The organism is Streptomyces marianii, assembly GCF_005795905.1.
In the GTDB taxonomy this organism is placed as follows: domain Bacteria; phylum Actinomycetota; class Actinomycetes; order Streptomycetales; family Streptomycetaceae; genus Streptomyces; species Streptomyces marianii.
The window spans coordinates 6802574-6915823 of sequence record NZ_VAWE01000001.1; the positions used below are offsets into that span (position 1 = coordinate 6802574).

At 73.1% G+C, this 113250-nt stretch carries 103 protein-coding genes and 2 pseudogenes (2 of these 105 only partly in view); 58 read left to right on the forward strand and 47 right to left on the reverse strand.

The window, feature by feature from the left end; all coding sequences use genetic code 11:
- Nucleotides 1-16, forward strand: partial view of a pseudouridine synthase gene (locus FEF34_RS30795; RefSeq protein WP_138056076.1) — the 3' end only. Its footprint begins 1067 nt before the window's first position; the window shows 16 of its 1083 coding nt (coding positions 1068-1083); the start codon falls outside the window, past its left edge; the stop codon is at nt 14-16.
- A 158-nt stretch (nt 17-174) separates the two neighbouring features.
- Here FEF34_RS30795 and FEF34_RS30800 read toward each other — a convergent pair whose 3' ends face one another.
- Nucleotides 175-1185, reverse strand: a complete 1011-nt coding sequence (locus FEF34_RS30800; RefSeq protein ID WP_138056077.1) for a 1-aminocyclopropane-1-carboxylate deaminase/D-cysteine desulfhydrase — start codon at nt 1183-1185, stop codon at nt 175-177.
- 142 nt (nt 1186-1327) lie between these two features.
- Between FEF34_RS30800 and pnuC the strand changes: the two genes are divergently transcribed.
- From pnuC to FEF34_RS30820, 4 genes are read left to right on the forward strand one after another with little or no spacing between them, the layout of a single operon-like run.
- A complete protein-coding gene (pnuC, locus tag FEF34_RS30805; RefSeq protein ID WP_138056078.1) occupies nt 1328-2014 on the forward strand; it encodes a nicotinamide riboside transporter PnuC in 687 nt (228 codons plus the stop codon).
- Nucleotides 2011-3117, forward strand: coding sequence for an AAA family ATPase (locus FEF34_RS30810; RefSeq protein ID WP_138056079.1), 1107 nt, complete (start codon nt 2011-2013; stop codon nt 3115-3117). Before pnuC ends, FEF34_RS30810 begins: the two co-directional genes overlap by 4 nt.
- Nucleotides 3114-3842 (forward strand): NUDIX hydrolase, encoded by a 729-nt coding sequence (locus FEF34_RS30815; protein WP_138056080.1) that lies wholly within the window; start codon nt 3114-3116, stop codon nt 3840-3842. Before FEF34_RS30810 ends, FEF34_RS30815 begins: the two co-directional genes overlap by 4 nt.
- Nucleotides 3839-4879, forward strand: a complete 1041-nt coding sequence (locus tag FEF34_RS30820) for an ADP-ribosylglycohydrolase family protein (protein WP_138056081.1) — start codon at nt 3839-3841, stop codon at nt 4877-4879. Before FEF34_RS30815 ends, FEF34_RS30820 begins: the two co-directional genes overlap by 4 nt.
- A gap of 94 nt (nt 4880-4973) precedes the next feature.
- On the opposite strand, the gene FEF34_RS30825 is transcribed toward FEF34_RS30820, so the two are convergent.
- Nucleotides 4974-5585, reverse strand: a complete 612-nt coding sequence (locus FEF34_RS30825) for a nucleotidyltransferase domain-containing protein (protein WP_138056082.1) — start codon at nt 5583-5585, stop codon at nt 4974-4976.
- Nucleotides 5586-5664: 79 nt separating this feature from the next.
- On the opposite strand from FEF34_RS30825, the gene FEF34_RS41565 reads away from it, so the two are divergent.
- From FEF34_RS41565 to FEF34_RS30850, 6 genes are all read left to right on the forward strand, one after another.
- The gene (locus FEF34_RS41565) at nt 5665-5805 is read left to right on the forward strand and encodes a holin (protein ID WP_171053158.1); all 141 of its coding nucleotides are present in this window, start codon (nt 5665-5667) and stop codon (nt 5803-5805) included.
- Nucleotides 5806-6526: 721 nt separating this feature from the next.
- A complete protein-coding gene (locus tag FEF34_RS30835) occupies nt 6527-7759 on the forward strand; it encodes a helix-turn-helix domain-containing protein (RefSeq protein ID WP_138056083.1) in 1233 nt (410 codons plus the stop codon).
- Nucleotides 7760-7860: 101 nt separating this feature from the next.
- On the forward strand, nt 7861-8091 hold the full coding sequence (locus FEF34_RS30840) for a hypothetical protein (RefSeq protein WP_138056084.1): 231 nt from the start codon (nt 7861-7863) through the stop codon (nt 8089-8091).
- Nucleotides 8091-8306 carry a hypothetical protein gene (locus tag FEF34_RS30845; protein ID WP_138056085.1) on the forward strand — a complete coding sequence of 72 codons (216 nt, stop codon included), beginning with the start codon at nt 8091-8093 and terminating at the stop codon, nt 8304-8306. Before FEF34_RS30840 ends, FEF34_RS30845 begins: the two co-directional genes overlap by 1 nt.
- Nucleotides 8303-8437, forward strand: a complete 135-nt coding sequence (locus FEF34_RS43790; protein ID WP_267905276.1) for a hypothetical protein — start codon at nt 8303-8305, stop codon at nt 8435-8437. Before FEF34_RS30845 ends, FEF34_RS43790 begins: the two co-directional genes overlap by 4 nt.
- Nucleotides 8438-8653: 216 nt before the next feature.
- Nucleotides 8654-9766 (forward strand): methyltransferase domain-containing protein, encoded by a 1113-nt coding sequence (locus FEF34_RS30850; protein ID WP_234042619.1) that lies wholly within the window; start codon nt 8654-8656, stop codon nt 9764-9766.
- Between the two features lie 54 nt (nt 9767-9820).
- On the opposite strand, the gene FEF34_RS30855 is transcribed toward FEF34_RS30850, so the two are convergent.
- From FEF34_RS30855 to FEF34_RS30885, 7 genes and pseudogenes are all read right to left on the reverse strand, one after another.
- Nucleotides 9821-10057, reverse strand: coding sequence for a helix-turn-helix domain-containing protein (locus FEF34_RS30855; RefSeq protein ID WP_138056086.1), 237 nt, complete (start codon nt 10055-10057; stop codon nt 9821-9823).
- Nucleotides 10058-10083: 26 nt separating this feature from the next.
- Nucleotides 10084-10179 (reverse strand): annotated as a pseudogene (locus tag FEF34_RS43330) (nucleotidyltransferase); the annotation flags it as partial.
- 126 nt (nt 10180-10305) lie between these two features.
- Nucleotides 10306-10698 (reverse strand): VOC family protein, encoded by a 393-nt coding sequence (locus FEF34_RS30865; RefSeq protein WP_138056087.1) that lies wholly within the window; start codon nt 10696-10698, stop codon nt 10306-10308.
- Nucleotides 10695-10997: an ArsR/SmtB family transcription factor gene (locus FEF34_RS30870; protein WP_138056088.1), complete on the reverse strand. Its 303-nt coding sequence runs from the start codon at nt 10995-10997 to the stop codon at nt 10695-10697. The genes FEF34_RS30865 and FEF34_RS30870 overlap by 4 nt, the downstream gene beginning before the upstream one ends.
- Before the next feature lie 383 nt (nt 10998-11380).
- Nucleotides 11381-11905 carry a Rieske (2Fe-2S) protein gene (locus tag FEF34_RS30875; RefSeq protein ID WP_138056089.1) on the reverse strand — a complete coding sequence of 175 codons (525 nt, stop codon included), beginning with the start codon at nt 11903-11905 and terminating at the stop codon, nt 11381-11383.
- Nucleotides 11902-12498: a DUF6529 family protein gene (locus FEF34_RS30880; RefSeq protein WP_138056090.1), complete on the reverse strand. Its 597-nt coding sequence runs from the start codon at nt 12496-12498 to the stop codon at nt 11902-11904. The genes FEF34_RS30875 and FEF34_RS30880 overlap by 4 nt, the downstream gene beginning before the upstream one ends.
- Before the next feature lie 19 nt (nt 12499-12517).
- Complete coding sequence (locus tag FEF34_RS30885) at nt 12518-13201, reverse strand: hypothetical protein (RefSeq protein WP_138056091.1); 684 nt, start codon at nt 13199-13201, stop codon at nt 12518-12520.
- A 171-nt stretch (nt 13202-13372) separates the two neighbouring features.
- Here FEF34_RS30885 and FEF34_RS30890 point away from each other — a divergent pair, with 171 nt between their 5' ends.
- The 6 genes from FEF34_RS30890 to der all read left to right on the forward strand — a co-directional run bounded on the left by FEF34_RS30890 (nt 13373) and on the right by der (nt 18455).
- The gene (locus FEF34_RS30890; protein WP_171053159.1) at nt 13373-13966 is read left to right on the forward strand and encodes a YidB family protein; all 594 of its coding nucleotides are present in this window, start codon (nt 13373-13375) and stop codon (nt 13964-13966) included.
- A 57-nt stretch (nt 13967-14023) separates the two neighbouring features.
- Nucleotides 14024-14386, forward strand: a complete 363-nt coding sequence (aroH, locus tag FEF34_RS30895) for a chorismate mutase (protein ID WP_138056092.1) — start codon at nt 14024-14026, stop codon at nt 14384-14386.
- A complete protein-coding gene (locus FEF34_RS30900) occupies nt 14383-15468 on the forward strand; it encodes a prephenate dehydrogenase (protein ID WP_138056093.1) in 1086 nt (361 codons plus the stop codon). Before aroH ends, FEF34_RS30900 begins: the two co-directional genes overlap by 4 nt.
- A 143-nt stretch (nt 15469-15611) precedes the next feature.
- Entirely contained in the window at nt 15612-16292 is a 681-nt protein-coding gene (cmk, locus tag FEF34_RS30905; RefSeq protein WP_138056094.1) for a (d)CMP kinase, read from the forward strand.
- A gap of 53 nt (nt 16293-16345) precedes the next feature.
- Nucleotides 16346-16933, forward strand: coding sequence for a lysophospholipid acyltransferase family protein (locus FEF34_RS30910; RefSeq protein WP_138057831.1), 588 nt, complete (start codon nt 16346-16348; stop codon nt 16931-16933).
- A 73-nt stretch (nt 16934-17006) separates the two neighbouring features.
- Complete coding sequence (der, locus tag FEF34_RS30915) at nt 17007-18455, forward strand: ribosome biogenesis GTPase Der (RefSeq protein WP_138056095.1); 1449 nt, start codon at nt 17007-17009, stop codon at nt 18453-18455.
- Between the two features lie 180 nt (nt 18456-18635).
- Here the strand turns inward: der and FEF34_RS30920 are convergent, their stop codons facing one another.
- Nucleotides 18636-18923: a hypothetical protein gene (locus FEF34_RS30920; RefSeq protein ID WP_138056096.1), complete on the reverse strand. Its 288-nt coding sequence runs from the start codon at nt 18921-18923 to the stop codon at nt 18636-18638.
- A gap of 121 nt (nt 18924-19044) precedes the next feature.
- Nucleotides 19045-19878 carry a hypothetical protein gene (locus tag FEF34_RS30925; protein ID WP_138056097.1) on the reverse strand — a complete coding sequence of 278 codons (834 nt, stop codon included), beginning with the start codon at nt 19876-19878 and terminating at the stop codon, nt 19045-19047.
- Nucleotides 19879-20220: 342 nt separating this feature from the next.
- Between FEF34_RS30925 and FEF34_RS30930 the strand changes: the two genes are divergently transcribed.
- Nucleotides 20221-21504, forward strand: coding sequence for a glycosyltransferase (locus FEF34_RS30930; protein ID WP_138056098.1), 1284 nt, complete (start codon nt 20221-20223; stop codon nt 21502-21504).
- A gap of 533 nt (nt 21505-22037) precedes the next feature.
- Nucleotides 22038-22490, forward strand: coding sequence for a hypothetical protein (locus tag FEF34_RS30935; RefSeq protein WP_138056099.1), 453 nt, complete (start codon nt 22038-22040; stop codon nt 22488-22490).
- Nucleotides 22491-22588: 98 nt separating this feature from the next.
- On the opposite strand, the gene FEF34_RS41575 is transcribed toward FEF34_RS30935, so the two are convergent.
- A complete protein-coding gene (locus tag FEF34_RS41575) occupies nt 22589-22756 on the reverse strand; it encodes a hypothetical protein (protein ID WP_171053160.1) in 168 nt (55 codons plus the stop codon).
- Between FEF34_RS41575 and FEF34_RS30940 the strand changes: the two genes are divergently transcribed.
- Nucleotides 22755-23720 (forward strand): helix-turn-helix transcriptional regulator, encoded by a 966-nt coding sequence (locus FEF34_RS30940; protein ID WP_138056100.1) that lies wholly within the window; start codon nt 22755-22757, stop codon nt 23718-23720. The genes FEF34_RS41575 and FEF34_RS30940 overlap by 2 nt on opposite strands.
- Here FEF34_RS30940 and ctaD read toward each other — a convergent pair.
- Nucleotides 23671-25395: an aa3-type cytochrome oxidase subunit I gene (gene ctaD, locus FEF34_RS30945; RefSeq protein ID WP_138056101.1), complete on the reverse strand. Its 1725-nt coding sequence runs from the start codon at nt 25393-25395 to the stop codon at nt 23671-23673. The genes FEF34_RS30940 and ctaD overlap by 50 nt on opposite strands.
- A gap of 456 nt (nt 25396-25851) precedes the next feature.
- Between ctaD and FEF34_RS30950 the strand changes: the two genes are divergently transcribed.
- Complete coding sequence (locus tag FEF34_RS30950; protein WP_138056102.1) at nt 25852-26067, forward strand: I78 family peptidase inhibitor; 216 nt, start codon at nt 25852-25854, stop codon at nt 26065-26067.
- 117 nt (nt 26068-26184) lie between these two features.
- Here FEF34_RS30950 and FEF34_RS30955 read toward each other — a convergent pair whose 3' ends face one another.
- Nucleotides 26185-27261, reverse strand: coding sequence for a phosphatase PAP2 family protein (locus FEF34_RS30955; protein ID WP_138056103.1), 1077 nt, complete (start codon nt 27259-27261; stop codon nt 26185-26187).
- 412 nt (nt 27262-27673) lie between these two features.
- Between FEF34_RS30955 and FEF34_RS30960 the strand changes: the two genes are divergently transcribed.
- Both FEF34_RS30960 and FEF34_RS30965 read left to right on the forward strand, forming a co-directional pair.
- Nucleotides 27674-29401, forward strand: coding sequence for an MFS transporter (locus FEF34_RS30960; RefSeq protein WP_138056104.1), 1728 nt, complete (start codon nt 27674-27676; stop codon nt 29399-29401).
- A gap of 158 nt (nt 29402-29559) precedes the next feature.
- Nucleotides 29560-30750: an acyl-CoA dehydrogenase family protein gene (locus tag FEF34_RS30965; RefSeq protein WP_138056105.1), complete on the forward strand. Its 1191-nt coding sequence runs from the start codon at nt 29560-29562 to the stop codon at nt 30748-30750.
- 39 nt (nt 30751-30789) lie between these two features.
- Here FEF34_RS30965 and FEF34_RS30970 read toward each other — a convergent pair whose 3' ends face one another.
- Nucleotides 30790-31224: a cell division protein SepF gene (locus tag FEF34_RS30970; protein ID WP_138056106.1), complete on the reverse strand. Its 435-nt coding sequence runs from the start codon at nt 31222-31224 to the stop codon at nt 30790-30792.
- Nucleotides 31225-31513: 289 nt separating this feature from the next.
- Between FEF34_RS30970 and FEF34_RS30975 the strand changes: the two genes are divergently transcribed.
- The 3 genes from FEF34_RS30975 (at nt 31514) to FEF34_RS30985 (ending at nt 35147) form a co-directional block, all read left to right on the forward strand.
- Nucleotides 31514-32755 carry a DUF5685 family protein gene (locus FEF34_RS30975; protein WP_171053161.1) on the forward strand — a complete coding sequence of 414 codons (1242 nt, stop codon included), beginning with the start codon at nt 31514-31516 and terminating at the stop codon, nt 32753-32755.
- Nucleotides 32756-33315: 560 nt separating this feature from the next.
- Nucleotides 33316-34221 (forward strand): S1 family peptidase, encoded by a 906-nt coding sequence (locus FEF34_RS30980; protein ID WP_138056108.1) that lies wholly within the window; start codon nt 33316-33318, stop codon nt 34219-34221.
- A gap of 446 nt (nt 34222-34667) precedes the next feature.
- Nucleotides 34668-35147 carry a hypothetical protein gene (locus tag FEF34_RS30985; RefSeq protein WP_138056109.1) on the forward strand — a complete coding sequence of 160 codons (480 nt, stop codon included), beginning with the start codon at nt 34668-34670 and terminating at the stop codon, nt 35145-35147.
- A 150-nt stretch (nt 35148-35297) separates the two neighbouring features.
- Here FEF34_RS30985 and FEF34_RS30990 read toward each other — a convergent pair whose 3' ends face one another.
- The gene (locus FEF34_RS30990; RefSeq protein ID WP_138057832.1) at nt 35298-36200 is read right to left on the reverse strand and encodes a DUF4231 domain-containing protein; all 903 of its coding nucleotides are present in this window, start codon (nt 36198-36200) and stop codon (nt 35298-35300) included.
- Nucleotides 36201-36483: 283 nt separating this feature from the next.
- On the opposite strand from FEF34_RS30990, the gene fxsA reads away from it, so the two are divergent.
- From fxsA to fxsT, 5 genes are all read left to right on the forward strand, one after another.
- A complete protein-coding gene (gene fxsA / locus FEF34_RS30995; RefSeq protein WP_138056110.1) occupies nt 36484-36600 on the forward strand; it encodes an FxSxx-COOH cyclophane-containing RiPP peptide in 117 nt (38 codons plus the stop codon).
- A 50-nt stretch (nt 36601-36650) separates the two neighbouring features.
- Nucleotides 36651-38873, forward strand: coding sequence for a radical SAM/SPASM protein FxsBH, inactivated beta-hydroxylase extension form (gene fxsBH / locus FEF34_RS31000; RefSeq protein WP_234042620.1), 2223 nt, complete (start codon nt 36651-36653; stop codon nt 38871-38873).
- The gene (locus FEF34_RS31005; RefSeq protein ID WP_138056111.1) at nt 38854-39630 is read left to right on the forward strand and encodes an aminoglycoside N(3)-acetyltransferase; all 777 of its coding nucleotides are present in this window, start codon (nt 38854-38856) and stop codon (nt 39628-39630) included. Before fxsBH ends, FEF34_RS31005 begins: the two co-directional genes overlap by 20 nt.
- Nucleotides 39631-39711: 81 nt before the next feature.
- Nucleotides 39712-41088 (forward strand): FxsC protein, encoded by a 1377-nt coding sequence (fsxC, locus tag FEF34_RS31010; RefSeq protein ID WP_171053162.1) that lies wholly within the window; start codon nt 39712-39714, stop codon nt 41086-41088.
- Entirely contained in the window at nt 41072-45004 is a 3933-nt protein-coding gene (fxsT, locus tag FEF34_RS31015; protein WP_171053163.1) for an FxSxx-COOH system tetratricopeptide repeat protein, read from the forward strand. The genes fsxC and fxsT overlap by 17 nt, the downstream gene beginning before the upstream one ends.
- A gap of 140 nt (nt 45005-45144) precedes the next feature.
- On the opposite strand, the gene FEF34_RS31020 is transcribed toward fxsT, so the two are convergent.
- Nucleotides 45145-46020, reverse strand: a complete 876-nt coding sequence (locus tag FEF34_RS31020) for an alpha/beta fold hydrolase (RefSeq protein WP_199800757.1) — start codon at nt 46018-46020, stop codon at nt 45145-45147.
- A 426-nt stretch (nt 46021-46446) separates the two neighbouring features.
- Here FEF34_RS31020 and FEF34_RS31025 point away from each other — a divergent pair, with 426 nt between their 5' ends.
- Nucleotides 46447-47529 carry a S1 family peptidase gene (locus FEF34_RS31025; protein ID WP_138056114.1) on the forward strand — a complete coding sequence of 361 codons (1083 nt, stop codon included), beginning with the start codon at nt 46447-46449 and terminating at the stop codon, nt 47527-47529.
- A 260-nt stretch (nt 47530-47789) separates the two neighbouring features.
- Here FEF34_RS31025 and FEF34_RS31030 read toward each other — a convergent pair whose 3' ends face one another.
- The gene (locus FEF34_RS31030; RefSeq protein WP_234043272.1) at nt 47790-48944 is read right to left on the reverse strand and encodes an AI-2E family transporter; all 1155 of its coding nucleotides are present in this window, start codon (nt 48942-48944) and stop codon (nt 47790-47792) included.
- A 538-nt stretch (nt 48945-49482) separates the two neighbouring features.
- Between FEF34_RS31030 and FEF34_RS31040 the strand changes: the two genes are divergently transcribed.
- The 3 genes from FEF34_RS31040 (at nt 49483) to FEF34_RS31050 (ending at nt 55414) form a co-directional block, all read left to right on the forward strand.
- The gene (locus FEF34_RS31040; RefSeq protein WP_171053164.1) at nt 49483-53070 is read left to right on the forward strand and encodes a DNA polymerase III subunit alpha; all 3588 of its coding nucleotides are present in this window, start codon (nt 49483-49485) and stop codon (nt 53068-53070) included.
- Nucleotides 53071-53393: 323 nt separating this feature from the next.
- Complete coding sequence (locus FEF34_RS31045; protein WP_138057836.1) at nt 53394-54350, forward strand: DNA polymerase Y family protein; 957 nt, start codon at nt 53394-53396, stop codon at nt 54348-54350.
- 206 nt (nt 54351-54556) lie between these two features.
- Nucleotides 54557-55414, forward strand: a complete 858-nt coding sequence (locus tag FEF34_RS31050; RefSeq protein ID WP_138056116.1) for an esterase/lipase family protein — start codon at nt 54557-54559, stop codon at nt 55412-55414.
- Between the two features lie 179 nt (nt 55415-55593).
- Here FEF34_RS31050 and FEF34_RS31055 read toward each other — a convergent pair whose 3' ends face one another.
- On the reverse strand, nt 55594-56616 hold the full coding sequence (locus FEF34_RS31055) for a lytic polysaccharide monooxygenase auxiliary activity family 9 protein (RefSeq protein WP_138056117.1): 1023 nt from the start codon (nt 56614-56616) through the stop codon (nt 55594-55596).
- An 826-nt stretch (nt 56617-57442) separates the two neighbouring features.
- Between FEF34_RS31055 and FEF34_RS31060 the strand changes: the two genes are divergently transcribed.
- The 3 genes from FEF34_RS31060 to FEF34_RS31070 all read left to right on the forward strand — a co-directional run bounded on the left by FEF34_RS31060 (nt 57443) and on the right by FEF34_RS31070 (nt 58705).
- Nucleotides 57443-57814 (forward strand): RNHCP domain-containing protein, encoded by a 372-nt coding sequence (locus FEF34_RS31060; protein ID WP_138056118.1) that lies wholly within the window; start codon nt 57443-57445, stop codon nt 57812-57814.
- A 26-nt stretch (nt 57815-57840) separates the two neighbouring features.
- Nucleotides 57841-58266 (forward strand): RNHCP domain-containing protein, encoded by a 426-nt coding sequence (locus FEF34_RS31065; protein ID WP_138056119.1) that lies wholly within the window; start codon nt 57841-57843, stop codon nt 58264-58266.
- A 97-nt stretch (nt 58267-58363) separates the two neighbouring features.
- Nucleotides 58364-58705: a GNAT family N-acetyltransferase gene (locus FEF34_RS31070; protein WP_138056120.1), complete on the forward strand. Its 342-nt coding sequence runs from the start codon at nt 58364-58366 to the stop codon at nt 58703-58705.
- Nucleotides 58706-59165: 460 nt separating this feature from the next.
- Here FEF34_RS31070 and FEF34_RS31075 read toward each other — a convergent pair whose 3' ends face one another.
- Complete coding sequence (locus FEF34_RS31075) at nt 59166-59663, reverse strand: levansucrase (protein WP_138056121.1); 498 nt, start codon at nt 59661-59663, stop codon at nt 59166-59168.
- A gap of 247 nt (nt 59664-59910) precedes the next feature.
- On the opposite strand from FEF34_RS31075, the gene FEF34_RS31080 reads away from it, so the two are divergent.
- Together FEF34_RS31080 and FEF34_RS31085 are read left to right on the forward strand one after the other, a co-directional pair.
- The gene (locus FEF34_RS31080) at nt 59911-60477 is read left to right on the forward strand and encodes a hypothetical protein (protein ID WP_138056122.1); all 567 of its coding nucleotides are present in this window, start codon (nt 59911-59913) and stop codon (nt 60475-60477) included.
- 376 nt (nt 60478-60853) lie between these two features.
- Nucleotides 60854-62056: a methyltransferase domain-containing protein gene (locus tag FEF34_RS31085; RefSeq protein ID WP_138056123.1), complete on the forward strand. Its 1203-nt coding sequence runs from the start codon at nt 60854-60856 to the stop codon at nt 62054-62056.
- Here FEF34_RS31085 and FEF34_RS31090 read toward each other — a convergent pair.
- Both FEF34_RS31090 and FEF34_RS31095 read right to left on the reverse strand, forming a co-directional pair.
- Nucleotides 62037-62531 carry a DUF402 domain-containing protein gene (locus tag FEF34_RS31090; protein WP_138056124.1) on the reverse strand — a complete coding sequence of 165 codons (495 nt, stop codon included), beginning with the start codon at nt 62529-62531 and terminating at the stop codon, nt 62037-62039. The genes FEF34_RS31085 and FEF34_RS31090 overlap by 20 nt on opposite strands.
- Nucleotides 62512-63435 (reverse strand): GNAT family N-acetyltransferase, encoded by a 924-nt coding sequence (locus FEF34_RS31095; protein WP_138056125.1) that lies wholly within the window; start codon nt 63433-63435, stop codon nt 62512-62514. Before FEF34_RS31095 ends, FEF34_RS31090 begins: the two co-directional genes overlap by 20 nt.
- A gap of 99 nt (nt 63436-63534) precedes the next feature.
- On the opposite strand from FEF34_RS31095, the gene FEF34_RS31100 reads away from it, so the two are divergent.
- Nucleotides 63535-63909 (forward strand): GntR family transcriptional regulator, encoded by a 375-nt coding sequence (locus tag FEF34_RS31100; RefSeq protein WP_171053165.1) that lies wholly within the window; start codon nt 63535-63537, stop codon nt 63907-63909.
- Nucleotides 63910-63982: 73 nt separating this feature from the next.
- On the opposite strand, the gene FEF34_RS31105 is transcribed toward FEF34_RS31100, so the two are convergent.
- From FEF34_RS31105 to FEF34_RS31120, 4 genes are all read right to left on the reverse strand, one after another.
- Entirely contained in the window at nt 63983-65077 is a 1095-nt protein-coding gene (locus FEF34_RS31105) for a DUF5925 domain-containing protein (protein ID WP_138056127.1), read from the reverse strand.
- A 96-nt stretch (nt 65078-65173) separates the two neighbouring features.
- Nucleotides 65174-65962, reverse strand: a complete 789-nt coding sequence (locus FEF34_RS31110) for a polysaccharide deacetylase family protein (protein ID WP_138056128.1) — start codon at nt 65960-65962, stop codon at nt 65174-65176.
- A complete protein-coding gene (locus FEF34_RS31115) occupies nt 65959-66981 on the reverse strand; it encodes a glycosyltransferase family 2 protein (RefSeq protein ID WP_138056129.1) in 1023 nt (340 codons plus the stop codon). Before FEF34_RS31115 ends, FEF34_RS31110 begins: the two co-directional genes overlap by 4 nt.
- Entirely contained in the window at nt 66978-67853 is an 876-nt protein-coding gene (locus FEF34_RS31120; RefSeq protein ID WP_138056130.1) for a glycosyltransferase family 2 protein, read from the reverse strand. The genes FEF34_RS31115 and FEF34_RS31120 overlap by 4 nt, the downstream gene beginning before the upstream one ends.
- Nucleotides 67854-68640: 787 nt before the next feature.
- On the opposite strand from FEF34_RS31120, the gene FEF34_RS31125 reads away from it, so the two are divergent.
- Complete coding sequence (locus tag FEF34_RS31125; protein ID WP_138056131.1) at nt 68641-69450, forward strand: SGNH/GDSL hydrolase family protein; 810 nt, start codon at nt 68641-68643, stop codon at nt 69448-69450.
- On the opposite strand, the gene FEF34_RS31130 is transcribed toward FEF34_RS31125, so the two are convergent.
- The 4 genes from FEF34_RS31130 to FEF34_RS31145 form a co-directional block, all read right to left on the reverse strand.
- Nucleotides 69420-71153: a serine/threonine-protein kinase gene (locus FEF34_RS31130; protein ID WP_138056132.1), complete on the reverse strand. Its 1734-nt coding sequence runs from the start codon at nt 71151-71153 to the stop codon at nt 69420-69422. The genes FEF34_RS31125 and FEF34_RS31130 overlap by 31 nt on opposite strands.
- 58 nt (nt 71154-71211) lie before the next feature.
- Nucleotides 71212-73041 carry a hypothetical protein gene (locus tag FEF34_RS31135; protein WP_171053166.1) on the reverse strand — a complete coding sequence of 610 codons (1830 nt, stop codon included), beginning with the start codon at nt 73039-73041 and terminating at the stop codon, nt 71212-71214.
- 536 nt (nt 73042-73577) lie between these two features.
- Complete coding sequence (locus FEF34_RS31140; protein ID WP_325063653.1) at nt 73578-74888, reverse strand: tetratricopeptide repeat protein; 1311 nt, start codon at nt 74886-74888, stop codon at nt 73578-73580.
- Nucleotides 74885-76414, reverse strand: coding sequence for a DUF4331 domain-containing protein (locus tag FEF34_RS31145; protein WP_138056134.1), 1530 nt, complete (start codon nt 76412-76414; stop codon nt 74885-74887). The genes FEF34_RS31140 and FEF34_RS31145 overlap by 4 nt, the downstream gene beginning before the upstream one ends.
- 278 nt (nt 76415-76692) lie before the next feature.
- Between FEF34_RS31145 and FEF34_RS31150 the strand changes: the two genes are divergently transcribed.
- Nucleotides 76693-76959 (forward strand): hypothetical protein, encoded by a 267-nt coding sequence (locus FEF34_RS31150; protein ID WP_171053167.1) that lies wholly within the window; start codon nt 76693-76695, stop codon nt 76957-76959.
- Between the two features lie 257 nt (nt 76960-77216).
- Here the strand turns inward: FEF34_RS31150 and FEF34_RS31155 are convergent, their stop codons facing one another.
- The 4 genes from FEF34_RS31155 to hmgA all read right to left on the reverse strand — a co-directional run bounded on the left by FEF34_RS31155 (nt 77217) and on the right by hmgA (nt 81965).
- Nucleotides 77217-78440 carry a CaiB/BaiF CoA transferase family protein gene (locus FEF34_RS31155; protein WP_138056135.1) on the reverse strand — a complete coding sequence of 408 codons (1224 nt, stop codon included), beginning with the start codon at nt 78438-78440 and terminating at the stop codon, nt 77217-77219.
- A 226-nt stretch (nt 78441-78666) separates the two neighbouring features.
- A complete protein-coding gene (locus tag FEF34_RS31160; protein WP_138056136.1) occupies nt 78667-79866 on the reverse strand; it encodes a type ISP restriction/modification enzyme in 1200 nt (399 codons plus the stop codon).
- Entirely contained in the window at nt 79863-80612 is a 750-nt protein-coding gene (locus FEF34_RS31165; RefSeq protein WP_138056137.1) for a GntR family transcriptional regulator, read from the reverse strand. The genes FEF34_RS31160 and FEF34_RS31165 overlap by 4 nt, the downstream gene beginning before the upstream one ends.
- A gap of 24 nt (nt 80613-80636) precedes the next feature.
- On the reverse strand, nt 80637-81965 hold the full coding sequence (gene hmgA, locus FEF34_RS31170; RefSeq protein ID WP_138056138.1) for a homogentisate 1,2-dioxygenase: 1329 nt from the start codon (nt 81963-81965) through the stop codon (nt 80637-80639).
- A 248-nt stretch (nt 81966-82213) separates the two neighbouring features.
- Between hmgA and FEF34_RS31175 the strand changes: the two genes are divergently transcribed.
- The 4 genes from FEF34_RS31175 to FEF34_RS31190 all read left to right on the forward strand — a co-directional run bounded on the left by FEF34_RS31175 (nt 82214) and on the right by FEF34_RS31190 (nt 88302).
- Nucleotides 82214-84454 carry a molybdopterin oxidoreductase family protein gene (locus tag FEF34_RS31175; protein ID WP_138056139.1) on the forward strand — a complete coding sequence of 747 codons (2241 nt, stop codon included), beginning with the start codon at nt 82214-82216 and terminating at the stop codon, nt 84452-84454.
- Nucleotides 84455-85077: 623 nt separating this feature from the next.
- Nucleotides 85078-85425, forward strand: coding sequence for a hypothetical protein (locus tag FEF34_RS31180; protein WP_234042621.1), 348 nt, complete (start codon nt 85078-85080; stop codon nt 85423-85425).
- A gap of 385 nt (nt 85426-85810) precedes the next feature.
- Entirely contained in the window at nt 85811-87202 is a 1392-nt protein-coding gene (locus FEF34_RS31185) for an aldehyde dehydrogenase family protein (protein WP_138056140.1), read from the forward strand.
- A gap of 17 nt (nt 87203-87219) precedes the next feature.
- Entirely contained in the window at nt 87220-88302 is a 1083-nt protein-coding gene (locus FEF34_RS31190; protein WP_138056141.1) for a Zn-dependent alcohol dehydrogenase, read from the forward strand.
- Nucleotides 88303-88338: 36 nt separating this feature from the next.
- Here the strand turns inward: FEF34_RS31190 and FEF34_RS31195 are convergent, their stop codons facing one another.
- Nucleotides 88339-88920 carry a putative glycolipid-binding domain-containing protein gene (locus FEF34_RS31195; protein WP_138056142.1) on the reverse strand — a complete coding sequence of 194 codons (582 nt, stop codon included), beginning with the start codon at nt 88918-88920 and terminating at the stop codon, nt 88339-88341.
- Nucleotides 88921-89064: 144 nt separating this feature from the next.
- Between FEF34_RS31195 and FEF34_RS31200 the strand changes: the two genes are divergently transcribed.
- Nucleotides 89065-90399, forward strand: coding sequence for an MFS transporter (locus FEF34_RS31200; protein ID WP_138056143.1), 1335 nt, complete (start codon nt 89065-89067; stop codon nt 90397-90399).
- Between the two features lie 489 nt (nt 90400-90888).
- On the opposite strand, the gene FEF34_RS31205 is transcribed toward FEF34_RS31200, so the two are convergent.
- Nucleotides 90889-91566 (reverse strand): TetR/AcrR family transcriptional regulator, encoded by a 678-nt coding sequence (locus FEF34_RS31205; RefSeq protein ID WP_138056144.1) that lies wholly within the window; start codon nt 91564-91566, stop codon nt 90889-90891.
- Between the two features lie 62 nt (nt 91567-91628).
- Here FEF34_RS31205 and FEF34_RS31210 point away from each other — a divergent pair, with 62 nt between their 5' ends.
- Together FEF34_RS31210 and FEF34_RS31215 are read left to right on the forward strand one after the other, a co-directional pair.
- Nucleotides 91629-92783 (forward strand): acyl-CoA dehydrogenase family protein, encoded by a 1155-nt coding sequence (locus FEF34_RS31210; RefSeq protein ID WP_171053168.1) that lies wholly within the window; start codon nt 91629-91631, stop codon nt 92781-92783.
- Between the two features lie 160 nt (nt 92784-92943).
- Entirely contained in the window at nt 92944-93567 is a 624-nt protein-coding gene (locus tag FEF34_RS31215) for a TetR/AcrR family transcriptional regulator (protein WP_138056146.1), read from the forward strand.
- Nucleotides 93568-93746: 179 nt separating this feature from the next.
- Here the strand turns inward: FEF34_RS31215 and FEF34_RS31220 are convergent, their stop codons facing one another.
- From FEF34_RS31220 to FEF34_RS31240, 5 genes and pseudogenes are all read right to left on the reverse strand, one after another.
- Nucleotides 93747-94208 (reverse strand): MaoC family dehydratase, encoded by a 462-nt coding sequence (locus tag FEF34_RS31220; RefSeq protein ID WP_138056147.1) that lies wholly within the window; start codon nt 94206-94208, stop codon nt 93747-93749.
- Nucleotides 94209-94422: 214 nt separating this feature from the next.
- Entirely contained in the window at nt 94423-95136 is a 714-nt protein-coding gene (locus FEF34_RS31225) for a YoaK family protein (RefSeq protein WP_234042622.1), read from the reverse strand.
- A 193-nt stretch (nt 95137-95329) separates the two neighbouring features.
- Nucleotides 95330-95991, reverse strand: a pseudogene (locus FEF34_RS31230) (RNA ligase (ATP)).
- 230 nt (nt 95992-96221) lie between these two features.
- The gene (locus FEF34_RS31235) at nt 96222-96833 is read right to left on the reverse strand and encodes a hypothetical protein (protein ID WP_138056148.1); all 612 of its coding nucleotides are present in this window, start codon (nt 96831-96833) and stop codon (nt 96222-96224) included.
- Nucleotides 96834-97511: 678 nt separating this feature from the next.
- A complete protein-coding gene (locus tag FEF34_RS31240) occupies nt 97512-98762 on the reverse strand; it encodes an exo-beta-N-acetylmuramidase NamZ family protein (protein WP_138056149.1) in 1251 nt (416 codons plus the stop codon).
- 167 nt (nt 98763-98929) lie between these two features.
- On the opposite strand from FEF34_RS31240, the gene FEF34_RS31245 reads away from it, so the two are divergent.
- The 3 genes from FEF34_RS31245 (at nt 98930) to FEF34_RS31255 (ending at nt 102010) form a co-directional block, all read left to right on the forward strand.
- Nucleotides 98930-99694 carry an SDR family oxidoreductase gene (locus tag FEF34_RS31245; RefSeq protein ID WP_138056150.1) on the forward strand — a complete coding sequence of 255 codons (765 nt, stop codon included), beginning with the start codon at nt 98930-98932 and terminating at the stop codon, nt 99692-99694.
- Complete coding sequence (locus tag FEF34_RS31250; RefSeq protein ID WP_138056151.1) at nt 99691-101346, forward strand: AMP-binding protein; 1656 nt, start codon at nt 99691-99693, stop codon at nt 101344-101346. Before FEF34_RS31245 ends, FEF34_RS31250 begins: the two co-directional genes overlap by 4 nt.
- Nucleotides 101347-101416: 70 nt before the next feature.
- Nucleotides 101417-102010 carry a TetR/AcrR family transcriptional regulator gene (locus FEF34_RS31255; protein WP_138056152.1) on the forward strand — a complete coding sequence of 198 codons (594 nt, stop codon included), beginning with the start codon at nt 101417-101419 and terminating at the stop codon, nt 102008-102010.
- Between the two features lie 75 nt (nt 102011-102085).
- Here FEF34_RS31255 and FEF34_RS31260 read toward each other — a convergent pair whose 3' ends face one another.
- From FEF34_RS31260 to FEF34_RS31270, 3 genes are all read right to left on the reverse strand, one after another.
- On the reverse strand, nt 102086-103300 hold the full coding sequence (locus tag FEF34_RS31260) for an acyl-CoA dehydrogenase family protein (protein WP_138056153.1): 1215 nt from the start codon (nt 103298-103300) through the stop codon (nt 102086-102088).
- 6 nt (nt 103301-103306) lie between these two features.
- The gene (locus FEF34_RS31265; protein ID WP_138056154.1) at nt 103307-104329 is read right to left on the reverse strand and encodes a phosphotransferase family protein; all 1023 of its coding nucleotides are present in this window, start codon (nt 104327-104329) and stop codon (nt 103307-103309) included.
- A gap of 799 nt (nt 104330-105128) precedes the next feature.
- Complete coding sequence (locus tag FEF34_RS31270) at nt 105129-105425, reverse strand: hypothetical protein (RefSeq protein WP_138056155.1); 297 nt, start codon at nt 105423-105425, stop codon at nt 105129-105131.
- A 174-nt stretch (nt 105426-105599) separates the two neighbouring features.
- Between FEF34_RS31270 and FEF34_RS31275 the strand changes: the two genes are divergently transcribed.
- Nucleotides 105600-106538, forward strand: a complete 939-nt coding sequence (locus FEF34_RS31275) for an NADP-dependent oxidoreductase (protein ID WP_138056156.1) — start codon at nt 105600-105602, stop codon at nt 106536-106538.
- A gap of 49 nt (nt 106539-106587) precedes the next feature.
- On the opposite strand, the gene FEF34_RS31280 is transcribed toward FEF34_RS31275, so the two are convergent.
- The 3 genes from FEF34_RS31280 to FEF34_RS31290 all read right to left on the reverse strand — a co-directional run bounded on the left by FEF34_RS31280 (nt 106588) and on the right by FEF34_RS31290 (nt 107926).
- Complete coding sequence (locus tag FEF34_RS31280) at nt 106588-106905, reverse strand: DUF202 domain-containing protein (RefSeq protein ID WP_138056157.1); 318 nt, start codon at nt 106903-106905, stop codon at nt 106588-106590.
- A complete protein-coding gene (locus FEF34_RS31285; protein WP_138056158.1) occupies nt 106902-107291 on the reverse strand; it encodes a YidH family protein in 390 nt (129 codons plus the stop codon). Before FEF34_RS31285 ends, FEF34_RS31280 begins: the two co-directional genes overlap by 4 nt.
- A gap of 80 nt (nt 107292-107371) precedes the next feature.
- A complete protein-coding gene (locus FEF34_RS31290) occupies nt 107372-107926 on the reverse strand; it encodes an NUDIX hydrolase (RefSeq protein ID WP_138056159.1) in 555 nt (184 codons plus the stop codon).
- A 270-nt stretch (nt 107927-108196) separates the two neighbouring features.
- Between FEF34_RS31290 and FEF34_RS31295 the strand changes: the two genes are divergently transcribed.
- The 4 genes from FEF34_RS31295 to FEF34_RS31310 all read left to right on the forward strand — a co-directional run.
- Nucleotides 108197-109852 (forward strand): FAD-binding dehydrogenase, encoded by a 1656-nt coding sequence (locus FEF34_RS31295; RefSeq protein ID WP_138056160.1) that lies wholly within the window; start codon nt 108197-108199, stop codon nt 109850-109852.
- A 258-nt stretch (nt 109853-110110) separates the two neighbouring features.
- On the forward strand, nt 110111-111067 hold the full coding sequence (locus FEF34_RS31300; RefSeq protein ID WP_171053169.1) for a hypothetical protein: 957 nt from the start codon (nt 110111-110113) through the stop codon (nt 111065-111067).
- A 30-nt stretch (nt 111068-111097) separates the two neighbouring features.
- Nucleotides 111098-112663 (forward strand): APC family permease, encoded by a 1566-nt coding sequence (locus FEF34_RS31305; protein WP_138056161.1) that lies wholly within the window; start codon nt 111098-111100, stop codon nt 112661-112663.
- 240 nt (nt 112664-112903) lie between these two features.
- Nucleotides 112904-113250, forward strand: the beginning of a protein-coding gene (locus FEF34_RS31310; RefSeq protein ID WP_407698366.1) for a molybdopterin-dependent oxidoreductase. It continues 502 nt past the right edge of the window; 347 of the gene's 849 nt are visible here — the first part of the coding sequence; its start codon is at nt 112904-112906; its stop codon lies beyond the right edge, outside the window.

A 113250-nucleotide genomic window follows, 5' to 3' on the forward strand; every position in this document is an offset into this window, starting at 1 on the left:
GGAAGTCGGGCTCTGACACCTGCCGTTCCCCGGCGGGGAGCACCGGGGAACGCCTTTCCGCCGTCTTCCCGCAGGCCGTGAGCGGCGGCGGGCGGCCGGCACCTCGGGCGCCCGGGATCCGGGCGCCCGCCCGCCGTCCTCAGCGGCGGGTGCCGGCCGTCCGCGCCCCGCGGGTCAGGCGCTGTCCCGGGGGCCGTGGGTCTGGAGGAACAGCACGGGCCCGCCGCAGAACCGGCCGCCGTCGGCCATGTCCAGCAGGGCGCCCAACGCCTTGGCCGTGTAGACGGGTTCGAGGTCCAGCCCCGCCCTCTCCACGGCCAGGCGCCGGGCCTCCAGCGCCCGCGGCGTGGGATGCCCGTAGCCGGGGCCCAGCCAGTCCCGTACCAGCGTCACGTCGTCGGGTGCGACCGCCTCGCGGGGCAGGTCCGCTCCCCGTGCGCGCAGCAGCCGTTCCGTCCGCCCGGCCAGGGCGGCGACGGTGCGGGCGTCGAGCCGGAGGGTGTCGTTGACGACCACGCCGACGACCCGGGTGCGCCCCAGGCCGGCGAGCCGGAGGCCGAGGGCGAGCCCGGCCGCGGTCCCTCCCGAGCCGACGGCGGTCACGACGTGGGACGGCTCGGGAAGAGCGCCCGCGGCCACCTGCTCCGCCAGTTCGAGCGCCGCTTCCACACAGCCGAGGGTGCCGACCGGGGACGAGCCGCCGGCGGGCAGGAAGTACGGCAGGTGCCCGTGCGTCGCATGGCGCAGGAAGAGCCAGGGCGCGACGGTGATCGTCCGGGCCTTCGTGCGGGTGAAGTGGAGGGTGGCACCGGAGCGGCGCAGCCGATCGAGCTGGCGCCGGACATGGTCGTCGGCGGGCTGGTCGATCAGGGCGACGGCCGTCCGCAGTCCCCGTTCCCCCGCGTAGAGGGCCGTGGCCAGGCCCCAGTTGGTGCCGGTGCCGCCCACCGTGAGGATCGTGCGGGCTCCTCGGCGGCGCACGTCGGGGAGGATCCACTCCAGCTTGCGGACCTTGTTTCCGCCCCAGCCCCCGGAGCCGTACCCGCTCTCGTCCTTGCACCACAGGGGGATCGGGCCGGTGAGACCGGCCAGTTCGCGCACGGGCGTCGGCCCGTCTCCGAGCGGCTCACGGGGCAGTGTCCCGGAGAGCTCGGGGAAGCGCCGGTGCAGCAACGGCCCGTTCATTCCGGCCTGGTCCCTTCGTCGGTGTGTTGCCCGCGCGGCGGTGCCCGCGCCGGACGCCGCTTCCCAGCCTTGCGTCGTTGTGCTTGTCGGGCCACCCCTTCCCCCTTTATAGTCATAGTGACTCTAAAGGGAGGGGGCGGTCGTGAGCCTCTCGGACGTACTCGCACCGCTCCAGCAGCCGCTGTTCACGCTGCTCGGCACGCCGGTCAGCTGGACCGAGGTGCTCGGCTTCGGCAGCGGGGCCCTGTGCGTCTGGCTCGTCGCCAGGCAGCACATCGCCAACTGGCCCGTCGGCATCGCCAACAACGTCCTCTTCGTCCTGCTCTTCACCCAGGCCGGCCTGTACGCCGACGCGGGGCTGCAGGTCGTCTTCATCACCCTCGCCGTGTACGGCTGGTGGACCTGGACCCACGGGGGTGGACCAGGCTCCGACGCCCTCCCGGTGCGCCGCACCACGCGCACCGAGTGGACGTGGCTGCTCGCGGCGGGGGTGGTGGGGACAGTCGCGCTGACGCTGCTCCTGGACCGCGCCACCGACTCGGACGTCCCGTTCTGGGACGCGCTGACCACCGCGCTGTCCCTGACGGCGACGTACGGGCAGTGCCGCAAGCGGCTGGAGTCCTGGTGGCTGTGGATCGCGGCGGACGTGGTCTACGTGCCCCTGTACGTGTACAAGGAGCTGTACCTCACCGCGCTGCTGTACATCGGCTTCATGACGCTCTGCGTCCTCGGGCTGCGGCACTGGTCGCGCGACCCGGCGGCGCGGCGCGCGCTGCCGGTGCCCGACGGCGGAGCGCGGCAGGACACGACCGCGGAGGCGACGACGTGAAGCGCTATCGGCACGGTCTCGTCCTCGGCAAGTTCTATCCGCCGCACGCCGGCCACCACCACCTCGTACGGACCGCCCGCGACCGCTGCGACCGGCTGACCGTCCTCGTCTGTGCCGCGTCCGTGGAGTCGATCCCGCTCGACGTGCGGATGGCGTGGATGAGCGAGGTGCACCCGGATGTCCGGATCCTCGGCGCGATCGACGACATCCCCGTAGACATCACCGACCCGGCGGTCTGGGACGCGCACATGGCGGTCTTCCGCGCGGCCGTCCCCGGGCGGGTGGACGCCGTCTTCACCTCCGAGGCGTACGGCGACGAACTGGCCCGCAGGTTCCGCGCCGACTCGATCTGCGTCGACCCGGGGCGCACCGTCTTCCCCGTCTCCGGCACGGCCGTGCGCAGGGACCACGTCGCCTGCTGGGACTTCCTGGAGCCGCCCGTACGGGCCGCCCTCGCCCGGCGCGTGGTCGTCCTCGGCGCGGAGTCCACCGGCACCACCACCCTCGCCGAGGCACTCGCCGCTCACTACCGGGCACGCGGCGGGGTCTGGTCGCGCACCGCCGCCGTGCCCGAGTACGGCAGAGAGTTCAGCGAGCGGAAACTTGCCGCCCTGCGGGCCGAACGGCCCGGTGCCACCTGGTCGGACGTGCGGTTCGACGGCGACGACTTCCCGCTGATCGCCCGGCGCCAGACCGAACTGGAGAACGCCGCCGCCCGGATCGGCTCCCCGGTCCTGATCTGCGACACGGACGCCTTCGCCACCACCGTCTGGCACGAGCGCTACCTGGGCGGCCGGCACGAGGAGGTCGCCCGGATCGCCGCCGCCGGACGGGGCGACCTCTGGCTGCTCACGGACCACGAGGGAGTGCCCTTCGAGGACGACGGGCTGCGCGACGGCGAGCGTCTGCGGCCGTGGATGACCGCCCGGTTCGCCGAGGAACTCACCCGTACCGGACGGCCGTTCGTCACCGTCACCGGCCCGCACAAGCAGCGACTCGCCACGGCCGTCGCCGCCGTCGACGAACTGCTCGCCGAGGGCCGGCACTTCGCCGACCCCCTGCCCACCCGCGGCGGGGACGCCCCCGTGCCGGAGCTGCGATGACCGTCGAGGGATACGACCCGAGGGCCTTCCCGCCCTTCGCCGTCACCGTCGACCTCGCCGTCTTCACGGTCCGCGACGGCGCACTGCACGTCCTGCTGATCGAGCGCGGCGCGGAGCCGTACAAGGGCGCCTGGGCGCTGCCCGGCGGCTTCATCCTCCCGAAGGAGTCCGCCGGGCAGGCCGCCCGCCGCGAACTCGCCGAGGAGACCGGCCTGTCGGCGAGCACCGTCGCCGGCCTCCACCTTGAGCAGCTGCGCACCTACAGCGACCCCGACCGCGACCCGCGGATGCGCGTCGTGTCGGTCGCGTACACCGCCCTCGTGCCCGATCTGCCCGAGCCGCGCGGCGGCGGCGACGCCGCGCACGCCCGGTGGGTGCCCCACGGCAGCCAGGGCCGTCTCGCCTTCGACCACGAGCGCATCCTCGCCGACGCCCACGAACGCGTCGGCGCCAAGCTCGAGTACACCGGCCTCGCCACGGCCTTCTGCCCCGCCGAGTTCACCCTCGGCGAGCTGCGGCAGGTGTACGAGACCGTCTGGGGCGTCGAGCTCGACCGCCCCAACTTCCGGCGCAAGGTCCTCACCACGCCCGGCTTCGTGGAAGCCGTCGAAGGAGGCGCGCGCCTGACCGGCGGCCGGGGAAAGCCGGCCGCGCTCTACCGCGCGGGGCCGGCGAACGCCCTGCACCCTCCGCTACTGCGACCGGAAGGACGGCATTCGACATGACGGACACGACCGACCTGGCGGCGACGAGGACCGCCACCAAGCAGGCCGCCACCGGCACCCTGGTCGGGCTGGCGCTCGGCGACGCGCTCGGCTTCCCCACCGAGTTCAAGGACGTGCCCTCGATCCTCGCCACGTTCGGGCCCTGGCGCGCCATGGACCTGCCGAGGCCCGCGGTCGTCACCGACGACACCCAGATGACGCTGGCCCTCGCCCGCGGCATCCGCACGGCCACGGACCGGGGACTGCTCGCCCCGCTGCGGCTGACCCGGCCGGTGCGCGAGGAGTTCGTGGACTGGTACCACTCGCCCGACAACAACCGCGCACCCGGCCGCACCTGCCTGGTCGCCTGCCACAAGCTCGACAGCGACATGCCCTGGCAGGAAGCCAGCCAGATCGCGTCCAAGGGATGCGGGGCCAACATGCGCGTCGCGCCCGTCGGGCTGGTGCCCGGCCTCAGCGACGGACAGCGCGCCGGAGCCGCCCAGCTCCAGGCCGCGCTCACCCACGGCCACCCGACCGCGCTGGCCGCCTCCGACCTCACGGCGCGGGCCGTGTACCTGCTCGCCCGCGGCACGGAACCGCTCGGCCTCGTCGGCCGGCTCCGGACGTACGCGTACGAGAACCGCTCGCGTTACCTCCACGGCTGGCTCGGCGACCTCTGGACGTACGCCCACGACGCCACGCCCGAGGCGTTCATCGAGCGCGGCTGGGACGAGTGCCTGACGGTGCTGGAGCGCCTGGCGGGCGCTCTGCGCGACGCCGACCCGGAGACCGATCCGTGCCTCGCCACCGGGGACGGCTGGATCGCGGAGGAGGCACTCGCGACCGCCCTGCACTGCTTCCTGCTCTTCCCCGAGCAGCCGCTGACGGCGCTGCGCCGGGCCGCCTGCACCCGGGGCGACTCCGACTCGATCGCCTGCCTCACCGGCGCCTTCGCCGGGGCCCACCTCGGCGCCCGGGCCTGGCCCAAGGAGTGGGAGGAGCGCATCGAGTACCGGAGCGAACTGCTGACGCTGGGCGCCCTCTGGGACGCTTGAGGTCTCCACGTCTCCGGACGTTCGTCCGGCCGACGCCGCGGCGCAACGGCCGTGTGCCGGAGCAGCCGCGGTCACCCGAGGCCCGGTGCGCTCGTCATTCCCCGACGAGGCCACCGCCCGCGACGACCTGCACGCATTCGCAGTCCGGACCTGGCTGAGCCGCCCGCAGCGCTGATGCCCGCCGTACCCGGACCAGGAAGTCCTCGACCCGCGCCCGGTCCGGTTCGGCCGGGAGCGGGCTTCCGGCCGTCGCCGCATCGGCCTCCTCGGACAGCCGGGTCATCCAGGACTCGACCTCCCACCAGGACACTTCGCCCCGCTTCACGGCGAGCAGCCGTTCGCGGTCGTCGCCCACGTCGATCACCAGCCGACCCGTACGGAGCAGGTCGCGGCAGGTCGCCAGCAGCCGCAGCAGGTGCATCGCGTGCTTCCAGCGCGGAACGCCGTACTGCCGTACGTCGGCGTCCAGTCTGCGCCGCTGGCCGAGGGCGTAGCGGACGAACGTCCCGTGGGCCTGCCGGGAGAGGAACGCGTCGCGCAGCGCCAGCAGTTCGCGGCCGGTGTCGTCGACGCGCTCGACGAGCGGTGAGTGCAGGCACTCCAGGATGTTCGGATTGGCCCGCAGCGCCAGTTCGCAGAAGCGTTCCAGCTCCCACGAGAACTGCTCCGCACGACCCCGAACGGCACGCCGGTCAAGCTCGTGCACCGCGCGGTGTCGGGCCCGTACTGGGCGATCTGACCACCTGTTCCATCCCTACTCGCAGAAACGGAAGACCCATGCTCACTTGCGCATTCTGGAAGGCCACCGCCGAGCGGTGATCCGCACGTTCGCGCAGGGCACCCTCGGCGTGGCGAGCGCCGACGCGCTCGGGATCCTTGACGTCGACTGGGGCGGCGCGGACTCGCCGTGGTTCTCGCGCTGCTGATCGCAGTGGCCACATCCGGCGCCGGGCAGCCGGGCCCTGGGATCACCGAGACCGCCGGGCCGAACGGGCACGGACTCGTGTCCCGGTAGCCCGGCCCGCACCTGCACAGCACGGAGGCGCCAAGGGTGAGACGCCGGCGGCACCGGATCCCGGGCGCGCGGTCGAGGAACTCCCCGACCGTTCGGCCGTGCCGGTGCCGATTCCGGGCCCGTCCCGGCGCGCAGGGTGTGCAGGGGGCCGGGCCGGTCCGAGCGGTTCGCCGGGCGCCCGGACTCGCGGTGACGGGCCCGTCCGGCGCGCAGGGTGTGCAGGGGCCGCAGGGTCCGGCCGGCCCGCAAGGGCCCGCAGGCCCGCAGGGAGAGCAAGGACCGCAGGGCGAACGGGGCCCGGCTGGTCCGCAGGGTCCGCCCGGCGAGGCCGGGCAGGGATGCCCGTCGGGCTACTCCTGGCAGCCGCGCCCGGCGACTCGGATGTTCTCGCATGCCGACGCGACGGCGCCCCGCCGCCGGACAATCCGCCCGCCGACGGTGGGCTGCTCTCGATGGGCCTCGATCCGGCCCGCCGCCAGTACGCACGAACGACGCCCTCTGTCTGGTCCGTCGGGACTGGGCAGGGGGCATTTTCGTCGTTCCCGGGCGGGTCCGCGCTCCCGAACCTCGTTCCCTCGCAGGGGACTACGCCCGTACCCTGACCGAAACGGAGCAGAGAAGGGCCACCGACTGTGGACATCCCCGACGAACTCACGACCGGTGAGCGAATCCGACTGCTGCGCGAGTCACGCGGAATGACCCGCGAGATCCTCGCGAGCATGTGCGGCCGCGGCGTCGACTGGTTGAAGAAGATCGAGACCGGCGAGCGCGAGCTGCGCTCCAACACGCTGATTCTGCGGCTCGCCGCCGCGCTGCAGATCTCGGATGCCTCGATCATCACCGGCGCCGCGGGCTCGACTCAGACCGTGCCGACCGGCCGCCTGCACCATCCGGGGATGCCCGCGATCTGGGATGCGGTGATGAACCGCCGACTGACCGCATCGAGGCACGACGGTCCGGTCGACGTCGCCGCGCTGCAGGGGCGCGTCGACCAAACATGGCAGCTATGGCACAGCAGCGACCACAACCGCACGGAGGTCGGCCGGCTGCTGCCGAGCCTTGTCCGCGACGCCGAGGCAGCCGGCCGCGGACTCGACGGCGCCGACCGCCGGGCTGCGCTCGTCGCACTGTCGGACGTGTACCGGCTCACCGGGCAGGCGACCGCGTACGTCGCGCCTGCCGAACTCGCGTGGGTCGTCGCCGACCGGGCCCTCGCTGCGGCGCAGGACGCCGACCAGCCGGCCGCCATAGCGGCAGCCGCGTGGAACATGGGCAACATCCTGCGCGAGACGAGCTATCCCGAGGAAGCGCTGCGGGTCGTGACCGAGGCGGCCGACCTGATCCGCCCGCACCTCGACGGCGCCCCGGACGACTGGCGTGGCGTCTACGGCGCGCTGCAGCTGCACGCCGCGGTGACCGCCGCCCGCGAGGGCCGGTCCGGCGACGCGTGGCGCTACTGGGGTGCCGGCGACCAGGTCGCAAAGAGTCTCCCCGCTGCGTACGTCCACCCCAGCACGGTGTTCGGCCGGGCGAATGTCGACTTTCACGCCGTGTCCGTAGCGACGGACCTGCGCACCTCAGGCAAGGCGCTGAACCTCGCCGACGACCTCGACCCAGACGCGATGCCCTCCGTCGAGCGCCGGGCCCGGCTGTGGGTCGAGGTCGCCCGCGGACACCTGCAGCGCGGCGACCGGACCGCGGCGCTGCACGTGATGCAGCTCGCCCACACGCTCGGCGCCGAGACAGTCGAGTTCACCCCGTCGGCCCGGTCGGCGGTCGCCGAGCTGTGGCGCGAAGCACCGCGCGCACTGCGCCCCGAGGCTGCCCGGCTCGCCGAGCGGATCGGACTGCGCGAGGTCGGCTAGGGGGACAGCTCGGGACAGGGGGACAGGCTGTCCCTGTTACTCGCTGGTACTCCCCCTACTGTGACGGTCCGTCAACAGCCGTTCACACAAGGGGAGTCCGGATGCTCACCCCCTCGCACGCCTCGCCGCGCCTCGGCGCCGCGCCTACCGGCGACGACAGCACCGGCGAAATCCGCGTGCCGCTGCAGCTCTTCGCCCTCGACCGCCCCGTCGGCGCCGTCGACCTGGTGCTGTCCCGCGTCGAGGCCGAACACCTGCACGCCGCCCTCACCCGCCGCATGAACAGCGCCGACCGAGGCGCCCGCGGCTACGCCACCCCGCAGGCCGTGTGATGGCGCAGCACGCCACGTACGCCGCCGCGCCGCCGCCGATCGCCAACCTGACGCCGCAGCAACAGCGCGGAGTCGAGTGCGCGTTCTGCGCGATCGTGCTCACCCCCGCGACGGCGGTCGACTTCGAGGGGGAACACTACTTTCGCCGTGCCGGCGAGCGGTTCCGCTGGTATCCGCGGCACTGCCGGACCTGCACGAAGGGCGGCCGGTCGTGATCTGTGCACAGTGCAACCAGGGCATCCGGCCCGGCGAGCAGTACGAGACACGCGACATCGACGGCGAGAGTGGCGCCGGTACCACCCTGCACTTCCACATCGTGTGCCCCGGCAAGCCTCGCGGGCACTGAGACTCCCCGCTCGCCGAACTACGGCGGACCGTGCGGGCGGGGCACACTGCACAGCATCCGCCGACCCATGCACGACCCCACCACTACAGGAGGTCAGGATCATGAGCGACGCAGGCAAGCACGGCGGCGAGCCGAGCGACAAGCCGTGGAGCCCGCCGCCGACCCCGCCGTCGCCCGACGGCAGCGGTCCGGGCAAGGTCACGGAAGGCTGACGTCGTGACGACTGCCCAACTCGGCGGGCACGCCGCGCTCGTGCGGAACCTGCACGGGCGCGGTCTGCTCGACGACACATGGCGCCGCGTGTGGGACGCCGTACCGCGCGAACCGTTCATCCCCGCCCGCGCGTGGCGGCAGGACCCCGACGGATGCACGCTGCTCGCCTCGCCCGCCGAACGCCGGGCGCTCATCCACGCCGACGAGCCGGTCGTGATCCAGCTCGACGACGGCGCCGACGGCGGGCCCGGCATCGCGACGTCGTCGAACTCTCAGCCGAGCATGGTCGCCCGGTCGCTCGGGCTGCTGCAGGTCGAGGACGAGGCCCGCGTGCTGGAGATCGGCACCGCATCCGGCTACGTCGCGGCACTGCTGTCCGAGCGGCTCGGCGACGAGCGGGTATTCAGCGTCGAACTCGACCCGCAGCTCGCCGCGCACGCCGAGGCGGCGCTGCATGCCGCCGACTACTGGCCGGACCTACGCTGCGGCGACGGCGAGCCGGGATGGCCCGAGGCGGCACCATTCGACCGGCTGCTCGCGACGTGCGCCCTGCGCCGCGTACCGGCCGCGTACGTCGACCAGGTGCGGCCGGGCGGGCTGATCGTCGCCCCGCTCGCCCGCGAGTTCTGGTCGGGCGCCCTGGTGCAGCTCACCGTGCAAGGCGACGGCACCGCGTCGGGCCGGTTCCATGGCGGCGCGTCGTACATGCCGATGCGGTCGCACCGCGCCGTCGACGGTGAGCCGGTCGACAGCCGCACGGCCCGCAACCGCCGGACCCGCCTCGGCGCCGCGGCGGTGCTGCACCTCGCGTTCGCCCTGTGGGCCGGTACCCGGCTGCCGGGTGTCCGGCTGTGGCACAGCAAGGGCCCGGCGGGCGGGCAGGTGTGGGCGCAGCACCCGGACGGCTCGGCGGCGACCGCGGTCGCGGGCGACGTGTGGGAGTACGGGCCGCGCGGACTGTGGGCGGAGATCGAGCGGGCGCACCGCGACTATGTCGACCTCGGCTCGCCGGCGGCCGAGGCGTTCGGGCTGACTGTGAGACCCGAGGGCGAGTATCTGTGGCTGCACGGCCCGGGGAACGTCCTCGCCCCCGTTCTGGAGTCCGCCGGGCGGTAGGCGCCCCCTGGCGGCCCCGGCCGGCCCGTGTCCCCGCTGCGGGCCGGCCGGGGCTCACGTCGTGACGAGCTCGGCGATCGTGACGTCGAGGGCGGCGGCGATCCGCAGCAGGGTGTCGATCCGGGTCGCGACGTGCCCCTGCTCGATCCGGTTGATCGTCTGCCGGTCGGTCCCGGACAGCTCGGCGAGGCGTTCTTGTGAGAGGCGGGCGGTGCGGCGTAGGGCGCGGATGTGTGCGCCGATGGCCCGACGTTGGGCGAGAACCCAATCGGGCTGGTCCGTCGGCGGCACGGGTCAGCGCTGGCCGCCGCATGCAGGTCGGTGTCACTGCCGTCCGTGGCCAGGCCGAAGGCCCGTGAACCCATCACGCAGGAGTAGATCGTGTGGTCGCGCACCAGGTCCCCGGGAGTCATGGGCGCAGGCTACGCCACCCCCGCCCGCGGACGGGGCTCACGGGCGCGGTGGGCGGACGCTCCGGGCAGGCACGGTGGCGGCGAGGGAGCGGACCGTCCGGGAGAGCCCCGTACGCGTCCGGACGCCTACTGCGGCCGCGTCGCGATCTGGATGAGGTTGCCGCAGGTGTCGTCGAGTACGGCGGTGGTGACGGGGCCCATCTCCACGGGCTTCTGGGTGAAGCGGACGCCGAGGGCGCTCAGCCGCTCGTACTCCTCCTCCACGTCGTCGACGGCGAACTGGGCGAGCGGGATGCCGTCCTCGACGAGCGTGTCGCGGTAGGTCCTGGCGGCCGGGTGGCGGGCGGGCTCCAGGAGGAGTTCGGTGCCGCCGGGCTCCTCGGGCGAGACGACGGTCAGCCACCGGTCCTGCTCGCCCACCGGGACGTCGTGCTTCTTCACGAAGCCGAGGATCTCGGTGTAGAAGCGCAGGGCCTTGGCCTGGTCGTCGACGAAGACGCTGGTCAGATGGATCTTCATGGGGTGCCGTCCTCCGGTTCCGGTGTGTCGGGTACGGGCCATCGCTCGGCGATGTGCCGCAGTGGGTCCGTGTTGAGGTCGTGGAACTTGCAGCGGCCCTCCCGCCTGGTCTCGACGAGCCCGGCGGCCTCCAGCACGGCGAGGTGCTGGGAGACCGCCTGGCGCGAGATGCCGAGCCCGTGCCTCATGCTCAGCCGCGCACAGATCTCGAACAACGTCTGTCCGGACCTCTCCGCGAGCTCGTCGAGGATGGTGCGGCGGGTGGGGTCGGCCAGGGCTCTGAAGAGGTCGTCGGCCACGACGGCAGAATAGGCAAGTATTCACTTGCCTATCAAGTCATGGTGCGCCGCGCCCCCGGTCCGCCCGCTGCACCGGCGGACGAGGGCCCGCGGGCGGTGAGCACGCGGCGGGCGGACCGGGGCGGGCGGACCGGGCGGCTCCGGCGCGGTCGGCGGCGAAGCGCCGGCGGCTGGTGCGCGTCGGGCGGCGTTCGCCCGTCGCGACGCCCGGCACGGCGGGGCGCGGCGTCGCCGGATCAACCGGGCAGGCCCACCGCTAGGGAGGTCCGGCGCCTGGCGGTCCTTCCCCTCGCCCCGGATGGCCGGGGAGACCCCGTGTGCCGGACGCCGTTCCTGGACGGACGGACCCTGCCCGACGCGGCACTGGGTTCCGGAAGGCGGACTCAGCCGAGCCGGATCTCGCCCCCGGATACGGTGATCCGTTTCTCCCCCAGCGGCCGCGTCGCCGGGCCCTCCACCACCGCCCCGTCCCCGGCGCCGAACCTGCTTCCGTGGCAGGGGCAGTCGATGGTCCCGTTCTCGACCTTGTCGACGAGACAGCCCTGGTGGGTGCAGACCGCGGAGAACGCCTTGAACTCCCCCGCCGCGGGCTGGGTCACCACGACCTTCTGGGCCTTGAAGACCTTCCCGCCGCCCTCCGGCACCTCGGACGTGGTGCCGAGCCGCGCGCCCCCGTCCGCGACCGGCGGCGGCGTCGCTCCGCCGGTCCCCTCCGGTGTGGGCGGCGGGGACGTCCCGCCGCCGGTCTCCTCGCCGTACCGGCTGCAGCCCGCCGCCGTCACCGCCAGGGCCCCCGCCGCCCCGGCCCGTACCACCGTCCGCCGGGCCACGCCCTCCCCGCCGGTGCGGCGGGTCGCACCTCCGGCCGTCCCGCCGCCGTATCCGCCGTCCGCTCTGCCGTCCGTCATGCCGTCGCTCCAAAGGTGCGGAAGAACCACAGCGCCGAGGTGAGCCACAGGGCCGTGAGCACGGCGAAGACCAGTCCGCCGACGACGGGCAGCAGCCACCCGGGCAGCCGCTCCATGCGCAACAGCAGCATCTTCGCGCTGAACGCGCCGAAGAAGAAGCACCCGAGCAACGAGTGCCACGCGGCGCGGGCGCTCTGCGTCTGGTAGCCCAGGGCGTACAGGCAGTGCACCGCCACCGGTACCGCGAGGAGGAAGGCCACCCGGCCCGACCAGCGGTGCAGAACCGGCGTCCAGGAGGCGGGCCGTACGCCCGGCAGCCTGCCGTACATCGCGAGCGCCGAGACGAGCTGCACCAGCCCGAACGCGAACGCCGCCGTCGCCAGCCACGACTTCACCGCGCCGGTGCTGCTGAATCCGGCGAGGTTGAACGCGGTACCCGCCGGGTCGTGGAACCTGCCGTACACCCCGAGGACCACCGCCACCGCGGCTCCGACCAGTACCGGGACGGCCCAGCGGGCCGCGCCGCCCAGGCTGCGGCCGTCCGGCCCGCCGGGCGGCAGGTCCCGGGTCCGTGCGTTCGGGTCCACGCTCATGGATGCACCTCGGGGACGCTCAGGGGGTGACGGGGCGGGCGGTGATCTGCTCGCCGTCGATCGTGACGGCGCCCGTCCCGGGGTCGATCGGGGGAGCGGCGGCCGGCTCGCCGTCGCGGTTGACGATGCCGACCTGGCGGCCGTTCTGCAGCACGATCCACCCGCCGTCGACCTTGGTCCCGCGTACCTCGGTGGTGGCGCGGTAGACACCCGCGGGCTCGGCCGCCCGGGCGGCGGCGAACGGATGGCCGGCGTTCTGGACCGTGACCGTCCCGTCGACCCGGTCCTCGTTCACGGTGCCGTCGAGCGTCGCCCCGGTCTTGCTCTGCAGCCGCATGCTCCCGTCCGCGGCCACGTCGCCGCGCAGCCACGCCTCCTGGGTGCGGCCGTCGCAGTAGTACGCGACCGCCTTCCCCTTGCGCAGCGTGATGGCGACGGAGGCCCGGTCGTCCTGGGTGCGCCCCGCGTACTTGGCGTCCGGGGGCGGCGTCGGGGACGGCGACCGGACTGCGGGCACCCTCGGCCGCACGGGCGGACTGGCGGCGGGCGGGCTCGTCGCGGGAGCCGGGCTCGGGGGCGGGCTCACGGCCGACCGGTCAAGCGAGGTGGGGGCGGGTTCACCGGTCGTGGCGTTGAACGACAGCATGAACAGGCCGAGCAGTAGTCCGGTGAACAGCGTGATCAGCGGCCCTGCGCGCTTCATCGGCGCCTCCCGCGGGGTCGACCGGACAGTGGGATGTCCATGCAAGCCGAGGTCACAGCCCGTGTCCAACGGGGCCACGCTCGGTGGTAGCCCGAGTGGCGGCGGGTGTCGCCGTGGGTGACATTGACCGTTGTCCACCATTTCCCGATTTCCCGCGCGAAAGGCAGGACCATGGCGGGTAACGATCTCGGCGGCCTTCTGGGCGGTCCCCTCGGCGGCGGGCAGGGCGGTTCCTCCGGCGGGAACATCCTGGGCGCGCTCATCGGCGCGCTCGCCGGTGGCGGCGAGGCCGGAGCGGCCGGACCGACGGGAGCGGCCGCGGGCTGGGCCGACGGCAATCCGCTCGGCGCGCTGCTCGACGTGCTCGCCGGGGCCGGTCTTGCGGACCAGGCGCGGTCCTGGATCGGCACGGGACAGAACCAGCAGGTCAGCGGAGGGCAGATCGCCCAGGCGCTGCCGAAGGAGACCCTCGACAAGGTCGCCCGCGACACGGGGGTGACACCCCGGCAGGCAGCCGACCGGATCGCACGGTCCCTGCCGCAGGCCGTCGACAGGCCGACCCCGTCCGGGCAGCTGCCGCAGAGCGCCTCGCTGGACGAGATCATCCGGAAGCAGCGGATCCGACGCGGCGGAGCCCCTCGCCGGCCCGCGGCGGCCGCGCCCCGCGTCTCGCGGGCCGGTCGCCACGGTCCCGCGTCGGGGCGGCTGACCGGTGCCGAGCCTGCCGGGGTCCGCCCCGGCAGGCCCTGCCCGGCGCGGCACTAGGCTGATCGGAGCATCCGCGGGTCTTGGCCGCGGAGCGAGGCGGAGGAGGAGCACGAGGTGGCGGTACGAGCCGTCCGGGGAGCCGTCCAGCTGGAACGGGACGAGGCCGGGCACATGGACGAGCAGGTCGGTGAACTGCTCTCCGCCATCCTGGAGCGCAACGGGCTCACGGCGGACGACCTGATCAGCATCTGGTTCACGGCCACGCCGGATCTCCACAGCGACTTCCCGGCTGCCGCCGCGCGCGGCCTCGGCATCGTCGACGTTCCCCTCATCTGCGCCCAGGAACTCGACATCGCCGGAGCGATGCCCCGTGTCGTGCGCATACTCGCCCACATCGAGTCCGACCTGCCCAAGTCCCGGATCGCGCACGTCTACCTCGGTGCCGCCGCCGCTCTTCGCAAGGACATCGCCCAGTGAGAACCGCCCTCGTCATCGGAAGCGGCCTGATCGGTACCTCGGCGGCCCTCGCGCTCGCCGGGCGCGGGGTCACCGTCCACCTCACGGACCACGACCCGGCCCGGGCGAGGACCGCGGCCGCGCTCGGTGCGGGCACCGACGAGCCCCCCGAGAGCCCCGTCGACCTCGCTGTCGTCGCCGTGCCGCCCGCCCACGTGCCCGCGACGCTCGCCGAGGCGATGCGCGCCGGGACCGCGCGCGGTTACCTCGACGTGGCCAGTGTCAAGGGCGGGCCGCGGCGCGAGCTGGAGGCGCTGGGCGTCGACATGTCGGCGTACATCGGCACGCATCCCATGTCCGGCAAGGAGCGGTCCGGGCCGCTCGCGGCCACCGCCGATCTCTTCGAAGGGCGGCCCTGGGTGCTCACGCCGACCCGGGAGACCGACACCGAGGTGCTGAACCTGGCGCTGGAGCTGGTCGCGCTCTGCCGCGCGGTCCCCGTCGTGATGGACGCCGACGCCCACGACCGCGCGGTCGCACTGGTCTCGCACACGCCCCAGCTGATCTCGTCCATGGTCGCTGCGCGGCTGGCCGACGCGGACGAGACGGCCGTGCGCCTGTGTGGGCAGGGCATCCGCGACGTGACCCGGATCGCGGCCTCCGACCCCCGGATGTGGATCGACATCCTCTCCGCCAACCCCGGCCCCGTCGCCGACGTCCTCGCGGGCGTCGCCGCCGACCTGGACGAGACGGTGCGCGCCCTGCGCGCCCTGCAGTCCTCCGACGAGGACAAGCGGCGCGAGGGTGCGGGCGGGGTCGAGGACGTCCTGCGTCGCGGCAACGTGGGCCGTGAAAGAGTCCCCGGCAAGCACGGCGCCGCCCCGGCCGTGTACGAGACCGTCGCCGTCCTCATCAGCGACCGGCCGGGTGAGCTCGCCCGCATCTTCGCCGACGCGGGCAGCGCGGGCGTCAACATCGAGGACGTCCGTATCGAGCACGCGACCGGGCAGCAGGCGGGTCTGGTCCAGCTCATGGTGGAGCCCTCGGCCGCCCCCGTGCTGGCGGCGGCGCTGCGGGAGCGCGGCTGGGCGCTGCGCCAGTGACCCCTGGGGCGGCTGCTTCCCGGGCGCTGCCGGCCGGTCCGGGAAGCGGTGCATGAGGCCCCTCGCGCACTCGGTAACCTTGTGCAGGGCACCTAGGCATTCCGGCCTGCCCGCACACCAGCTTCAGGAAGGTCTCCGACACCGTGGAATCCGTGATCGTCGCCATCGACGGCCCCTCCGGCACGGGCAAGTCGAGCACCTCCAAGGCGGTCGCCGCAGAGCTGGGTCTCAGCTATCTGGACACCGGCGCCCAGTACCGGGCGATCACCTGGTGGATGCTGACCAACGGCGTCGACGTGGACGACCCGGCGGCCGTCGCCACCGTCTGCGACAAGCCGGTGATCGCGTCCGGCACGGATCCGCTCGCCCCGACGATCAGCGTCGACGGCGCGGACGCCTCCGGCCCGATCCGTACCCGGGACGTGACCTCCAAGGTGAGCGCCGTCAGCGCGGTCCCCGAGGTGCGCGCCCGGATCACCGAGCTGCAGCGGACCATCGCCGGGGCCGCCGAGAAGGGCATCGTCGTCGAGGGCCGGGACATCGGCACCACCGTCCTCCCCGGCGCCGATCTGAAGATCTTCCTCACCGCCTCCCCGGAGGCCCGCGCGGCCCGCCGCAGCGGGGAGCTGAAGGGCAAGGAGGCGAGTGATGTCGAGTCCACCCGCGAGGCGCTGATCAAGCGGGACGCAGCAGACTCGAGCCGGAAGACCTCCCCGCTGGCCAAGGCGGACGACGCCGTCGAGGTCGACACCACCGATCTCACGCTCAAGCAGGTCATCGAGTGTGTCGTCGCTCTCGTTGAGGAGAAGCGGGCCGCGAAGTGACCGTTCCGTCCGCGAGGGGCGCCGCCGTCGGCCGGGGCATCGGCATCGGCCTCATGAACACGCTGTGGCGGCCCCGGGTGCTCGGCGCGTGGCAGGTGCCCGCCACCGGTCCGGTGATCCTCGCCGTCAACCACGCCCATTACATCGACGGGCCCATGCTCATGGGCACATCGCCCAGGCCGGTGCACTTCCTGATCAAGAAGGAGGCGTTCGTCGGCCCCCTCGACCCGTTCCTGACCGGGATCGGGCAGCTGAAGGTGGACCGTTCGAGCCCGGACCGGACCGCCGTGACCAACGCCCTCGGCGTGCTGGAGAACGGCGGCGTCCTCGGGATCTTCCCCGAGGGCACCCGGGGCGACGGCGACTTCACCTCGATCCGCGCCGGACTCGCCTACTTCGCCGTGCGCTCCGGGGCGCCGATAGTGCCGGTCGCCGTGCTGCGGAGCAGCGAGCGCGGAGGACGGCTGATACCGGCGCTGCCCCCGCTGCGCAGCCGCTGCGACGTCGTCTTCGGCGAGCCCTTCGAGCCCGGCGACGGCAGCGGGCGGCGCACCCGCAAGGCGCTCGACGAGGCGACCGTACGCATCCAGGAACGGCTCACCGTCCACCTGGAAAACGCCAAGCGCCTCAGCGGCCGCTGAGCGAGACTTCAGTAGTGAGCCGCGGCCGCACGGGCCCGGTTCACCGACCACGAATGAACGAGGAACGGACTTCATGAACGACCAGCACGACCACGGGGCACTCGGCGACACCGAGTACACGGAGTTCATGGAGCTCGCCGCAGAAGAGGGCTTCGACCTCGAGGACGTCGAAGGCGCCATCGAGGAGGCCGGCCACGGCCCGCTGCCCGTCCTCGCCGTCGTCGGCCGTCCCAACGTCGGCAAGTCGACCCTGGTGAACCGCTTCATCGGGCGCCGCGAGGCCGTCGTCGAGGACAAGCCCGGGGTCACCCGTGACCGGGTCACCTACGAGGCCGAGTGGGCGGGCCGCCGCTTCAAGGTCGTCGACACCGGCGGCTGGGAGCAGGACGTCCTCGGCATCGACGCCTCCGTGGCCGCCCAGGCCGAGTTCGCCATCGAGGCCGCCGACGCCGTCGTCTTCGTCGTCGACGCCACCGTCGGCGCCACCGACACCGACGAGGCCGTCGTGAAGCTGCTGCGCCGTGCGGGGAAGCCCGTCGTGCTGGCCGCCAACAAGGTCGACGGCCCGTCCGCCGAGGCCGACGCCGCCATGCTCTGGTCCCTGGGCCTGGGCGAGCCGTTCCCGGTGTCCGCGCTGCACGGCCGCGGCACCGGCGACCTGCTCGACGAGGTCCTCAAGGCCCTCCCCGACGCCCCCGCCCAGACCTTCGGCACCGCCGTCGGCGGCCCGCGCCGTATCGCTCTCATCGGCCGTCCGAACGTCGGGAAGTCGTCCCTGCTGAACAAGGTGGCGGGCGAGGAGCGGGTCGTCGTCGACGAGATGGCCGGCACCACCCGCGACCCCGTCGACGAACTCATCGAACTCGGCGGTACGACCTGGAAGTTCGTGGACACCGCGGGCATCCGCAAGAAGGTGCACCTCCAGGAGGGTGCGGACTACTACGCCTCGCTGCGCACCGCGGCCGCCGTCGAGAAGGCCGAGGTCGCCGTCGTACTGATCGACACCAGCGAGTCCATCTCGGTCCAGGACCAGCGGATCATCACCATGGCGGTCGAGGCGGGCCGTGCGCTCGTCATCGCGTACAACAAGTGGGACACCCTCGACGAGGAGCGCCGCTACTACCTGGAGCGCGAGATCGAGACGGAGATGCAGCAGGTCTCCTGGGCGCCGCGGGTGAACGTCTCGGCCGCGACCGGCCGGCACATGGAGAAGCTGGTCCCGGCGATCGAGACGGCGCTGGCGGGCTGGGAGACCCGGGTGCCGACCGGCCGGCTCAACGCATTCCTCGGCGAGCTGGTCTCCGCCCACCCCCACCCGATCCGCGGCGGCAAGCAGCCCCGGATCCTGTTCGGGACGCAGGCAGGTACCAAGCCGCCGCGCTTCGTGCTCTTCGCCTCCGGCTTCCTGGAGCACGGCTACCGCCGCTTCGTGGAGCGCAGGCTGCGCGAGGAGTTCGGCTTCGAGGGCACCCCGATCCACATCTCCGTGCGGGTCCGGGAGAAGCGGTCCAGGAAGAAGTGACGCGCGGGAGCGCGCCGCGCGCGGGGTAGGCGGGTGCACACCGCGCCCACCGAGTGCGCGGACGGTCCGAGGCGGCGCGCACTCCGCCTCTCCCGCACGAATGCGGGGCGGCGCACTCGGCACACATGCGGAACGGCCGGGACGAATGCCGTCCCGGCCGTTCCGCATGTCTGCCGCCTCTCACAGCCCCCTGCGGGGCGCGGGCGGCAGCGCGCGGGCGTGGAGCCCTGCTGCGTGCTGCCGGATCCCGGCCGACCAGGGGCTGAGCCGGCCGCCGGCGACGGCGCCGAGACCGGCGCCGTGCCTGCCGGTGCCGAAGCCCCTGAAGGCGAGATCGTCCTCGTCCGTACGGTCACCGGGCAGTGTCCGGAAGGCCCTTCGGTACTCGGAGTACAGCGCGTCGTAGATCGGGGTGGCCGAAGCGTTCCGGCTTTCGTACGGCCGGCGGGTGGGGTCGTCTGTGTGCACATAGGAGCCAACGACCCCGATGCCCGTCGGATGCGGGCCCGTCCCGGAAAACGCAGTTCGGCGGGGGTACGGGGGGCGCACGCCCGGGTCCGCCTCCGCCTCCGGCGCCGGCCCGTAGCCCTCAGGTGCCCGCGAGCGGCATCGCCGCGGCGACCAGCCGGCCGTTCGCAGCGGCCTTGTCGAGCGCGTCGCGGAGCAGGTCCTCGCGCGGCTGCTGGCCGATCGAACCGACCGGGGCGGCGAAGACGAGGACCTTGTGCGACTTGTTGGCGGCGGTGCGCCAGCCGTCCGTCACCTGCAGCGGCTGGTGGGCCTGCCACCAGGCGGCCTGGCCGCTCCCGCCGGTACCCGGCTGGAGTACGGCGTGCAGCTGCCCCATCGCGAGCAGCACCGACCAGCCGTGCAGCACGGGGGGCAGCTGGTCGACCGCAGAGACCGGCAGGAAGCCCTGCTCGATCAGCAAGGGCAGGAAGTCGTCGCCGCCCTCGCCGAGGCTGCCGGGCCGGGCGATGGGTGCGGTCGGCTCCACGACGAGCGCGGGGTGCAGCTCGTCGCCGATCAGGACCAGGCCGCTGGTCACGCCGAGTACCGCCTGCTCCTGCGGCGCGGCCGGCATGCCGTGGCCGGGGTGATGGCCCGGGTGGACCGCCTGCGGCCGGTGGGCGGCCGGGGCCGCGGCCTCGCCGGTGATGGAGCGGACGGCGCCCTTGAGCTGTTCCTCGGCGACCTGGACGACCTGGGAGGGGATGCAGCTGGCGTGGGCGAAGGCGAGGACGGCGGTCTCCTCACCGACGAACAGCACGGTGCTGGTCCGCTCCTGCTCGGAGTCGCCCGGGGTGCGGCAGGAGGTGCAGTCGTAGTTGCCCGGGGCGTTCTCGCCGGCGAGCAGCCGGTCGGCTTCTTCGTCGCCGATCTCGGCGCGTACGTCCTCGCTGACGTCGAGCATGCGCGGCACGGGTTGCTCCTCGGACTCGGTGCGTGGTGGTGCGCCGGGCGGTTCCCGGCTCGTAACGAGCACAACGGGAGACTCGGGGCAAGAGTCACGCGACGGGGTCCTCCGGCCGACAGATCGTCACGTAGACACATCGACAAATCGTGAACGGCCGCCGCCCGGGCGGCGACACGCCGGTCCGCAGCGACCGTTACGCACGGCCACGGCAGGCCGACGGGACGGGAGTGGCCGGATCGCCCACAGTAGGGACCGGACGGGGAACCGAGCACCCCGGCCACCCTCCGGATCCCCGGGCCGGGGCGACCCCGTCCCGGCCACCCCATCACCAGGGGGGAGCGGCACCGCATGCACATCTCGTTCCTGCTCCACAACGCCTACGGAATCGGCGGGACGATCCGAACGACGTTCACTCTCGCCGCCACCCTGGCCGAGCGGCACGACGTGGAGATCGTGTCGGTCTTCCGCCACCGCGACGAGCCGACCCTGGGCGCACCGCCGGGCGTGACCATGCGTCACCTCCTCGACCTCCGGCAGGGCAGCCCCACATACGACGGCACCGACCCCGACTACACCCGCCCCGCCCGGGTGTTCCCGCGGGGCGACGGACGCTGGAAGCAGTACAGCCGCCTCACGGACGCGCGCATCGCCGCGTACCTGAGGTCCCTGCGGGCCGACGTCGTCGTCGGCACCCGCCCCGGGCTCAACGTCCACATCACCCGCCAGGCCCCCCGCGGCCCGGTCCGCGTCGGCCAGGAGCACCTGACCCTGGACGGCCACGACTACCGGCTGCGCCGCGAGATCGCCCACCGGTACGCCCTGCTCGACGCGGTCACCACCGTGACCGAGGCCGACGCCCGGGCCTACCGGACGCGTCTGCGGCTGCCGGACGTACGGATCGAGGCCGTGCCCCACAGCGTGCCGGCGCCGGCCGGGCCCCCCGCGGACGCGGACAGCACCTGGGTCGTCGCGGCCGGCCGGCTGCTCAAGGTCAAGCGCTACGACCTGCTCGTCAAGGCCTTCTCCAAGGTCGTCGCCGCGCGCCCCGACTGGCGGCTCCGGATCTACGGCGGCGGTGACGCCACCGGCAACGAGCGCGAGGCGCTGCTGGCCCTGATCGCCCGGCGCGGTCTGCACGACCACGTCTTCCTCATGGGGCCGGTCCACCCGCTGGAGCCGGAGTGGGTCAAGGGCTCCATCGCCGCGGTGACCTCGGACAGGGAGTCCTTCGGCATGACGATCGTCGAGGCGATGCGCTGCGGACTTCCCGTCGTCTCCACTGACTGCCCGCACGGCCCGCGCGAGATCATCGAGGACGGCGTCGACGGACTGCTCGTACCCGTCGGCGACGAGGACGCGGTCGCCGACGCCCTGCTCGCCCTGATCAACGACGACGAACTGCGGCGGAGGGCCGGGGCGGCGGCACGGGTGGCGTCCGGGCGGTTCGCCCCGGCGCGGATCGCCGAACGGCACGAGGCGCTGTTCGCCGAGCTGGTCGCCCGGGGCGCGCGCGTCCGTCCCCGCTCCGCGCTCCGGGACGTCGTGCACCGCTCGCGCGGCGCCGTACTGGACGCGGTGTACGCACTGCGGTACCGGGCGGCCGATGCCGTCCGCAAGGGGAGGCCGGCATGACCGCGCACACCGGGGGAGGTGCGGCGCCGCGCGCCGACTGCCCCCGAGGACTGTCCCGCAGTCCCTGCGGGACCGGCGCGCGGCGTCGGATGCGGTGCATCGCAGGGCGGAAAGTCGTCCTCGTACCAGGTGTGTTCGGATGATCCGACAACGCGGCGAGGCGCCGTGGCTGTCGTCGCGCGCCCGCCGGGGATCGCGGGACAGCCCTGAACGAGCCGAAGTCAGTATCTCGGTCCTCGTTGCGCTGTCCCGGCTGAAGGTGCCGCGGGCTGCACAGGGTGTCCTTTCGTGTCGACGCCGGTGGCCCGGTGCACTGTGCGACGTCCCCGAGATCGTCACGTAGCCTTACGGATCGAGCCACCAGGAAGGGAACCCACTTCCTCATGTCACACCCGCCCGTCCCACCCCGGCCCCAAGGTCCCCCGCCCAGCGGCGCTTTCGGTCCACCGTCACAGCAGCCCGGCCCCAATCCGGGTCTACACGGCGTGGAGTTCCGGGGCAGCGGTTCCGGACAGCCGCCGCAGTATCCGCAGATGCCACCGCAGTCTCCGGGCGGCGGGCCGCGTGCAGGTCGGGGCAGGGTCGCGCTGCTGGCCGGATCGGCAGTCGCCGTGCTCGCGCTGATCGGTGCCGGTGCTGGTGCCGTGACGCTGCTGCAAGACGACGAAGCGGCAACCAGCCAGGCCAAGCCCGCTTCGACGTCTTCCAAGCCGAAGAGCATCGAGGGCGAGGAACTGCTGCGCGTCGCAGCGCCCAAGGGGTCCCTGGGCTCGGACTCCCGGTACGTCTCCGCCCCGGGCAGCTGGGTCACCGACACGCACTACGCCTCCGGTGCCGCGGACGCGGTGAACGGCTACCACACGGCAACGGGGAAACCGGCGTGGACCGTTCCCCTCGACGGCAACATCTGCGAGGCCTCACGCGATATCACCGACACCGGCAAGGTGGCGGTTGTCTGGGCGGCCGACAGGATGGGGGTGCGCTGACCCCTGCGGGGCGTCAGCGCCGGGACGCAGCGGCACCAGCCTGACCCTCGACAACCCACCTCACCCCCTGACGAGCCGAAGTCGGTGATTCCAGGCCGTCATGCGGTTACGAGCCTTTCGTCATAGAGCAGCAGCATGGCCTGATCGAGCACGGCGGGCCTGATGCGGTGGCGTTTGCGGCCGTTGACTTTCTTGCCCGCGTCGTAGCCGCAGGTGGCCCCATCAGGACAGCGGATGTCCGCGATCGGCGGCAGACTCGCCCCCATGCTGGAGACCTCGGCGCGACTTCTGCGTCTACTGTCCTTGTTGCAGGCCCACCGTGAATGGTCCGGGGCCGAACTCGCCGACCGGCTGGGCGTCACCGCGCGCACCGTGCGCCGGGACGTCGACCGGCTGCGCGAACTCGGCTACCCGGTCAACGCCAGCCCGGGCACCGGCGGCGGCTACCAGCTCGGAGCCGGTGCCGAACTGCCGCCCCTACTGCTCGACGACGAGGAGGCCGTCGCCGTCGCCGTCGGGTTGCGCACCGCGGCGGGGAACGGCGTCGAGGGCATCGGGGAGGCGTCCGTACGCGCCCTGGCCAAGCTCGAACAGGTGCTGCCCCACCGGCTGCGCCGCCGGACCGGCGCGCTCAACGCCTTCACGGTGCCGATGCTGCGCGCACCGCGGGACCAGGTGGATCCCTCCGTCCTCACCGAGCTGGCGAACGCCTGCCGCGACGGCGAGCGGCTGCGCTTCGCGTACCGCGACCACAACGGCTCGACGAGCCGCCGGACCGTCGACCCCCACCGGCTGGTCTGCACCGAGCGCCGCTGGTACCTCGTCGCCTGGGACGTCGACCGCGAGGACTGGCGTACCTTCCGCGTCGACCGGGTCACCCCCAAACCGCCGCACGGGCCGCGCGTCCCGCCGCGTACCCCGCCCGCCGAGGACCTCGCCGCCTACGTGTCCCGGGGGGTGTCGACGGCGACGTACGCGGAGAGGGCGGTGATCAGGCTGCTGGTACCCGTCGAGCGCGCGGCCGAGGTCGTGTCGCCGTCCACCGGGGTGCTGGAGGCCGAGGGACCCGACAGCTGTCTGCTGCGCACCGGTGCCGGAAGCCTGGACGCGATGGTCGTTCACGTGGTGCTGATGGGCTTCGACTTCGAGGTGGTCGAGCCGGTGGAGCTGATCGGGCACATCAGGACCGTCCGGGACCGTCTGGGTCGGGCCCTGGACGCCGCCGGCTGACGCCGTCGTGCGGGGGCTCCGGCACGGCCGGACGCAGTGGCGCGAACTCCGGGTGGTGCAGGTCGAACGCGGGTGACTCGGAGCGCACCCGGGGGATGGTGGTGAAGTTGTGCCTCGGTGGCGGGCAGGAGGTCGCCCACTCCAACGACCGGCCGAACCCCCACGGGTCGTCGACGGTGACCTTCTCGGCGTACTTCCAGGTCTTCCAGACGTTGTAGAGGAACGGCAGCGTGGACGCGCCGAGCAGGAAGGCGCCGATCGTGGAGACGGTGTTCAGCGCGGTGAAGCCGTCGGCGGCCAGGTAGTCGGAGTACCGGCGTGGCATGCCCTCCGCACCCAGCCAGTGCTGGACCAGGAAGGTGGTCTGGAAGCCGAGGAAGAGCGTCCAGAAGTGGATCTTCCCTAGGCGCTCGTCGAGGAGCCTGCCGGTGAACTTCGGCCACCAGAAGTAGAAGCCGGCGAACATCGCGAAGACGACCGTGCCGAAGACCGTGTAGTGGAAGTGGGCCACGATGAAGTACGAGTCGGTCACGTGGAAGTCCATCGGCGGCGAGGCGATGATGACGCCGGTCAGCCCGCCCAGGAGGAAGGAGACCAGGAAGCCGACCGCCCACAGCATGGGCGTCTCGAACGACAGCGAGCCCTTGAGCATCGTGCCGCTCCAGTTGAAGAACTTCACCCCGGTCGGCACGGCGATCAGGAACGACAGCAGCGAGAAGAAGGGCAGGAGCACGGCGCCGGTGGCGAACATGTGGTGGGCCCACACCACCACCGAGAGCCCGGTGATTGCCATCGTGGCCCCGACGAGGGTCAGATAGCCGAAGACCGGCTTCCTGGAGAACACCGGGATGATCTCCGTGATGATGCCGAAGAACGGCAGCGCGATGATGTAGACCTCGGGATGGCCGAAGAACCAGAACAGGTGCTGCCACAGCAGCGCGCCGCCGTTCCCCGCCTCGAAGACCACCGAGCCGAACCGCCGGTCCGATTCCAGCACCAGCAGCGCCGCCGCCAGGACCGGGAAGGCCACCAGCACCAGGATCGTCGTGAACAGGATGTTCCAGGTGAAGATCGGCATCCGGAACATCGTCATCCCCGGCGCCCGCATCCCGATGATCGTCGCCAGGAAGTTCACGGACGTGAGGATCGTGCCGAAGCCGGACAGGGCGAGGCCCATGATCCACAGGTCGATGCCGGCGCCGGGGGAGCGTTCCAGGCTGTTGAGCGGCGCGTACGCGGTCCAGCCGAAGGCGGCGGGGCCGGTCGGCACCAGCAGCGAGCCGAGCACCATCAGCCCGCCGAAGAGGAACAGCCAGTACGAGAGCATGTTCAGCCGTGGGAAGGCCACGTCCGGCGCGCCGATCTGCAGCGGCACGATCTCGTTGGCGAAGCCCGCGAAGGTCGGGGTCGCGAAGAGCAGCAGCATGATCGTGCCGTGCAGGGTGAACGCCTGGTTGAACGTCTGGTTGGTGACCAGCTGGAGCCCGGGGCGGGCCAGCTCCGCCCGCATCAGCATCGCCATCAGCCCGGCGATCAGGAAGAAGACGAACGACGTGACCAGATAGAGGTGCCCGATCTTCTTGTGGTCGGTGGTCGTCAGCCAGTCCACGACCACCCGGCCCCGCCGGCGCACCGGCGCCGGTGAGGCGGCGGCCTCGGCGGTGTCCGTGCGCATGGGCCGATGCTAGCCACGGGGCTCCGTACGAACCGGTGGGACACGGAACGGGGCGCGGTGCGATACGCGTACGGGTGAGAGACCGGTTCGTCCGGGGCCGCCGCCTGTTCGTCCGGAAGCGTCGCCGGTTCGTCCGGAAGTAGGACATGCGTAAAACACGATGAATTCGTGCTGCGCGGACGGCCGGGGAAAGTGCGCGGCGGACGCAATTCACGGCCCCGGACGGGGCGGTGCGGCAGTGGTTCGGGAATTCCGTGGGAATTTCTGTGCGAGCAACTCGGATTGCCCGCACTGATGATCGACGCCGGGCTAAACGCATGTCGTGAACCTGTGACAGAAGCGTGACCGGTGGGGTACGTGGGGCGGGGGATGCGTGCGGCACCGCTCTTCCACGCCGCTTTTCGCCAGCCGCCGACGGGCCTTCCGTCACCGTCCGCTGCCGCCTACGGTGATTCCATGGCACCGATACCGACACCCTCAGGACAGCCAGACGACGCCCCGGAGTCCTATGTCGGCCTCGACGCCGACAGCGCGGAGCGGCGCGCCCGCGGCCGCGGCTGGACCACCGTCAGATCGCTTCCGCCCGGCTCTGTCATCACCATGGAGTACCTCGAGGGCCGGCTGAACTTCGAGGTCGACGACGGCACCGTCCGCCGCTGCTGGAAGGGCTGACCACGCGGACCGGGGCGTGCCGCAAGTTCGCGGACACGGCCCGGCGGGCGCGGCGAAGGCCCCGACCTCGGTCGGGGCCTTCGCCGTGGGAGTCTCCGCGGACGCCGCCGCGGGCCGTCAGCCGCCCACCGGGCGCGACCGGGGCGGGCGCCGGCTCCCGGCCGGTGCCGTGGTCCAGGACGCGTGCGGCGGATGCGGCGACCGCCCCACCGCGTGCGTGCGGGCCTGTCCGTGCCGGGCGGCCGCGGTCACGCCGGACGTGCCCGGCGCTCCGGCCTGCTGCTTCGGCCCGGCCGGCAGCGCGGCGCTGCCGACGGTGCTCCTCGTGCCCGCCGAACGGGCGGCGCTCGTCGCCCCCACCGGGCGGCGCACCGGTTCCCCGCCGTCCTCGGCCGGGATCCGCTGCGGGTACACGGCCGGCCGCGGGCCACCGGAGGCTACGGGCAGTGACGGCACCGGCAGCCGACGGGTGCGCAGCTGGTTCCGCAGCGAGAGGACCGTGTCCTCGACGCGTGCGATGAGCGGCTCGCACCACGGCAGGGCGAGCAGGATCAGCAGACCGGCGGCCCAGCCCAGCAGCACGTCGCTGAGCCAGTGCGTACCGAGGTAGACGGTCGTCAGCCCGACGCCCAGGGCGACCACTGCGGACAGCGCCGACAGATACCGCCTGGCGCGCGGCGTGGTGGCCAGGTAGGCGAGGATTCCCCAGGTCACGACGGCATTGGCGGTGTGGCCCGAAGGAAATATATCGCCGCCGGCGAAGAGCTCGGCGGAGCCGATCTGCGTCGCGTAGTGCGGGCCCAGCCGGCCGAGGCCCAGCTTGACCGCTCCCACCGTCGCGTTCAGCAGTAGCAGCGAGGCGCCCAGCACCAGCAGCGGACGCAGCGTGTGCTGCCGCCACGAGCGCCAGCCGAGCCAGGCGGCGACCATCACGGCCGTCGGTCCGCGCTGGCCGAGCACCACGAAGTAGTCCAGGAACGCGTGCAGTTCGGGCCACTGCTGATACGGCCGGAAGAGCATGACCTTCCAGTCGACGATCACCAGCCAGGACGAGATGAGCACGGCGACGACGATCGCGACATAGAACGCCGAAGTCCCGCCGAAGAGGGCGAGACGGGTGCGGCTCATCCGCGGGATCTCTATCTTCGGCGGCTCCGGCTCCCGGTCCAGGCGGGCAAAGATGTCGGTACGCACCCAATCGACGTTACAGCGAGTGAGCGTCCGTCCAGGCCGATCCAGGCTCTTCGTGATGACGATGTGATGTGGACTATGTCTCAGCGGCGCATTGAAAGAGCGTCGCCGACTAAATCCCGCGGGCCGCGATCCCTATTGGACGCACCGGTTCTCCGTAAGTGTGTTTGCAGGCGGTGGTAACACTTCACGGGATTGCCGCGCCGAATTCCGGGACCCGTTCGGGGCACTCGCGGCGCCGCGCCGGCGTGGCGTACGCCACACCCGCGCGGCCTCCGAGGTGAGAGGTGCACCACGCGCCGCCGTCCGGGACTCGCGTACTCTGGCTGATCACTCGCCCGTCGATGCCGGGCCGCCCACCGGGCCAAGCCCCCGGCCGGGCCCACCGACGCGAGACCCAGCAGGAGGTACGTACATGTTCGGGAGGACCACGGCCGGAGCACGCCCGCGTGCCGCCGGCGGCGGTGCCAACCGCTGGGTCGTCCTGCTCGTCCTCTGCGTGAGCCTGCTCCTGGTCGCGCTGGACGCGACCGTGCTGCACGTAGCCGTGCCCGCCGTCACGGAGGACCTCCGCCCGTCCGGGGTCGAACTCCTGTGGATCGTCGACGCCTACCCCCTGGTGTGCGCCTCGCTGCTGATCCTCTTCGGCACCCTCGGCGACCGGGTCGGGCGCCGGCGCGTCCTGCTGCTCGGTTACGCGCTCTTCGGCGTCGCCTCGGCCGTCGCCGCGCTGGCCACCACACCCGAGGTGCTCATCGGCGCCCGGGCCATGCTCGGAGTCGGCGGCGCGATGATCATGCCGGCGACGCTCTCCATACTCCGGGCCGTCTTCCCGGACCGGCGCGAGCGCGCCACCGCCATCGGTATCTGGACCGCGGTCGCCGCGGTCGGCGCCGCCACCGGTCCCGTTCTGGGCGGCTTCCTCGTCCAGCACTTCTGGTGGGGCTCGGTCTTCCTGATCAACATCCCGCTGATGCTGCTGATCCTGCCGATCGCCCGCTGGTTGCTCCCGGAGTCCCGGGGCGACCGCGGTGGGCCGTGGGACGTCCTCGGGGCACTCATGGCCGCAGCCGGAGTGCTCGGCGTCGTCCTCGGCGTGAAGCGGCTCGGTGCCGGCGACGCCCTGTTGGACCACCGCACGGCCGGCCCGCTGCTCGCCGGGGCCGTGCTCCTCGCCCTCTTCGTCCGCCGCCAGAAGCGCCGCAGGCATCCGCTGATCGACATGCGGATGTTCGCCCGGCCGACCTTCTCCACCTCGGTCGGCTGCATCGTCCTCGCCATGCTCGCGCTCGTCGGCCTGGAGCTGATCGCCGTCCAGTACCTCCAGCTCGTGCTCGGGCTGAGCCCGCTGGAGACCGGTCTGCGGCTGCTGCCGCTCACCTTCGCCGCGATGGCCGCCGGAGCCACCGGCTCCTTCACCCTCCGCCGCCTCGGCCCCCGGCGGATGGTCGGCTGGGGCTTCGTGCTCACGGCCGCCGCCGTGGTGCTGCTGACCCTGATGGGGCAGCACGACCGGCCGCTGCTGCTCACCGCCGGATTCGTCCTCCTCGGCTTCGGGCTGCAGACCACGCTCTTCGGTGCGTACGAGTCGATGCTCAGCGAGGCCCCGCCCGAGCAGGCGGGCGGCGCCGCCGCCATAGGGGAGACCTCCTACCAGCTGGGTGCCGGCATGGGTATCGCGCTGCTCGGCAGCGTCATGAACGCCGCCTACGCCCCCGGGCTCGACGACGCCGTGAGCGCTCCGCCCGCGGCGCGCAGCGCCGCCGCGCACTCGCTCGGCGAGGCGTACCAGGTGGCCCTCCAGCTGGGCGGCCCCACCGGGGACGCGCTGCGGACCGCCGCCCGGCACGCCTTCGTCCACGGACTGCACGTCACGCTCTTCGTCAGCGCGGGGCTGCTGCTGCTCGGCGCGCTGGCCGCGCTCCGGCTGCCGAAGGCCATGGAGTGCGCCGAGCCCGACGACCTCACGGATCTCCCCGACGGGCAGCGGCCCCCGGACGCCCGGTCCGGGCCCCCCGCGCCGGAGCCCGCCTCCGCGGGCGCCCCGCTCCGGGAGCACCTCCGGCCGGAGCCGGCGGTCCCCGCGCGCCGTGCGCCCGCGGAGGCGGGCGGCCCGGCACGCACTGGACGCGCGGCACACTGAGCCGTAACGTCAGCGCCGAGCATTAACTACCACTGCTAGCCAGGGCTGCGGCCGGAGAGGTCCACCGGCAGACCTCTCCGGCCGCAGCACCGGCTTTCCAGGACACCGGCTGCCGTCCGGACCCGGACAGCGCCGTGCGAGCCGCCGGAGGCACCCTCATGCCCGCACCTTCGAAGCTGCCGCCCTTCGACCCCGCCGACCCCCTCGGCGTCGACGATCTGCTGGAGCCGGAGGACCTCGCGGTCCGCGACACGGTCCGCTCCTGGGCCGCCGACCGCGTGCTGCCGCACATCGCCGAGTGGTACGAGAGCGGTGAACTTCCCGCCGTCCGCGAACTGGCCCGGGAGCTCGGCTCGATCGGCGCCCTGGGGATGTCGCTTACCGGCTACGGTTGCGCCGGCGCCACCTCCGTCCAGTACGGACTCGCCTGCCTGGAGCTGGAGGCCGCCGACTCCGGTATCCGCTCGCTCGTGTCCGTCCAGGGCTCGCTTGCGATGTACGCGATCTGGAAGTACGGCTCGGAGGAGCAGAAGCAGCGGTGGCTGCCGTCCATGGCGGCCGGCGAGACCATCGGCTGCTTCGGGCTCACCGAGCCCGACCACGGCTCCGACCCGGCTGGAATGCGCACCTACGCCAAGCGTGACGGCTCCGACTGGGTGCTCAGCGGGCGCAAGATGTGGATCACCAACGGCTCCGTCGCCGGCGTCGCCGTCGTCTGGGCCCAGACCGACGACGGCATCCGGGGTTTCGCCGTCCCCGCCGACGCACCGGGCTTCTCGGCCCCCGAGATCCGCCACAAGTGGTCGCTGCGGGCCTCCGTCACCAGTGAACTCGTCCTGGACGAGGTGCGGTTGCCGGGGGACGCCGTCCTCCCGGGCGTGACGGGACTCAAGGGCCCGCTCAGCTGTCTGTCGCACGCCCGGTACGGCATCGTCTGGGGTGCGATGGGCGCGGCGCGCTCCAGCTTCGAGGCGGCGCTCGACTACGCGAGGACGCGGGAGCAGTTCGGAAAGCCCATCGGGGGCTTCCAGCTCACCCAGGCCAAGCTCGCCGACATGGCGCTCGAACTGCACAAGGGAATCCTGCTCGCCCACCATCTCGGGCGGCGGATGGACGCCGGGACGCTCCGCCCGGAGCAGGTCAGTTTCGGAAAGCTGAACAACGTACGGGAGGCGATCGAGATCTGCCGCACCGCGCGCACGATCCTCGGCGCCAACGGGATCTCGCTCGAGTACCCCGTGATGCGGCACGCCACCAACCTCGAATCGGTGCTCACCTACGAGGGCACCGTCGAGATGCACCAGCTCGTGCTGGGCAAGGCGCTCACCGGCCTCGACGCGTTCCGGTAGGCCGACCGTCCCCTTGCGGCCGGCCGGCGAGCGCCCCGCTCAGCTCTGGTTGAAGAAGCCGTCGCCCGGGCGGCCCGCGGACTCCCCGCTGACGATCTCCGTGTCGGCGGGGGTCAGCAGGAAGACCCGGGTCGCCACGCGCTCGATGGAGCCGCGCAGCCCGAAGGTCAGCCCGGCCGCGAAGTCCACCACGCGCTTGGCGTCCGAGGGTTCCATGGAGGTCAGGTTGACGATGACGGGAACGCCCTCGCGGAAGTGCTCGCCGATGCCGCGCGCGTCCCGGAAGCTGTCGGGGGAGACGGTGGCGATCCGGCGGCCCTGCTCCTCGGCCGTCTCGGAGGCCACTCGGACGCGCGGGTCGGTCACCCACTGGTCGCCGGCCCCCGTACCCTCGGCGTACTCGTCGTCGTAGTAGCGCTCGTCGTTGTCCTCGACGAGACCGAGCCATGCACTCGCCTTGCGCACCGATCCCATGGACGCCTCCTTTCGACCGCGGTCACTTGTGGTTCCGCATATCCCTATGGTCGTCCATAATGCGGATCCCGCGCCAAGTGGATAGTCGCCGCGCAGGGGATTCGTGACGGTACTGGTGCAGAACATGTGGCGGTTCGTCAAGATTCCTCCAGCGTACGGGCCCTGAAGGGGCTCATATCGAAGCAAAATATGAATGCCTCGGCAGACGGGTGATCGCCGGAGCGTCCGGGTGAACGGGCCGGCTGGCTACGATGCGGCCGCACACTCGAACGACACACGGGGGAACGTCGTGTTCGGAATCGTCCGGCCCTGCACCCACCGCCTCACCGACGGACTCAAGGCGGAGTGGATGGCCCATCTCTGCGGACTCTGCCTGGCGCTTCGCGCGGACCACGGGCAGTTCGCCAGGGTCGTCACGAGCTACGACGGGCTGATCGTCTCGGTCCTGACGGAGGCTCAGTCCGGGCGTACCCCCGCGCAGCGGCGCACGGCCGGGCCCTGCCCCCTCCGTGCCATGCGCACCGCGCCTGTCGCCCGGGGCGAGGGGGCCCGGCTGGCCGCCGCCGTCTCGCTCGTCCTCGCCTCCGCCAAGGTCCGCGACCACGTGGCCGACCGGGACGGGGTGCTGGCCCGCAGGCCGGTGGCCGCGGCCGCCCGGCGGATCGCGAAGGGCTGGGACCGTGCCGGCGCCCGTGCCGGCGCGGCACTGGGCTTCGACACGGCGGTGCTGGTCGACGCGGTGGACCGGCAGGCCGGGATCGAATCGCTGGCCGGCCCGGGCACGCCGCTGCTGGTCGTGACCGAGCCCACGGAGACGGCGACCGCGGCCGCCTTCGCCTACACCGCGGTCCTCGCCGGCCGCCCCGGCAACGCCGCGCCGCTCGCCGAGGCCGGCCGGCTCTTCGGACGGCTGGCGCACCTCCTGGACGCCGTGGAGGACCGGGAGGCCGACGCCGCATCGGGTGCCTGGAACCCGCTCACGGTCACCGGCACGAGCCTCAACGAGGCCCGCCGCCTCGCCGACGACGCCCTCCACGGCATCAGGCTCGCACTGCGGGACGCGGAGTTCGTCGACGACCGGCTGCTGCACGTGCTCCTCGCACACGAACTGCGGCGGTCCGTGGACCGGGCCTTCGGCTCGGCGGCCTGCGCGCACCGGGGACACGGCGGACCGCCCCCGCAGGGAGGCGGTCCGTACGGCGGCCCCCACGGGGGAGGGACGGGACCGTACGGGTCCGCCGGTCCCCACGGAGGCGGCGACCCGTACGGCGGCAGCCCCTACGGCGGCGGACCCGGCGGGAACGGGGGCGAGCCGCCCCGGTTGGGCTTCGGCGGCGAGCCCCCGAAGCCCAAGCCGCGCGGCTTCTGGGCCGGCTGCGCGGTCTTCGTCGGGCTGTGCTGCACCTGCCGGCTCTGCTGCGCCGAGCAGTACGAAGGCCCCTGGTCCCGCAAGAAGCGTGAGGGCTGCTGCCGCAAGTGCGACTGCAACTGCGACGGTTGCGACTGCTGCTGCCCCTGCGACTGCGGCTGAGGGCTGTCCCGTCATCACCGGTGGATCAGCGCGCGGCGTCAGATGCGGTGCATCGCAAGGCGGAGGGGGGTCCTCATACTGGGCGTATTCGGGCGATCCGGCAACGCAGCGAGGTGCCGCAGCTGTCGTCGTGCGCCCGCTGGGGATTACGGGACAGCCCTCAGGGCGTGCTTCGGAAGTAGCGCGTCCGCCCCCGCCCGGACGGGACTTTCGAAACACGCCCCAGTGCCGCGTCGGGCGGGGTTCGCCCGTCCGGGAGCGGCGTGCGCTGCGCGGGGTCCCCCGGCCCTCCGGCCGGGGGAAGGGCCGCCAGGCGCCGGATCGACCTCGTAGTGGGCCTGCTCGGTTGATTGGGCAACGCCGCGGGTCGCCGTACCGGGCGTCGTACGGCCGAAAGGCGCCCTTGCGCGGCAAGTTGGCTCGTCGAATACTCCCGAAACAGCGCTTGTCAGGGGCACAACGTGACCGGAATCCGGACACATCCCCGCGCCCGCTGACTGCGCCTCACGGGCCCGTCACCCCACAGTCGGGTCCCCGATTCCCCTCGGGAGGAACGAGAAGTGAGGATCAAGCGCACCACCCCCACCCACGGCGCGGCCAGACGGATCCGTCTGCTCGCCGTGACGACCGGTCTCGTCGCCGCCGCCGCGCTGGCCGTCCCCAACGCAAGCGCCGTCGAGGCCCCTGTCGCCTTCAGCGCGTCCCAGCTCTCCGCCGCGAGCGACGCCGTGCTGACCGCCGATGTGGCAGGTACCGCCTGGCACGTCGACAAGGCGACCGACACCCTGGTCGTGACCGCCGACTCCACCGTCTCCAAAGCCGAGATCGCGCAGATCGAGCGGGCGGCCGGCGCGAACGCCGGTGCCCTCCGCATCGAGCGCACTCCCGGCAGATTCAGCAAGCTCATCTCGGGCGGCGACGCCGTCTACGCCACCAGCTGGCGCTGCTCGCTCGGCTTCAACGTCCGCAACAGCGCGGGCACTTCGTACTTCCTGACGGCGGGCCACTGCACCGACGGGGCGGGCACCTGGTACGCGAACTCCGCCCGCACCACGGTCCTCGGTCCGACCGCGGGGTCGAGCTTCCCGGGCAACGACTACGGCATCGTGCGCTACGGCAACACCTCCATCTCCAAGCCGGGCACCGTCGGCAGCGTCGACATCACCAGCGCCGCCAACGCGACCGTCGGCATGTCGGTGACCCGCCGCGGCTCCACCACGGGCACCCACAGCGGCACCGTCACCGGTCTCAACGCCACGGTCAACTACGGCGGCGGTGACATCGTCTACGGCATGATCCGCACGAACGTGTGCGCTGAGCCGGGCGACAGCGGCGGCCCGCTGTACTCCGGCAGCCGGGCCATCGGCCTGACCTCCGGCGGCAGCGGCAACTGCTCGAGCGGCGGTACGACCTTCTACCAGCCGGTCACCGAGGCCCTGAGCGCCTACGGCGTCAGCGTCTACTGAGCCGTTCCGCGGAGACCGGGAGCCACAGTGCTCGACAAGAGCCCCCGTCGCGCACCGGATGCCGTTCGTTGATTCGGGGTCGCGTCTGACGTCGGCCTTCAGGACCCGTCGTGGTCCTGAAGGCCGACGTTGTGGTGCGGGGCGGGTGCGGACGCGACCGGGGCGGTCCGGGCGGGTTCCCGGCGGTGACGGTACGGGTGGCACGGCCGCGTCGCCGCAGGGAAGCCCGGCGATCCGGGTCCGGAGCGAGTGGGAACCGCTCTTTCACGACGAGGAGTTCGCGACCCGTCCCGGGGGCAGGACCCGCCGCCGGACCCCTGACCGCGAGAGGGGGCAGCCCCCGAATCGGCCGGCCGCAACCGCAGCTGCGCTTCGGCGGGGGCTCGACGCAGTGCACACTTTTGAGAGGATGGCTGAGCGGTCGGCCACAACGGATCGGGGGGCGGATGAAGCGCATCGGAGTGACCGGCCACAGAAGCATTCCGCCCGAGGCCATGCCCCATGTGCTGGCCGGTATGAAGGCGTTGCTGTGCGGCCGTGAGGGGGCTCTGGAAGCGCTCTCCAGCCTGGCCGAGGGGGCCGACCAGCTCTTCGCCGATGTCGCCCTCGCCTGCGGCGCCGAGCTCACCGCCGTCATCCCGAGCGGGGACTACGAGGACGGCTTCGGCGACCCCGGTGCCCTGGCCTGCTACCGGCGGCTCCGGTGCCGGGCCAGCCAGGAGGTCCGGCTGGCGTTCCCCCACTCCACGGACGAGGCGTACTACGCGGCCGGTGCCTACATCGCCGACAACTGCGACCGGCTCCTCGCCGTCTGGGACGGCCGGCCCGCCCGCGGTCTCGGCGGCACCGGCGACATCGTCCGGTACGCGCGAGAGCGCGGCACGCCGGTGACGGTGGTGTGGTGCGACGGGGTCGAGCGGGACTGACGCGCCTAACCGGTGCGGTGAAGGGCGGCCGCGCGGTCCGGTACCCGGGCTGCCCACCGCACCCGGGACCGCCCCTGATTCCGACGTTCCGCGTCCGGTGCAGGCCGCTGGTTCAGCCGCTCCCCACCCCCCGCGCGTCCACCGCCTCCGTCAACTCCGGTGCTGCACCAGCCAGTCGGTGTGCTGAGGCGAGACGATCCGCTCGGTCTCGTACACCGCCGACGGCCACTGCTCCTCCGTTACCGAGGTCTCCATCGCGATGTGGATCGCGGCCAGGTCCTCCTCCACCAGGGAGTGCGCCGCGATCAGCGGCTGGTGGCGACGGATCTCGCTCCACGCCAGGCACGCCGCGGCAGCCGCCGACAGCAGCGGCACCGGCTCGGCCGAGTCCGTGACGGAGAACGTGCGCAGCACCCCGAACAGCAGCGCGAGCGCGGTGAGCAGACCGATCGTCACCGTCCACAGCGCGGTGGCGCGCCGGGAGATCTCCGCACGCCGGTGGTACCAGTTGCGCTGCTCGATCAGACGGTCCCTCACATACGTCTCCTTGCGTACGCTGAAGACCTTCTCCCGCAGCAGGCGCATCGGGGTGGTGATCAGCTCGCCGGAGGCCACGCTCCCGCCGTTCTCCCGAGGATCCACCCAGCCGACCTTGCGCAGTTCACGGAGGCCTTCCTCCAGCCGCGTCGTGAACAGCCGCTCCGGATCGGGGGAGTCGGAGTCGAACGGTGCTCCGTGCACCGCATAGCGCCAGCACATGGACCGGATGAACTCCGCTGCGGAGCGGTTGAGTTGCCAGTACGACTTCGCCCGGCGGCGTGTCCCGCGGAAGCTGACGGTGAGCACCCACGCGTACGCCGACGCGCTGAGCAATCCCATGAGCTGGAAGGAGTCCCCGATCCTCCCGCGCCAGGGCAGCACCGCGAACACCGAGCCCAGGACCAGGAGGAGCAGTTGCAGCCGGGTGCCCTTGACCGACTCCCGCTGCCGGTCGACGGCCGTCTCGTCCGCGTGGTGGAACAGCGCCGGCAGATCGGAATTTCGAAAGACCATGCTTTGCAGATGGCCGGGAATGCCGGTCATACGTGCCCCCCTCTGCGGATTTTGGCTTCACTCGTTCGATGGAATGGCTTGTTCCGTTCGGAGTGGGGCATACTCGCGCAACGCTTTCGTTTCAGCCCTCCGTGCCGAGTTGCTGCGGGTGGCCATGAGAGTAAAGTCGTGCCGCCGACACTGCAACGGTGCCCGGTGCTCCCCCATTAGCACAACATGACCTAGGACGGCCGCCGTGACCCTCCAGACTTCAGTCACCTTTGCTCCTGTGAAGAAGGATCGGGTGCCTCTCACCGAGATCGACGTACGTGACGCCGAGGCGGCCCGGAAGCTGGGTCGAGTGCGCCCCGCCGGCGCCGACCGCTCCGCACGGATGTCCACGTTCAACTCCGCGCTCTAGTCCGGTTCCAGACCGTCCGTACGACGGGCGGGCTGCCCTAGACTGGCGGAATGACCCGACCCGTGGTCCCGTTCCGCGAGATCGTATTGAAGGTCCACAGCAGATGTGATCTTGCTTGCGACCACTGCTATATCTACGAACACGCTGATCAGAGCTGGCGCACCCGCCCGAAGACAATCTCTGACGAGGCGATTTTCTGGACAGCTCTGCGACTGGCCGAGCATGCGAAGAAACATGCCCTGCCCTCCGTGTCAGTGATCCTGCACGGAGGGGAGCCTCTGCTCGCCGGCCCCACCCGGTTACGCCGGGTCTGTGAGGAACTCACCAAGGCCCTCGACGGTGTCGCCGCACTCGACCTGCGCATTCACACCAATGGCCTCCAGCTGGGTCCCCGCTATCTGGAACTCTTCGACGAGTTCGGCGTCAAGGTCGGCATCTCCCTCGACGGCGACAGGGCCGCCAACGACCGCCACCGCCGCTTCGCGGACGGGCGCAGCAGCCACGCCCTCGTCCTGAAGGCCGTCCGACTGCTGAGCACGGACCGCTGGCGCCATCTCAACCTCGGCCTCCTGTGCACCGTCGACGTCGCCAACGACCCGGTCGCCGTGCTCGACGCACTGACGGAGCTCGACCCCCCGCGCATCGACTTCCTGCTGCCGCACGCCACCTGGGACGAGCCACCGCCCCGGCCGGACGGCTCTCCGACCGCTTACGCGGACTGGCTCCTCGCCGTCTTCGACCGCTGGGACCGGCAGGGCCGCCGGGTACCGGTGCGGCTCTTCGCCTCGGTCCTCTCCACCCTCTCCGGGGGCCCCGGACTCACCGAGTCGCTCGGGCTCACCCCCACCGACCTCGTCGTCGTGGAGACCGACGGCACCCTGGAGCAGGTCGACTCGCTCAAGACCGCGTACGAGGGCGCGGCGGCCACCGGCTTCGACGTCTTCGCCCACACCCTCGACGAGGTCGCCGCCCACCCGGGCGTCCGGGCCCGGCAGCTCGGCCTCGCCGGCGTCTGCGGCACCTGCCGCGAGTGCCCCGTCGTCCGCTCCTGCGGCGGCGGCCTCTACACCCACCGCCACCGCTCCGGCACCGGCTTCGACAACACCTCCGTCTACTGCACGGACCTCGAGGCCCTCGTCCGCGGTATCGAGCACCGCACCGCCGCCCGGTCGGTGCCCGCCGCGGTCACCGACGACGGGGAGTTGCGGACCGAACAGCACGAGCTGACGCGGCTGCTCCTCGCCGACCTGCACAGGGAGCTGGACGGGCGCGGCGGTGAGCAGTGGGCCCGCGCCTGGGAACTGGCCGGCGCCGTCGACCGGCATCCCGGCGTGCTCGACTCCGTGCTGACCCACCCGTACACGCGCGGCTGGCTCCTCGGTGCCCTGGACGCGCTACACGAGGGCGTGCCCGGCGCCGTGCTGTCGCCGGTCGCCAGGCTGGCGTCGTCGGTCGCCGCCGCCGTCGTCCGCGGCGGCCTCGACCTTCCCGTGCCGGTCCCGTACGAGGGCGGGACGCTGCTGCTGCCCACGCTCGGCGAACTCCGCCTCACCGGGGCGGAACCCCGCGGCACGGCTGAGGTTCGGCCCGTCGAGAAGGGCCTCCTCGTGCGTACCGGAGACGGCGAGCGGCGCATTCCCCGGCCCGACGAACCGGGCGCCGGCTGGCGGCCCGTCCGCCGGCTCGGCCGCGACGGGGCGCCCGACCTCGCGATCGACGACCTCGACCCGTACCGTGACTGCTTCGACGCCTGCGCGCTGCCCCGGCTAGGTCACGGCGAGGCGGCCGACTGGACGGACCGGCTGGCCCGCGCCTGGGGCCTGCTGCGCGCCCGTGCGCCCGAACAGGCCGCGGCCGCCGCCGCGTCGCTCACCACACTGACCCCCGTCGACGGCTCCCGGCCCTCGGCCGGACGGCACGCCCTCGGCGCCCTGGGCGTCCCACTGCGGGCCGGGGCCGCGGAGTTGGCGCCCCTGCTGCTCCGCGGCTGGCGCCGGACGCGCCTCCGGGCCCTGCTGGAGGTCACCGACCTCTACGCCGACGACGGCCTGTGGACCCACCCGGCACCGTGGCAGGAGGCGCCGGTCCCGGTGTCCGAACTGCTCGCGGGGGCGTACGAACGGACCGGGCTCCGCGCCTTCGACCCGGACGGCGCGGAAGCCGCCCTGAGGGCGCTGGACACCCTGGGCCGCGCCGCGGAACTCACCGTCGGCGGAAAGCGTCTGCTGGCGCTGTTGTGGGAAGAGGCGGACCGTGACCGGCACAGTCGTTGAGCGCGACGGGCTCGCGCGGCAGCTGACGGAACTCGGGTTACGGACGGGGGAGACGGTCCTCGTCCACGCGGGGCTCGGCGGCACGGGCCTGGACGCCCCGGAGCTCCTCGACGCACTGCTGCGGACGCTCGGTGCGGAGGGCACGCTCGTGGTCCCCGCCTTCACCACCGAGAACTCCGACACCTCCGCCGCCCATCTGCGGCGAGTGGCCGGGATGACACCCACTCAGGCGGCGGCCTTCCGGGCCACGATGCCCGCCTACGACCCGGCCACCACACCGAGCACCGGGATGGGCCGGTTGGCCGAGTGCGTACGGACCACCCCGGGCGCGATGCGCAGCGCCCACCCCCAGACGTCGTTCGCCGCGCTCGGCCGCAGGGCCGGGGAACTCCTCTCCCGGCACCCGCTCACCTGCCACCTCGGCGAGGAGTCCCCGCTCGGGGCGCTCTACCGGGCCGGGGCGCGGGTATTGATGATCAATGTGGGCTTCTCCGTCTGCACCGCCTTCCACCTGGCGGAGTACCGAATCGGCGCGCCGCTGCGCCGGTACGCCTGTGTGGTGCGCGGGGCGCACGGCCCGGAATGGACGGAATACCGGGACGTCCAACTCGACGACGGCGATTTCGACGCCGTCGGAGCCGCCTTCTCCTGGAATCTCGAACAGAAGGGACAACTGGGAGGAACGACCGCAACCTTGTTCTCGATCACCGACGCGGTGGACCATGCAGTGGCGTGGATGTCCGAAAAGCGGTGCTGATTGACCGAATGACCAGGTGATGGAGCAAGACCTGCTCCGGAATGATTGGTCCGCTCGCACCTCATTCACCATGGAGTGCGGGTGTTCATACAGGACGGGGGTCGTGTGCACGCGTCATCGCAGCAGCGAGCGGCGGACCATCGGCCGTACTTCTTCTTGAGCTATGCGCACACACCGAGGTACGGGGCGGGCGGGCCGGACCCCGACATGTGGGTCGAACGTCTCTTCCGGGATCTGTGCGGCCATGTGATGGCCATGACCGATCTCCCCGCCGGGGCCCCCGCGGGATTCATGGACCGGGAGATACGCTCCGGCGAGGGGTGGTCCGAGCGGCTCGCCGAAGTCCTCGCCACCTGCCGGGTCTTCGTGCCGCTGTTCTCCCCCCGCTACTTCGCCAGCGAGATGTGCGGCAAGGAGTGGTTCGCCTTCGCCCAGCGGGAGATCTACCACCAGGCCAAGAGCAACCGGCTCGCCGAGGCCATCGTGCCCGCGCTGTGGGTGCCGGTGCCGCCCGAGCAACTGCCCGGCCCCGCCGAGCGGTTGCAGTTCAACCACCGAGCCTTCGGCGACCGCTACGTCACCGACGGGCTCTACGGGCTGATCAAACTCCGGATATTCGCCGAGGAGTACGAGCGGGCGGTCTACGAACTCGCCAAACGCATCGTCAGTGTCGCGGACACCACCGGGGTCGGGCCCAGCCGACCGCTCGACTACCGGCAGGCCCCCAGCGCCTTCGGCACCCCCGACCCGGCCAGGCCGCGCAGCACCGGCCCCCGCCCCATCCAGCTGACCGTGGCCGCCCCGACCCGCCACGACCTGCCCCCGGGACGCGGCCCCGAGTACTACGGCGACATGCCGCAGGACTGGAACCCGTACTACCCGGAGGCGCACCGGCCGCTCGCCTACGTCGCCCGCGATCTGGTGCGGACCCTCAACTACCAGGCCACCATCGCCTCGTTCGACCACGACAGCACACCGCTCGACAGCAAGCAGCCTCCGACCAGGCCGGAGCTGCTGATCATCGACCGCTGGGCCCTGGAGGACGACGAGAGGCGCGAGCGGCTCGCCGCCTTCGACGCCGAGAACCGGCCCTGGGTCAGCGTCGTCGTCCCCTGGAACCGCGACGACCACCAGAGCCGCGGCGCCGAGAACGAGCTCAGCGCCAAGCTCGAACAGACCCTGCCGACCAAGCTCAGCCAGGGCCGCGCCGCCTGCCGTGCCGCCGCCCGCGGCGTACCGAGCATGGAGGCCTTCGGCCAGATCCTCCCCCAGGTCGTGGAGGCGGCCGCCCAGCAGTACCTGCGCCACGCCCAGGTCTATCCGCCCGCCGGCGGCAGCCACACCGAACGTCCGAGGCTGCGCGGCCCCATGGCGGCCGAGTACGCCACCACGCACTACATCCCCGACACGCTCGACCACGCGCCGGATGCGGAGGACACGGATGACAGCCAGTCGTGACGGACGCATCGTCACGTTCTACTCGTACAAGGGAGGCACCGGGCGGACGATGGCCATGGCCAACACCGCCTGGATACTCGCCGCCAACGGCAAGCGGGTCCTCGCCGTCGACTGGGACCTGGAAGCCCCCGGCCTGCACCGCTTCTTCCACCCCTTCCTCGACCCGTCCACGCTCGGCGCCACCACCGGTGTCATCGACCTGATCACCGAGTACGCCTGGGCCGCGACGAGCCCCGTGCAGCGTCCCGACGACTGGCACCGGGACTACGCCCGCATCCAGCCGCACGCCGTCTCCCTCACCCCCGAGAACCTCGGCTGGGAGTTCCCCGAGGGCGGCACCCTCGACTTCGTCTCCGCGGGCAAGCAGAACCGCGAGTACTCGGCGACCGTCTCGACCTTCGACTGGGACAACTTCTACGACCGGCTGGGCGGCGGGCACTTCTTCGACGCCCTGCGTGACGACATGAAGGCCAACTACGACTACGTCCTCATCGACAGCCGCACCGGACTCAGCGACATCGCCGACATCTGCACCGTCCACCTCCCGGACGTCCTCGTCGACTGCTTCACCCTCAGCGACCAGTCCATCGACGGCGCCGCCGCCGTCGCCCGCCAGATCGACGAGCGCTACGGCGGCCGCGGTATCCGCGTCCTCCCCGTCCCCATGCGCATCGACGAGGGCGAGAAGGAGAAGGCCGACGCCGGACGGGCCCTCGCCCGGCTGAAGTTCGACCGCTTCCCCACCGGGCTCGCCGGCGACGAACTCACCTCCTACTGGGGCGCGGTGGAGATCCCGTACCGCCCCTACTACGCCTACGAGGAGACCCTCGCCACCTTCGGCGACGAGGCCGGACTCACCAACTCCCTGCTCTCCGCCTTCGAACGGCTCACCGCCGTCGTCACCGAAGGGGAGATCACCGCCATGCCCACCGTCGGCGAGGAGACCAGGCTCCGGATCAGGGACGCCTTCACCCGGCGCCGCCCCGCCCTGCCCGCCGACCTGTTCCTCAGCTACGTCGCCGAGAACCGCATGTGGGCCGACTGGATCGAGTCCGTCCTCACCCGCGCCGGTTTCCGGGTCGTCCCGCGCGACGTCTCCGCGGAACCGCCCGAGGACGGCTCAGCCGTCCTCGCCCCCGAGAACGCCGCCCGCACCGTCGTCCTCCTCTCCAGCGCCTACCTCAAGTCCGCCCGCGCCGTGGAGGTGTGGGACCGGGCCGCGGCCGAGGACCCGGGCGGCGGCCGCGGCCGCCATCTGCTGCCGCTGCGCGTCGGCGACGTGCGCCTCACCACCCCCTACATCGACCGCAACCCCGTCGACCTCTTCCGCCTCGACGAGGTGCACGCCACCAGCGCACTGCTGCGCGCGCTCGACCGCCCGGTCCAGCTCACCGACGGGGTCGCGCCCGGTCCGCGGTTCCCCGGCACCGTCCCCAAGATCTGGAACGCGCCCGCCCGCAACCCCGGCTTCACCGGCCGGTCCGTGGTCCTGGAGCGGATGCGCGACCAGCTCGGCGGCGGCATGGCCGTCGTGCTGCCGCAGCCGCAGACCCTGTACGGCCTCGGCGGCGTCGGCAAGACCCAGGTGGCGCTGGAGTACGTGCACCGCTTCATGGCCGACTACGACCTGGTGTGGTGGATCTCCTCCGAGCAGACCGACGACGTCGTCGCCGGGCTCGCCGAACTCGCCACCCGGCTCGGCGCCCAGGGCGGCGAGGACATGGCCGCCGCCTCCCAGGAGGCGGTCGACCTGCTCAGGCGCGGCGTACCGACCTCCCGCTGGCTGCTGGTCTTCGACAACGCCGACGACCCGGAGCAGCTGAAGCGGTTCTTCCCGACCGGCGGCCACATCCTCGTCACCTCCCGGAACCAGACCTGGTCCCAGTACGGCGACGCCCTGCCGGTCGACGTCTTCCTGCGCGAGGAGTCCGTCGAGCACCTCCAGCGCCGCGCCCCCGGGCTCACCCCGCAGGACGCCGACCAGGTCGCCGCCGCCGTCGGCGACCTGCCGCTCGCCGTCGAGCAGGCCGCGGCCTGGATCGCCGAGACCGCCACACCCGTCGCCGCCTATCTGGAGCAGCTCGCCCGGCAGGCGCCCAGCGTCCTCGCGCTCAACCAGCCCGCCGGCTACCCGGAGCCGGTCGCCGCGACGTGGAACGTCTCCATCGAACGCCTCAAGGAGCGCTCCCCGGCCGCCGTGCGGCTGCTCCAGCTCTGCGCCTTCTTCGCCCCCGAGCCGATCTCCGCGAACCTCCTCTACAGCAAGGAGATGATCGAGGCGCTCAAGCCGTACGACCCCTCTCTCCAGGAGAAGCTCGTACTCGGCCGCGTCATCCGCGAGATCGGCCGGTTCGCCCTCGCCAAGGTCGACCAGGTGTCCAACTCCATCCAGGTGCACCGGCTGGTCCAGGCCGTCATCCGGGCCCAGCTCAGCGACGAGGAGCAGCGGGACGCCCGGCACGCGGTCCACCGCATCCTCGCCGGCGCCCGCCCCGACGACGACGAGCCGATCGACAACCCCGAGACCTGGACGCGGTTCAACACCATCTGGCCGCACCTCGGCCCGTCCGAGGCCCGCTACTGCAAGGAGCCGGAGACCCGCCGGCTCCTCATCGACCGGGTGCGCTACCTCTGGAAGCGCGGCGACTGGCAGGCCGCCGGAGCCCTCGGCGACGATCTGCGCGAAGCCTGGCGCGAGATGCTCGGCAACGACGACCTGCAGTACCTGTACCTGCGCTTCCACCTCTCCAACATCTTCCGCTCGCAGGGCCGTTACGTGGAGGCCAGGGAACTGGACGAGGTCACCCTGGAACGTCAGCGCGCCGTGCTCGGCCCGTCCCACCCGCACACGTACATGACCACCAGCGGTCTGGCGATGGACCTCGGCACGCTCGGCCGGTACGGCAAGGCCATGGAGCTGGCCACCGAGGCGCACGAGGGGTTCAGCCAGATCTTCCACGAGTCCCATCCGCGGACCCTGGCCGCCGCCAACAACCTGGCGCTGAACCTGCGCATGGTCGGCCAGTACGCACGGGCCCGCGAGATCGACCAGGACGTCTTCGACCGCCGTACCGAGGTGCTCGGCCCCGACCACCCCTACACGCTCTCCTCGGCCACCTCACTCGCCCGCGACCTGCGCGAGGTCGGCCGGTACGAGGACTCCGTCAGCCTGCTCAGCCGCACCTACGAGAGCTACAAGCAGACCCTCGGCCGTGCCTTCCCCGGCACCCTCGCCGCGGGCAAGAGTCTCGCCGTCTCCCTGCGGCGGGCCGGCCGGCTGGAGGACGCCCGCCGGCTGACGACGGCCACCCGAAACCGCTACCGCGCCAAGTACACCTCGGCCAACCCGGACTCGCTCGCCTGTGATCTGAACCTGGCGGCAGACCTGTTCGCGGCCGGGGAGCCGGTCGCGGCCCGGGACCTCGCCCAGGAGGTCGTCGACCAGTACACGAATGTGCCGGGCGAGACGCACCCCTACACCCTCGCCGCGATCAACAACCTCGGCATCTACCAGTGGGGCTGCGGCGACCCCGAGACCGCGGAGCAGCTGCTCGTCGCCGCCGTCCGCCGGATGACCGACGTCCTCGGCTCGGCGCATCCGCACACGCTGTTCTGCACCGTCAACCTCGCCAACGCCCGTGCCGACCTGGGCGAGCTGGAGTCGGCGCTGGAGACCGAGCGGCGGGCTGTGTCGAAGCTGCGCGAGGTCCTGGGCGTCCACCACCCCGAGGTCCTCGCGGTCTCCTCCAACATCGCCGTCACCCTCGGTGGACTGGGCCGCAAGGACGAGGCGGCGGCCCTGCGGACGGAGACGGCGGAGGAACTCGCGCGGCTGCTGGGCGAGGAGCACGCGCTGACCCGGATCGCCCGTGACGAGCGCAGGACCCACCGCGACCTGGAGCCGCTGGCCGTCTGACCGTTCGGCCCCGCCCCCCTGCACGGGGCGGCGGACCCCGGCGGTCAGGACGGCGCCGGCCGCAGGCCGGCTCGCGGTGCCGGACGGCCTCCGCCGCCGTGCCCGGCCGGCGCTCCCCGGGCCGGGAGCACTCCGGCCGCTCACTCGCCGGGGACCTCCGGGTGGTCCTCCAGCAGCCAGGTGAGGATCCGGGGAAGCGCGTGCAGCGCGTCGAAGTGGGCGGCCGCCGGTTCCAGTACGGCCGTCACCCCGGGGATGCGCTGCGCCAGCCAGCGGGAGTGGCCGACCGGTGAGAAGACGTCCTTCTCGCCGTGCCACAGGAGCACGGGCGCGGTGATGCCGGCGGGGTCGAAACCCCATGGGCTACAGAAGGCAAGGGCGTCGTCGATCCAGCCGTACGCCGAAGTGCGCAGCGCCTCCTGGTAGTTGCGCAGCAGCATCGACCGTACGCCGGCGTCCGCGACGACCATCCGGTCCGAGTCGGTGAGCTCCCTGCGCAGATCGTCGAGGAGCCGGACCGGGTCGCGCCGGATCTCCGCCGAGCGCATGATGAAGCGCGCCGTGAGCCCGTCCGGGTCGACGGTGGCCGTCGTGTACTCGAGCACGTTCGACGCGGCCATGCCCTCGAACCAGTCCAGGCCGTCCGCGTCCCGCGGTGCGAGCGTCACCAGCGCGGCGGCCCTGGTGACCCGTTCGGGCAGCAGCGCCGCGCAGGCCAGGGCGTGCGGTGCGCCGCCCGAGCGGCCCACCACGGCGAACCGGTCGAGCCCCAGCGCGTCGGCGATCGCCCGTACGTCCTGGGCCACGTCCGCCACACTGCGGTCGGCCAGCCGGTCGGAACCGCCGTATCCCGGCCGGTCGTAGGCGATCAGCTGCATTCCGCGCTGGTACAGCACCATGCCGCGCGGTGCCGGTCCGAGACGGCTGCCCGGGGTGCCGTGCAGCAGAAAGACCGGTCTGCCCCGCGGGTCCCCCAGGCGCTCCACCATCAGATGCCGCCCGTCCGACGCGTGCACCCGACGTCGCACCCGCCGCCTCCTTCGTCGTGGGTCTGCGTGGATCGGGGCATCGGCGCACATTCCGTAAGTGCCGTCCACGCGTGCCATGTACAGCGATACTGCCCTGGCATTCCCCGCCCCCTTGATGATTACCCGTCGGGGCGAGGCCGGCGTAAGTCGCCAATGAGCCCGTTCGGCATGGGGATTCGGACAGGACTAGTCCTTACGTGCTGCCTATGGGCGGGTAGCGGCGGGTGTTCGCAAACGGAACCGACCTGTACGGAGCCGGGGTCGTGAAGAAGCAGAGGGCGCATTGTCGGCGTCGTGTGCGCGTCCTGAAGTCGACCTTGTGTGCTACCGGCGCGTATCGGAATAGTGGGCGCCCGATCCTCCGCGTCCGGGTACCCCACTTGCCCGTCCGCGGCCCCCCACAGGAGGTCCTACGTGAAGCACCGACGCATACCCAAGAGGCGCGCGGCGATGGCAGGTGGAGCCGTCGCCGCTCTCGTCGCGGCCGGCGTCACCTTCCAGACTGCGAACGCCAGCGAGGACGCGCCCGCGGTCACGGTGAAGACGCTCTCCGCCTCGGCGGCCGGAAACCTCGCCTCGACGCTCAACAAGAGCCTGGGCGGCGACGCGGCCGGCGCCTACTACGACGCCGAGGCCAAGGCCCTCGTGATGAACGTGGTCGACGAGGCGGCGGCGGCCGCCGTCCGCGAGGCCGGAGGCAAGGCGAGAGTCGTCGAGAACTCGCTGGCCGAGCTGAAGACCGCCCGGCAGACCCTCACCGACCGGGCCACCATCCCGGGCACCTCGTGGGCCACCGACCCGGTGACCAACAAGGTGGTCGTCACGGCCGACCGCACGGTCGAGGGCGCGGACCTGACGAAGCTCCAGGCGGTCGTGAAGGGCCTCGGGTCGAAGGCGGAGCTGAGGAAGACGGCCGGGGAGTTCAAGCCCTTCGTCGCCGGCGGGGACGCCATCCACAGCGGCGGCGGCCGTTGTTCGCTCGGGTTCAACGTCGTCAAGGACGGCGCCCCGCACTTCATCACGGCCGGCCACTGCGGTGAGACCGGCAGCGAGTGGTCGGACTCCGCGGGCGCCGCGATCGGCAGCATGGTCGACTCGCAGTTCCCCGAGAACGACTTCGCGCTCGTCAAGTACAGCGGTGACACCGCTCACCCGAGCGAGGTCGACCTCTACGACGGCAGCACGCAGCAGATCACCGAGGCGGGCGACGCGACCGTCGGCATGCAGGTGACCCGCAGCGGTTCGACCACCCAGGTCCACGACGGCGAGGTCACCGGCCTCGACGCCACCGTGAACTACGGCGACGGCCAGATCGTCAACGGCCTCATCCAGACGAACGTCTGCGCCGAGCCCGGCGACAGCGGCGGCTCGCTCTTCGCCGGTGACGCCGCGATCGGTCTGACCTCCGGCGGCAGCGGCGACTGCTCCGCGGGCGGCGAGACGTTCTTCCAGCCGGTGACGGAGGCGCTGCAGGTCCTCGGCGCCGAGATCGGCTGACCGGACCGGTACGGCGCCACTGGCAGGTGCCGATCGACCGACACCGACGGTCACGGCGCCACCGGCACGCGCCGCCCGGCGGAGCACCAATCCGGCAGAGGCAGCCCTTCTGACGGAGCGCGTCCGGCAGAGCGGTCTGCGGACGGGCGCCGCCCGGCGGAGCGACCTCTCACGGGCACCACCCGGCAGAGCGAACCTCTGCGGAGCATCACCCGGCGGAGCATCACCCGGCACGGCAGGCCGGGGCCCGGTCCGTACCCTCAGGGGCGGGCCGGGCCCCGGCCGTTGCGCGCGCGCAGCGCCTGGCGCACCGACCAGACGACCGACACGAGCGGTACGGCCACCACCGCTCCGATCACCCCGGCGGCGATCGCCCCCGCCACGACCGAGAGCGCCACGACGAGCGGATGCAGCCGTACGGCCCAGCTCAGCACGATCGGATGCAGCACATGCCCCTCGATCTGGCCGATGACCACGATCAGCGCCATGACGACCGCGGCGATGACCGGGCCCTGGGACGCCAGCGCCACGACCGCGGCGACGGCGAGCGCGATGGGCGAGCCGATGAGCGGGATGAACGCGGCGAAGAACTCCAGCAGGGCCAGAGGCACGGCGAGCGGCACGCCGAGCGCGTACAGCGCCACGCCGACCAGGATCGCGTTGGTCGCCGCCACCAGCACGATGCCGTGCGTGTAACCGGTGAAGGTGCGCCACCCCGCACGGCCCGCCACCGACACCCGGTCCCGCGCGGAGAGCGGCAGCTGGGCGCAGAACCAGTGCCATTGCCGGTCGCCGGAGTGCAGGAAGAACACCGCGCAGAACAGCCCGAGCGCCAGCGTCGTCAGCACCTCCACCAGCCGGCCCGCGCCGCTGAGGGCCGTACTGATCACTGTGGAGCGATGGCTGGAGAGGAACCGGCCGATCCGTGACTGGAGATCGTTGAGCGCCTCCGGGTTCAGCCGGAAGGGCGGTTGCTCCAGCCAGCGCTCGATCCTCTCGATCCCGGCGCCGAACTCGTGCTGCAGCACGGTCCGCTCACCGGCGACGGTCTCCGCCACCAGGGCCAGCACACCGAGGACGAGGGCGATGCTGCCGATCAGCGCGATGGTCACGGCGAGGGGCCGCGGCAGCCGGCGGGTCAGCAGATCGACCACCGGCCGGAGCATCGCGGTGCCGACGAGACCGAGGAAGACGGCCACGCCGATCTCGTGGAACCGCCCGAGGACCGAGAAGACGGCGTACACGAGGGTGCCGACCACCAACAGCCGCCAGGCGTAGGCGGCGGCCGTTCGCAGGACGGGTGCCACCGGCGGCTCGGCCGCGGCGGGCGGGCCGGGCGCCGGGCGGGCGTCACCGCGCGCGCCGCCGCGCGCCGCGCGGATCCGGCGCCGGGGGTGGGTGGATCGTGTGGGCATTGCCCGGATTGGTACCACCGGCGGACGCGGGACCAACGCGCGCGGGCCTTCATTCGCCCGAAGGCCTTCGCCCGAAGGGGCGGGCCGCACGTTCCGGAGGCTCCGGCGCGCCGGCGTGTCGTAGGGCTTGTGGTCGAACGGGCACCACAGGAGCTGCAGCACGTCCGTGTCCTCCGGGAACGGCAGCCCGGGGACGTCCGACGCGAACAGTTGCAGCACCGGGACCATCGGCCGCGGTCCCGGTCCGTCCGGTGCCCGGGTGGTCGTCGTCGCAGTGCCGCCAGGGCTCCCCGGCCGGCCAGAGCGGGGGACCGCCCACCGAGCTGTCCAGCACGCCGGGGCGCCCGGCCCGCGGGTGCAGCCGTATCACCTCCTTGCGGTACGCGGCGACCCCGGGGAACAGCGTTTCCACGTCCACCGGGCGCGGGGGAGCCGTACGGATCATGGTCCCGGATCACAGCCGGGCCTACCTCCATGGGTATCGTACGAACGTTCGAAACTTGGTCTATGGTGGAGGCGAGGGGGAGGTGAGAACGGATTGATCCAGGAGGTGCGGGTGCCCGGTTTCACGCATCTGCACACCGTGTCCGGTTTCTCCGTGCGGTACGGGGCCTCGCACCCGGAGCGGCTGGCCGAGCGCGCCGCCGAGCGGGGCATGGGCGCACTCGCCCTCACCGACCGCGACACCGTCGCCGGTGCGGTCCGCTTCGCCAAGGCCTGCGCCCGGGCGGGAATCCGGCCGGTCTTCGGGGCCGAGCTCGCCGTGCGCGGACAAGCCGCGGGTGCCGGGGGTCCGGCCGGCCGCGCCGAACGCCGGCGCACCCCGGTCCGGGGCGGCGCCTTCATCGACGAGTCCGCGCCCCGGGTCACCTTCCTCGCCCGTGACGGGGCCGCGGGGTGGGCGGAGCTCTGCCGGCTGATCACCGCGGCCCACAGGGCCGACGGCCGGCCGGTCCTCGGCTGGGAGGCCCTAGCCGGAGCCGGAGCTTCCGGGGCCGACGGGCTCACCGTGCTGCTCGGTCCGGCCTCCGAGGTGGGCAGGGCCCTCGCCGCGGGCCGCCCCGACCTGGCCGCCCCGCTGCTCGCGCCCTGGCGGGAGCGGTACGGCGACGCGCTCCGTCTCGAGGTCGTGTACCACGGGGCCGAGGGCACAGGCCCCGGCTCGCTCCGTCTCGCCGCCCGTACCGCGGGCTTCGCCGCCGAGCAGGGCGTGCGGGCCGTCCTCAGCAACGCCGTGCGGTACGCCGACCCCGGCCAGGGCCCCGTCGCCGACGTCCTCGACGCGGCCCGCCGGCTCGTCCCCGTCGACCCGGCCCGAGGGCTGGACGGCGGCGAGCGCTGGCTCAAGGGCGCCGGTGACATGGCCCGCGCGGCCGAGCGGATCGCCGAGGCGGCCGGTTGGCGCCGCGACGCCGCGCACCGGCTGCTCGCCGTCACCGAGGAGACCGCCGCCGAATGCCGCGTCGACCCCGAGCGGGACCTGGGGATGGGGTACGCCTACTACCCGGAGCCGCATCTCGTGGGCGCCGCAGGGCGCGGTGCCCAGCGGGTCCTCGCCTCCCGCGCGGCCGCCGGGATGGTGCTGCGCGGCTACGACCGGCTGCCGCCCGCACGGGCCCGCGCGTACTGGGAGCGGATGCATTCCGAGCTGGACGTCATCGCCTTCCACGGCAACGCGACCTACTTCCTGACGGTAGCTCAGGTCGTCGACGACGTAAGGGGGATGGGTGTCCGGGTCGCAGCCCGCGGCTCCGGTGCCGGATCCCTCGTGAACCATCTCCTCGGCATCGCGCACGCCGACCCGGTCGAGCAGCACCTGCTGATGGAGCGCTTCCTGTCCAGGCGCCGGTTCGCGCTGCCCGACATCGACATCGACGTCGAGTCCGCCCGCCGGCTGGAGGTCTACCGCGCGATCCTCGACCGCTTCGGCGGGGAGCGGGTCGCCGCCGTCGCCATGCCCGAGACCTACCGGGTGCGGCACGCGATCCGGGACGTGGGCGCCGCGCTGAGCATGGACCCGGCCGAGATCGACCGGCTGGCCAAGGCGTTCCCGCACATCCGCGCCCGCGACGCCCGCGCGGCCATGGAGGAACTGCCCGAACTGCGCGACGTGGCCCGGCGCAGGGACCGCCACGGCAGGCTCTGGGAGCTGGTCGAGCAACTGGACGCCCTGCCGCGAGGTGTCGCCATGCATCCGTGCGGGGTGCTCATCTCCGACTCCTCGCTGCTGCGGCGCACCCCCGTGGTGCCGACCAGCGGCGAGGTCCCCCACGGCTCTTCGGGAACGGGAGGCTCCCCCTTCCCGATGTCGCAGTTCGACAAGGAGGACGTCGAGGACCTCGGGCTGCTCAAACTCGATGTGCTCGGCGTGCGGATGCAGTCCGCGATGGCGCACGCCGTCACCGAGATCGAGCGGACGACGGGCCGGCGGATCGATCTGGACGACGCCGGCCAGGTGCCGCCCGGCGACCCGGAGACGTACCGGCTCATCCGCTCCGCCGAGACGCTGGGCTGCTTCCAGATCGAGTCGCCGGGCCAGCGCGACCTCGTCGGCCGGCTGCAGCCCGAGGGCTTCCACGACCTGGTCGTCGACATCTCGCTGTTCCGGCCGGGACCGGTCGCGGCGGACATGGTGCGGCCGTTCGTCGAGGCGCGGCACGGGCGGGCGCCGGTCCGCTTCCCGCACCCCGATCTGGCCGGGCCGCTGGCGGAGACGTACGGCGTCGTCGTCTTCCACGAGCAGATCATCGAGATGGTGGACATCATGACCGGCTGCGGCCGGGACGAGGCCGACCGGGTGCGGCGCGGGCTCTCCGACCCCGAGTCGCAGGAGCGGATCAGGACGTGGTTCGCCGCGCAGGCGGAGCGGAAGGGGTACACGGCCGAGGTGATCGCGCGGACCTGGGAGATCGTCGCGGCGTTCGGCTCGTACGGCTTCTGCAAGGCGCACGCCGTCGCCTTCGCCGTGCCGACGTACCAGTCGGCGTGGCTCAAGGCGCACCACCCGGCGGCCTTCTACGCGGGGCTGCTCACACACGACCCCGGGATGTACCCGAAGCGGCTGCTGCTGGCGGACGCGCGGCGGCGGGGGGTGCCGGTGCTTCCGCTCGATGTGAACCGGTCCGCGGTCGCCCATCGCATCGAACTGGTGTCCGATGTGGCGGCCGGGGAGCCCGGGGTCTGGGGCCTGCGGCTGGCGTTCTCCGACGTCCACGGCATCGGCGAGGCGGAGGCGGAACGGATCGAGGCCGCCCAGCCGTACTCCTCGCTGCTGGACTTCTGGGAGCGGGCCCGCCCCGGGCGGCCGGTCGCGGAGCGGCTCGCGCAGGTCGGTGCGCTGGACGAGTTCGGCGCCAACCGACGCGACCTGCTGCTCCACATCGCCGAACTGCACCGCGCCCAGCGGAGTTCGGTCTCCCGCCGCGGCCACGGCGGGCAGCTCCCGCTCGACGGCGGCCGCAGGACCGCGTCCGTCGGGCTGCCCGACCTCAACGAGGCCGAGCGGCTCAGTGCCGAACTGGGCGTCCTCGGCATGGACGCGTCCCGCCATCTGATGGCGGACCACCACGTCTTCCTGGACGAACTCGGCGCGATCCCCGCGAAGCGGCTGCGCGAGGCGGAACACGGTGCGACGGTGCTGGTCGCCGGAGCCAAGGCGGCCACCCAGACGCCGCCGATCCGCTCGGGGCGACGGGTCGTCTTCACGACCCTGGACGACGGTACGGGCCTGGTCGACCTGGCTTTCTTCGACGGCAGCCACGAGGCGTGCGCCCACACCGTCTTCCACTCCTGGCTGCTGCTGGTGCGCGGTGTCGTCCAGCGCCGTGGACCGCGCAGTCTCAGTGTGGTCGGCTCCGCGGCCTGGAATCTCGCGGACCTGATCGAACTCCGGCGCGCGGGCGGCCTGGACGCGGTGGCCGAGCGGCTCGCCGCGGCGGGTGCGGGAGGGGACGGCGGGGACGGCGAAGGGGACGCGGGTGGGTCCGGCGTTCCGGCCGGTGGGGGCCGCCGCATCCGGATGTCCACCGGGTACGAGATGAACGCCTGGGCCGATCTCCGCCCCGCGGGTGAAGGGGCGGCGCCCGCACGGAAGTTGTGGCACCGGAGCCCGGGGAGCGCGGGATGACGAAACGGCGGGAGAACGCGCTTCCTCCGCGCGGCGACGCCGCGGCGGACGGGACGGACGCATCCGTGGCCGCGCCTGTGTCCGTGCCTGTGCCTGCGCCTGCGTCCGCGTCCCCACCTGCGCCTGCGCCTGCGTCCGCGTCCCCACCTGCGTCCGTGCCCGTGCCTGCGTCCGTGCCTGTGCCTGCGTCCGCGTCCGCGCCTGCGTCCGTGCCTGTGCCTGCGCCTGTGCCTGTGCCTGTGCCTGTGCCTGCGTCCGCGCCTGCGTCCGCGTCCGTGCCGGGCGCGCCGTCAGGGGGACCGGACGTGCCGACCGTCCTGTACGTGCGTTTCCGCGGCGCCGGCGGAGAGGCGCCGGACGGTGCCGCCTATGCGGGGCTGCTCGGACTGCTCGGTGCGTTCACCCCGGTGGTGGAGGCGGTCGGTCAGGACGGCGCGCTGGCCGATGTCCGGGGCGCGCTGCGGTACTTCGGCCGGGACACCGCCGGGCTCGCCGCGGTGATCCGGGTGCGGGCCCTCGCCCTGTACGGCGTCGACTGCGTGATCGGCGCCGGGCCCAACCCGCTGCTCGCCAGGATGGCGGCGCGGGAGGCCGGCCCCGGTACGACCCTGGTCGTGGGCGACGCGGCGGAGTTCCTCGCCGGCCGCCCGGTCGCCGCGCTGCACGGCGTCGGCCCCGCGACGGCCCGCACGCTCTGCGGCTACGGGCTCGACACCGTCGACCGGGTCGCCGCCGTCCCTCTCGCCGTGCTCCAGCGGATCCTCGGTGCACGCACGGGGCGAGAGGTGTACGAGAAGGCCCGCGGCGTCGACCGGACTCGGGTCGTCCCCAACGCGGCGGCCCGCTCCGTCGCGGCCGAACGCACCTTCCCCCGGGACGAGCTGGACCGCGACCGCCATCGCCGCGCGCTGCTCTCGCTCGCCGGGGAGCTGGGGGCGAGGATGCGAGGGGAGGGGCAGGTGTGCCGTTCCCTGACGCTCACCGTGCGCTACGCCGACCGCACCACGACCACCAGGACCCGCGCCCTGACCGAGCCGACCGCGCACTCCGCGTCGCTCACCGGTGCCGCGTACCGGCTCCTGGACGCGCTCGGCCTGCAGCGCGCCCGGGTGCGTGCCCTCGCCCTGCGCGCCGAAGGGCTGATCCCCGCCGAACGGGCCGCGCATCAGCTCACCTTCGACCCCGCCGACGACAAAGCACGCCGACTGGAGGCGGTCGCCGACCGGGCGCGGGCCAAGTTCGGCCCCCGGGCGGTCATTCCGGGCTCCCTCGCCGCATAAGCCCTGCCTCTGTGTTTCTGTGAGTAACCGCACCATCACGGATCTTGACGGTAATTCAGTTTTTACCGACGCGTAACTTCCCGGTCCTGGTTACTCGTGCGTACGTTTGTCATGAGCACCCCCTTCTTGTGGTCCGGGCCGCAGGGTGAATCCCCACATCCCCACATCAGCCTCGCATTTCCCTTGAGCCGCAAGGAGATCGCACGATGCTGTCCTGGAAGCGTGTCCTCAGACCGCTGACCGCCGCCCTGCTGGCGGTGGCGATCGGCCTCGCGCCGGCCGCCACCGCCCACGCAGCCGCTCCGTCGAGCGGCTGGAACAACTGGTCCTGCAAGCCCTCAACCGCCCACCCCCGCCCGGTGGTCCTCGTCCATGGGACCTTCGGGAACTCCGTCGACAACTGGCTCGCCCTCGCGCCGTACCTCGTCAAGCGCGGCTACTGCGTCTTCTCGCTCGACTACGGCCAGCTCCCGGGCGTCCCGTTCTTCCACGGCCTCGGCCCCATCGCGAAGTCGGCCGAGCAGCTCGACACGTACGTCGACCGGGTCCTCGCCGCAACCGGAGCCGGCGAGGTGGATCTCGTCGGTCACTCCCAGGGTGGCATGATGCCGCGTCACTACCTCAAGTTCCTCGGCGGCGCCGACAAGGTGAACGCCCTCGTCGGCCTCGCGCCCGACAACCACGGCACGACCCTCCACGGGCTCTCCGGCCTGCTCAAGTACTTCCCGGGCGCGGCGGACCTGCTCAACTCCGCGACCCCCGGCCTGGCCGACCAGATGGCCGGTTCCGCGTTCCTCACCAAACTGAACGAGGGCGGCGACACCGTCCCGGGCGTCCGCTACACCGTCATCGCCACCAAGTACGACGAGGTGGTCACCCCGTGGCGGTCGTCCTTCCTCGACGGGCCGAACGTGAAGAACGTGACGTTGCAGGACCTGTGCGCCATCGACCTCTCGGAGCACGTGGCCATAGGGCTGTTCGACCGGATCGCGTACCACGAGGTGGCCAACGCCCTCGATCCGGCGAGGGCCACTCGGACGACCTGCGCGTCGGTGTTCGCATGACCTGACGGCCGGCCCTCGGCCTGCCGGGTCCGCGAAGGCCGGCACGCTCACGGGCCGTCCCGTGCGGAGCCGCGGTGGAGATCCTGCCGCGCTCGCCCGCGCCGTCTGCTCGAGAAACGGCGAAGGTGCCGCCGCGGACACACCGCGGCGGCACCTTCGCCGTGTCCTGCGCGTTCGGATCAGCGGCCGACCCTGCGGCGGGCGGTCGCGAACACCACGGCCGCGCCGAGCGCGAGCACCGCGGCACCGCCGGCGGCGAGATACGGGGTGCCGCCGTCACCGCCGGTCTCGGCGAGGTTCTCCCCGGCGCCGTCGGCCTCGGGGGTGTTGCCCCCGGGGGCGGTCCCAGCGCCCGCCGCGTCGTCCGCCTCGCCGTCCGTCTCCGAGTCCGTCTGTGCGGCCGCCTTCGGAGTGGCGGGCCCGTTCGTGGCCGGGGCCTCGGAGTGGTCGTCACCGCCGTGGCCGCCGTGGTCGACGGTGGACTTGTCCGCACCGTCCTCGATCTGCCCGTCCGAGGGAGCGGACGCGGCCGGTGCCGGGGCGCCGCCTCCCGCGCTACCGCCGGCATCCCGGCCGAAGACCACGTCCGAGCAGGTGTAGAAGGCCTCGGGGGAGTCCGACCGCTGCCAGATCGAGTAGACCAGGTGCCGCCCCGACCTCGCGGGCACGGTGCCGTCGAAGACGTACTCCCCGTTCACCGGCTTCGGGTCGGTGACCTCGGCGAACGGCCGCGCCTCCAGGTCGGACCAGGTGAGCGGTTCGGACGGGTCGTAGCCGTCCTTCGTGATGTACAGCTCGAACGAGCCCTTGTGCGGGGCGGTGGCCTTGTAGCGGAACGTGTGGTTGCCGACCGCGAGCCTCGACGCGGGCCAGTCGGCGCGCGGCAGGTCCAGACCCTTGTACTTGTCCCGGTTCGCGCTGCACAGCTTGCCGTCCGGGATCAGCGACCTGTGGTTGCCCGCGGCGTCGGCGATGTTGACCTCGTTCCAGTCGTAGAACGCCTGCGTGCCACTGGCCGCGACCGCCGCCTTGCACGCCGCGGACTTCGGGCTCTCCGGCCCCTCGGCGTAACACGCGGACACCCGGCTCACCGGATCCGTCATCGACCCGTGCGCGACGGCCGGCGAGGCGGCGAGCGCGGTCAGCGCGAGCGGCGCGATCCCGAGCGCGGCGACGGTGGCGGCCCTGCGGCGAGCGGTCATGGTGAGGATCTCCTTCAAGAGCGGCGTAGGGGGGAGGGACGGGGTCCCGGGCACGGGCCCGCACCGCGGTGCAGCCCTCCGATCCCTCAGCGGCACCGATGCCCGAACCCCGCCCGGCGATCAGCAAGCTAGCCCGTCGAAACGCCGAAACGGGCTGCTGGGGCGGGGGGACGGCGATCCTTATGGTCGCTTTAAGGGTGGGGTAAGAAGGGACTCAGGAACGCTGCGGAGCGTGGCCGTCCGACCACGGCGCTCGTGGTGCCGGAGTCCGTGGCCGTCCACGGTGAGCCGCCTCGTCTGGCTCCCCGTTTGGCTCCCCGGGCGTGGCGGGCGCCAGAGGGAAGCCGACTCCGGAGGACATGAGGTGATCGGTGCATGGCAGGGCCTGATCTGCACTCTTGCGTCTGGCTGTCTCCCGCTCCCGCAACCTCTACCGCGTACCGTGCGAGCAAGGGTGCCTCTGGAGAGTGCCGGCCGGTATCAGGTCGCCTGTCGTGCAGCGCCCCGGGAGGGCGGGGGTGTCGAATAATGCGTTGACACCCCTTGAAGGCGTCCTGTTAACCTCACGAGGTCCTTCTGGTTCTTTCTGGGCCTGTGCGCCCTGGAAAAGGGTGTTTGATGTCCCGGCCCGCGCCGAGTGCGCCTCGCCACACCGCGTAACCGTCCGTAGCTTTCCGCCGCCCGTTCCTCCGGGCGGCTTCTGGATGTGTCCTCCGGTGCTATGACCTGCCCATTCGCCTTCCTGAGGCGTCGTCGGGCTGCCCTCTGACGAGGCCACTCGGCCTGCTCTTGCTGTCTTGACCCATTCCCAGCAAGGAGCACCCGGGTGTCCAGCCACACCACCACTAACAACAACACTCTCAGCCTCGGCACCTTCGCCTGCGCCTGGTGCGGTCTGACCGTGTCCGCGTACGCCGCCGACGGCGCGCCGCGCAACCACTGCCCGTCCTGCCTGCACTCCCGGCACGTCCTCGACCACGTCGAGGGCGGTCCGAGCGACTGCGAGGGCCGGATGTCCCCGATCGCCATCGCCGTGCTCCGCACCGGTGACTGGATGGTGGTCCACCGCTGCGTGCGCTGCGACGAGCTCACCTCGAACCCGGTCTGTACGGACGACAACCAACTCGTCCTGATGCGCATGGCGGTCCGCCCGCTGGCCCAACCGCCTTTCCCGCTCGAAGCGTTCGGAGCCCTCTGACCGCCCGACAGGGAAGGAGCACAGCCATGGCACGCAACAACCACAGCAGCCGCGGGCAGCGGCGCCGCCGTCCGCAGCGGCACAAGGACGTCCTGCACACCCAGTGCGGGCACCGGGCGGGGGCCTTCCGGTGCGTCTCCTGCCGGCTCGACGTGTCCCTGGACGCACCCGGCACCGCGCACCGCAACCACTGCCCGAACTGTCTGGCCAGCTTGCACGTCGACCGGAGTGTCCCGGGCGACCGCGCCGCGGAGTGCCGCGGCCGGATGGAGGCGCTGGGCATGTCCGTCCGCACCGACGGCGAGTGGATGATTATCCACCAGTGCGCCTCCTGCGGTGAGCTCAGCGCCAACCGCATCGCCGGCGACGACAACCCGCTCGCCCTGGTCCGCCTCGCCCTCAGACCCCTCACCGACCCCAAGCACGCCGGCCGCGCCCTCCTCACCCTGTGACCCGGCCGCGGCGGCCGTGGGCGGGGCGTGCCCGCAGTGGGCCCGCCCCCGGCCCCGATCACGACGTCAACCACCACAGAAACGGAACATCCCCACAGTGAAGATCAGGACCGAGACCCTCCACGACGCCGACCGTGTGCGCGAGGTGATCGCCGCCGCCTTCGGCTCCCCCGGGGACGTCGACCTCGTCGACGCCGTGTGCGCCGACGCGTGCTGGATCCCCGAACTCTCCCTCGTCGCCGAGGACGACAACGGAACCGCCATCGCGCACGTCCTCCTCACCCGAGCCGGCGTCGGCTGCGTCCCGTCGCTGACCCTCGCCCCGGTCTCCGTCGACCCCGCACACCAGGGCACCGGCATCGGCAGCACCCTCCCGTCCGTTGGCATGACCTTCGGCAAGCCCATGGCCGACGCGGCCAGCGCCTACCAGCCGCAATAGCCGAAACAGCCAAGCCCCAGGTCGCTGACCTGGGGCTTGGCCATGAAACACATGTCGGGACTCGAACTCGCGCCGTCAGCTCAGGAACTACCCGGCACTCTTTCCGAACGTGTTCGTTCGGTTCTGGGTGGGTGGGCATGAACTCCGGCTGGCGGCGCGGGAGACGGAGGCAGTTCGCTCGCGTCGCTTGTGGAAGTGGCTGGTGCCGTCTGGTGCTCGGTCCGCTGGAGGCCCGGGAGATCCGGCACCAGACGCTCCACGATCCCCACGACCGCAGACTGTCGAACAACGCCAAATGAGACGTTAGGGGTGGGGTAGGCAGGGACTCAGGAACGCTGCGGAGCGTGCCGGAGTGGGCGCACGCGCGGTGGCACCGTGCGCGCCGGTCACGCCGTGCGCGTCGCGCCTCCTTCGCGCGGGAGCCGGCCCCGCCCCACTGCTGCTTCCGGAAGTTCCGGCGCTACTTCTGGAAGTAGCGCGTGCCCTTGTCGAGCATGTGGGAGGCGTAGACACGTCCCAGTGCGGGAGTGCCCCGGTAGAAGCCCACATGGCCCTGGGACATGTCCACCACGACCGGGCGGGCGAAGCAGGCGAACCGGGTGCGCTGCTGTTCCTGGGCCCAGGCCATGGCCGCGGGGTCGACGCGCTCGCTCACCAGGACGGGGAAGGCGGCGACGCCGGTCTGCAGGCCCACCGGCAGTCCTCCCTTGTTGGCGCGGGCGTAGTCCAGGACGTGCCGGGTGAACGCTTCGACGGCCGGCACGGTGATCTCCGGCGCGGCGGCGACCGCTGTGAAGAGATGCAGCTTGGTGGCGGCCCACTTCAGCCGGAAGTCGGCGCGCCGGCCGACGAGCACGGGGGCGCCGTGCCACTGCTCCCAGCGCGGTGCGCAGCCGTCGGCCGTGAGCCGGTGCTCGACGAACTGCAGATAGGTCTGGACTGCGGTCGCTTCGGTCATGCGCAGATCATCGCCGAGTGCCCCGGCACGGCCGTCGACGGGGGTCTGGGAGCGGCGCAGCGCGGGAGGAGCCCGGCTCGGCCCCGTCCGCGTCCTTCCGACACCCGAGTCCGAGCCGTCCCGCCCGCACGGCTCGCGTGCCCTGTCAAGCAACGAACTCCCGGGACTGCCGGTGTCCCCACCAGACGCAGGACGCTGGATCCCCCGGCCGCGGCACCAGCGGCTGCCGGCGCACCTGGGAGGTGCCATGTCCGTACTCGACCGGGCGGCCGCGCTCCGCCTCCTCGCCGTGCTGCTCGTCATCGTCGCGACGGTGGTCGTCCTGGGGCGGTCGCCGCCGAGCTCTCCCGCGCTGCTCGTGGCGGCCGGGCCGGCGCTCGTCGTCTTCTTCGTCCTCGTACGGCGGCGCCTGCGGCGGTACTGGTCGGAGAGCCGGTGGGACGAGTGGCTCAGGACCGCGGCCGGGCTCGCGTGGCGGGACCGGATGGACCTCTTCGGTGCCACCGCCCGTGGGCGTTCCGTGCCCGATCCGCGGCTGTCGGCCCTGGCGGCGCAGCGCGCGGAGCGCCTGTGCGCGCTGCTGGACGTCAGCAGGCCGGGACGTGAGGTGAGCTGGTCCCTGCTCGGCGCGGCCGCGGCGCTGCTGCCCGCGGTGTGGCTGATGCTGATCCGGGAGCGCGTCGCCTGGACCTCCTTCGGTTGTGCGGCCCTGCTGGTGACGGTCTGCCTGGCCGGCCTGCTCGTCAACCGCCGCCGCGCCCGCCGCGCCCGGCGGTGCCTGCGGGCCAACCGCCCTCCGGCGACACCTCGATGAGCCCGATCGCCCATGGAGGCCCGGCGCCGCCCGCCGCAGGTCCCGGACGCACGGCGCGGCCGGCGGCCGGGGCCTTCGGGTCTGCCCGCCGACCGCGTACACGGCACCTGGGGGCAGCCGAACAGGTGGTACGCCTGCCCATCGCGACACGGGCGTCGAAGCCGCCGTTGCCCTTGCCCGGGTGGACACCCACGGTGCCGCGGAGTCGACCGCGAGCCTGTCGGGCGGCCCGTCGCCTGTGACGTCACCGGGGTCGGCGCCTCGGGTCGAACCGGCAAGGGGCCTACCGAGCCGGAGTACCGTGCGACCGCTTCCACCACCGCAAGCCCCGTCGCCGGCCGCTCTGTTGTCAGTGCCGGCTGCCACGATCGGACGCATGACGACGATCGACTGGGACGCCGCCGCGGACACCTTCGACGACGAACCCGACCACGGGCTCCGCGACCCCGCGGTCCGCGGGGCCTGGGCGGAGCGCATGCGGCACTGGCTGCCGCCTGCGCCCTGCGACGTGCTCGACCTCGGCTGCGGCACGGGCAGCCTCGCCCTGCTCGCCACCGGGCAGGGCCACCGGGTGACCGCCGTCGACCTCTCGCCGCGGATGGTGGAGGCCGCGCGCCGCAAACTCGCGGGCACGGGGGCCGAGGTGCTGACGGGCCCCGCTGAGCGGCCCCCGGTGGGAGACCGGCGGTACGACGCCGTGCTCGTGCGCCATGTGCTGTGGGCGATGGAGGCCCCCGAGGTGGCCCTCACCCACTGGACCTCCCTGCTGCGCCCGGGAGGGCGGCTGGTTCTCGTCGAAGGGGTGTGGGAGGGCAGCGGACTGCCGGCGGCCCGCCTGATCGCCGCCCTCGGCCCACTCTCCCGGAGGATCGACCACGAACGGCTGTCGGACGTGCCCGGCCTGTGGGGCGGGCCCGTGCACGACGAGCGGTACGCCCTGGTGGCCCGGATCGCCCCGGCCGGGCCCGCCCGGGAAGCCGGTGCCGCCCGGGGCCCGGACGGCGAGGACACGGGGACCGCTCCGGTGCGGCAGGGCGAGGACGGCCACGCGGCCCCGGCCCGGCACAGCGAAGTCGTCGACGTCCATCTCGTCCTGCGCCGAGGCGACGAGGTCCTGCTCGCCCGCCGGGCCGGGACGGGCTACGGGGACGGGCTGTGGAACGGCCCCTCGGGCCACGTCGAGGAGGGCGAGGACGTGCGCGCGGCCATGGTGCGCGAGGCGCGCGAGGAGATCGGCGTCGAGTTCGCGCCGGAGGATCTGCGCGTCGCGCTGGTGATGCAGCACCGGGGGCCCGGAGACCCGCCGCGCACGGGCTGGTTCTTCGAGGCGGACGGCGCCGGCGGCGACGAGCCGTACAACCGGGAGCCCCACAAGTGCTCGGAGCTGGCCTGGCATCCCCTCGCCGCGCTCCCGGACGACATGGTCGCGTACTGCAGGGCCGGGTTCGAGGCGTACCGGAGGGGCGAGCGCTTCCTCCTCCACTGGCACGAGGACGACGACCCGATCGCCCACGACCCGGGCCTTCCGGACCGTGCGGTGCCGCTGCCGGCGACGCGCGTCATTCCAGCAGCCGGGTGAACCGGCCCTGGCGCGCGAGGAGTTCCAGGGTGTCCAGGGCTCGTTCCGCCTCCTCGGCGGCCCGGGGGTCCCGCTCGGCGAGACCGCTGGCGGCGAACTCGTCCTCGTCCAGCCGCAGGACCAGCGTGCCGTCGGCCGACACCCACAGATCCAGGTCCAGATCCTCCACCACCAGCTCGTCCCGGGACACCAGGGCGGGCCGGGTGATGTCGGTGTACCAGCCCTTCAGCGTCCCGTCGCCCGCACGGACCTCCTTGACCGCGTACCAGCGGTCGCGCCAGTAGTGCTCGGTGAAGACGTCACCCGGTTCGAAGCGGACGAACCCGAAGTCCTTCACGTCCTCACCCGCCCACGGCGCACGGACGGTGATCCGGGTGCCGTCGTCCGCGACGACCGCCGCCGGGTAACGGATCTTCGTGCGCCCGGCCTTGACCAGGGCCACGTCGACCCAGGACTCACCCCAGCGTGCGGACATGGCGCACCTCCGTCGCGCAGATCTCGTAGCCGAACCACTCGTTGACGGCAAGCATCGGGGCGTTGCCCGCGTCGTTGCCGGTGAACGCCTCGGTGAACCCGGCGTTCCGTGCCCGGTGCAGCGAGTCGTTCTTCGCCAGCTTGGCAAGCCCGCGGCCGCGGTGGGCCCGGGCGGTGCCGGTCATGGCCGTCCCGTAGCGGGTCGAGCCGTCCGTACGGGCCGCGCTGAACGCCACCGGGCGCCCGTCCACGACGGCGACCGACGTCAGTTCCGGGCTGAACAGCGGATGCGCCCAGGTCTCGTCGAGCCAGTGCCGGTAGTCCGTGAACTCCGCCGCCACGTCGCCCGGTTCGTCCGCGGTCGTCTCGGCGTCCAGTTCGAAGAGCGGCCGCGGGTCGCCGGCGAACTCGGACGCCGGGACGACCCGCACCCCGTCCGGCGGAGTCCGCAGCGGCGGCAGCGCTCCTGCCGCCAGATCGAGACGGAGGAAGTGCGCCGTGCGCCCGGCCCGGTAGCCCAGCCGCTCGGCGAAGGCGCGATGCCCGGGTTCGTCCAGCACCCAGGTGTGGACCCTGGTGGCACCGGCGCCTGCCAGATACTCCTCGGCCGCGCGCACGACCGCCGAACCCGCGCCGCGGCCACGGCGCTCGGGGTGCACATAGACGTTGGCGTAGCCGACCCCCGGCTCGGGGCTGTCGTGCGCGAGCCCCACCTGCGCCGTGCCGATGATCTCGCCGTCCTCCTCGGCGACCAGCGGCCGGTACCGGGCGAGCGGATGCGCGTGCTCCGTCTCGAACACCAGGGACTCGGGGGTGACCAGCATGAACGGCAGGGCGGCGCGCCGGACCCGGGCGACCGCCTCGGCGTCTCCGGGCGCGCGGAAGGCGCGGACGATCACAGTCATGATGCGGCACGCTACGCGCGCGCCCCCGCGCACGCCTCTCAATTTCCCGAGGGTCCCGAGCGGCGTGCCCGAGGCCCGGAAGTGGGGGACAATCACGTGGTGACCTTGAAAATCGTCATCGACACGGACGACGCCCGCGCGCCCTACGAGCAGCTCCGCTCCCAGATCTCGGCCCAGGCGCGCTCGGGCGCCCTGCCCGTCGGCTACAAACTTCCCACCGTGCGGGGGCTCGCGGAGGAACTCGGCCTCGCGGCCAACACCGTCGCCAAGGCGTACCGGGCCCTGGAGGGCGACGGCGTGATCGAAACCCGGGGCCGGAACGGCACGTTCGTCGCGGCGGCCGGGGACGCGGCGGAGCGCCAGGCGGCGACTGCCGCCCAGCGGTACGCCGAACTGGTCCACCGCCTGGGCCTCTCCCGTGCCGACGCGCTCTCCGCGGTGCAGGACGCACTGCGCGCCACCTACGGGAAGTGAGTCCGTGCGGCCTGCCGCAGCCACTCCCACGAGAGCTACGACCCGGCCGCCCGCCACTGGAATCGGACGGCCCTCAGAGGTACAGCCCCGCGTCCGCCCCGCCGTGCTGGGACGGCACGGACGCCGGCACCGTCCCCCGGCGCAGGGCGTACAACTCCGCCAGCGTCGCGCCCTCGCGGCCGACACCCTCCTCGGTGGCCAGCCAGGACACGGCCTCCTCGCGGGTGAGCGGGCCGACCTCGATCCGGGCAAGGCAGCGGCCCGGCCGGACGACGGCGGGGTGCAGCCGCTCGAGGTCCTCGTTGGTGGTGACGCCCACGAGGACGTTCCGGCCCTGGCCGAGCAGCCCGTCCGTCAGGTTCAGCAGCCGGGACAGCGCCTGCCCCGCGGCGTGCCGTGCCTCGCCCCGGATCAGTTCGTCGCAGTCCTCCAGGAGCAGCAGCCTCCAGCGCCCCTTGGCCGTGCCCTCGTCCTCGCCGATCGCGATGTCCATCAGATAGCCGACGTCGTTGAACAGCCGCTCCGGATCGAGGACGCAGTCCACCTGGCACCAGTCGCGCCACGAGCGGGCCAGCGTCCGCAGCGCTGAGGTCTTCCCCGTGCCCGGCGGACCGTGCAGCAGGAGCAGCCGGCCCGCGATGTCGTCCGGCGTCACCTTCATCAGCCGGTCCATCGCCTGAGCCACCGGGGTCGTGTAGTTGGGACGGACCTCGTCCCAGGTGCCGGCGCTGATCTGGCGGGTCGTGCGGTGCGGGCCGCGGCGCGGGGAGACGTACCAGAACCCCATGGTGACGTTGTCGGGCTGCGGCTCGGGCTCGTCCTGGACGCCGTCCGTCGCCTGCCTGTGCACGTTCTCGGCGAGTTCCGGGCTGACCGCGGTGACCGTGATGTCCGCCCCGCGGTTCCACCGTGAGATCAGCAGGGTCCACCCCTCGCCCTCGGCGAGCGTCGCGCTCCGGTCGTCGTCACGTGCGGCGCGCAGCACCCGGGCGCCCGGCGGCAGCAGTGTGGCGCCGGGCTTGACCCGGTCGATCGTCGAACTGTGCGAATACGGCTGCTCGCCCGTCGCGAAGCGGCCGAGGAACAGCGCGTCGACGACATCCGACGGCGAATCGCTGTCGTCGACGTTGAGCCGGATCGGCAGAGCGTGCTCAGGGGTGGCGGTCATGGCGCCATGATCCGGCACGTCGGCCCTCGGTGCACGGCCTTTTGGGGCGTGCCGCCGCTCTCCCCGACCGCACTCGGGTGCACCGATCCGGGGCACTCATGTACGCAGCAACCGGAGCGCCCTCCTCGTCCGGCGGACGACCGCGTACCCCTTGGTGAGGGCCCGGTCCCCGGCGAAGTCGCGGGCGACTCCCCGGCCCTCGACGAGCCGTTCGAACTGCTCGGCACCCGTGGAGCGGCGCACGGTCACCCGCTCCAGGGCGTACGGCCCCTGGCGGCGGCGGGCCAGAGCGTTCCCCACGGCCAGGGACTGCGCGAAGCCGGCGGCGCGCACCGCCTGTCGGACCCGGCGGCTGGAGTAGCCGTACGGGTAGGCGAACGAGACCGGCGCGTCGCCGAGTTCCGCGGCGATGATCTCCCTGCAACGCAGCGACTCGAACCGGAGCCGTCGGTCGTCCAGCTGGTCCAGCTGCGGATGGGTGTGCGAATGGCCGCCGATCTCCGTGCCCGCCGCGGCCAGTTCCCTCACCTGTCCCCAGTCCAGCATGGTGTCGGGCGCGCCGCCCTCCTCGTGCGCACCCCGCAGCCAGCCGGTCGACACGAAGAGCGTCGAGGCGAAGCCCAGCTTGTCGAGCACGGGAAGGGCGTGCCGGTGCACGCCCTCGTAGCCGTCGTCGAAGGTGATCAGCACCGGCCGGGGCGGCAGGGGTTCGCCGTGCCGCCAGGCCCGGCCGAGCCCGGCGGTGGTGACCGGGGTGAACCCGCGCTCGCCGAGCAGTTCCATCTGTTCGGCGAAGGCCCCCGGCGCCACCGAGAGGCCGTGGACCGCCGGAGCGGGCCGGTGCGCTATCGCGTGGTACATGAGGATCGGCACGGCCTCGTTCATGGCGTGCCCCCTTCCAGCGGGGCGTGGGCGGTGATCGGGCCGTGCGAGAACGCCACCCCGGACCGGGCGTGTGCCCGCGCCACCGCGTACCCGGCCGCGGCCGCGGCGACGCCGGCGACGATGGCTCCGGCGCGGCCCGCACCGCCCGGGCGGCCCAGCAGGGCGTCGCGCAGACCGCGCACGACGCCCGCCGGGAGCACACGGGTGGTGTACCGGCGCTCGGTCTCGAGGCCCTTGCCGCTGCCGACGCTGTGCGAGACGAGGGCCTTGGACAGCCCTTCGGCGTAGGCGCGGGTGCGGAAGTAGCGGAAGCGCTCCCGCTGCGCGGGGACCCTGTGGTGGATGACGGCGCGGTCGTCGATCAGCAGCACCGCGTCCGGTAGGGCCCGGCCGAGCCGGATGCAGAGTTCGGTCTCCTCGCAGCCCAGGGGCCGTCTGTCGGCGTCCCGTCCGATGCCGGTGGCGAATCCGCCGGCGGCGTCGAAGGCGGTGCGGCGGAAGGACGCGTTGCCGCCGAGGACGTTCCGGACCGGGACGCGGCCGGGAGGAAGCCCCCGGTACGTGCACCCGACGACCCAGTCGAACTCCTCGGGGAACCACACCGGCCTGCGGCCCGAGGCCCAGAGCGGCAGGGTCCTGCCGCCGACGGCCATGACCCGGGGGTCGTCGTACCCCTCGGCGAAGTGCCGCAGCCAGTCGCGCTCGGCCACGGCGTCGTCGTCGAGGAAGGCCACGAACTCGCCGCGGGACACGGCGATACCGGTGTTGCGGCCGGCGGAGAGGCCGCGGGGGCCCGCGTTGGCGAGCACCCGCACCTCCTCTCCCGGTGACGCGCTCCCGTGTCCGGAGGTGAACTCCTCGGTGAGGCGGTCCAGCAGCCGGGGGTTGTGGTCGACCACGACCAGCGTCTCCAGCGCCGGGAGCGACTGCCGGCGCACCGACTCCACGGCCGTGAGGATGTCCGTCCAGCGTTCCTCGGTGTAGACGCAGATGACCACGGAGAACGTCCGGTGGTTCAAGAGACCTCTCCTCGTGGGGCGTTGAGGCCGACTGCGGGACCGCGGCGGGAGGCCCTGCGGACCCCCTTCTCCCTCAGGATCACTTTGAGTACCCGCAGACCGTCGCGGACGGCCCTGAGGTTGCTCATGCCGTGGATGCGGAGGTACTCGTGACTGGGGACCTCCTGGACCCGCAGTCCGGCCTTGACGACCCGGATGTTCATCAGGGTCTCGATCTCGAATCCGGTGCAGTCCAGGGCGATGCTGTCCAGGCAGTGGCGCCAGAACGCGTTGTAGCCGTAGCAGAGGTCGGTGTAACGGGCGCCGAACTTGGCGTTCACGATGCCGCACAGGACGCGGTTGCCGAGCTTGCGGACGGGGGTCATGTCGTCGGTGCCGCCGCCGTTGGCGAAGCGGGAGCCCTTGGCGAAGTCGGCGCCGCCGACCAGGGCGGAGACATAGCTGACGATCTCCTGGCCGTCGGCGGAGCCGTCCGCGTCGACCATGACGATGATGTCGCCGGTGCAGGCCGCGAAGCCGCTGATGAGGGCGTCCCCCTTGCCCTTGCCGGCCTGCTCGACGACCTTGACGCCGGGCCACAGCGCGCGGGCGACGTTCACCGTGTCGTCCGTGGAGTTGCCGTCGACGAGCACGACCTCATGGATCCACTCGGGCAGGGTCCCGAAGACGTGCGGGAGGTTCTTGGCCTCGTTCATCGCCGGGATCACGACGCTGACCGGCGGTGCGATGGCGAGGTGGGAGGAGATCGGACGGTACTGGGCCGGTACTCGGCCGAGCGTGGCCGTGGCCGTCGCCATGACCGGTGCGGGCGCGCCGGCCGTGGTTGTCGGATCGTGAGGACCCGGGACCGCCGGGCGCAGGAACGAGCTCATGAGTCGGTTTCCCTCTCGTCCGGTGGACCGCCCACCCCCGGGCGGTCCGGATGAGTGTCCGGTTCGAAAGGGGGGTTGTTCTCACCCCGGCCAGGACGGCATGGATCTCCGCACAGGCTGGGCGAGCTGGCATAGCTGGCCGCGCGGTACGCGACTCGGCACGAGTGCGACCGAGCACGGCACCCCCCTACCGCGCCCCGCCACGGACCGTCGCGACGTCAGACCCCTCCCCAGGAGTCGCCTTTGATGGTCCGTTGCGGGCGGATGTACGACGGTATTGATGATTGGGACTGTATGACAAGACCTGGCCGTAGGGCGCACTTTTCTCCTTGTTTTGCCTGCGCGTACTGAAATGCACAAACCTGTTACGCAATGCGGTACCTGAGGGGTGGAAAGCAATTGCAGTGACGGCCGGGATGAGCGCTTTTCGGGCGGAGGGGTGCTCAGGCCGTACCGGCCGTGCGGCGGGAGGGTGTGAAGGGCGCGTACGGGGCTGATCCGAGTGCCACGAGCGCCGCTGCCGCGGCACCCGGGCGGGAGTGCGGCGGTGTGTGCCCGAGGGGGCGAGTGGGTGCCGGGGGATCGTTTGCCCCGGCGTGTTTGCTCGGAGATGGGGCGTATTGCCGGAATGCTGGGCTCCGCCCCACCCGTCGTTCCGGACGGGTCGTCAAGATCCGCCGGGCAACACCCCTGTTGCCCGGCCGCATTGTTCTTGGCATGGACACTTCCGGTGAACAAAGGGGCATGCTACGACAGTTGAGCAGAGATCCTGCTAATGGGAGGTTCCATGAAACTGTCCCGAATCGCGGCAATCTCATCCTCACTCCTCATCGGTGCGGCCCTCGCCCTCACCGGCGCGGGCCAGGCCCAGGCCGCACAGTCCGCGGCCGCGGTCGACTACGTGGCCCTCGGCGACTCGTACTCGTCGGGTCTCGGCGCCGGGTCCTATCTGGGCGACAGCGGCTCGTGCAGACGCAGCAACCGCGCCTACCCCGCCCTCTGGGCGGCCGCCAACTCACCCTCGTCGTTCGCCTTCACGGCCTGTGCGGGCGCTCGTACGGGTGATGTCCTGGCCGGCCAGCTCGCCCCCCTCAACTCCGGTACCGACCTCGTGTCCATCACGATCGGCGGCAACGACGCGGGCTTCGGCGACGTGATGACGACGTGTATCCTGCAGTCCGAGAGCACCTGCGTCGCCCGGGTGCAGGAGGCCAAGCACTTCGTGGACACGACCCTCCCGGCCCGGCTCGACTCGGTGTACTCGACCATCAGGTCCAAGTCGCCGTCCGCCCGGGTCGTCGTCCTCGGCTACCCCCGCATGTACAAGCTCAACGGCAGCTGCATCGCCGGACTCACCGAGAAGGAGCGCGCCGCGATCAACGGCGGAGCCGACCACCTCAACGCCGCGCTCGCCAAGCGCGTCGCCGACCACGGCTTCACCTTCGCGGACGTCGTGCCGTCCTTCACCGGGCACGAGATCTGCTCGGGCGCCTCATGGCTGCACAGCGTCAACTGGCTGAACATCGTCGAGTCGTACCACCCGACCGCCTCCGGACAGTCCGGGGGCTATCTGCCGCCGTTCCGTTCGGCGGCCTGACCGGACCCCTCCGAGTACGACGGCAGACCCGGCGAGGACGGGGTGCCCGACGGGGACTCCTCCTCGCACGTCACCGAGAACGCCACCCACTGCGACCTGACCGCGACCGGACTCCCGATCTCCACCCGGATCCGGTCGTGGTGCACCGCACCCTCGGTGTACGTCGGTTCCACATGATCGATCTCCCGCGACCTCCCCTCGCCCGAGGGGAAGTCGAGCGTCTTCCAGCCCCCGTCGGAACTCCGGCCGCTCCCGGTCACCCAGCGGTACCCCACGGAGACCGGGGTGCTTCCGACGGTGACCGCCGCCCGGAACGCGGGGGCCTTCGCCTCGAGCGGGGGACACGCCCCGCGGTACTCCGCACGGATCGCGTGGACCCGCACGTGCACGCTCTGCCGCGGCCGCTCCGTGGGCGAGGGGGCGCCACCGGTCGCTGACGCCCCGCCGTCGCCCGACGCCGCAGGGCCCTCGTCGCCGGAGGGTGTCTCCGGACCGGACGCCGAACCGCTCCCGACCGTCGTACCGCCGCTCCCGGAACCGCGGTTCGCCCCGCTGCCGTTCGTCCCCCCGGCCCCGCCGCCCACGCTTCCGCTTCCGCTTCCGCTTCCGTCGTCCAGCAGGGCGTAGGTGAGACCGCCCAGCGACAGGGCCAGGGCGGCGATCCCGGCGGCCAGTACGACGGCCGCGCGCCGCGGTCGGTCCGCCGACGGCCCGCGACCGCCCCGGGCCGGGACCGCCGTCGTATCCGTGGGAGGGCCGAACACCCCGGCCGGTGCGACAGGGGTGACCGGCGCGGCGGAGACCGCGGTCGCCGCGGTGGCCGCGAGGGGACCGGAGCCCGCCGGAGAACCGGTGCGGGGCGTGCCTCCCGCGCCGAAGACCCGGAGCAGCCGCTCCGCCTCCTCCGCGGACATCCGCTCCGCAGGCTCCTTCCGCAGCAGACCGGCGATCACCGGCTCCAGCGCACCGGCCCGGCGCGGTGCGGGCAGTTCCTCGTCGACGACCGCGCGGAGCGTGCCGAGCGGTGTGTCCCGGCGGAACGGCGACCGCCCCTCGACCGCCGCGTACAGCAGGACTCCCAGCGCCCACAGGTCCGATGCGGGCCCCGGGGTGATGCCGAGTGCCCGCTCCGGGGCGAGGAACTCGGGCGAGCCGACGAGTTCGCCGGTCAGCGTCAGTCCGGACGAGCCCTCGACGGAGGCGATTCCGAAGTCCGTCAGCACGACGCGGCCGTCGTTGCCGAGCAGTACGTTGCCCGGCTTCACGTCCCGGTGCAGTACGCCCGCCCCGTGGGCCGCGCGCAGGGCCGTGAGCACCTCCGCCCCGATGCGGGCGGCGCGCTGCGGGGCCATGGGCCCCTCCGCGGCGAGCGCATCCGAGAGCGAGATTCCGCGGACGAGCTCCATCACGATCCACGGCCGTCCGTCCTGCATCGCCACGTCGTAGACCGTGACCACGTTGCGGTGCGAGATCCGGGCCGCGGCCCAGCCCTCGCGCTCCAGCCGGGTGTAGAGCCGCCGCACCTCGGCGGCTCCGAGCCCGGCGGGGGCGCGGACCTCCTTGACCGCGACCTCCCGTCCGAGCAGTTCGTCGCGGGCGCGCCAGACGACGCCCATGCCGCCCTCGCCCAGCCGGGCGAGCAGGAGGTAGCGCCCCGCCACCCGCGTCTCGCCGTCCAGTCCGCCGCCCGGCACCTCGCTCATGACGAGCCCCCCATCCGCAGCAGAGCGACCATCACGGTGGAAACCCTTCCAAGCTAGCTCAACTCATCGCTCCTGCGGCCCCCCTGAGCGCCAATCCGCATCCCAGGACGACCACGGTGAGCGCCGTGGCGATGGGTGCCGAACGCTGGACGAGGCCGGCCAGCCTCCCGGCCGCCCGCCGCCGTGCCAACCGCGCCGCGATCCGGCCCCCGAGGCGCACGACCGCGAAGCCGGCCGCGGTGAGGGTGAGGGCCAGCCCCGCCCCGTACGCGACGACGAGGAGCAGCCCGAACCAGGCGTGGCCCAGTGCCGCGGCGCCGACGAGTACGACCACGGCGGAGGGACTGGGGACGAGGCCGCCGGCCAGACCGAGCAGGATGCTGCGGCGCAGTGGCCGCTGCCGCTCGGAGCCGCGGCCGGGGTGGTGCCCGTCGCGGATGACGGGTTGGTGCCCGTGCCCGTCGCCGATGACGGGTTGGTGCCCGTGCCCGTCGCCGATGACGGGTTGGTGCCCGTGCCCGTCGCCGATGACGGGTTGGTGCCCGTGCCGGTCGCGGATGACGGGTTGGTGGCCGTGCTTGTGTTCCGGCTCGTGGTGGTGTCCGTGGCCGTGCTCGTGTTCCGGCTCCTGGTGCCCGTGCCCGTGCCCGTGCCCGTGTTCGCGCGTGTGCTTCCGGGCGCCGTCGTGGGCCAGCTGGTGACCGTGGTCATGAGCGTGGCCGTGGCCGTCGCCGGTGGAGTGCGTGTGCGTGTGCGTGCTGAAGCGTCCGCCGCCGAGCCAGTGGACGTGCGTGTGCCCGCGCCCCTGCGCCCGGTCCTGCCACGCCCGCCGCGCCAGCAGCGCACCCGCCACCGCGACCACGATCCCGCTCGCCATGCCCAGCCAGCCGACGACGGCCGGGGTGACGGCCGACCCCGCGACGATCAGGGCGCCCAGGGCGAGGACGCCGAGGGTGTGGGTGACCGTCACCGAGGCGCCGAGCGCCAGCACCTCCCGCAGCGAGTTCCGGCCGCCCGCCGCTGCCGCCGCGGCCATCAGGGTCTTCCCGTGACCGGGCGCGAGCGCGTGCAGGGCCCCGAGTCCCAGGGCGACGACCAGAGCGAGCGCCCCGAACGGCACGGTGAGGTCGCGCCGTTCGACCAGACCCGTCAGGGCCCGGGTCCAGCGGTCGACCCCCCGCGGCAGCACGGACGGGGGCGCCGCCGCTGCCCCCTCGCCGAGCGCGGGTCCGCCGGGTGCGGCCGTGAGCCGTGCCGAGGTGCGGGACGGCGGGGACTCCAGCAGCCGCTGCGGGTAGCTGGACAGCCGGCGCGAGACGGACTCGCCGGGTACGTCGGACGATGCCAGTGTCGTGCGGTCGCCGCGTGCCGTGATCTCCCGCCAGCCGGCACCCTCACCGGGTGCGGCCGTGAACGCCAGATCCGTCCTGCCGCCCGGCAGCGGCGCGCGCATCCCGCACTCGACGCGGAGGGTGGGCAGCCCCGCCTGGCCTGGCCGGACGGAGGCGCGCGCCGTCCCGGCTTCGAGCGGCACGGCCCGGCCGTCCACGAGCAGCCGGGCCTCGCGCGCAGCGACGGCGCAGCGGTCCTCCGCCCAGGCAGCCAGCGCGGCGGGCGCCGTCTCCCGCGGCCGGATACGCGCGGTCGGGATCTCCGCGAGGTCCTCGACGTGGTCGACGCGCAACTCCCCTTCGGCGACGACGAGTCCGTCGTAGCGGTTCACGGAGAAGTTCCCCAGCGGGTGGGCCGCGGCGGGCGCGCCCGTCCCGACGAGCAGGGCGGCCGTCCCGGCCGCCACCAGAAGCGCGGCCCGGACCGCGTGCCCCCGGCCGCGCCCCCGTACGCCCTCCGGACCTCCGCGTGCCGCCCGTTCGTGTGCTGCTCGCACGTCCCTGGGGCGGGTTGCGGAAGTCCCGTCTCGCCGGGAACGTCCGGCACGCACCCCCTCCCCGCCCTCCGGGCGCGGGAGGCGTGCCCTCGCGGCGCCGTCGGTCGTCGGCGCCGCCCGCTGCGCTCTCCTCCCTCCGCCCTGCGACCGCACGCACCGGATGCCCCCGCCCGGCGGGCGGACGACGAGACCCTCGGAACACGCCCCGGTGCCGGGGGTCCCCGGCCGCGACCCGGGTGCGCTTTCACGCACGACGCGTTCCCGTGCCGCGCGCACGGCCCTCCTCGGGTGCGGCGCTCGCTCGCGCCGCGGGCGGCCGGGGCTTCCCGGCCGCGTCCCGGACGCACGGCCGATCGCCGTCGACGCGGGGCGCGGGCGAGGGACGGCCGTCGCCCGCCGCACGGGGGCCGGGTGCTCCGCCGCGACCCGCACCGCCCGGGCGCCGGGCGTGCGGACGCGGGCCAGGCACCCCCGTGCCCCGGCGGTCAGCACCAGGACCGCGAGCAGCGCCGCGAGGGTGTTCGACAACGGATCGGTCATGATGCCTCCAGACCGTCGAGCGCGCGGCGCGCCTCGCGCGCGCCGATGGGGGAGAAGGCGGGGTTGAGCGCAAGGGCACGGGTCAGCGAGGCATGCGCGGCGGCCCGCTCACCCGCCGCGCGTTCGATCATGCCGCGGTGGTAGAGGAAGGCCGCGTCCCGGTAGCCCGTCGCGGTCGCCGCCCGCGCATGGGGGAGAGCCTCCTCGGAACGCCCCGAGCGATGCAGCGCCCAGGCGAGGGCGTCCTCGGTGTGCACGGTGCGGCGGCGCTGCCATTCGGCACGGGCCGCGCGCAGGGCATCGGTCCGGTCGCCGTGGTCGGCGGCCGCGAGGGCCGTGTCCAGGTCCGGGTTCACGCCGCCCGCCCGGGCGAGCCCCGTCCAGGTGCCGAGCACCTCGTACTGGCGGCGGGCGGGCCCCGGCCGGCCGCTCACCTCGTACAGCTCTCCGAGCGCGACCAACCGCCCCGGCAGCGGGGACCGGGCGACGATCGTCTCGAACTCCGCTATGGCCGCGGTGTGTTCGCCCTTGCCGGTGAGTGCCCGCGCCCGGCACTCGCGTGCCTCCAGGTTGTCGGGCTCGGCCTTCAGGGCCCGGCCGCACTGCCGCAGGGCCTCGTCGTAGCCGCCCTGGGACCAGGCGAGCCGGCCGAGCGCCGTCGCCGTGTAGGCGATGTCGGCCCGGGTGCTCGCCGAGTCCCGGGCCAGTTCCAGCACGCGCCGTGCCTCCTTGGTGTCCCCGCGCAGCTCCCGTACGTAGGCGAGCCGGGTGAACACCGGGATGCCCGGCCGGCGGGCGTCGGCCCGGCGCGCCGCCTCCAACGCCGCCGGATAGCGGCCGAGTTCGACGAGCGCGTCGATCCGCACGGCCAGACCGCGCTCGCTGTACGGGTTGACCGCGAGTGCCCGGTCGGCGTCCCGGAGCGCCGCCGGGAAGTCGTGCCTGGCCGCCGCGAGGGCCGCCCGGCCGGCCAGCGCTTCGGCGTTGCCGTCGGGCCGCAGCCGCAGGGAGCGGGCGAACGCCTCCCCGGCCCGGGGGTACCGCGAAGGATCGCCGCTCACCCTGGCCTCCTCGACGTACGCCGCACCGAGCGACGCCCATGCGCCCGCGTCCCTGGGCTGCGCCCTCAGATGGGCCTGGAGCGTGCGCACCCCCGGTCCGGGAGCCGCCCCGGGGGCCACCGCCCCCGCGGCGGCCGTGGGCACCTCGTCCGGGCCGCCCAGCACCGCTCCCGCGGCGGTCAGCACGCACGCCAGTCCCACGATCCCGGCCCCGAGGCGCCACACGGACCGCGTGGCCCGCTTCATGACCACCTGCCGCGCCGGCGCGACCGCCACCAGGCGAGGCCGGTTCCGATGAGCACGACGCCCGCGCCCGCGGCGCCCGCGGAGAGCGCCAGCACCGTGCGGTCGTCCGTGGCGCTGCCCGACGTCAGCTCCGCGCCGCCGTCGAGCTGGCTGCGGTTGCCGGCGGCCTCCGCCAGGGGCCCGTTGGAGCCCGACGTCGGCAGCGCCACATACGGGAAGGACTTCTCGAACTCCACGTCGTTCTCGTCCACGGCGTCGCCCAGGTCGTTCTTCTTCCCGACGAGTTCGCCCTCGACGACCTGGAGCGCGATGTCCAGGACGTCGTCGGTCAGCCGGCGCCCGTTCGGGAAACCCGCGTTGTCGCCGTCCAGCACGCCGAGCCGCTTCGGCTCGCCGGTGGGCGGTACGGCCGTGTTCAGACGCAGCGCCTCGGCCGGCCGGACGCCCGGCGGCTGGTTGAGGTCCTTGACGCCGGTGAGGAACACCGACACGAGGTCGTCCCGCGGCTCCTCGGGCGCTTCGATCTTGTAGATGTCCTCGATGAGCTTGGGCAGCTCCGGCTCGGTGACGGACGTGAGGAAGTCGGCGTCGTTCCAGGGCGACGAGGCGTTGAACCGGTCCTTGTCCTTGAGCGGGATGACCACCTCGTTCACCAGCGGCATGCCCAGCCGGGAGACCTGAGTCCAGTCCCCGCTCGCGCTCTTGCGGTGCGTGGTCGACCAGATCCCGACCACGGGCTGCCCCGCGGACTGCCGGATGTGCTCTGAGGGCACCTGCAGGGCGATGCTGTTGACGTTGTAGCCCTTCAGGGTGTCCCGGCCGACCTCGGACAGGTCGCCCCCGTACAGCAGGTCGAACACCCGCAGGTCGAGGAAGAACGGGTCGTCGGCCTGGCCGGCGAACACGGTGGTGCCGTCCTTCAGCTCGCGCACGGCCTCCTTCCGGAGCTCCGCGTAGTCCGGCATGGACGCCTTGCCCACGTTCGACGGGGCGACCGGCACATCGTTCGCGATCTTCGTGGTGGAGATCACATGCTGGTTCCGGAGCCGCATCATCTCCAGGTCGTAGGTCTGCGTGATGTTGAGGTCCGGGTCGTCCAGGCTGGTCACCGGGCCCGTGTTGAACAGGAACGTGTCACCGTTCCTGATCTGGTCGTGGAAGGTCCAGCGGTAGAGCAGGTCGCCCTGGGCGTCGCCGTCGGAGTCGATGTGGATGTCGTAGCGGGCGTCGTCCGCGAACCGGTAGAAGTTCGGTCCGCCCGCCGGTTCCTCGAACGGCAGCCAGTTCGCGACGATCGTCGTGGTGTCCGGCCGGTCGGGGCTGACGAACGCGTACACGTCCGTGGTGTCGTACTGCGGCTGCCCGGAGATCAGCGGGGCCTCCCGGTGGCTGGAGGCGTTGGCAGCGCCCGGCGCGAGCGCGGAGCTCACTCCGGCCGCCGCGAGCCCCCCTGCCGCCAGCGCACCACAGACGAGCGAGGCGAGGTTTTTGCGCCCCCGCGTGCTCCTGATGAGATGAGAGAACATGTCGGTCCCGTCCTGTCGTGGACTCTCGTCGGGGCTTGGACCGTCGCGAACGAGACGGTCCTTGCTGCCTGGTGACAGGTGTTCGGGGCGGCGCGGCCGGAGGTTTGGTCCGGGATTCGCGGGCGTCCAACTCGCCCTGGAATCAGGTGGATTCACTGCGTAGTCGTCAACCCCCGTACGTGTGTGCTGAATCGCTCAGGCGGGATACACGAGTGTGAGGCAGGGGCGATAGGGTTAATCTGCCCGGGCCGGGTGCCCTTGTACGGGTGGGGAGTGACATGGAACAGATAACGATGCGCAGCAGGGCACGGGTCCCTGCGATCACCTGCGGTACGAGCGCGACCAGCTCGCGTCTCGACCGCCATCTCGCGGTACTCGGCGGACCCGCCGTGCCGCAGCGCGAGGCGGCCGAGGCGACGTCCCTCATGCGTGAGCTGACGACGCGTGACGTCGCGCACAGCCGCGGCAGCAAGAGCGCGCGCGTCTCGCTCTTCGCGCCGCTCCGACGACTGCGCCGCTCGCTGTTCGGCAGCCGGGGCCAGTGACCGGCGGGGTGGCCGGCCGGCGGCCCGGGCACGCGTGACCGTTCACGCCCACCCGTCCCCCTCGCTCCCGCCCGGTCACCGTAGGCCCGACCACCCCGCCGAGCACCACCAGCCACCGCGTGCGCGCGACCCCCGGCCCAGACCGGGGCCCGCGCGCCGGTGCCGGGGTTCCCTTCCGCCCCGCGCCGGCCCGGGCCGCGACCGGTCGACCGGTCGCGCCCCGTCCGGAAGCCGAGAACCCGCCGTGGACATCCGTGTCACCCGAGGCGTTCGCCGCCCGTGTGCTCCGTGGGAACGATCCCGCACCGGTGCAGCTCGGCGATGTCGTCGGCCGTCAGCCCCGCCTCGCGCAGCAGCGCGTCCGTGTGCTCGCCGAGTGCCGGGACGGCGCCCATACCCGGCTCCGGACCGCCCGGGAGGGTGATCGGCGGCAGCATCGCCCGCAACCGGCCGACGGGCGTCGCGATGTCCCGCCAGCGGTCCCGGGCCTCCAGCTGCGGATGGGCGGCCAGATCGGCCACGGTGTTGAGACGGGCGCAGGCGATCCCCGCCTCCTCCAGCAGCGTCACGGCGTCCGCCGTGTCCAGCCGGGCCAGCGCCCGGGCGACCACCGCGTCCGTCCTCCCGCGGTTCGCCGTGCGAGCCTTGTTGGTCGCGAAGGCGGGATCGGCCGCCAGCTCCGGGCGGCCCAGCACCAGCTCGGCGAGTCGCCGCCACTCCCGGTCGTTCTGTACCGACAGCAGTACCTGGCCCCCGTCGGCCGTGGGGTAGGCGTCATAGGGCGCGATGACCGCGTGCGCCAGACCCGTGCGCTCCGGGGCGTCGCCCCCGTGCATCCCGTGGTGCAGGGGGTGCCCCATCCACTCGGCGAGCGACTCCAGCATCGAGACCTCGACCGGACCGCCGCGTCCGGTCGTGCCTCGCCGCAGCAGGGCGGCCAGCACCCCCGAGAAGGCGTACATGGCCGCGGCGACGTCCGCCGCCGGGATGCCCGCCTTCACCGGCTGCTCCGCGGTGCCCGTCACGGACACCAGTCCGGCCTCGCACTGGACGAGCATGTCGTAGGCCCGCTTGTGCGCGTACGGGCCGGACTCCCCGTACCCCGAGATGTCCACCGCGACCAGCCGCGGGTGCGCGGCGCAGAGCGTGGCGGCGTCCAGCCCGAGCCGGGCCGCCGCGCCCTGGGCGAGGTTCTGCACGAAGACGTCGGCCTTGGCGATCAGCCGGCGGACCGCTGCCAGCCCCCGGGGATCCTTGAGGTCCACGGCGAGGGACTCCTTGCCGCGGTTGCACCAGACGAAGTGCGAGGCGAGGCCGCCCGCAGCGGTGTCGTAGCCGCGGGCGAAGTCGCCGCCGTCGGTCCGCTCCACCTTGATCACACGAGCGCCGAGGTCGGCGAGCTGACGGGTCGCGAACGGGGCCGAGACGGCCTGCTCGACGGCGACGACGGTGATGCCTTCCAGGGGCAGCGGCTGGCTCATGGAAGCCGTTGATACCGTGTACGTACCACCTTTGTCACCCCGATGGGGCCCGCCGCCGGCGGGGAAGCCCCACCGGATCCAACCGAGGTTCCCGGCACGACGACGGCTGCGGCGCCTCGCTGCGCTGCCGAATCGCCCGAATGCGCCCGGTACGAGGACGACTCTCCGCCGCGACGCACCGCGTCCGGCGCCGCCCGCCGCGTTCCCGGGGATCGCGGGACAGCCCTCAGAGCAGCACGAACTGCCCGCCCGGCCCCTCCTCGTGGTGGTCGAGCACGGAAGCGGGCGCTCGGGCGGCCCGCGGTACCCTGGGCACGCGCAGGTCGTGCCAGCCGGTACGGGCGATCTCCTCGCCCAGTTCCTCGCGCGCGCTGTCCAGTTGCCCCAGCAGCGCGAGCACCGTCACCAGCTCCAGCAGCTCCGAGCTCCACTCCTGCGGCCACCCGGACGGACGGAGTGCCCCGAGCGTCCCCGCCGCCGGCTCCGCGGTCCGCCGCGCGAACCAGTCCTCGAGCACCCGGACACCGCCCACCCGGAAGTCCCACGCCTCCGCCGGCACCGGTGCGACCCGTCCGCCGTCGATCAGGAGGGCCTCCTCCTCCGCGTCGTACACCAGCGTCACAGGGCGGGCGGGGACCGCGGCCCGGACATACGGGCGCCTGCCGCCCGGCAGCCGCGGGCGATCCCCGCCCCGCGTCCCCCTGAGCTGGATGCCGACGAGCCGCCGGCCGAGTTCCACGCCGCGCGCCCACACTCCGGCGTCCGCCGTGAACGGCACCTCGCAGCCCCGGGCCGCGGGCCGCCCGGCGGCCGCCACCCATGCGAGCACGTCCCAGGGCTCCGCCGCGTCCGGAAAACGCTCCCGCAGTGCGGCCCGCAGCCCCGGTGCCAGGTTCGGCTCACGTCCGGCGGGCCGCCGGTACAGGGGGCGTATGCGGCCGGGCCTCCCGGCGGAGCGGCCTTCCGGGAGGACGCCGGAGACCAGCACCGCGGGGCCGTCGTCGCCCGGGACGCGGCCCTGCTCCACCACGAAGAGCTGACGGTCGTCGGCGACCCGCCACAGCTCGGGCCGTGCCACGTCGATCAGCCGGTGGTCGGGGAGGATCCACTGCTCGTCGAACGGCGCGTGGACGATGCGCACCGGCTCCGGGCAGCGCCCGCGCTCCTCGGCGAACCGTCCGGTCCCCGTGGCCTGCCCGGGCAGTGCCGCCACGGGGCGGCCCGGACCGCGGGCCCGGGTCTCCTCGAACAGGGCGGCCCGCTCCTCGCCCCCGGTCGCGACCAGGGCGTCCCAGCGGGCCCGCAGGGTCCGGGCGTCGGGCGCGACCACCCAGTCGCGACCGAGTCGCAGCGGCCCGGTCGACCACGGCATGATGTCGTCCAGTGGCACGCCGGTGCCGCCGGTGCCGCCCCCCTGGCCGCTCATTCCGCCTCGACGGTCACGGAGAACGAGAACCGGTCGCCCCGGTACCGGATCCGCGCCACGTCCACCACCCGCCCCTCGTCGTCGTAGGTCACGCCCGTGTAGTGGAGGATGGGCGACAGCAGCGGCACCTGGAGCAGCTCCGCGGTCTCCGGGTCGGCGAGCCGGGCCTCCACCGTGTCCGTGATGCGGCTGATCCGTACCCCGACGGCGTCCCGCAACACCTTGGTCATCGGCCAGCGCTCGAGGTCCGCCACGTCCAGCCGGGCGGCGACGTCCGGACGTACCGCGTTCTCCGCCCAGTTCACGGGTTCCCCGCTGTCACCGTCGCAGCGCAGTCTGCGGTACGTGACGACCTCGTCGGTGTCCGGGAAGTACTCGGCGAGCCCGCCCGGCACCGGCTCCGGGGCGTGCCCGAGGACGGTCGTCAGCTCACCGGACTGCTGGGCCACGATCGCGTCGATCGAGCCCAGCAGCCGCCGGGGCGCGCTGCGCCGGACCCCCGGTTCGATGAAGGTGCCGCGCCGCCGGTGCCGACTGATGAGCCCTTCCGACTCCAGCTCCTTCAGCGCCTGCCGCATGGTCAGCACGCTCACCCCGTAGTGCTCGGCCAGCTGCTCCTCCGTCGGCAGGCGCAGCGGGTCGTGCGGCCTGCGGCCGAGTATGGAGGCGCGCAGCGACTGCGAGACCTGGTACCACAGGGGCAGCTTGCGGTTCAGGACGAGCGAGTCGGGGGCGAAGGCGGTCACGGCAACTCCGTATCAGATCCGGCCTCAGGACCGGAAGTGGCGCTCCAGACCCTGCCACACGTCGTCGTACGCGCTCTGCAGGTGGTCCGCGTTCGCCGCCTGGGCGGTGGCGGTCACCGGCCAGCGGGTCTCGAACATGAACGCAAGGCCGTCGTCGATCCTCTGCGGCCTCAGCTCGGCGGCGCTCGCCCTGTCGAAGGTCTCCCGGTCGGGTCCGTGCGCCGACATCATGTTGTGCAGCGAGCCGCCGCCCGGGACGAAGCCGCCCTTTCCGGCGGTCTTCGCGTCGTAGGCGCCCTCGATGAGGCCCATGTACTCGCTCATCACGTTGCGGTGGAAGTACGGGGGCCGGAAGGTGTCCTCGCCGACGAGCCAGCGCGGCGCGAACACCACGAAGTCGACGCCCGCGAGCCCGGGAGTGTCGCTGGGGGAGGTGAGCACCGTGAAGATCGACGGATCGGGGTGGTCGTACGAGATCGTTCCCATGACGTTGAACGTCCGCAGGTCGTAGACGTACGGGACATGACTGCCGTGCCAGGCGACGACGTCGAGGGGTGAGTGGTCGTAGGTGGCGGTCCACAGGTTGCCGCAGAACTTGTTGACGACCTCGACGTCGCCCTCGACGTCCTCGTACGCCGCGACCGGAACCCGGAAGTCGCGGGGGTTGGCCAGTCCGTTGGCGCCGATCGGGCCCAGCTCGGGCAGGGTGAAGGGCTGTCCGTAGTTCTCGCAGACGTAGCCCCGGACGGAGCCGTCGAGCGGCTCCACCCGGAAGCGCACGCCCCGGGGGATCAGCGCGACCTCGCCGGGCTCCACGGACAGCAGGCCCAGCTCCGTGCGCAGCAGCAGGCCGCCCTGCTCGGGCACGATCAGCAGCTCGCCGTCGGCGTCGCTGAACACCCGCCGCTCCATGGCGGCGTCGGCGTGGTAGAGGTGCACGGCCATGCCCGTGCGCTGGGCGGCGTCGCCGTTCCCGCCGAGGGTCCACAGACCGGCCAGCCAGTCCGTGCCGGGCGCGGGCTCCGGTAGCGGGTCCCAGCGGAGCCGGTTCGGGTCCGGCACGGTCTCGGTGAACGGCGCGGTGCGCAGGGTGCCGTTGTCGGCGCGGACGAACGGGGGGTGGGCGGCCGACGGCCGGATGCGGTACAGCCACGAGCGCCGGTTGTGCGCGCGGGGCTCGGTGAACGCGCTGCCGCTCAGCTGCTCGGCGTAGAGCCCGAGGGGGGCGCGCTGCGGCGAGTTCCGTCCGAGCGGCAGGGCCCCCGGGACGGCCTCCGAGTGGTGCTCGTTGCCGAATCCCGACAGGTACTCCAGCCCTTCGGCCGTCTTCCTCGCCTGCTCGATACCGCTCATCCGCACTCTCCGATGCGTCCGGTCCAAGGAATCCTATGGTCAACAATAGGATTCCCGGTGTACCCGGTCAACGGCGGCGCCCGGCCCGCTGTGGCGTGCCGCGGCCGGACGGCCGGGGAGTCGCCGGGGTGCGGGCGGACGGCGGCCCGGGTGGGTGCGGGCGAAACGGCCCTCCCCAACGTGCGTACCGGTCGGTATGCTCATCGGTGCCCGTGCGTCATCGCTGCCGCCGCCCCGGGGAGGGCCTCATGCCAGGAACCGACGCCACCCGCACCGCCCTGCGGATCTGCCCGCTGTGCGAGGCCACCTGCGGACTGACCCTGACCGTCGAACGGGACGGCGAGGGGGAACGGGTCGGCGCGGTCCGCGGGGACCGGGCCGACGTTTTCAGCAAGGGATTCATCTGTCCCAAGGGCGCCTCCTTCGGCGAGCTGGACTCCGACCCCGACCGGCTGCGGTCCCCGCTCGTGCGCGACGAGAACGGCGAACTGCGCGAGGCGGGCTGGGACGAGGCGTTCGACCTGATCGCCACCCGGATACGTCCGCTGATCGAGAAGCACGGCCCGGACGCGGTCGGCGTCGTCCTCGGCAACCCGAACGTGCACACCATGGCCGGCGGGCTCTATCCGCCCGTGCTGCTGTCGACGCTGCGCACCCGCAACCTCTTCACCGCCAGCACCCTCGACCAGATGCCCAAGCACGTCTCCAGCGGACTGCTCTTCGGCAGCGCGGTCGCGATCCCCGTACCCGACCTGGACCGCACCGACCATCTGCTGCTCCTCGGCGCCAACCCCCTGGACTCCAACGGCAGCCTGTGCACCGCACCCGACTTCCCGGGCAGGCTCAAGGCGCTGCGCCGCCGCGGCGGCCGGCTCACCGTGGTGGACCCCCGCCGTACCCGCACGGCCCGGCTCGCCGACCGGCACGTGGCCATCCGGCCCGGTACGGACGCGCTGCTGCTCGCCGCACTCGTCCACGTGCTGTTCGAGGAGGGCCTCACCGACCCCGGCGCGCTCGCCGGGCAGGTCGAGGGCGTGGACGAGGTGCGCGAGGCGGTACGGGACTTCACCCCCGAGGCCGTGGCCGCGGCCTGCGACCTGGACGCGGTCGTCGTCCGGACCCTCGCCCGCGAACTCGCCGCCGCGCCCACCGCCGCCGTGTACGGCCGCATCGGAAGCTGCACCGTCGAGCACGGCACCCTCGCCAGCTGGCTCGTCGACGTCCTCAACGTCCTCACCGGCAACCTCGACAGGCCCGGCGGGGTCCTCTTCCCGCTGGCCGCGCACGATCGCGCACCCCGCTCCGCCACCGAACCGGTCCCGCCCGGCAAGGGCTTCGCCCTCGGCCGCTGGGCCAGCAGGGTCGCCGGCCACCCCGAGGCGAAGGGCGAACTGCCCATCGCCGCACTCGCCGAGGAGATCGAGACGCCAGGCGAGGGCCGGATCCGCGCCGTGATCACCATCGCCGCCAACCCCGTGCTGTCCGCGCCCGACGGCGACCGGCTGGACCGGGCGCTCGGCGCACTCGACCTCATGGTCAGCGTCGACCCCTACCTGAACGAGACCTCGCGCCACGCCGACGTCGTCCTGCCACCGCCGCCCCCGTCGCGCAGCGGGCACTACGACTTCTCGTTCAACGGGCTCGCCGTGCGCAACCAGGCCCGCTACACCCCTCCCGCCGTCCCGCTCGACGAGGGAGCGCCGGACGAGTGCGAGATCCACGCCCGGCTGATCCTGGCGGTGGGCGGTATGCACGGCGCCGACCCGTCCACGGTCGACGACATGGTCATATCGGCCTCCCTCGCCAGGGCCGTCGCCGACCCCCGATCGCCGGTGCACGGACAGGACGCCGAGGAGCTCGCCGGTCGGCTGAGCGGCCGCACCGGCCCGGAGCGGCGCCTCGACATGATGCTGCGCCTCGGGCCGTACGACCTCACCCTCGACGATCTGCTCGCGCACCCGCACGGCATCGACCTCGGGCCGCTCAGGCCGCGGCTGGCCCAGGTGCTCAGGACCCGCAGCGGGCGGGTCGAACTGCTGCCCGGTCCGATCGCGGAAGACCTGCCGCGGCTGCGGCAGGCGCTCGGGGCCCGGGACGGCCGGCTGGTGCTCGTCGGCCGGCGCCATCTGCGCTCCAACAACAGCTGGATGCACAACGTCCCGGCCCTCAACGGGGGTTCGAACCGCTGCACCCTCCAGGTCCATCCCGACGACGCCGCCCGGCTGGGGCTGGAGGACGGCGCCCTCGCCCGGATCAAGGCGGCCGGGGGAGAGCTGGAGGTCCCCGTCGAGGTCACCGGCGACGTGCGAACGGGGGTGGTGAGCCTCCCGCACGGCTGGGGGCACGACCGTCCGGGCACCCGGCTGCGGGTGGCGGCGGCCCGTCCGGGCGTCAACGTCAACCAGCTGCTCGACGGCTCGCTGCTCGACCCGCTCTCCGGCACCGCCGTGCTCAACGGCTTCCCCGTGGAGGTGGCGCCGGCCCGCTGAGGTCCCGCGGGGCGGGCGGCGGCGCGGTCCTCGCCGGCGTGCGGCCCGCTCGCAGCCCCCCGCCCGTGGTTCCCCCCACCGGTCCCGAGCTGCCGGGGTTCTCCGCCTGTCGCCGACACGTCGGCACCTTGCCGGCGCGCGACGACGGCATCCGAGGACGGCATCCGACGACGGCATCCGAGGACGGCATCCGACGTCGTCCGGACCGCCGGCTCCGGTGGGAGACCGAGGGCGAACGTGAGGTGCTGCCCCACGCTGACCACCCCCGGCTTCGCCGTGATCGCGTCCTTCCACGTCCGGCGGCACGGCCGGGACCGCGGGCCGGGCGGAGCGGCGCTGAACGCCCGGAGGACCCACTGCGTACTAGGGCGTGTTGCGAAAGTAGCTCCGTCCGCCCGTAGGGCGGGGCCTGCGGCGTCTGGTGCATGGGGCCTCCCCCGGCCCTCCGGGCCGAGGGGAAGATCGCAAGGCGGAGGATCATCCTCGTACTGGACGTACTTGGATGACTCCGACAACGCAGCGAGCGTGCGTGCCAGGCGTCGCGGGCCAGGAGGGACTTTCGCAACACGCCCTAGTGGGCACCCGGGGATTCGAGCGTCTGTGCCTCAACGACAGGAGCGGCAATGACTGATGGTGACGGGCCGATCATGAAGGGGCTCCCGGACGGCGGGGCCGAGCTGTCCGTGGTGCTCAGGCTGCGGTGGGAGGACGTGGCCGCGCTCGGCCGCGAGGCGAGTCGGCTCGCGGAGCAGCGCGGGGCGCCGGTGACCCTCGACGAGGCAGCCAGTCACCGGCTGCGTACCTGGTCGGCGGTGGCCAAGTCCCCTGAGGAGAAAGGCCAGTCCGTGCCGGCGGCGATCAGCGGGGGGCAGCAGGCCGACCGTGGCCGTGTCCAGGTCGCGTCCATCTCCCCGCCGTCCACCCGCCCGCCGCAGCCCTCCCCGACGGCGCTCGGTCAGACCCCGGCCTGAGCGCCCCCGCGGTGCGGGGCGCCCCCATCCCCCGCGACCGCGGGCCGGACGCCGGACCGCCGGCCGGGCCCGGGATCCCGGCGCGTCCGGCGTCCGGTGAGGCACCCCCGGCATCCGGCCCACCCCCGGCGTCCGGCCCGGCGAGCCGCTCGCCGCCGGGCCGGCGGCCCCGGTCCGCCGCACACAGGCGCCGCCGCGGGCCGGGGACGGAGCGACCGTCCGGCGGACCGCCGCTCCCGGCTCGCGGGGCGGGTGGGGGGAATCACAGGAGCGAATCACATGGGGGAGAATCACATCACTCCGCGCCCGACCGACCTGGCGCCGAAAAACTAACACCGCTAGTTTGGGCTGCGGTCAGCTCTTGCCGTGCCCGAAGGAGTAGCGGATGAAGGCCCACGACGGGATGTACATCGGTGGCGCGTGGCGCCCCGCCGCCGGTGCCGACACCATCGCGGTGGTCAATCCCGCGGACGAGCAGGTCATCGCCCATGTCCCGGCCGGCACGCCGGAGGACGTCGACGCGGCGGTGCGTGCCGCCCGCGACGCCTTCCCCGGCTGGGCCGCCACCGCGCCCGCGGACCGCGCCGGGCGCATCGCCGCGCTCCGCGACGTGCTCGCCGCCCGGCAGGACGAGATCGCCGCGACCGTCACCGCCGAGCTCGGTGCCCCGGCCAGGCTCGCCCAGACCGTCCACGCCGGCCTGCCGGTCCTCGTCGCCGGCTCGTACGCCGAGCTGGCCGCCTCGTACGACTTCGAGCAGGAGGTCGGCAACTCCACGGTGCTGCACGAGCCGGTCGGCGTCGTCGGCGCGATCACTCCGTGGAACTACCCGCTCCACCAGATCGTCGCCAAGGCCGCGCCCGCCCTCGCCGCCGGCTGCACCGTGGTGCTCAAGCCCGCCGAGGACACCCCGCTCACCGCCCAGCTCTTCGCCGAGGCGGTTCACGAGGCAGGGCTGCCGGCCGGCGTGTTCAACCTCGTCACCGGGCTCGGGCCGGTCGCCGGTCAGGCCCTCGCCGAGCATCCCGGCGTGGACCTGGTCTCCTTCACCGGTTCCACCGCCGTCGGCCGCCGCATCGGCGCGACCGCGGGCGGCGCGGTCAAGCGCGTCGCGCTGGAACTCGGCGGCAAGTCCGCCAACGTGATCCTCCCCGGAGCCGATCTCGGCCGCGCCGTGAACGCCGGGATCGCGAACGTCATGTCCAACTCCGGCCAGACGTGCAGCGCCTGGACCCGGATGCTGGTGTACAGGGACAGGTACGAGGAGGCCGTGGCCCTGGCCGCGGAGGCGGTCGCCAAGTACGTACCCGGCGACCGCCTCGGCCCGCTCGTCAGCGATCGGCAGCGGGAACGCGTCCGCGGCTTCATCGAGCGCGGCGTCGCCGAGGGCGCCCGGCTCGTCGCCGGCGGCCCCGAGGCGCCCTGCGAGACGGGCTACTACGTCTCGCCGACCGTCTTCGCCGACGTCACCCCGGAGATGACCATCGCACAGGAGGAGATCTTCGGCCCGGTGATCTCGCTCATGGAGTACGAGGACGTGGACGACGCCCTGCGGATCGCCAACGGCACGGTCTACGGGCTCGCGGGCGCCGTATGGGGCGAGCAGGACGAGGCCGTCGCCTTCGCCCGCAGGATGGACACCGGCCAGGTCGACATCAACGGCGGTCGTTTCAACCCGCTGGCCCCCTTCGGCGGGTACAAGCAGTCGGGCGTGGGCCGTGAACTGGGCACGCACGGCCTCGCCGAGTATCTGCACACCAAGTCCCTGCAGTTCTGAACCGGGAGACAACCACCGTGGTCCGCGCCGCAGTCCTGCCCGCCGTCGGCTCCGCCCTGGAGATCACCGGCATCCGGCTCCCCGAGCCCGGTCCCGGTCGGGTGAGGGTCCGCCTCGCCGCCGCCGGGGTCTGCCACTCCGATCTGTCCCTGTCCAACGGCACGATGCAGGTGCCGGTCCCCGCCGTCCTCGGGCACGAGGGCGCGGGCACGGTGGTGTCCGTGGGCGAGGGCGTCACCCATGTCGCCCCCGGCGACGCCGTGGTGCTCAACTGGGCGCCGTCCTGCGGGCGCTGCCACCACTGCTCCATCGGTGAGGTGTGGCTCTGCGCCGGTGCGCTCAAGGGCGCCGGTGCCGTCCACGCCGTCACCGAGGACGGCACCGAACTGCATCCCGGGCTGAACGTCGCCGCCTTCGCGGAGGAGACCGTCGTCGCGGCGAACTGCGTGCTGCCGCTCCCGGAGGGAGTGCCGCTCACCGATGCCGCGCTGCTCGGCTGCGCGGTCCTCACCGGCTACGGCGCGGTCCACCACTCGGCCCGGGTCCGGGAGGGGGAGTCCGTCGTCGTCCTCGGCGTCGGCGGGGTCGGGCTCGCCACCATCCAGGCGGCCCGGATCGCCGGCGCCTCGAAGATCGTCGCCGTGGACGTGTCGCCGGGGAAGGAGGGCCTCGCCCTCGCCGCCGGGGCCACCGACTTCGTCGTCGCCTCGGAGAACACCGCTCGCGAGGTCCGCGGGCTGACCGGCGGGCAGGGCGCCGACGTGGCCGTGGAGTGCGTGGGCCGCGCGGTGACGATCCGCACCGCCTGGGACTCCACCCGGCGGGGCGGGCGGACCACGGTGGTCGGCATCGGCGGCAGGGACCAGCAGGTCACCTTCCACGCCCTGGAGCTGTTCCACTGGGGACGTACGCTCTCCGGCTGCGTCTACGGCAACTCCGACCCGGCCCGGGACATCCCCGTGCTCGCGGAGCACATCCGGGCCGGCCGGCTGGACCTGAGCACCCTCATCACCGAGCGGATCGGCCTCGACGGCATCCCGGCCGCCTTCGAGAACATGCTCGCGGGCAAGGGCGGCAGAGCGCTCGTGGTCTTCCCGTAGGCGAGTTCCCGTGGGCGAATCGCCCGGGGAGCTCCGTCAGCCCGCGCGGACGGCGATCCCCGGGTACTCCAGGGGGAGTCCGGACTCGTCGTAGACGATGCGGGACGAGAAGCCGGAGGCGGGCGCCCGGTAGTCGTAGCAGGTGTGGGTGCCCCGGTCGGTGGTGCGGGTGTAGGTCTGCTCCAGCCGCTCCACGGTGAGGTCGAGCGCGCGCACCCACGCGGCGGGCGCGGACGCCTCGGTGCCGTGGGGCAGCGCCATCCTGCGCACGGGCAGGGCGTTGGTCATGGCCGACGCCTCCAGGTCGACGTCGAAGCAGCCGTCGAGGTACGGCGCCCGTTCGCCGTCGACCGCCCAGTGGCCCGAGCCGTCCGACTCCAGCAGCACCGTGCGGCTGCCGGAGGGCGATCGGCCGTGGACGCGTGCCGTCCGTGTCCGCCACGTCGTGTCCAGTTCGATGTCGTACTCGACGGCGAAGGCATCGCCGTCCTCCGAGACGGCCGCGTAGCCGTCGATGCGCCGGCCGGCGTCCGTGACCCGGAAGAACGCCACCTCGAAGCCCTGCCTGGAGTCCTGGTGGAGCCAGGCCGCGGTGGCGGGCGGATGCGTGAATTCCACGGGCTCACCCTGGCACGCCCCACTCGCTACTGACGGGTAATGATCGAGCAAAAAGTCCTGCCGCGTCACCCGTTGACCTCCATACCATCCGGTCGGTACGGTCCCCGCACCCTTCGTCCCCCGCACCCATCGGAGTGTGCACGCATGGACACGGCACCCCCTGCCCCGCCCGCCGGCAACCCACCGGAGACCGCTCCCACCGACCGGCACCGCCGACGCGTGGCCGGTGCCGCCGCCCTGGCCTCGGCCGTCGAGTGGTACGACTACTTCGTCTTCGGTATCGCCGCCGCACTGGTCCTCGGCGACCTCTACTTCCCGGCGGGCAGCCCCTCGGCCGGAGTCCTCGCCGCCTTCGCGACCTTCGCCGTCGGCTTCCTCGCGCGTCCCGTCGGCGGGATCATCGCCGGACAGTTCGGCGACAAGCGCGGCCGCAAGCCGATGCTCGTCCTCGCCCTCACCCTCATGGGCCTCGCCACCACCGGCATCGGCCTGCTCCCGACGTACGAGACCATCGGCGTCGCCGCGCCGCTGCTCCTCGTGCTGCTCCGGGTGATGCAGGGCCTGGCCGTCGGCGCCCAGTGGGGCGGCGCGATGCTCATGGCCACCGAGTACGCGCCGGAGGGCAAGCGCGGGCTGTACGGCAGCCTCGTCCAGCTCGGTGTGCCCATCGGCGTGGTGACCGCCAACACCGTGTTCCTCGCCGCCGGCGCCCTCACCGACGACGCCGCGTTCGCGTCCTGGGGCTGGCGGGTGCCGTTCCTGGTCGGCTTCCTGGTGCTCGGTCTCGCCTGGTACATCCACGCCCGGGTCGAGGAGACCCCCGAGTTCCGCGAGGCCGAACAGGCCCTGGCCGAGAAGGAGAAGAACGAGCCCCGCTCACCGCTGCGGACCATCCTGCGCCGGCACCTCGGAACGGTCCTCCTGGCGGGCGGCTCCTTCGCCGTCAACACCGCGACTTTCTACATCATCATCACCGGCGTGCTGGACTACTCGACCCGCGAACTCGGGATGGAGCGCGAGGCGGTGCTCACCGTGTCCCTGTGCGTGAGCCTCACCCAGCTGGCGCTGATACCGGCGTCCGCGGCCCTCTCCGACCGCGTGGGCCGGCTGCGCATCTACGCGGCGGGTGCGATCGGGCTGCTGGTGTGGGCGTTCCCGCTGTTCCTGCTGATCGACACCGCGTCGCTGCTGTGGCTGGCCGTCGGTACCTTCGTCACCAGCTGCTTCCTCAGCATCATGTACGGGCCCCAGGCCGCCCTGTTCGCCGAGCTGTTCACCCCCGAGATGCGCTACACCGGCGCCTCGCTCGGCTACCAGATCGCGGCCGTGTTCGGGGGCGGCCTGGCCCCGTTCGTCATGGTGCTGCTGCTGGAGGCGTCGGGCACGTCGATGGCCGTCTCCGCCTACATCACCGTGCTGGCCGTCGTCGCGCTCGGTTCGATCAGGGTCCTCGCGAAAAGGGCGGCTGCCCGGGAGTGACACCCGGCGCCCCGGCCTTCCCGTACGCCGGTCCCGCCGGACCGGCGTACGGGAGCGCGGGACCGCCCGGCCCGCCGGGCGGACCGCGCGGCTGCTCTCGTGCCGGGCCGTTGCCGTGCCGGGCTGCTCTCGTGCCGGGCCGTTGCCGTGCCGGGCTGCTCTCGTGCCGGGCTGTTGCCGCCGCGGTGTGCAGCAGGCCTCCGGGCCGACGGCGCCGGTTCCGCAGCCTTGCGGGACGGGACCAGCTGGTGCCGCGTCAGGCGACGTTCGCCCCGTCGCGACGCCCGGCACGGCGACTCACGGCGTTGCCGGATGAACCGAGCAGGCCCACTGCGGGGTCGATCCGGCGCCTTGCGATCTTCCCCTCGGCGGGAGGGCCTGGGGAGACCCCACCCCCTCGGCCCGGAGGGCCGGGGGAGGCCCCATGCACCAGACGCCGCAGGCCCCGCCCTACGGGCGGACGGAGCTACTTTCGCAACACGCCCTAGTCTAGGCGCGGTCCGAGGGGGCGGCTCCCGTCCGCTTCGTCCGCGCGCCCGCCTCGTAACGCGCCGCCAGTCCGTCCAGCAGGGCGCGCAGCCCCGTCTCGAACGCGCCCTCGTCGACCTTCTCCTGGTGTTCGGCGAGGAGGTGCGCCTGGCCCAGGTGCGGGTAGTCGGAGGGGTCGTAGGCGGTCGCGTCGTCCACGAAGCCGCCCGCGAACGAGCCGAGGGCCGAGCCGGTGACGAAGTAGCGCATCAGGGCGCCGATCTGGGTGGCCTGGGCGGCGGGCCAGCCGGCGCGGACCATCGCGCCGAAGACCGCGTCGGCGACCTTGAGGCCGGCGGGGCGTCGGCCGGGGCCGCGGGCCAGGACCGGGACGACGTTGGGGTGTTCGGTCAGGGCCGCCCGGTAGGAGAGAGCCCAGTCGTGCAGCGCGGTCCGCCAGTCGCGCGGGTCGGACTCGTCGAACATCGACAGATCGACCTTGGCGCTCACGGTGTCGGCCACGGCGTCCAGGATCTCGTCCTTGTTGCGGAAGTGGTTGTAGAGCGAGGGGCCGCTGACGCCGAGCTCCGCGGCGAGGCGCCGGGTGGAGACCGCGTCCAGGCCCTCCGCGTCCACCAGCGCGCTCGCCGCCGCGACGATGCGCTCTCGGCTGAGGAGGGGCTTGCGCGGTCGGGCCATGCGGCACATAGTAGGCCCCGCCGAGCAGAAACTAGCAGTGTTAGTTAAAAGTGGGGTGGCCTGTGGTGAACCTGGAGCTGAGCGAGGAGCAGCGGGCCGCGCGCCGGCTCGCGCGTGACTTCGTGGAGCGTGAGGTCGCCCCGTACGCCGCCGAGTGGGACCGGGCCGAGAACGTCGACAGGGCCATCGTGGGGAAGCTCGGCGCGGTCGGCTTCCTCGGTTTGACGATCGACGAGGAGTACGGCGGTTCGGGCGGCGACCACCTCGCGTACTGCCTGGTCACCGAGGAACTCGGCCGCGGGGACTCCTCGGTCCGGGGGATCGTCTCGGTCTCCCTCGGCCTCGTCGCCAAGACCGTCGCCGCCTGGGGGAGCGAGGAGCAGAAGCGCAGCTGGCTGCCGCGTCTCACCACGGGCGAGGCCCTCGGCTGCTTCGGGCTCACCGAGCCCGGCACCGGCTCCGACGCGGGCAGCCTCACGACCCGCGCCGTGCGGGACGGCGACGCCTATGTGGTCAACGGCTCGAAGATGTTCATCACCAACGGCACATGGGCGGACGTCGTGCTGCTCTTCGCCCGCACCGGCGGCGCGCCGGGCCACCGCGGCATCTCGGCCTTCCTCGTCCCGGCCGACAGCCCCGGGCTGACCAGGCGCACGATCCACGGAAAGCTCGGCCTGCGCGGCCAGGCCACCGCCGAACTGGTGCTTCAGGACGTCCGGGTGCCCGCCGGCGCGATGCTCGGCCCGGAGGGCAAGGGCTTCTCGGTCGCCATGTCCGCTCTCGCCAAGGGCCGGATGTCGGTGGCCGCCGGCTGTGTCGGCATCGCCCAGGCCGCGCTCGACGCCGCCGTCGGCCACGCGGCCGCGCGCGAGCAGTTCGGCAGCCCGATCGCCTCGTACCAGCTGGTGCAGGAGCTCATCAGCGACATCGCCGTGGACGTGGACGCGGCCCGCCTGCTGACGTGGCGGGTCGCCGACCTCGTGGACCGGGGCCGGGACTTCGCCACCGCCGCCTCCCAGGCGAAGCTCTTCGCCTCCGAGGCGGCCGTCCGCGCCGCGAACAACGCCCTGCAGGTCTTCGGCGGGTACGGCTACATCGACGAGTACCCGGTCGGGAAGCTCCTCCGCGACGCACGGGTGATGACGCTGTACGAGGGCACCAGCCAGATACAGAAGTTGATCATCGGGCGTGCCCTCACCGGGGTGTCGGCGTTCTGAGGGGCCTGCGCCGCACCGGCGCGCCCGTCCGCCGGCGTGCGACCGCCCCGCCCGCGCGGCTTCGCCCGGGAAGCCGCGCCGATGTCCTAAGCGCTTGCTCAGGTTCGGGGTATGGTGTTCGTCCCGCACTCACAGGGACGGCGGGCAGAAGGGGTGAGCCATGACTGCGGCGCAGGACACGACGGCCGAGGACGTGCCGTGGGGCGAGGTCGCGCCGGAGGCCGCGCGCAAGCTCCTCGTCGCCGCCGTCGAGGCCTTCGCCGAACGGGGCTACCACGCGACGACGACCCGGGACATCGCCGGGCGGGCGGGCATGAGCCCGGCCGCTTTGTACATCCACTACAAGACCAAGGAAGAACTGCTCCACCGGATCAGCCGGATCGGGCACGACAAGGCGCTCGAGGTGCTGTCGGCCGCTTCCGGGAGCGGCGGTACACCGGGTGAGCGGCTCGCCGAGGCGGTGCGCTCCTTCGTCCGCTGGCACGCCGGCCGGCACGACACCGCGCGCGTGGTGCAGTACGAGATCGACGCCCTGTCCGAGGAGCACCGGGCGGAGATCGTGGAACTGCGCCGGCGCAGCGACGCCGTGGTGCGCGAGATCCTGCGCGACGGCGTGGAGTCGGGGGAGTTCGACGTCCCCGACGTGCCCGGCACCACGCTGGCGGTGCTGTCGCTCTGCATCGACGTGGCGCGCTGGTTCAACGTTCGGGGGCGCAGGACGCCGGAGGAGGTCGGCGAGCTGTACGCGGACCTCGTCCTGCGCATGGTGTCCGCACGCCGGTAGCGGTCCCGGCCGGGGCGGGGTCTCCGTGCACCCGGGGCGGGACCCCGGCGGCCGGCAGCGCGGATGGCGGCCGGCGGAACGGAAGTGGCGGCCCTCCGCGGGCGGTCCGTCCCGGAGGGCCCGCCCGTGACGCGGGAGGAGTCCCCTTGCCCAGCAGGAGCCGGGAGAGGTCCCGTGGCTCAGAAGAAGTAGCGGGACACCGACTCGGCGACGCACACCGGCTTGTCGCCGCCCTCGCGCTCCACGGTGACGACGGCGGTCACCTGCACGCCGCCGCCCGCCTCCTCGACGCTCCGGATGGCCGCGCTCGCCCGCAGCCGTGAGCCCACCGGGACGGGGGCGGGGAAACGGACCTTGTTGGTCCCGTAGTTGATGCCCATCCTCATGCCCTCGACCCGCATGATCTGCGGGACGAGCGCCGGTAGCAGCGAGAGCGTCAGATAGCCGTGCGCGATGGTCGTCCCGAACGGCCCGGCGGCCGCGCGCCCGGGGTCCACGTGGATCCACTGGTGGTCGCCGGTGGCCTCGGCGAAAAGGTCGATCCGCTTCTGGTCGACCTCCAGCCAGTCGCTGTGCCCCAGCTGCTCGCCGACCCCGGCGGCCAGTTCCTCGGCGGACGTGAAGATCCTCGGCTCGGCCATGTCCCTGCCTCTCTCACCTTGTCCCTGCGCGCATCTAAGCGACTGCTTAGCATGGTCGGGTCGGAGGCGTCTGTCAACGGACGGCCGCGGGGCCGCACCCCTACCGCCGGGGCCTGGCGCGCCTCTCCGAGGCCGGCCGCGTCGAACCTGGGAACGCACCGGGCAACCCGCACGTGCGCGGCGCTCTCGCCCACTGCGCCCGCGGGACATGCCGTCAGCCGGCTTCGGACGTCCTCTCCCGCGGCACCAGGGCCAAGCTCAACGCGGTCGCCATTACGATCACCGCCGTGACCAGCAGGACCACGGCTGCGCTGAGCCGGCCGTCGTGCAGCAGCCACGCACCGGCCAGACCGCCGGCGAACATGGCCGCCACCGAGGCGGCCCGCCGGACCCGGTTGCCCGCGCCGGACGTGATGCGGGCGTCCATCGCGAGCAGGGAACCTCCGATCAGCGCCGTGAACGCCCGGGTCATGACCGTCGTCGGCATGCCCGGCATCCCCACGCGGAGCGCGGAGACGTTCCGGGTACCCATGGCCAGCGCCACGAGCCCGGTCACCATGTAGTGCCGCCCGCTGAGCGATTCGCCGTTCCGCTCGAGCCCCCAGGCCAACGCGGCGGCGACCGCCAGCACCACGCCCTCGGCGAGGAGCGCCTCCCGGAACCACCGGTGGCCCCGTACCTGTGACCTCGACTCGAACCGCGCGGAGAGCGCGGCCCCCACGGTGAACCCCGCCAGCGAGGCCAGACACGGTGCGGTGGACAGTTCGGCCACTCCGGCCAGCGCGAACGACAGCAGCAGCATGGTGCCCGTCTGGACTGCTGTGAACACCGGTCCCAGCACGAGGAAGCTGACCGCCTCGACCATCCCCGTCGTCAGCGTGAGAGCCACCATCGCCCACGTCAGGAAGGGCCCGTGTTTCACCTGCACCCGCCGAGTCTCCGCCCGCCCCGCTCCGGCCGGGACCCATTGCGCCGACCGTGGGCCCGGACCGCGGCGTACGGTGCGGCGGTCCGGGCGGACGTGCTCCCGGGCCGGGGTGCACGGCCCCCGTACGCCACCCGGACGGACAGGGGCGCACGGTGGCCCGCACCCCCGTGGCGGGCCACCGTGCGCAGGACGGTCACTCGTACTCGGTGCCGCCCTTGCGGGTGAGATAGGCCGGGCTGACGCACTTGGCGATCGCCCTGCCGCCCACCACCGGGCTCCAGCGCTCGGTCACGGGCCGGACGACGACCCCCTCGCGCGGATGGAGCTCCGCGCCCGAGACCGTCTCCCGGCCGCTCGCCGGCTCGAGCACCGTGTCCGGTGCGAAACGGTCCTTCGTACAGGCGCGGCACCAGGGGGAGTTCCGATGTCGACCCACGGCAGCAGATCGGGTGCCGGCTCCACGTCGCCGCTCATCGTGGGCGGGATCGGCGGCGACCACTTCGTGATGCCGAGCAGTTCCGCGAAGTCGGTGCCCTCGGCGGCGGCGCGCTCCAGGTCCGTGCCGGCGAGGGCCTCGGGCCTGCACACGATGCCCTGCGACAGCTCGCCGCGCAGCCGGACCGCCTTCACCCTGTCGGACGTCTTGCCGGCCAGCCGTCCGGTCAGGCCCAGTTCGTCCACCAGCGCTGCCGGGAGCACCGCCTGCTCGGGGATGTAGACGGCGACGTCGCCGCTGCGGTAGGCGCCCTTGGCGACGACGGACCGGTACAGACCCACCTGGGCGAGCTGCAGGGCGTCGACGTTCGGATGCTCGTGGACCGTAAGCGGCTCGGCGGTGACGCGCAGCGTCGACATGGTCGGGCTCCTCGGTCGGGTGTCGCATCGGCCCCAACTCTCGCCGTACGCAAATCCGATGGGCGAACGAATTCCCGTCTGCTAAAGGCTGTCCGGGAACACCGCGGGCCCCGTCCGGGCGGTCGAGGGGGCGCGCCCTGCGTCGGGGTCCGGGCCGGCACGCGGCGCACGGCAGGTGACGCGGGGGCGGGGGTCGCCCGTGAACCCGGCCCGCCCCTCGCGCCCTCGCGCTACGCCACCGACGCCAGCTGCCTGCCGGGTGCCTCCTTGGCGGCCCTCAGCGCCTCGTGCGTGAGCACGGGCTGGGGCACCACGATCCCGCAGCGCGAGCACACCGGGCCGAACCAGGGCTCCTGGTCCAGGTCGTGTCGCCAGACGATCCGGCGTTCCGCGCACACCGGGCAGACCGCCGCGGGAGCCGCCTCCAGCGCGGTGATCAGACGGCGCAGCACATCGGCGAGCGGATCCGTCGGGTGCACCCGGGGGTCGTCGCACCGGGCGATGCCGTTGCCGCCCCAGGTACGCCGGTGCCAGTCGTCGAAGGACCCCGGCCGCCGCAGACCGTCGTGCTTCTCGCGCCTGCGCCGTGCCGCGAAGTCCCGTTCGTACGCGAGCCACACGGCCCGCGCCTCCTCCAGTTCGTCGAGCGCGGCCACCAGCCGCGCCGGATCGGGATCCCTGTCGTCGGGCTCGATCCCGTGCCTGGAACACAGGTGGTCCCAGGTCGCCCGGTGCCCGTAGGGGGCGAACCTCTCCAGGCACTTGCGCAGTGAGTAGCGCCTCAGCGCCAGATCGCACCGCGGGTCGCGCACCTGTCTCGCAAGACTCCGGAATCCGGCCATCGCACTGCCACCTCCGTCGCTCGAACAGCGTCGCTGGTACTTCCGCGTCAAGGAATGGACGTACGAGTACCCCGTCCGGCTCCATCGAACATCCGTACAGCGAGATATGCGTGGCGATTCGGAAAGACCGGCGTACCGGCGCAGCGAACCGGCCGCGGTGGCCCGGGGGAGACTGATGACCACGTCGCAGCGGCCGGCGGGCGGTGCCGGGAGGTGCCGGATCCCTCCCGTGGCCGGGTGTTCGCGATGGACGGCGTCGGGCGGCGCGCGCCTCGACCGGCCCCGCCTCCGCCGCGCCTCGGAGGGAGCGGGGCCCGGGTTGGTGGCCGTACGGGGTCCACCCGGGCCAGGGTGCGCCCGTGCGTGCCCGCCGGCCGGGCGGGGGCCCGAGCGTGAACGTCCGCACCCGTTCGCCCGGTTCACGGGGCTCGTGGGCGCAGAACGCTCCGCGTCCGACGGCGGTTCCGGCGCTCACGCGGGCACGGCCCGGGGCGTCCCGCGCGAAGGTGCCCGGAAGCCGTGGGCCTTGACGGGGTTTGGCCGATTAACGGCCCACAAGCGGAGACTTGCGCACGAGTCCGCGATACCGCGATCCCGCGAGTCCGCGATCCCGCGATCCTGTGGTGCCGGAGGGCCCGCGGGCACCACGCCAACCCCTCCGCAGCGGGGGGCGACCCCTCACCGGTACAGCAGATACCCCCGTCGCACCGCGCGGAACGCGGCCAGGTCCTGCTGCCACGCCCCGACGACCTCGTCCGTCCCGGCGCCCGCGTCGACCATCGTGCGCACCAGCGCGGAACCGGTGAGCTTGTCGATCCAGTTGTCGGGCCGCCAGGCGAAGCCGCTCCAGCCGCGCTTCGCCGTCACCAGCAGCCCGATGCCGGTGCGGACCGGGTCGAACGCCTCGCGGTCGTGCACATGGAGCTGCACCCCGCCCACCGTCTTGCCCTGGAACTTGGAGAAGGTCGGTGCGAAGTAGGCCTCGCGGAAGCGCACCCCGGGCAGGCCCAGCGCGTTGGCCGCCGCCGCCCACGCCCGGTCGATGCCCTCCGCGCCGAGCAGTTCGAACGGGCGGGTGGTCCCTCGCCCCTCCGACAGGTTGGTGCCCTCGAAGAGGCAGGTGCCGGAGTAGACGAGCGCGGTCTCCGGCGTCGGCATGTTGGGGCTCGGCGGCACCCAGGGCAGCTCCGTGGCGTCGAAGAAGTCCTCCCGCCGCCAGCCCGACATCCGCACCACGTCCAGCTCCGCCGGCGCGGTCAGGAACTCGCCGTTGAACAGCCGGGCCAGTTCGGCGACGGTCATCCCGTGCGCCTGGGCGATCGGCTCACGGCCGACGAAGGTGGCGAAAGCCTTGTCCAGGACCGGTCCGAGGGCCGCGCGCCCCGTCACCGGATTGGGCCGGTCCAGCACGACGAACCGCTTCCCGGCCAGGACCGCCGCCACCATGCAGTCGTACAGCGTCCAGATGTAGGTGTAGAAGCGGGCCCCGGCGTCCTGGATGTCGAACACGACCGTGTCCACGCCGGACGCGATGAAGATGTCGGCGAGCGGCTGCCCGCTCTTCAGGTACGTGTCGTAGACCGGGAGTCCGGTCGCGGGGTCGTCGTAGCGGCCCTCGGAGCCGCCGGCCTGGGCGGTGCCGCGGAATCCGTGCTCCGGTCCGAAGACGGCGACCAGGTCCACCCGTTCGTCCGCGTGCATCACGTCGACGACATGACGGGTGTCGCGGGTGACGCCGGTGGGATTGGTGACGACACCGACCCGCTCGCCGGACAGCAGGCGGTAGCCGTCGGCAGCGAGCCGTTCGAAGCCGGTGCGCACCCGGCTCCGCCCGCCGTGCGCCGTCGCGGTCGCGGCGGCGGAGGCGGTCGCGGCCAGGGCTCCGGCGGCGCCTCCCGCGGCCAGCAGACCCCTTCTGGACAGGCTCATCCCACTACCTCCGTGATAGCTACAACTGTCATGGTCATGAACGCTAGCGCGGGCCCGTGTCGTGGGGAACGCTCCCGGCGCGACGTCCGCCACGGCCCTCTTCCGCGTGCACATACCGACTGGTTAGTCTGCCGTTCTGAGTGAGCCGCGACGGAGAGGCAGGTCCGATGAGTACGGTGCAGGGCGCGAACGTGGTGGTCACCGGCGCGGGCGGCGGCATCGGCGCCGCGCTCGCCCGCCGATTCGCGGCGGAGGGGGCACGCGTCGTCGTCAACGACATCGACCCCGGCAGGACCAAGGCCGTCGCGGACGGGATCGGCGCCCTCGCCGTCCCCGGCGACGCCTCCACCGTCGTCGACGAGGCCAGGGAAGCGCTCGGCGGCACCGTCGACGTCTACTGCGCCAACGCCGGACTCGCCTCGCCCGGCGACGCCCTCGCCGACGAGGACGTCTGGGCCTCCGCCTGGGACGTGAACGTGATGGCGCACGTCCGCGCCGTGCGCACGCTGCTTCCCGGCTGGCTGGAGCGTGGCAGCGGCCGGTTCGTCTCCACCGTGTCCGCCGCCGGACTTCTCACGATGATCGGCGCGGCCCCGTACAGCGTCACCAAGCACGGCGCGCTCGCCTTCGCCGAGTGGCTGTCGCTGACGTACCGTCACCGCGGCCTGAAGGTCCACGCGATATGCCCGCAGGGCGTCCGCACGGACATGCTGACCGCGGCGGGTTCGGCGGGCGAACTCGTCCTCGCCCCCGGCGCCATCGATCCCGAGGACGTCGCCGACGCCCTGTTCGAGGGCATCGAGACGGACCGCTTCCTCATCCTGCCGCACCCCGAGGTCGCCGGTTACCATCAGGCCCGCGCCGGCGACCCCGAGCGCTGGCTGGGCAGCATGAACCACATCCAGCAGAAGTGGGAGGGCACGGCCCGATGACCGCCTCCCCCTACGCGGCCCGGCCCTGGCTCTCCCAGCTGACCGACGCCCAGCGCGCCCCCGTGCACCCGCCCACGAGCGTCGTGCACTCCTTCCGCGCCGCGGTCGGACGCGCCCCGGACCGCACGGCCCTCGCCTACTTCGACGGGCGCCTCAGCTACCGCGAGACCGACGCGCTCTCCGACTCCGTCGCCGGCCGTCTCGCCGCCCGGGGAGTGGCCCCCGGCGACCGGGTGGCCGTGATGCTGCAGAACACCCCCCAGTTCGTCCTCGCCCTGCTCGGCGCGTGGAAGGCCGGGGCGACCGTCGTCCCGCTGAACCCCATGTACAAGTCGGCCGAGGTCGCCCATGCCCTGGAGGACTCGGGCGCGACGGTGCTGATCTGCTCCGACCGCGCCTGGGAGACGCATCTGCGCGACACCGCCGCGGCCAGCCCCGTCCGGTTCGCCGTCACCGCCTGCGAGCTGGACCTCCAGACGCGCGACGACGACCGCGTCCTCGGCTTCGAGCGGCTGCCTGCGCCCCACGACACCGACGACCTCGTCACCGTCGCCCGCGCCGGGCTCGCCGCGCCCGAGGGCCGGGACCCGGCCGCCACCGACGTGGCCCTCATCAGCTACACCTCCGGCACCAGCGGCCGGCCGAAGGGCGCCATGAACCTGCACGGCGGCATCACCTTCAACGCCGAGCGCCAGCGCAACGGCCACCCCGTCCCCGAAGGCGCCTGCTACTTCGCCCTGGCACCGCTCTTCCACATCACGGGCATGGTGTGCGAACTCGCGGCCTGCGTGGCCAACGCGGGCACCCTCGCGCTCGCGTACCGCTTCGACGCGGGCGTCGTCCTCGACGCCTTCCTCGAACACCGGCCCGCCTACACCGTCGGCCCCTCCACCGCCTTCATGGCGCTGGCCGCCCATCCCGGCGCCGGCCCCGACCACTTCGCGTCCTTCGCCGTCGTCTCCTCCGGGGGCGCGCCCGTGCCGCCCGCCCTGGTGGAGAAGTTCCGCGCGGGCTTCGGGCCCTACATCCGCAACGGCTACGGGCTCACCGAGTGCACTGCGCCCTGCGCCTCGGTGCCTCCCGAGAAGGAGGCCCCGGTCGACCCCGCCTCCGGCACTCTCTCCGTCGGCGTCCCCGGGCCGGACACCGTCGTACGGATCCTCGACGACAACGGCGACGAGGTCCCGTTCGGTGAGCACGGCGAGATCGCCGTCCGCGGACCGCAGGTCGTGCCCGGCTACTGGCGGCTGCCCGAGGCCACCGCGGCCGGCTTCCCCGACGGCGAGCTGCGCACCGGGGACATCGGCTTCATGGACGCCGACGGCTGGCTCTACGTGGTCGACCGAAAGAAGGACATGATCAACGCCTCGGGCTTCAAGGTCTGGCCGCGCGAGGTCGAGGACGTCCTCCACACCCACCCGGCCGTCCGGGAGGCGGCCGTCGTCGGCGTGCCGCACGCCTACCGGGGCGAGACCGTCAAGGCGTACGTCAGCCTCCTGCCCGGTACGGCCGTCGGCCCCGACGAACTCGCCGGATACTGCGCCGACCGCCTCGCCGCGTACAAGTACCCGCGGCAGGTGGAGATCCTGGACGAGCTCCCGAAGACGACTAGTGGGAAGATCCTCAGGCGGGAACTGCGTTCCCGCACCTGAGACAGCGCCGCGCCCCGGCCACGAGGGGACTTCGGCGCACGGCGACCGAGCGGAAAGGCGGGTGGCGGCAATGGCCAGGACGACGGACGGGAACGGCACCCCCGTCCCCCAGAGGCTGCTGGCCGCCGCCACCCGGCTCTTCGCCGAGCAGGGCTACGACCGCACGTCCGTCCAGGAGATCGTCGAGGCGGCGGGCGTCACCAAGGGCGCCCTCTACCACTACTTCGGGTCCAAGGAGGACCTGCTCCAGGAGGTCTACTCCCGGGTCCTGAGACTCCAGCAGGAGCGCCTGGACGCCTTCGCGGAGGCGGACGCCCCCGTCGACGAACGGCTGAGGTCGGCGGCCGCCGACGTGGTCGTCACCACCATCGAGAACCTCGACGACGCCTCGATCTTCTTCCGTTCGATGCACCATCTCAGCCCGGAGAAGAACAAGCAGGTCCGCGCCGAGCGCCGCCGCTACCACGAGCGGTTCCGCGCACTCATCGAGGAGGGGCAGGAGAGCGGGGTGTTCTCCGACGCGACCCCCGCCGACCTGGTGGTGGACTACCACTTCGGCTCCGTGCACCATCTGTCCACCTGGTACCGCCCCGACGGCCCGCTCAGCCCGCAGCAGGTCGCCGACCACCTCGCCGACCTGCTGCTCAGGGCACTGCGTCCCTGACACCCCGCGGGTGCGGTCGGCGTGGGGCGCCGGAGGGCTCAGGCCCTCCGGCGCCCCACGCCGGAGGCGCGTCCGCTACCGGTACTTCTTCAGCTCGCGCCGCGCCAGCGACCGCTGGTGCACCTCGTCCGGGCCGTCCGCCAGCTGCAGCGTCCGCGCCGCCGCCCACAGCTCGGCCAGCGGGAAGTCCTGGCTCACCCCGCCCGCGCCGTGCACCTGGACCGCCTTGTCCAGGACGTCCACGACCGCACGCGGTGTGGCGATCTTGATCGCCTGGATCTCGGTGTGGGCACCGCGGTTGCCGACCGTGTCCATCAGCCAGGCGGTCTTCAGCACCAGGAGCCGCAGCTGCTCCACGGTCACCCGGGCGTCGGCGATCCAGTTCTGCACGACGCCCTGCTGGGCGATCGGCTTGCCGAAGGCCGTACGGGACACGGCCCGCCGGCACATCAGCTCGATCGCCCGCTCGGCCATGCCGATCAGCCGCATGCAGTGGTGGATGCGGCCCGGCCCGAGGCGCGCCTGGGCGATCGCGAAGCCGCCGCCCTCCTCGCCGACCAGATTCGACACCGGTACCCGCACGTCGTCGAACACGACCTCGGCGTGGCCCCCGTGGGAGTGGTCCTCGAAGCCGTACACCCGCATCGCCCTGCGCACCTCCACACCGGGGGTGTCGCGCGGGACGAGGAGCATCGACTGCTGGCGCCGGATGTCCGCGCCCTCCGGGTCGGTCTTGCCCATCACGATGAAGATCCGGCAGTCGGGGTTCATCGCCCCGGAGATGTACCACTTGCGGCCGTTGACGACGTACTCGTCGCCCCGGCGCTCGATCCGGGTCTCGATGTTCGTCGCGTCCGACGACGCCACCTCGGGCTCGGTCATGGCGAAGGCGGAGCGGATGTCGCCGGCCAGCAGCGGCTCCAGCCACTGCTTCTTCTGCTCCTCGGTGCCGAACTGGGCCAGCACCTCCATGTTGCCGGTGTCCGGCGCCGCGCAGTTCAGTGCGATCGGTGCCAGGTGGGGGCTGCGGCCGGTGATCTCGGCGAGCGGCGCGTACTGGAGGTTCGTCAGCCCGGCGCCGTGCTCGGAGTCGGGCAGGAAGAGGTTCCACAGTCCCTGCCGGCGTGCCTCCGCCTTGAGCTCCTCCGTCACCGCCGGGGTGTCCCACGGGGAGGCGAGCTTCGCGCGCTGCTCCTGCTCGACCGGCTCGGCCGGGTACACGTACTCGTCCATGAAGGCGAGCAGCCTCGCCCGCAGCTCCTCGGTGCGGGCGTCGAATGCGAAGTCCATGGGTGATCAGCCTTCCTGAAGGGTGGTGAGGCCGTGGTCGATGAACAAGGGGACGAGTTCGCCGATCCGGTCGAAGCCGGCGCCGACGGTCTGGCCGAGTGTGTAGCGGTAGTGGATGCCCTCCAGGATCACGGCGAGCTTGAACCAGGCGAACGCCGTGTACCAGGAGACGGCGGAGGTGTCCCGGCCGGAACGGGCCGTGTAGCGCTCGACCAGCTCCTCGGCGTCCGGGTGGCCGGCCGCCCCGGCCGTGGTGCTGACGGGGGAGTCCGGCAGCTCCAGCTTCCGGCTGTACATCACCAGCAGCCCGAGGTCGGTGAGCGGGTCGCCGAGCGTGGACATCTCCCAGTCGAGGACGGCCTTGATCCGGTCGTCCTCGCCCACCAGCACGTTGTCGAGGCGGTAGTCGCCGTGGACGACGGTGGGCGCGGGGGAGCGCGGCAGGGTGCGGCCGAGGGCTGCGTGCAGTTCGTCGATGCCCGCGAGGTCGCGGCCCCGGGAGGCGGCGAGCTGCTTGCCCCAGCGGCGCAGCTGACGGTCGAGGAAGCCCTCCGGGCGGCCGAAGTCGCCCAGCCCCACGGCCTCCGGGTCCACGGCGTGCAGATCGACGAGGGTGTCGACGAGACCGAGGACGGCCTCGCGGGTCCGCTCGGGGCCGAGTGGCGCCAGCTGCTCCGCCGTGCGGTACGGAGTGCCCTCGACGAACTCCATGACGTAGAAGGGCGCGCCGAGCACGTCCTCGTCCTCGCACAGCAGCAGCGGCTCAGGCACCGGGACGGCCGTCGGGTGCAGCGCGCTGATGACCCGGTGCTCGCGCTTCATGTCGTGAGCGGTGGCGAGCACATGGCCGAGGGGCGGGCGCCGGACGATCCACCGGCCGGCGCCGTCCGTGACGGCGTAGGTGAGGTTCGAACGGCCGCCCTGGATCAGCCGGGCCTCGAGCGGTCCGCTCACCAGGCCCGGCCGCGCGCGGTCGAGATGGACCCGCAGCCGGTCGGGGTCGAGGCCCGGGGGGTGGACTGAGCTCATCGGGGTACCTCCGGTGGGGCGGCAGATCGGGTGCGCTCATGATGACCGACCAGTCGGTATGTCGTCCAGGGTGAGGCGGCGCCAGTGCGTGAACCCGACTCCCGGGCCTGGTCGTACGAACGCGTGGGTGAACGCCGTTCATGCATGGGTAAAGCGCCGATCATCGTCGAGGCCCGGCCGGCGGGGCCGCCCCGGGCCGCCCCGCCGGCCACCCGGTGCGTCCTCCGTTCCTCCACATCGAGGCCGCGCCGACATGGTCCGCCCGGGGAGTGCGGTGCGTGTGTCCGCGGCGGGACGCCCCGCCCGGCCCGCTCGCCGAGGTCCCGCCGGGGCGTTCGGTCATGGATCTGAACGGCCTGCGCGTCCTGACCGGTCAGGTGTGCGGTGCCTCACGGGCCTCGGCGAGCGGGCCGACGCGGGCCGACGCGGGCGGACCGCAGAGGTGTGGAGAGGCGGGGAAGCGCCGGTTCCCGGTCTTCCGCGCCGTCGAGGCCGCCTGCCTCGACGCGCTCGGCGAGGCAGGCGGACCGCGTGCGTCGTGGGCCGCCGGATCGGTGTCCCTCGGCCGGGGCGACGTTCTCGGCGCCGAGGGGGCGGAACGGCCCGAGCGCGCGGGGCGAACCGCTCGGCGAGACCGTCGGGGCGAGGGGTGTTCCACCCTGGTGAGCCGGGGTTCCGGTGAACACCGCGCCGCGCTCCGGGGGGCGGGCGGCCGTGTCACCCGCGGTCCGCGGTACGGGTGGTGCCGGGGCGGATCAGCCGCGGGTGGTGCCGGGCCGGAGGTCGGGGCGGGGTCGCGTCAGTGGTCGTCCCAGTGCCCGTCGTGGGCCGCGTGGCGGTGGCCGTCGTGGACGTAGTCGACGTGGTCGCCGTGCCGGACCGACACGTGCCCGCAGCCCTGCCCGTGCTGATGGGGGTGGTCGGCGTGGGTGTGGTGTCCACCCGGTTCGCACTCGTCCCAGTGGCCCTGGTGAGAGCGGTGCATGTGGCCGTCGTGCGCGTAGTCGATGTGATCGCCGTGCACGATCTCGGTGTGCCCGCAACCCGGGCCGTGGGCGTGCTCGTGGGTGGGGTGTTCCTGGTGGAGAACGGTCATGCTGCTCACCTTCGGAGTCGATCGGGCGGCGATGGTCCGGTGACCATCGGCCGGCACCACGCTAGTCCGGAAAGTCTGTTTGTTCTGTTTTCTTCGATCGCGCCGCGAGCCTTTCCCCCCGAGCCAAGGCGCTCCGGCTTGCGGAACGCATGCGCGCGCCGGAGTGTCGGACGTATGAAGGCGATCAGCTACCGCCGCTACGGCGGTCCCGAGGTGCTGGAGTGCGGCGAGCTCCCGATGCCCAAGCTCGGCCCGGACTCCGTCCTGGTCAAGGTGCGCGCGGCGGCCGTCAACCCGGTCGACTGGAAGTGCCGCGAGGGCCATCTGGATCCGGTCCTCGACGCCGTCTTCCCGGTCGTCCCGGGCTGGGACCTCTCCGGTGTCGTCGTCAGGCCGGGGGTGTCGGTTCCCGAGTTCTCCGAGGGCGAGGAGGTCATCGGGTACGTCCGTGAGGACTTCCTGTCGCGAGGCACCTTCGCCGAGTACGTCGCGGCCCCGGTCCGCACCCTCGCCCGCAAGCCGCGCAATCTGAGCTTCGAGGAGGCGGCCGGGCTGCCGCTGGCAGGCCTCACCGCCTACCAGGTGATCACCCAGGGGCTGGGCGGCGTCACGCATGGCGACACGGTCCTGGTCCACGCGGCGGCCGGCGGGGTGGGATCGATCGCGGTCCAGCTGGCGCGGCACTTCGGCGCGCGGGTGATCGGCACCGGGAGCGAACCGTCCCACGAGTACCTGCGCGACCTGGGCGCCGAGCCGGTGGCGTACGGCGAGGGGCTGGCCGAGCGGGTACGGGCCCTGGCCCCGGACGGGGTGAGCGCGGTCTTCGACTGCGTGGGGGGAGAGGCCCTGGCGCAGTCAGCCCCGCTGCTCGCCGAGGGCGGCAGGATCGCCTCCATCGCCGATCACGCCGTGACCGGGCTGGGCGGGCGCTATGTGTTCGTACGGCCCAACACGGCCGACCTCTACCGGCTCAGCGAACTGGCCGAGGAGGAGGTCGTCTCCGTCCATGTGGCGCGGGTCCTCCCGCTGGAGCGGACGGCCGAGGCGCACCGGCTCAGCCAGGAAGGCCACACCCGCGGCAAGATCGTCGTCACCGTCGCGGACGCCTCCTGACGGCAGGGGACGCCCCGCCCCTCGCCGGCCGCTTCCCGCAGGTGCCCCCTCACCACACGATGGCGACGGCGAACACGGCGAGTGCGAGCGTGCAGGCGGTCGCCGCGATCGCCTGGCCGAAGGGCATCGCACCCGGAGGCCGTCCCAGGGCCATGGTCCGGACGCGCCGGTGCGCCACCGCGAGGAATCCGAGCCACACCGCCGCGCTCAACGCGAAGGAGACGCCATCGCCCGCCGTCACCGTGCCGTGGCGCACCACCTGACGGACCGCGAGCACCGCCGCGACCGTGAACGCCAGCGTCGTACGCCGCCAGGCCAGCCGGGTCCGCTCCGGCTGGAGCCCCGGATCGCGCGTGAGGGCGCTCATCCCCGCCCCGAGGCCACGACCAGCACCATGGTGACCGAGACGGCGCCCACGACCAGGGCCAGCAGGGAGGGGAAGCGGGACAGCGGCAGGTCCTCGCCGCGCCGCATCGCCAGCTCGCAGCGCACCCAGTGGTGGACCGCGCGGAACGCGCACAGCACCCCCGCCCCGATCAGTGCGAGCGACAGTCCCACGCGAATCCCCCACCGCAGATCGGGCAGGAACTGGTCGACGGCGAAACCCCCCGCGATGAGCGCGAGCGCGGTCCGGATCCAGGCGAGGAACGTGCGCTCGTTGGCGAGCGAGAACCGGTAGTCCGGGGTCTCGCCCTCCTCCTGGATCCGCTGCGGCGCGAACCACAGGCGCAGGCTCCGTACGAAGTCGCTCACGCGCCGCACCCTACCCGCGCGGTGGGGCGACACCCCGTCCGGCGGGGCCACGGTGCCGTGGCGCCGCCGGACGGGGGCGCTCAGTGCTCCCGCTCCCGTCGCAGCCGCTCGTATGCCGCCAGCCCGTCCGGGACCCACTCCCACTCGTCGAGCCGCGCCTCCAGCTCGGACTCGGGCAGGAACCGGTGCCAGGCGACCTCCTCCGCCTGCGGACGCACCGGGAGTTCGCAGCGCACCTCGTAGACGGCCGACCACCAGGTGTGCCAGACCGGCTCGGGTCCGCCGGCCGGCGCCGGCGCGGACGCCTCGTAGAGGAACTTGAAGAGCGGGACCGGACGCGGCAGCCCACGGACCCCCAGCTCCTCCTCGGCCTCGCGCAGCGCCGCGTCGTCGTACGACTCGCCCGCCCCGACGACACCGCCGACGAACATGTCGTACAGGGACGGGAAGACGAGCTTCGTCGCCGTGCGGCGGTGCACGAAGACCCGCCCCTCGACGTCCCGCGCGAGGACGAACACGGCGCGGTGCCGCAGGCCGCGCGCGTAGGCCTCGCCGCGCGGCGCCCGGCCCACGACCTCGTCGTTCTCGTCGACGATGTCCAGGATCTCCTCGGAGGGATGCGCAGAGGTGTTCATGGCGCCATCCAACCAGCCGGGGGAGCGGACGCCGGGCCGGCCGGAAGGGGAAGCGGCCCGGCGACCCGTCCCCCGGACCGCCGGCGAACCGCGGGCGAGACGGCCGGAAGCGGACTCCGGCCCGGCCCGTGGACCGCGCCTCGGGGTCCGTGGCCACCGCCGCCACTTTCCCCGGTGGGAAGTGTTGACGAGTTACTGCCGCGTACAGAAGATCGGAGCCATCGCACTGGGTCGCGCCGCCGGGCGCCCGCTCCGAGAGGGACACCAACCATGGCGAACGACGCCGATGTCATCGTGATCGGGGCAGGGCTGGCGGGTCTCGTGGCCACCGCGGAACTCGTCGACGCCGGGCGGAAGGTCATCCTGCTCGACCAGGAGCCGGAGCAGTCGTTCGGCGGGCAGGCCCACTGGTCGTTCGGCGGCCTCTTCCTGGTCGACTCGCCGGAGCAGCGGCGGATGCGCATCAAGGACAGCCACGACCTGGCGTTGCAGGACTGGCTCGGCACGGCCGGGTTCGACCGCGACGAGGACCACTGGCCACGCCGCTGGGCGGAGGCCTACGTCGACTTCGCCGCCGGTGAGAAGCGGCCCTGGCTGCACGCCCAGGGCGTCAGGTTCTTTCCGGTCGTCGGCTGGGCCGAGCGCGGTGGCTACGACGCGAACGGGCACGGCAACTCGGTACCCCGGTTCCACATCACCTGGGGGACCGGGCCCGGCATCATCGAGCCGTTCGAGCGCCGGGTGAGGGAAGGCGTCGCCCGCGGACTGGTCGAACTGCGCTTCCGCCACCGGGTGACGGGGCTCGCCCGTACCTCGGGAGCCCTCGACACCGTCACCGGCGAGATCCTGGAGCCGTCCGCGGTGGAGCGGGGCGAGGCGAGCAGCCGCGAGGTCACCGGGTCGTTCGAACTCCGCGCCCAGGCCGTCGTCGTCACCTCCGGCGGCATCGGCGGCAACCACGACCTCGTACGCGCCCAGTGGCCCGAGCGGCTCGGCACCCCGCCCGGGAAGCTGCTCTCCGGCGTCCCGGCACATGTCGACGGACTGATGCTCGGCATCGCCGAGTCGGCCGGCGCCCGCCACATCAACCGCGACCGCATGTGGCACTACACCGAGGGCATCGAGAACTGGAACCCGATCTGGGCCCGGCACGGCATCCGCATCCTGCCCGGGCCGTCCTCGCTCTGGCTGGACGCGCGCGGACGGCGACTGCCCGTCCCGCTGTTCCCCGGCTTCGACACACTCGGCACGCTGGAGCACATCACCCGGACCGGCCACGACCACACCTGGTTCGTGCTCGACCAGCGCATCATCGGCAAGGAGTTCGCACTCTCCGGCAGTGAGCAGAACCCCGACCTCACCGGCCGCTCCGTGCGCGGGGTCATCGGCCGGGCGCGGGCCGAAGTGCCGGGGCCCGTCAGGGCGTTCATGGACAACGGGGCCGACTTCGTGGTCGAGAAGGACCTGACGGCGCTGGTGCGAGGGATGAACGCGCTCACCGAGGAACCCCTCATCGACGAGGCCGCGCTGCGCCGCGAGATCATCGCCCGGGACAGGGAGATCGCCAATCCCTTCACCAAGGACCTCCAGGTCACGGCCATCCGCGGCGCCCGCAAGTACCTCGGCGACAGGCTCATCCGCACCGCGTCCCCGCATCGCATCCTCGACCCCGGGGCAGGTCCCCTCATCGCCGTGCGGCTCAACATCCTCACCCGGAAGTCGCTCGGGGGCCTGGAGACGGACCTCTCGTCCCGGGTCCTCGCCGACGGCGGCGAGCCGCTGCCGGGGCTGTACGCGGCGGGCGAGGCAGCCGGGTTCGGCGGCGGCGGCGTGCACGGCTACCGCTCCCTCGAGGGCACCTTCCTCGGCGGCTGCATCTTCTCGGGGCGCGCGGCGGGCAGGGCGGCGGCGAAGGCGGTGTCGTGACCGGGGGCGCGTGGGTGTGGCGCCGGTGGGACATGGCGGGCGGCCCGGGGCGGGTTGCGCGGAGGCGGTTCGAGGGCATCTCCGCAGGACAGTGGCCCTGACCAACCCGCTGGTGCGCGGGGCGGGTTGACCTGTCCCGCGTGGCGCGGATGGGCAGCGGCGGGGTTGCGGAAGGGCCGGCCTTGACGGGGAGCCTTCGCTGCCGCTTTGCTGAGCGCGATCATTCGCTCACAGTCTGATGTGAAAGTAGCAACGCGGATGCCCCCACCTCCGCCTCCGCTCGGCCGCCGCCGTCGCGCCGGGCGCTCCGGCCGGCCCTTCGACACCGCACTCGACGACACTGAACTCGCGTCGGCACGAGCACAGTTGACCCACGGCCGGTGGAGCGCCGTGCGGTCGCTGCTCACGGCGACCGGTGACGACTGGGACCGCCGGGGCCATCGGCTCGTCGTCCTCGGCGAGCCGCCGTCGAGCGCCGCCTGGGCGCGTGACTGGCTCCTGGCGGAGCCTGACAGCGCCGACGCCGCAGTGCTGCTCGCCTGCGCCGAGGTCCGGGCCGCTCTGCGCGGCAAGGAACGGCCGGAGTCCGCCAGGGCCGCCTGCCTCGTGGCGGCGGGGCTCGCGCCCCGGGACCCGACGCCGTGGCTCGCCCAGTTGCTCCTCGCCCGCACCCTGGGCACCGAGGGGGAGGTCGCCCGTCTCTTCGACGAGGTACGGGTCCGTCACCCCGAGCACCACCACGCGCACCATCTGATGGCCGCCCGGCTCGCCGAACGCCGTGCCGGTGCCGGGCAGGACCCGCTCCACGAGGTGTACGACTTCGCGTCCTGGGCGGCCGAGCAGGCCCCGGCCGACTCCCCCCTCGCGGTTTTGCCCGTCGTCGCGCACGCCGAGCGGTACCGGGTGCTGGCGGCGGCCGGCCGCGAGCCGGTCGACCCCCTCGCCTCCGGCCACTGGACCGGCCGGCGGGCCCGCCTGGTGATGAAGGCGGCCTTCGACTGGTGGCTGGAGTGGGAGGGCGAGGACCACCCGCGCAACCGTCTCGACCTCAACTACCTCGCCCACGCCAAGTACTGCGAGGGACGCTCCGCCGAGGCGGCGGCCCTGTTCCACCGCATCGGGCCGCACGCCACCCCAGACCCCTGGTCCTATCCGGACCGGGACCCGCACCACGCTTTCCAGGCCGCGCGCGACGCCGCGCTCGGCTCCGTCTGAACCACCCATCCCCGAAGGGACCGCCCCGCCATGCCGCCGGCCAGTTCGAGCACCAGCACGAGCGCCACCAGCACGAGCGAGATCAACACCTACAAAGGACAGGAACGGGCGCTGCGGGCCGGCCGGCTCGGGACCGCGGGCCTGCTGCTCTCGGTCCTCGCGGCCAGCGCACCGCTGATGGTGGTGGCCGGGGTCATGCCCACCGTCTACGGCGTGATGGGCATCGTCGGCCAGCCCCTGCTGTACGTCGTCCTCGGCGTCGTCCTGATGCTGTTCAGCGTCGGCTACGCCGAGATGAGCCGCCACGTCCACAACGCGGGCGCCTTCTACGCCTACATAGCCCGCGGCCTCGGCCCCACCTCGGGCGCCGGGGCCGCGCTCGTCGCCCTCGTCGCGTACAGCGCGATGCAGGTCGGCATCTACGGCATCCTCGGCTTCGAGGTTTCGGGGCTGCTCGCCGCCCACCTCGACCTGACCGTCGCCTGGTGGGTGCCGGCGCTCGCCGCCGCCGCCGTCGTCGCCGTCCTGGGCTGGCTGAAGATCGACCTCAACGCCAGGGTGCTCGGCGTCCTCCTGGTGGTCGAGTGCGCCCTCGTCGTCGTCTTCGACGTCGCCGCCGTCGCCGACCCCGGTCCCGAGGGACTCTCCCTGAGCGCCTTCGACCCCGGCACGCTCACCGGCGCGGGTCTCGGCACCGCCCTCTGCTTCTGCATCGCGGCGTTCGTCGGCTTCGAGCAGTCCCCGGTGTACGCGGAGGAGACCAGCCGTCCCCAGATCGTCGTCTCACGCGTGATGTTCCTCGCCGTCGGCTACGCCGCGCTGTTCCTCGCGCTCAGCGCCTGGGCGCTCACCGTCGCCACCGGCCCCGGCGCCGTCACCCGCGAGGCGGCCGAGCAGGGCCCCGGCCTGCTGTTCTCGCTCACCGGCAGCCGGCTCGGCGCCACCTTCACCGATGTGCTGCACGTCCTCTTCCTGACCGGTATGTTCGCGGCGCTGCTCAGCTTCCACAACGTCGTCGCCCGGTACGCGTTCGCCATGGGCAGGGAGGGCCTGCTGCCCGCCGGCTTCGGCCGGACGAGCCGCACGAGCGGCGCCCCCGCCACCGGATCGGTGCTCCAGTCCGTCGTCTCCGTCGCGGTGATCGCCGCCTTCGCCGCCACCGACGCCATGCCCGCGGGCGACCCGACCACTCCGGTGCTGCGCCTGTTCACCTGGATGGGCAACATCGGGGCCCTCGGGGTGATCCTGCTGATGGCGGCCGCCTCCTTCGCCGTGATCGCCTTCTTCGTCCGCCGCGGCGCGGCCGGCCCGCTGGCCTGGCGGCTCGTCTGCTCCGGGCTCGCGGGACTCGCTCTCCTCGCGATCGCCGTCTACACGGTGAAGGACTTCGACGTCCTGATCGGCGCCGGCCCCGGCTCCTCGCTGAGCTGGATCCTGCCCGGCATCATCGGCGGCTCCCTGGTCGGGGGGCTGGTCTACGGCGTGGTCCTGAAGTCCGTACGGCCCGAGGTGCACGCCCGGATCGGGCTCGGCAACGAGGCCTTCCGGCTGGAGCAGGCCGCCGGGACGGAGCCCGCGCCCGGCGCCCAGGTGTGACGGAATTCTGACGGATACCCGCGGCAGCTGGATCCCGGCGGCCGCGGGTGCTCGAATCCAAGGGTGAACGAAACCACCCCGCCCCCGGGTCCGGCGCCGTCCGACCCGCCGGCGCCGGCCCCGGGCACCCCCGTGGAGCCGGGCACGCCCACCGTCCCGGGTACCCCCGTGGAGCCGGGCACGCCCACCGTCCCGGGTACCCCCGTGGAGCCGGGCACGCCCACCGTCCCGGGTACCCCCGTGGAGCCGGGCACGCCCACCGCCCCGGGCACTTCGGCGCAACCGCCCCCGAGCGCGTCGGCTGCCCCGGAGCCGGAGCCGGAGCCGGAGCCGGAGCCCGACCGGGACCCCGCCCCGGACCGGGACCCGGACCGGGACCCGGACTCGGAGGGCGCGCCCGTCGGCCGGCGTACGGTCCTCACGGTGCTCGGCCTCGGCGCCGCCGGCGTCGCCGCCGCGCCCTGGCTCCAGCGCGGCCTGGAGGCCGTCCTCGGGTCGGTCGCCGACAAGGACCCGACCAATCTCACCGGCCTGCTGCCCAACGGCGGCGGCTTCCGCTACTACTCGGTCGCCGCGTCCGTGCCCCG

What these genes read in the sequence shown, in the direction of transcription:
- FEF34_RS30800 (WP_138056077.1), bottom strand. Translation starts at nt 1,185, where the DNA reads ATGAACGGGCCGTTGCTGCACCGGCGCTTCCCCGAGCTCTCCGGGACA.
- FEF34_RS30815 (WP_138056080.1), top strand. Translation starts at nt 3,114, where the DNA reads ATGACCGTCGAGGGATACGACCCGAGGGCCTTCCCGCCCTTCGCCGTC.
- FEF34_RS30820 (WP_138056081.1), top strand. Translation starts at nt 3,839, where the DNA reads ATGACGGACACGACCGACCTGGCGGCGACGAGGACCGCCACCAAGCAG.
- FEF34_RS30840 (WP_138056084.1), top strand. Translation starts at nt 7,861, where the DNA reads ATGCTCACCCCCTCGCACGCCTCGCCGCGCCTCGGCGCCGCGCCTACC.
- FEF34_RS30845 (WP_138056085.1), top strand. Translation starts at nt 8,091, where the DNA reads ATGGCGCAGCACGCCACGTACGCCGCCGCGCCGCCGCCGATCGCCAAC.
- FEF34_RS30865 (WP_138056087.1), bottom strand. Translation starts at nt 10,698, where the DNA reads ATGAAGATCCATCTGACCAGCGTCTTCGTCGACGACCAGGCCAAGGCC.
- FEF34_RS30875 (WP_138056089.1), bottom strand. Translation starts at nt 11,905, where the DNA reads ATGACGGACGGCAGAGCGGACGGCGGATACGGCGGCGGGACGGCCGGA.
- FEF34_RS30880 (WP_138056090.1), bottom strand. Translation starts at nt 12,498, where the DNA reads ATGAGCGTGGACCCGAACGCACGGACCCGGGACCTGCCGCCCGGCGGG.
- FEF34_RS30885 (WP_138056091.1), bottom strand. Translation starts at nt 13,201, where the DNA reads ATGAAGCGCGCAGGGCCGCTGATCACGCTGTTCACCGGACTACTGCTC.
- FEF34_RS30890 (WP_171053159.1), top strand. Translation starts at nt 13,373, where the DNA reads ATGGCGGGTAACGATCTCGGCGGCCTTCTGGGCGGTCCCCTCGGCGGC.
- FEF34_RS30910 (WP_138057831.1), top strand. Translation starts at nt 16,346, where the DNA reads ATGAACACGCTGTGGCGGCCCCGGGTGCTCGGCGCGTGGCAGGTGCCC.
- der (WP_138056095.1), top strand. Translation starts at nt 17,007, where the DNA reads ATGAACGACCAGCACGACCACGGGGCACTCGGCGACACCGAGTACACG.
- FEF34_RS30930 (WP_138056098.1), top strand. Translation starts at nt 20,221, where the DNA reads ATGCACATCTCGTTCCTGCTCCACAACGCCTACGGAATCGGCGGGACG.
- FEF34_RS30935 (WP_138056099.1), top strand. Translation starts at nt 22,038, where the DNA reads ATGCCACCGCAGTCTCCGGGCGGCGGGCCGCGTGCAGGTCGGGGCAGG.
- FEF34_RS30940 (WP_138056100.1), top strand. Translation starts at nt 22,755, where the DNA reads ATGCTGGAGACCTCGGCGCGACTTCTGCGTCTACTGTCCTTGTTGCAG.
- FEF34_RS41575 (WP_171053160.1), bottom strand. Translation starts at nt 22,756, where the DNA reads ATGGGGGCGAGTCTGCCGCCGATCGCGGACATCCGCTGTCCTGATGGG.
- ctaD (WP_138056101.1), bottom strand. Translation starts at nt 25,395, where the DNA reads ATGCGCACGGACACCGCCGAGGCCGCCGCCTCACCGGCGCCGGTGCGC.
- FEF34_RS30950 (WP_138056102.1), top strand. Translation starts at nt 25,852, where the DNA reads ATGGCACCGATACCGACACCCTCAGGACAGCCAGACGACGCCCCGGAG.
- FEF34_RS30960 (WP_138056104.1), top strand. Translation starts at nt 27,674, where the DNA reads ATGTTCGGGAGGACCACGGCCGGAGCACGCCCGCGTGCCGCCGGCGGC.
- FEF34_RS30965 (WP_138056105.1), top strand. Translation starts at nt 29,560, where the DNA reads ATGCCCGCACCTTCGAAGCTGCCGCCCTTCGACCCCGCCGACCCCCTC.
- FEF34_RS30970 (WP_138056106.1), bottom strand. Translation starts at nt 31,224, where the DNA reads ATGGGATCGGTGCGCAAGGCGAGTGCATGGCTCGGTCTCGTCGAGGAC.
- FEF34_RS30985 (WP_138056109.1), top strand. Translation starts at nt 34,668, where the DNA reads ATGAAGCGCATCGGAGTGACCGGCCACAGAAGCATTCCGCCCGAGGCC.
- FEF34_RS30990 (WP_138057832.1), bottom strand. Translation starts at nt 36,200, where the DNA reads ATGGTCTTTCGAAATTCCGATCTGCCGGCGCTGTTCCACCACGCGGAC.
- fxsBH (WP_234042620.1), top strand. Translation starts at nt 36,651, where the DNA reads ATGACCCGACCCGTGGTCCCGTTCCGCGAGATCGTATTGAAGGTCCAC.
- fxsT (WP_171053163.1), top strand. Translation starts at nt 41,072, where the DNA reads ATGACAGCCAGTCGTGACGGACGCATCGTCACGTTCTACTCGTACAAG.
- FEF34_RS31030 (WP_234043272.1), bottom strand. Translation starts at nt 48,944, where the DNA reads ATGCCCACACGATCCACCCACCCCCGGCGCCGGATCCGCGCGGCGCGC.
- FEF34_RS31050 (WP_138056116.1), top strand. Translation starts at nt 54,557, where the DNA reads ATGCTGTCCTGGAAGCGTGTCCTCAGACCGCTGACCGCCGCCCTGCTG.
- FEF34_RS31055 (WP_138056117.1), bottom strand. Translation starts at nt 56,616, where the DNA reads ATGACCGCTCGCCGCAGGGCCGCCACCGTCGCCGCGCTCGGGATCGCG.
- FEF34_RS31065 (WP_138056119.1), top strand. Translation starts at nt 57,841, where the DNA reads ATGGCACGCAACAACCACAGCAGCCGCGGGCAGCGGCGCCGCCGTCCG.
- FEF34_RS31075 (WP_138056121.1), bottom strand. Translation starts at nt 59,663, where the DNA reads ATGACCGAAGCGACCGCAGTCCAGACCTATCTGCAGTTCGTCGAGCAC.
- FEF34_RS31080 (WP_138056122.1), top strand. Translation starts at nt 59,911, where the DNA reads ATGTCCGTACTCGACCGGGCGGCCGCGCTCCGCCTCCTCGCCGTGCTG.
- FEF34_RS31085 (WP_138056123.1), top strand. Translation starts at nt 60,854, where the DNA reads ATGACGACGATCGACTGGGACGCCGCCGCGGACACCTTCGACGACGAA.
- FEF34_RS31090 (WP_138056124.1), bottom strand. Translation starts at nt 62,531, where the DNA reads ATGTCCGCACGCTGGGGTGAGTCCTGGGTCGACGTGGCCCTGGTCAAG.
- FEF34_RS31095 (WP_138056125.1), bottom strand. Translation starts at nt 63,435, where the DNA reads ATGACTGTGATCGTCCGCGCCTTCCGCGCGCCCGGAGACGCCGAGGCG.
- FEF34_RS31105 (WP_138056127.1), bottom strand. Translation starts at nt 65,077, where the DNA reads ATGACCGCCACCCCTGAGCACGCTCTGCCGATCCGGCTCAACGTCGAC.
- FEF34_RS31110 (WP_138056128.1), bottom strand. Translation starts at nt 65,962, where the DNA reads ATGAACGAGGCCGTGCCGATCCTCATGTACCACGCGATAGCGCACCGG.
- FEF34_RS31120 (WP_138056130.1), bottom strand. Translation starts at nt 67,853, where the DNA reads ATGAGCTCGTTCCTGCGCCCGGCGGTCCCGGGTCCTCACGATCCGACA.
- FEF34_RS31125 (WP_138056131.1), top strand. Translation starts at nt 68,641, where the DNA reads ATGAAACTGTCCCGAATCGCGGCAATCTCATCCTCACTCCTCATCGGT.
- FEF34_RS31130 (WP_138056132.1), bottom strand. Translation starts at nt 71,153, where the DNA reads ATGAGCGAGGTGCCGGGCGGCGGACTGGACGGCGAGACGCGGGTGGCG.
- FEF34_RS31140 (WP_325063653.1), bottom strand. Translation starts at nt 74,888, where the DNA reads ATGAAGCGGGCCACGCGGTCCGTGTGGCGCCTCGGGGCCGGGATCGTG.
- FEF34_RS31145 (WP_138056134.1), bottom strand. Translation starts at nt 76,414, where the DNA reads ATGTTCTCTCATCTCATCAGGAGCACGCGGGGGCGCAAAAACCTCGCC.
- FEF34_RS31150 (WP_171053167.1), top strand. Translation starts at nt 76,693, where the DNA reads ATGGAACAGATAACGATGCGCAGCAGGGCACGGGTCCCTGCGATCACC.
- FEF34_RS31155 (WP_138056135.1), bottom strand. Translation starts at nt 78,440, where the DNA reads ATGAGCCAGCCGCTGCCCCTGGAAGGCATCACCGTCGTCGCCGTCGAG.
- FEF34_RS31160 (WP_138056136.1), bottom strand. Translation starts at nt 79,866, where the DNA reads ATGAGCGGCCAGGGGGGCGGCACCGGCGGCACCGGCGTGCCACTGGAC.
- hmgA (WP_138056138.1), bottom strand. Translation starts at nt 81,965, where the DNA reads ATGAGCGGTATCGAGCAGGCGAGGAAGACGGCCGAAGGGCTGGAGTAC.
- FEF34_RS31175 (WP_138056139.1), top strand. Translation starts at nt 82,214, where the DNA reads ATGCCAGGAACCGACGCCACCCGCACCGCCCTGCGGATCTGCCCGCTG.
- FEF34_RS31180 (WP_234042621.1), top strand. Translation starts at nt 85,078, where the DNA reads ATGACTGATGGTGACGGGCCGATCATGAAGGGGCTCCCGGACGGCGGG.
- FEF34_RS31185 (WP_138056140.1), top strand. Translation starts at nt 85,811, where the DNA reads ATGAAGGCCCACGACGGGATGTACATCGGTGGCGCGTGGCGCCCCGCC.
- FEF34_RS31200 (WP_138056143.1), top strand. Translation starts at nt 89,065, where the DNA reads ATGGACACGGCACCCCCTGCCCCGCCCGCCGGCAACCCACCGGAGACC.
- FEF34_RS31205 (WP_138056144.1), bottom strand. Translation starts at nt 91,566, where the DNA reads ATGGCCCGACCGCGCAAGCCCCTCCTCAGCCGAGAGCGCATCGTCGCG.
- FEF34_RS31215 (WP_138056146.1), top strand. Translation starts at nt 92,944, where the DNA reads ATGACTGCGGCGCAGGACACGACGGCCGAGGACGTGCCGTGGGGCGAG.
- FEF34_RS31220 (WP_138056147.1), bottom strand. Translation starts at nt 94,208, where the DNA reads ATGGCCGAGCCGAGGATCTTCACGTCCGCCGAGGAACTGGCCGCCGGG.
- FEF34_RS31235 (WP_138056148.1), bottom strand. Translation starts at nt 96,833, where the DNA reads ATGGCCGGATTCCGGAGTCTTGCGAGACAGGTGCGCGACCCGCGGTGC.
- FEF34_RS31240 (WP_138056149.1), bottom strand. Translation starts at nt 98,762, where the DNA reads ATGAGCCTGTCCAGAAGGGGTCTGCTGGCCGCGGGAGGCGCCGCCGGA.
- FEF34_RS31245 (WP_138056150.1), top strand. Translation starts at nt 98,930, where the DNA reads ATGAGTACGGTGCAGGGCGCGAACGTGGTGGTCACCGGCGCGGGCGGC.
- FEF34_RS31250 (WP_138056151.1), top strand. Translation starts at nt 99,691, where the DNA reads ATGACCGCCTCCCCCTACGCGGCCCGGCCCTGGCTCTCCCAGCTGACC.
- FEF34_RS31255 (WP_138056152.1), top strand. Translation starts at nt 101,417, where the DNA reads ATGGCCAGGACGACGGACGGGAACGGCACCCCCGTCCCCCAGAGGCTG.
- FEF34_RS31260 (WP_138056153.1), bottom strand. Translation starts at nt 103,300, where the DNA reads ATGGACTTCGCATTCGACGCCCGCACCGAGGAGCTGCGGGCGAGGCTG.
- FEF34_RS31265 (WP_138056154.1), bottom strand. Translation starts at nt 104,329, where the DNA reads ATGAGCTCAGTCCACCCCCCGGGCCTCGACCCCGACCGGCTGCGGGTC.
- FEF34_RS31270 (WP_138056155.1), bottom strand. Translation starts at nt 105,425, where the DNA reads ATGACCGTTCTCCACCAGGAACACCCCACCCACGAGCACGCCCACGGC.
- FEF34_RS31275 (WP_138056156.1), top strand. Translation starts at nt 105,600, where the DNA reads ATGAAGGCGATCAGCTACCGCCGCTACGGCGGTCCCGAGGTGCTGGAG.
- FEF34_RS31280 (WP_138056157.1), bottom strand. Translation starts at nt 106,905, where the DNA reads ATGAGCGCCCTCACGCGCGATCCGGGGCTCCAGCCGGAGCGGACCCGG.
- FEF34_RS31290 (WP_138056159.1), bottom strand. Translation starts at nt 107,926, where the DNA reads ATGAACACCTCTGCGCATCCCTCCGAGGAGATCCTGGACATCGTCGAC.
- FEF34_RS31295 (WP_138056160.1), top strand. Translation starts at nt 108,197, where the DNA reads ATGGCGAACGACGCCGATGTCATCGTGATCGGGGCAGGGCTGGCGGGT.
- FEF34_RS31300 (WP_171053169.1), top strand. Translation starts at nt 110,111, where the DNA reads ATGCCCCCACCTCCGCCTCCGCTCGGCCGCCGCCGTCGCGCCGGGCGC.
- FEF34_RS31305 (WP_138056161.1), top strand. Translation starts at nt 111,098, where the DNA reads ATGCCGCCGGCCAGTTCGAGCACCAGCACGAGCGCCACCAGCACGAGC.